Annotated in this window: 83 protein-coding genes, 4 tRNA genes and 1 pseudogene (1 of these 88 only partly in view); 68 read left to right on the top strand and 20 right to left on the bottom strand. The window is 60.1% G+C overall.

Annotation, left to right across the window (positions count from 1 at the left end):
* Positions 1 to 288 carry the 3' portion of an L-lactate permease gene (locus tag HMPREF2779_RS02010; RefSeq protein WP_070687202.1) on the top strand. Its footprint begins 1,335 nt before the window's first position, so the window shows 288 of its 1,623 coding nt (coding positions 1,336–1,623); the start codon falls outside the window, past its left edge; its stop codon occupies positions 286 to 288.
* Positions 289 to 563: 275 nt separating this feature from the next.
* The gene (locus tag HMPREF2779_RS02005) at positions 564 to 953 is read left to right on the top strand and encodes a DUF1304 domain-containing protein (protein WP_070687200.1); all 390 of its coding nucleotides are present in this window, start codon (positions 564 to 566) and stop codon (positions 951 to 953) included.
* A 150-nt stretch (positions 954 to 1,103) separates the two neighbouring features.
* Here the strand turns inward: HMPREF2779_RS02005 and HMPREF2779_RS02000 are convergent, their stop codons facing one another.
* Complete coding sequence (locus HMPREF2779_RS02000) at positions 1,104 to 1,829, bottom strand: DNA-3-methyladenine glycosylase I (protein WP_233992199.1); 726 nt, start codon at positions 1,827 to 1,829, stop codon at positions 1,104 to 1,106.
* Positions 1,830 to 2,107: 278 nt separating this feature from the next.
* On the bottom strand, positions 2,108 to 2,719 hold the full coding sequence (locus HMPREF2779_RS01995; protein WP_070687196.1) for a methylated-DNA--[protein]-cysteine S-methyltransferase: 612 nt from the start codon (positions 2,717 to 2,719) through the stop codon (positions 2,108 to 2,110).
* 338 nt (positions 2,720 to 3,057) lie between these two features.
* On the opposite strand from HMPREF2779_RS01995, the gene HMPREF2779_RS01990 reads away from it, so the two are divergent.
* Positions 3,058 to 3,675 (top strand): hypothetical protein, encoded by a 618-nt coding sequence (locus tag HMPREF2779_RS01990; RefSeq protein WP_105360689.1) that lies wholly within the window; start codon positions 3,058 to 3,060, stop codon positions 3,673 to 3,675.
* 109 nt (positions 3,676 to 3,784) lie between these two features.
* Here the strand turns inward: HMPREF2779_RS01990 and HMPREF2779_RS01985 are convergent, their stop codons facing one another.
* From HMPREF2779_RS01985 to HMPREF2779_RS01970, 4 genes are all read right to left on the bottom strand, one after another.
* Complete coding sequence (locus tag HMPREF2779_RS01985) at positions 3,785 to 4,051, bottom strand: N-acyl-D-glutamate deacylase (protein ID WP_233992197.1); 267 nt, start codon at positions 4,049 to 4,051, stop codon at positions 3,785 to 3,787.
* 706 nt (positions 4,052 to 4,757) lie between these two features.
* Positions 4,758 to 6,314, bottom strand: coding sequence for a glycerol kinase GlpK (gene glpK, locus HMPREF2779_RS01980; protein ID WP_060823693.1), 1,557 nt, complete (start codon positions 6,312 to 6,314; stop codon positions 4,758 to 4,760).
* A 42-nt stretch (positions 6,315 to 6,356) separates the two neighbouring features.
* Entirely contained in the window at positions 6,357 to 7,154 is a 798-nt protein-coding gene (locus tag HMPREF2779_RS01975) for an MIP/aquaporin family protein (RefSeq protein ID WP_049340776.1), read from the bottom strand.
* A 345-nt stretch (positions 7,155 to 7,499) separates the two neighbouring features.
* Positions 7,500 to 9,245 carry a glycerol-3-phosphate dehydrogenase/oxidase gene (locus HMPREF2779_RS01970; RefSeq protein ID WP_105360688.1) on the bottom strand — a complete coding sequence of 582 codons (1,746 nt, stop codon included), beginning with the start codon at positions 9,243 to 9,245 and terminating at the stop codon, positions 7,500 to 7,502.
* Positions 9,246 to 9,368: 123 nt separating this feature from the next.
* On the opposite strand from HMPREF2779_RS01970, the gene HMPREF2779_RS01965 reads away from it, so the two are divergent.
* From HMPREF2779_RS01965 to HMPREF2779_RS01955, 3 genes are all read left to right on the top strand, one after another.
* Entirely contained in the window at positions 9,369 to 10,316 is a 948-nt protein-coding gene (locus HMPREF2779_RS01965) for a sugar-binding transcriptional regulator (RefSeq protein WP_049359844.1), read from the top strand.
* Positions 10,317 to 10,584: 268 nt separating this feature from the next.
* Entirely contained in the window at positions 10,585 to 11,961 is a 1,377-nt protein-coding gene (locus HMPREF2779_RS01960) for a 6-pyruvoyl tetrahydrobiopterin synthase (RefSeq protein WP_070687184.1), read from the top strand.
* A gap of 11 nt (positions 11,962 to 11,972) precedes the next feature.
* Complete coding sequence (locus HMPREF2779_RS01955; RefSeq protein WP_105360687.1) at positions 11,973 to 12,776, top strand: transcriptional initiation protein Tat; 804 nt, start codon at positions 11,973 to 11,975, stop codon at positions 12,774 to 12,776.
* Between the two features lie 192 nt (positions 12,777 to 12,968).
* On the opposite strand, the gene HMPREF2779_RS01950 is transcribed toward HMPREF2779_RS01955, so the two are convergent.
* Complete coding sequence (locus HMPREF2779_RS01950; protein ID WP_105360686.1) at positions 12,969 to 13,895, bottom strand: LysR family transcriptional regulator; 927 nt, start codon at positions 13,893 to 13,895, stop codon at positions 12,969 to 12,971.
* 511 nt (positions 13,896 to 14,406) lie between these two features.
* Between HMPREF2779_RS01950 and HMPREF2779_RS01945 the strand changes: the two genes are divergently transcribed.
* The 6 genes from HMPREF2779_RS01945 to HMPREF2779_RS01920 all read left to right on the top strand — a co-directional run bounded on the left by HMPREF2779_RS01945 (position 14,407) and on the right by HMPREF2779_RS01920 (position 24,109).
* Positions 14,407 to 17,898, top strand: coding sequence for a bifunctional proline dehydrogenase/L-glutamate gamma-semialdehyde dehydrogenase (locus tag HMPREF2779_RS01945; protein WP_105360685.1), 3,492 nt, complete (start codon positions 14,407 to 14,409; stop codon positions 17,896 to 17,898).
* Between the two features lie 333 nt (positions 17,899 to 18,231).
* On the top strand, positions 18,232 to 18,624 hold the full coding sequence (gene gcvH, locus HMPREF2779_RS01940) for a glycine cleavage system protein GcvH (protein ID WP_070687178.1): 393 nt from the start codon (positions 18,232 to 18,234) through the stop codon (positions 18,622 to 18,624).
* Between the two features lie 594 nt (positions 18,625 to 19,218).
* Positions 19,219 to 19,992: a transcriptional regulator FtsR gene (locus HMPREF2779_RS01935; protein ID WP_070687176.1), complete on the top strand. Its 774-nt coding sequence runs from the start codon at positions 19,219 to 19,221 to the stop codon at positions 19,990 to 19,992.
* 703 nt (positions 19,993 to 20,695) lie between these two features.
* A complete protein-coding gene (locus HMPREF2779_RS01930; RefSeq protein WP_049337541.1) occupies positions 20,696 to 21,343 on the top strand; it encodes a MerR family transcriptional regulator in 648 nt (215 codons plus the stop codon).
* A gap of 190 nt (positions 21,344 to 21,533) precedes the next feature.
* Positions 21,534 to 22,346, top strand: coding sequence for a ParA family protein (locus HMPREF2779_RS01925; protein WP_105360684.1), 813 nt, complete (start codon positions 21,534 to 21,536; stop codon positions 22,344 to 22,346).
* 305 nt (positions 22,347 to 22,651) lie between these two features.
* Complete coding sequence (locus tag HMPREF2779_RS01920; RefSeq protein WP_070687172.1) at positions 22,652 to 24,109, top strand: mycothione reductase; 1,458 nt, start codon at positions 22,652 to 22,654, stop codon at positions 24,107 to 24,109.
* A gap of 128 nt (positions 24,110 to 24,237) precedes the next feature.
* Here HMPREF2779_RS01920 and HMPREF2779_RS01915 read toward each other — a convergent pair whose 3' ends face one another.
* On the bottom strand, positions 24,238 to 26,379 hold the full coding sequence (locus HMPREF2779_RS01915) for an AMP-binding protein (protein ID WP_070687170.1): 2,142 nt from the start codon (positions 26,377 to 26,379) through the stop codon (positions 24,238 to 24,240).
* A 150-nt stretch (positions 26,380 to 26,529) separates the two neighbouring features.
* On the bottom strand, positions 26,530 to 27,396 hold the full coding sequence (locus HMPREF2779_RS01910) for an alpha/beta hydrolase (RefSeq protein ID WP_070687168.1): 867 nt from the start codon (positions 27,394 to 27,396) through the stop codon (positions 26,530 to 26,532).
* Between the two features lie 214 nt (positions 27,397 to 27,610).
* Between HMPREF2779_RS01910 and HMPREF2779_RS01905 the strand changes: the two genes are divergently transcribed.
* Together HMPREF2779_RS01905 and HMPREF2779_RS01900 are read left to right on the top strand one after the other, a co-directional pair.
* Positions 27,611 to 28,360: a lysophospholipid acyltransferase family protein gene (locus HMPREF2779_RS01905; RefSeq protein ID WP_105360683.1), complete on the top strand. Its 750-nt coding sequence runs from the start codon at positions 27,611 to 27,613 to the stop codon at positions 28,358 to 28,360.
* Between the two features lie 349 nt (positions 28,361 to 28,709).
* Positions 28,710 to 30,074: a class II 3-deoxy-7-phosphoheptulonate synthase gene (locus HMPREF2779_RS01900; RefSeq protein WP_070687164.1), complete on the top strand. Its 1,365-nt coding sequence runs from the start codon at positions 28,710 to 28,712 to the stop codon at positions 30,072 to 30,074.
* A 134-nt stretch (positions 30,075 to 30,208) separates the two neighbouring features.
* On the opposite strand, the gene HMPREF2779_RS01895 is transcribed toward HMPREF2779_RS01900, so the two are convergent.
* Positions 30,209 to 31,903 (bottom strand): serine/threonine protein kinase, encoded by a 1,695-nt coding sequence (locus tag HMPREF2779_RS01895; RefSeq protein WP_233992193.1) that lies wholly within the window; start codon positions 31,901 to 31,903, stop codon positions 30,209 to 30,211.
* Between the two features lie 249 nt (positions 31,904 to 32,152).
* On the opposite strand from HMPREF2779_RS01895, the gene HMPREF2779_RS01890 reads away from it, so the two are divergent.
* Positions 32,153 to 32,521, top strand: a complete 369-nt coding sequence (locus HMPREF2779_RS01890) for an Rv2175c family DNA-binding protein (RefSeq protein ID WP_005506572.1) — start codon at positions 32,153 to 32,155, stop codon at positions 32,519 to 32,521.
* 126 nt (positions 32,522 to 32,647) lie between these two features.
* On the opposite strand, the gene HMPREF2779_RS01885 is transcribed toward HMPREF2779_RS01890, so the two are convergent.
* Entirely contained in the window at positions 32,648 to 33,880 is a 1,233-nt protein-coding gene (locus HMPREF2779_RS01885) for a polyprenyl synthetase family protein (RefSeq protein WP_105360681.1), read from the bottom strand.
* Between the two features lie 185 nt (positions 33,881 to 34,065).
* On the opposite strand from HMPREF2779_RS01885, the gene dinB reads away from it, so the two are divergent.
* From dinB to nrdR, 24 genes and pseudogenes are all read left to right on the top strand, one after another.
* Positions 34,066 to 35,448 (top strand): DNA polymerase IV, encoded by a 1,383-nt coding sequence (dinB, locus tag HMPREF2779_RS01880; protein WP_105360680.1) that lies wholly within the window; start codon positions 34,066 to 34,068, stop codon positions 35,446 to 35,448.
* A 247-nt stretch (positions 35,449 to 35,695) separates the two neighbouring features.
* Positions 35,696 to 36,097: a DUF3040 domain-containing protein gene (locus tag HMPREF2779_RS01875; protein WP_005506566.1), complete on the top strand. Its 402-nt coding sequence runs from the start codon at positions 35,696 to 35,698 to the stop codon at positions 36,095 to 36,097.
* A gap of 512 nt (positions 36,098 to 36,609) precedes the next feature.
* Positions 36,610 to 37,041, top strand: coding sequence for a division/cell wall cluster transcriptional repressor MraZ (gene mraZ, locus HMPREF2779_RS01870; protein ID WP_105360679.1), 432 nt, complete (start codon positions 36,610 to 36,612; stop codon positions 37,039 to 37,041).
* Between the two features lie 109 nt (positions 37,042 to 37,150).
* Entirely contained in the window at positions 37,151 to 38,215 is a 1,065-nt protein-coding gene (rsmH, locus tag HMPREF2779_RS01865; protein ID WP_105360678.1) for a 16S rRNA (cytosine(1402)-N(4))-methyltransferase RsmH, read from the top strand.
* A gap of 20 nt (positions 38,216 to 38,235) precedes the next feature.
* Positions 38,236 to 39,225: a cell division protein FtsL gene (locus tag HMPREF2779_RS01860; RefSeq protein WP_105360677.1), complete on the top strand. Its 990-nt coding sequence runs from the start codon at positions 38,236 to 38,238 to the stop codon at positions 39,223 to 39,225.
* Between the two features lie 62 nt (positions 39,226 to 39,287).
* Entirely contained in the window at positions 39,288 to 41,153 is a 1,866-nt protein-coding gene (locus HMPREF2779_RS01855; RefSeq protein WP_105360676.1) for a peptidoglycan D,D-transpeptidase FtsI family protein, read from the top strand.
* Positions 41,154 to 41,321: 168 nt separating this feature from the next.
* Entirely contained in the window at positions 41,322 to 43,067 is a 1,746-nt protein-coding gene (locus HMPREF2779_RS01850; protein ID WP_105360675.1) for a Mur ligase family protein, read from the top strand.
* Positions 43,060 to 44,679 (top strand): UDP-N-acetylmuramoyl-tripeptide--D-alanyl-D-alanine ligase, encoded by a 1,620-nt coding sequence (gene murF, locus HMPREF2779_RS01845; RefSeq protein WP_070674995.1) that lies wholly within the window; start codon positions 43,060 to 43,062, stop codon positions 44,677 to 44,679. Before HMPREF2779_RS01850 ends, murF begins: the two co-directional genes overlap by 8 nt.
* A 6-nt stretch (positions 44,680 to 44,685) precedes the next feature.
* A complete protein-coding gene (mraY, locus tag HMPREF2779_RS01840) occupies positions 44,686 to 45,891 on the top strand; it encodes a phospho-N-acetylmuramoyl-pentapeptide-transferase (RefSeq protein WP_105360674.1) in 1,206 nt (401 codons plus the stop codon).
* Positions 45,891 to 47,477, top strand: a complete 1,587-nt coding sequence (murD, locus tag HMPREF2779_RS01835) for a UDP-N-acetylmuramoyl-L-alanine--D-glutamate ligase (protein ID WP_070687142.1) — start codon at positions 45,891 to 45,893, stop codon at positions 47,475 to 47,477. The genes mraY and murD overlap by 1 nt, the downstream gene beginning before the upstream one ends.
* 149 nt (positions 47,478 to 47,626) lie before the next feature.
* The gene (locus HMPREF2779_RS01830; RefSeq protein ID WP_105360673.1) at positions 47,627 to 49,798 is read left to right on the top strand and encodes an FtsW/RodA/SpoVE family cell cycle protein; all 2,172 of its coding nucleotides are present in this window, start codon (positions 47,627 to 47,629) and stop codon (positions 49,796 to 49,798) included.
* 210 nt (positions 49,799 to 50,008) lie between these two features.
* The gene (gene murG / locus HMPREF2779_RS01825; protein WP_199774547.1) at positions 50,009 to 51,109 is read left to right on the top strand and encodes an undecaprenyldiphospho-muramoylpentapeptide beta-N-acetylglucosaminyltransferase; all 1,101 of its coding nucleotides are present in this window, start codon (positions 50,009 to 50,011) and stop codon (positions 51,107 to 51,109) included.
* On the top strand, positions 51,109 to 52,608 hold the full coding sequence (gene murC, locus HMPREF2779_RS01820; RefSeq protein ID WP_105360671.1) for a UDP-N-acetylmuramate--L-alanine ligase: 1,500 nt from the start codon (positions 51,109 to 51,111) through the stop codon (positions 52,606 to 52,608). The genes murG and murC overlap by 1 nt, the downstream gene beginning before the upstream one ends.
* 9 nt (positions 52,609 to 52,617) lie before the next feature.
* Positions 52,618 to 54,315 carry a cell division protein FtsQ/DivIB gene (locus HMPREF2779_RS01815; RefSeq protein ID WP_105360670.1) on the top strand — a complete coding sequence of 566 codons (1,698 nt, stop codon included), beginning with the start codon at positions 52,618 to 52,620 and terminating at the stop codon, positions 54,313 to 54,315.
* A gap of 196 nt (positions 54,316 to 54,511) precedes the next feature.
* Positions 54,512 to 55,702 (top strand): cell division protein FtsZ, encoded by a 1,191-nt coding sequence (gene ftsZ, locus HMPREF2779_RS01810; RefSeq protein ID WP_005507755.1) that lies wholly within the window; start codon positions 54,512 to 54,514, stop codon positions 55,700 to 55,702.
* A gap of 149 nt (positions 55,703 to 55,851) precedes the next feature.
* Positions 55,852 to 56,700, top strand: coding sequence for a purine nucleoside phosphorylase YfiH/LACC1 family protein (locus HMPREF2779_RS01805; RefSeq protein WP_070687132.1), 849 nt, complete (start codon positions 55,852 to 55,854; stop codon positions 56,698 to 56,700).
* Positions 56,701 to 56,735: 35 nt separating this feature from the next.
* Positions 56,736 to 57,569, top strand: coding sequence for a YggS family pyridoxal phosphate-dependent enzyme (locus HMPREF2779_RS01800; RefSeq protein ID WP_070687130.1), 834 nt, complete (start codon positions 56,736 to 56,738; stop codon positions 57,567 to 57,569).
* Positions 57,570 to 58,374: 805 nt separating this feature from the next.
* Positions 58,375 to 58,686, top strand: a pseudogene (locus tag HMPREF2779_RS09095) (cell division protein SepF); the annotation flags it as partial.
* 10 nt (positions 58,687 to 58,696) lie between these two features.
* Positions 58,697 to 58,996, top strand: coding sequence for a YggT family protein (locus HMPREF2779_RS01790; RefSeq protein WP_049340717.1), 300 nt, complete (start codon positions 58,697 to 58,699; stop codon positions 58,994 to 58,996).
* A 467-nt stretch (positions 58,997 to 59,463) separates the two neighbouring features.
* Positions 59,464 to 60,003 carry a DivIVA domain-containing protein gene (locus tag HMPREF2779_RS01785; RefSeq protein ID WP_049345219.1) on the top strand — a complete coding sequence of 180 codons (540 nt, stop codon included), beginning with the start codon at positions 59,464 to 59,466 and terminating at the stop codon, positions 60,001 to 60,003.
* 289 nt (positions 60,004 to 60,292) lie between these two features.
* Positions 60,293 to 60,919 (top strand): signal peptidase II, encoded by a 627-nt coding sequence (lspA, locus tag HMPREF2779_RS01780; RefSeq protein WP_105360669.1) that lies wholly within the window; start codon positions 60,293 to 60,295, stop codon positions 60,917 to 60,919.
* Positions 60,920 to 61,041: 122 nt separating this feature from the next.
* On the top strand, positions 61,042 to 62,028 hold the full coding sequence (locus tag HMPREF2779_RS01775) for an RluA family pseudouridine synthase (RefSeq protein WP_105360668.1): 987 nt from the start codon (positions 61,042 to 61,044) through the stop codon (positions 62,026 to 62,028).
* Positions 62,029 to 62,119: 91 nt separating this feature from the next.
* Positions 62,120 to 65,662, top strand: coding sequence for a DNA polymerase III subunit alpha (gene dnaE, locus HMPREF2779_RS01770; RefSeq protein WP_105360667.1), 3,543 nt, complete (start codon positions 62,120 to 62,122; stop codon positions 65,660 to 65,662).
* Positions 65,663 to 65,852: 190 nt separating this feature from the next.
* Positions 65,853 to 66,308, top strand: a complete 456-nt coding sequence (gene nrdR, locus HMPREF2779_RS01765; protein ID WP_005506525.1) for a transcriptional regulator NrdR — start codon at positions 65,853 to 65,855, stop codon at positions 66,306 to 66,308.
* Between the two features lie 209 nt (positions 66,309 to 66,517).
* Here the strand turns inward: nrdR and ppgK are convergent, their stop codons facing one another.
* Positions 66,518 to 67,369: a polyphosphate--glucose phosphotransferase gene (ppgK, locus tag HMPREF2779_RS01760; RefSeq protein ID WP_070687122.1), complete on the bottom strand. Its 852-nt coding sequence runs from the start codon at positions 67,367 to 67,369 to the stop codon at positions 66,518 to 66,520.
* A gap of 147 nt (positions 67,370 to 67,516) precedes the next feature.
* On the bottom strand, positions 67,517 to 68,428 hold the full coding sequence (map, locus tag HMPREF2779_RS01755) for a type I methionyl aminopeptidase (RefSeq protein WP_105360666.1): 912 nt from the start codon (positions 68,426 to 68,428) through the stop codon (positions 67,517 to 67,519).
* A 269-nt stretch (positions 68,429 to 68,697) separates the two neighbouring features.
* On the opposite strand from map, the gene HMPREF2779_RS01750 reads away from it, so the two are divergent.
* Positions 68,698 to 68,955 (top strand): hypothetical protein, encoded by a 258-nt coding sequence (locus HMPREF2779_RS01750; protein WP_105360665.1) that lies wholly within the window; start codon positions 68,698 to 68,700, stop codon positions 68,953 to 68,955.
* Positions 68,956 to 69,108: 153 nt separating this feature from the next.
* On the opposite strand, the gene panB is transcribed toward HMPREF2779_RS01750, so the two are convergent.
* Positions 69,109 to 70,023, bottom strand: coding sequence for a 3-methyl-2-oxobutanoate hydroxymethyltransferase (gene panB, locus HMPREF2779_RS01745; RefSeq protein WP_070687120.1), 915 nt, complete (start codon positions 70,021 to 70,023; stop codon positions 69,109 to 69,111).
* Positions 70,024 to 70,089: 66 nt separating this feature from the next.
* Positions 70,090 to 71,937, bottom strand: coding sequence for a geranylgeranyl pyrophosphate synthase (locus HMPREF2779_RS01740; RefSeq protein ID WP_105360664.1), 1,848 nt, complete (start codon positions 71,935 to 71,937; stop codon positions 70,090 to 70,092).
* Between the two features lie 399 nt (positions 71,938 to 72,336).
* Here HMPREF2779_RS01740 and glnA point away from each other — a divergent pair, with 399 nt between their 5' ends.
* The 5 genes from glnA (at position 72,337) to HMPREF2779_RS01715 (ending at position 77,948) form a co-directional block, all read left to right on the top strand.
* A complete protein-coding gene (glnA, locus tag HMPREF2779_RS01735; protein ID WP_012903787.1) occupies positions 72,337 to 73,677 on the top strand; it encodes a type I glutamate--ammonia ligase in 1,341 nt (446 codons plus the stop codon).
* Positions 73,678 to 73,907: 230 nt separating this feature from the next.
* Positions 73,908 to 77,252, top strand: coding sequence for a bifunctional [glutamine synthetase] adenylyltransferase/[glutamine synthetase]-adenylyl-L-tyrosine phosphorylase (locus HMPREF2779_RS01730; RefSeq protein ID WP_199774545.1), 3,345 nt, complete (start codon positions 73,908 to 73,910; stop codon positions 77,250 to 77,252).
* A 409-nt stretch (positions 77,253 to 77,661) separates the two neighbouring features.
* Positions 77,662 to 77,734 (top strand) — tRNA-Gly (locus HMPREF2779_RS01725).
* Between the two features lie 47 nt (positions 77,735 to 77,781).
* A tRNA-Cys gene (locus tag HMPREF2779_RS01720) sits at positions 77,782 to 77,852 on the top strand.
* 24 nt (positions 77,853 to 77,876) lie between these two features.
* A tRNA-Val gene (locus HMPREF2779_RS01715) sits at positions 77,877 to 77,948 on the top strand.
* Between the two features lie 689 nt (positions 77,949 to 78,637).
* Here HMPREF2779_RS01715 and hrpA read toward each other — a convergent pair.
* Positions 78,638 to 83,128, bottom strand: coding sequence for an ATP-dependent RNA helicase HrpA (gene hrpA / locus HMPREF2779_RS01705; RefSeq protein WP_105360662.1), 4,491 nt, complete (start codon positions 83,126 to 83,128; stop codon positions 78,638 to 78,640).
* A gap of 285 nt (positions 83,129 to 83,413) precedes the next feature.
* On the opposite strand from hrpA, the gene HMPREF2779_RS01700 reads away from it, so the two are divergent.
* Positions 83,414 to 83,875 carry a helix-turn-helix domain-containing protein gene (locus HMPREF2779_RS01700; RefSeq protein ID WP_005506503.1) on the top strand — a complete coding sequence of 154 codons (462 nt, stop codon included), beginning with the start codon at positions 83,414 to 83,416 and terminating at the stop codon, positions 83,873 to 83,875.
* Between the two features lie 54 nt (positions 83,876 to 83,929).
* On the opposite strand, the gene HMPREF2779_RS01695 is transcribed toward HMPREF2779_RS01700, so the two are convergent.
* The 3 genes from HMPREF2779_RS01695 to HMPREF2779_RS01685 all read right to left on the bottom strand — a co-directional run bounded on the left by HMPREF2779_RS01695 (position 83,930) and on the right by HMPREF2779_RS01685 (position 86,469).
* Positions 83,930 to 85,126 carry an alpha/beta hydrolase family protein gene (locus HMPREF2779_RS01695; protein WP_105360661.1) on the bottom strand — a complete coding sequence of 399 codons (1,197 nt, stop codon included), beginning with the start codon at positions 85,124 to 85,126 and terminating at the stop codon, positions 83,930 to 83,932.
* Positions 85,127 to 85,140: 14 nt separating this feature from the next.
* Entirely contained in the window at positions 85,141 to 86,088 is a 948-nt protein-coding gene (locus HMPREF2779_RS01690) for an NADP-dependent oxidoreductase (RefSeq protein ID WP_105360660.1), read from the bottom strand.
* Between the two features lie 307 nt (positions 86,089 to 86,395).
* Positions 86,396 to 86,469 (bottom strand) — tRNA-Arg (locus HMPREF2779_RS01685).
* A 74-nt stretch (positions 86,470 to 86,543) separates the two neighbouring features.
* Between HMPREF2779_RS01685 and argS the strand changes: the two genes are divergently transcribed.
* The 9 genes from argS (at position 86,544) to HMPREF2779_RS01640 (ending at position 100,056) form a co-directional block, all read left to right on the top strand.
* A complete protein-coding gene (gene argS, locus HMPREF2779_RS01680; RefSeq protein ID WP_105360659.1) occupies positions 86,544 to 88,208 on the top strand; it encodes an arginine--tRNA ligase in 1,665 nt (554 codons plus the stop codon).
* An 82-nt stretch (positions 88,209 to 88,290) separates the two neighbouring features.
* A complete protein-coding gene (gene lysA / locus HMPREF2779_RS01675; RefSeq protein WP_070687109.1) occupies positions 88,291 to 89,811 on the top strand; it encodes a diaminopimelate decarboxylase in 1,521 nt (506 codons plus the stop codon).
* Positions 89,812 to 90,113: 302 nt separating this feature from the next.
* Positions 90,114 to 91,403, top strand: a complete 1,290-nt coding sequence (locus HMPREF2779_RS01670) for a homoserine dehydrogenase (RefSeq protein WP_105360658.1) — start codon at positions 90,114 to 90,116, stop codon at positions 91,401 to 91,403.
* A 166-nt stretch (positions 91,404 to 91,569) separates the two neighbouring features.
* Positions 91,570 to 92,670: a threonine synthase gene (gene thrC, locus HMPREF2779_RS01665; RefSeq protein WP_105360657.1), complete on the top strand. Its 1,101-nt coding sequence runs from the start codon at positions 91,570 to 91,572 to the stop codon at positions 92,668 to 92,670.
* 123 nt (positions 92,671 to 92,793) lie between these two features.
* Positions 92,794 to 93,762 carry a homoserine kinase gene (gene thrB, locus HMPREF2779_RS01660; RefSeq protein ID WP_105360656.1) on the top strand — a complete coding sequence of 323 codons (969 nt, stop codon included), beginning with the start codon at positions 92,794 to 92,796 and terminating at the stop codon, positions 93,760 to 93,762.
* Positions 93,763 to 94,274: 512 nt separating this feature from the next.
* Entirely contained in the window at positions 94,275 to 96,443 is a 2,169-nt protein-coding gene (rho, locus tag HMPREF2779_RS01655; RefSeq protein WP_105360655.1) for a transcription termination factor Rho, read from the top strand.
* Between the two features lie 142 nt (positions 96,444 to 96,585).
* Positions 96,586 to 97,668, top strand: a complete 1,083-nt coding sequence (gene prfA, locus HMPREF2779_RS01650) for a peptide chain release factor 1 (RefSeq protein ID WP_005506482.1) — start codon at positions 96,586 to 96,588, stop codon at positions 97,666 to 97,668.
* 134 nt (positions 97,669 to 97,802) lie between these two features.
* Positions 97,803 to 98,711 carry a peptide chain release factor N(5)-glutamine methyltransferase gene (prmC, locus tag HMPREF2779_RS01645; RefSeq protein WP_105360654.1) on the top strand — a complete coding sequence of 303 codons (909 nt, stop codon included), beginning with the start codon at positions 97,803 to 97,805 and terminating at the stop codon, positions 98,709 to 98,711.
* Between the two features lie 169 nt (positions 98,712 to 98,880).
* On the top strand, positions 98,881 to 100,056 hold the full coding sequence (locus tag HMPREF2779_RS01640) for an L-threonylcarbamoyladenylate synthase (RefSeq protein WP_070629499.1): 1,176 nt from the start codon (positions 98,881 to 98,883) through the stop codon (positions 100,054 to 100,056).
* 161 nt (positions 100,057 to 100,217) lie between these two features.
* Here the strand turns inward: HMPREF2779_RS01640 and HMPREF2779_RS01635 are convergent, their stop codons facing one another.
* Positions 100,218 to 101,219, bottom strand: coding sequence for an NAD-dependent epimerase/dehydratase family protein (locus tag HMPREF2779_RS01635; protein WP_070629498.1), 1,002 nt, complete (start codon positions 101,217 to 101,219; stop codon positions 100,218 to 100,220).
* A 429-nt stretch (positions 101,220 to 101,648) separates the two neighbouring features.
* Here HMPREF2779_RS01635 and HMPREF2779_RS01630 point away from each other — a divergent pair, with 429 nt between their 5' ends.
* The 13 genes from HMPREF2779_RS01630 (at position 101,649) to HMPREF2779_RS01570 (ending at position 115,241) form a co-directional block, all read left to right on the top strand.
* The gene (locus HMPREF2779_RS01630) at positions 101,649 to 103,604 is read left to right on the top strand and encodes a glycosyltransferase family 2 protein (protein ID WP_105360653.1); all 1,956 of its coding nucleotides are present in this window, start codon (positions 101,649 to 101,651) and stop codon (positions 103,602 to 103,604) included.
* Positions 103,604 to 105,562: a polysaccharide biosynthesis protein gene (locus tag HMPREF2779_RS01625; protein ID WP_105360652.1), complete on the top strand. Its 1,959-nt coding sequence runs from the start codon at positions 103,604 to 103,606 to the stop codon at positions 105,560 to 105,562. The genes HMPREF2779_RS01630 and HMPREF2779_RS01625 overlap by 1 nt, the downstream gene beginning before the upstream one ends.
* Positions 105,563 to 105,817: 255 nt before the next feature.
* A complete protein-coding gene (locus HMPREF2779_RS01620; RefSeq protein ID WP_049340663.1) occupies positions 105,818 to 107,104 on the top strand; it encodes an MraY family glycosyltransferase in 1,287 nt (428 codons plus the stop codon).
* Entirely contained in the window at positions 107,104 to 107,670 is a 567-nt protein-coding gene (locus HMPREF2779_RS01615; protein WP_053088846.1) for a hypothetical protein, read from the top strand. The genes HMPREF2779_RS01620 and HMPREF2779_RS01615 overlap by 1 nt, the downstream gene beginning before the upstream one ends.
* A 28-nt stretch (positions 107,671 to 107,698) precedes the next feature.
* Positions 107,699 to 107,959, top strand: coding sequence for a hypothetical protein (locus HMPREF2779_RS01610; RefSeq protein WP_049340660.1), 261 nt, complete (start codon positions 107,699 to 107,701; stop codon positions 107,957 to 107,959).
* A 112-nt stretch (positions 107,960 to 108,071) separates the two neighbouring features.
* Positions 108,072 to 108,863 carry a F0F1 ATP synthase subunit A gene (gene atpB / locus HMPREF2779_RS01605; RefSeq protein ID WP_049340658.1) on the top strand — a complete coding sequence of 264 codons (792 nt, stop codon included), beginning with the start codon at positions 108,072 to 108,074 and terminating at the stop codon, positions 108,861 to 108,863.
* 143 nt (positions 108,864 to 109,006) lie between these two features.
* Complete coding sequence (gene atpE, locus HMPREF2779_RS01600) at positions 109,007 to 109,210, top strand: ATP synthase F0 subunit C (RefSeq protein WP_005506461.1); 204 nt, start codon at positions 109,007 to 109,009, stop codon at positions 109,208 to 109,210.
* Between the two features lie 51 nt (positions 109,211 to 109,261).
* Complete coding sequence (locus HMPREF2779_RS01595) at positions 109,262 to 109,819, top strand: F0F1 ATP synthase subunit B (RefSeq protein ID WP_049326923.1); 558 nt, start codon at positions 109,262 to 109,264, stop codon at positions 109,817 to 109,819.
* Positions 109,819 to 110,631, top strand: coding sequence for a F0F1 ATP synthase subunit delta (locus HMPREF2779_RS01590; protein ID WP_049340656.1), 813 nt, complete (start codon positions 109,819 to 109,821; stop codon positions 110,629 to 110,631). Before HMPREF2779_RS01595 ends, HMPREF2779_RS01590 begins: the two co-directional genes overlap by 1 nt.
* A 187-nt stretch (positions 110,632 to 110,818) precedes the next feature.
* The gene (gene atpA, locus HMPREF2779_RS01585; RefSeq protein WP_005506458.1) at positions 110,819 to 112,444 is read left to right on the top strand and encodes a F0F1 ATP synthase subunit alpha; all 1,626 of its coding nucleotides are present in this window, start codon (positions 110,819 to 110,821) and stop codon (positions 112,442 to 112,444) included.
* Between the two features lie 75 nt (positions 112,445 to 112,519).
* Positions 112,520 to 113,461 carry a F0F1 ATP synthase subunit gamma gene (locus HMPREF2779_RS01580; RefSeq protein ID WP_049340654.1) on the top strand — a complete coding sequence of 314 codons (942 nt, stop codon included), beginning with the start codon at positions 112,520 to 112,522 and terminating at the stop codon, positions 113,459 to 113,461.
* A gap of 56 nt (positions 113,462 to 113,517) precedes the next feature.
* On the top strand, positions 113,518 to 114,981 hold the full coding sequence (atpD, locus tag HMPREF2779_RS01575) for a F0F1 ATP synthase subunit beta (RefSeq protein ID WP_005507810.1): 1,464 nt from the start codon (positions 113,518 to 113,520) through the stop codon (positions 114,979 to 114,981).
* 2 nt (positions 114,982 to 114,983) lie between these two features.
* Positions 114,984 to 115,241 (top strand): F0F1 ATP synthase subunit delta/epsilon, encoded by a 258-nt coding sequence (locus HMPREF2779_RS01570; protein ID WP_049340652.1) that lies wholly within the window; start codon positions 114,984 to 114,986, stop codon positions 115,239 to 115,241.
* Positions 115,242 to 115,343 lie beyond the last annotated feature (102 nt).

Raw genomic sequence — 115,343 nt, 5'->3', positions numbered from 1 at the left:
GGTGTGTTTGTGACCGGTTCGGTGACCAACAATAACGTGCTCTTCGCCGGTCTGCAGGCAAGCACTGCGCATCAGATTGGTGTAGACCCCGCCATGCTGGTTGCAGCCAATACCTCCGGTGGTGTGATGGGCAAGATTGTGTCCCCGCAGTCGATTGCAGTGGCGGTTGCCGCCGTGAACGAGGCAGGGCAGGAGTCGAAGGTTACCTCCATAACCATCAAGTACAGTCTCTTCCTGCTGGTACTGCTGTGCATTTGGACGTACCTGCTCACGCTCATCGGGCACTAGGCTTTTTAAGCGACTCTTCCTGTCTTCGAGGAAGAACCGGAGAGATACGCAGAACGCTCGTTGCGAGGTCATGTCGCGGCGGGCGTTTGCCGTATCTGAGGTACCCAATGTCATACGATGCGGATAATCCACCCGGCAGGAGTAGAATTAGTGTTTGTGCCCACACACCGGAGACGTGCACAGGAGAGGCTGCCCGGCTGTTATCTGTGCGTTACTCTCTCGCCCGCTGCGTGAGACACACGGCTAACAGATGACCTACTACTCAAGGAGAAACAATGCAGGCACTCGCAACGGTCACCACCGTTTTTGCCTTCGTAGCAATCGCTATTCACGTGTACATCTGGATTATCGAATCCTTCCTCTGGACTAAGCCTAAGGGCCGCGAAACCTTCGGAATGACCGAAGAATTCGCCGAGTCCACCAAGGAGATGGCGGCAAACCAGGGCCTGTACAACCTGATGCTCTCCTGGATCGCCGCAACCGGTCTGCTCGCTTTCTGGTTCGGCTCCCCGCAGGTGGGTGTGGCACTCATGTTCGCAGGCCTGGGCTCCATGGCTATTGCCGGTGTCTACCTGTTCCTCACCTCCCCGGATAAGCGCAAGCCGGCACTGATTCAGCTGACCCCGCCGCTGCTGGCGCTGATTTTCCTCTTCGTGATGATCTAGCCCTGTGACGATCTAATTCAGAGCGGAACATCTCAACGTATAGAAGCCGCGTGCTTACTTCTACGAAGTGGCGCGCGGCTTTTCTACGCCCTCAGACGCGAGCACGCCGAGCGAGGGAGCTTAGGGCGAGGGAGCTTAGGGCGAGGGAGCTTAGGCAAAGAGCCCCGAACAGCCTCGCCGATGCGAACCCACCAGGTGCGCATCCACCATACCGACCGCGCACATGAGCGCATAGGCGGTCACCGGACCCAAGAACACACCTCCTAGAGCTTTAAAAGATTTGGTAAGAAGCGCGGACTCGGGTGTATCTGTCGGAATATCGTCCAGGGTATGTGGTGCGATAGTCTCGTGCGGCACGAAGGACCACAGCCACGCCGGTAGCCCGCCCGGTACACGTGTGCCGTCGGATAGGGTGCGCTCGCGCATCCGGTCCAAATCTTCATCGCGGAGCGTACGAACTCGACGGCGGCAGGCATTCGGCGCTTCAACGCTATCCGTATTGGTCGGGGTAGAAGAGTGGGTGATAAGGGGAAGATGAACATCCTCCGCGGACGCGTCACGCGGCGTGGCGGCAAGCTCACGCATCCGAAGGGTCAGTCGCGCGTTGGAGATGACCGCGCGAATCTTCCGCTCGTTACGGATAATCTCTTCGTCCTGGAGGAGCCGGGCAACATCCTGGTCGGTGAACGCAGCCACGCGTTCGGGATCGAACCCCTCGAAAGCGCGACGAAATGCCTCACGGCGGGCAAGAATCGTGCGCCAGGAGAGCCCCACCTGAAAAGCCTCGAGGCTCAGGGCTTCGAAGAGCCCCCGCTCATCGGTGACGGCTATACCCCATTCGGTGTCGTAGTAGTCGCGCAGAAGCTTATCAGTCACCTACGTGGGGTAACTCAGGGTGTTTTCGAAGGCGGTGGCGGGAATAGTAGGTTGCGAGGTCACGGTTTCTCCTCTCTGAGAGTGCTCAGCTCATCCGAGTATTTCGGAAGCATGTTCTACTTAAACAGTAGCTCTAGCGTGAGTAAATCGCAAGTATATTCGATTATGTGTCGTGGTGCAGAGCAACGAAACCGAAAACAAGTACGACAGAGGGCGGAGCCCGCATCCGATGCACGCTCCGCCCTCTGATAAGTCTCAAACACCGCCGGGTGACATGGCTAGAAGAGCCGCGCCTCCCGCACCTCTTCCGGCTCCTCCAAATCGAGGAGGAACTGCTTACGCTCAACACCGCCAGCGTAGCCGGTCAAACTACCATCAGCACCAATAACGCGGTGACACGGAATCATAACAGAAACCTTATTGCGGCCGACCGCCTGACCCACAGCCTGCGCCGGAGCACCCGGACCAACCGCACGCGAAATCTCGCCGTAAGTGGTGGTGTACCCGGCAGGAACAGTCTTCAGATGCTCCCACACAATCAGCTGAAAATCGGTGCCCTCAGGATCTAGAGGCAACGTAAAAGAAGTGCGCTTGCGCTCAAAATACTCGGAGAGCTCTGCCTCAGCACGCGACAGCAGCCGCGCCGCAGCATACTCACCGGCTGGCTCTTCACCATCTGCAACGCCGTGCTCCCGCAGATAGACATCCGGATTCTCAATCAGTCCACCAAGCTCATGGGGGAGCGGAAAATGCGCCTGGTCCTCGTACCAGATGCCGACGACTGCATCCGCGCGGGCGGCGATGTAGAGAGTGCCCACGGGGCTTGCGTAGCGCGTGTACCAGCGCGCGAGCGCTTCCGGCGGCTGCGGCGAATCGGTCGCTTTGGTCATGCTCTTCCTCGTTTGCTCGTGGGCGTGTACTGCAGATGGTATTAGAGGTAAATATCCCTTTCAACCATCATAGGGGAGGGGCGCCTCCGTACCGTACCCGTGGCGGGTTTTGTCTATAACTGACCGCTATATATGAGATGTATGCACCGCCGTTGAAACATCTCAGGATGCCCCGGCAATTTTGATTGAACCCCAAGAACTGGCATTCTGTGAAGTACACACCGATACACCGCAATTCAATACTCCGGCTTCTCCACCCCGCAGAGGGTGGGGGGATGACCTGTGTTTCTCGTGCCTCAACGATGGGCTCAACGACGACTGAAATTGCAAGGAGAAACATGGAAGACCTGAAAGACATCCGCCGGCAACTCAAAGAAAACCCGGAGAGTCGAGAGCTCAATAACCGTTACGCGCAGGCGTGCCTCGACATCGCGAAAGAATATACCGTTACCTCCCAGGGGCATATCTTTATTTGCTCGCCCTCAGATTTAGAAGCCGTACGGTACGTCATGGCCAAGATCCCTGATGCTTCGCATCTAGACGGTGAAACCTTAGATGAATACAAACGTCTGAAGAGAGCTGTTACCCAGGCCCGTATAAATAGAGGTAGGCCTGGTAGCATGATGGGCATTTACTATGCCATCATCCTTTTTATAGTGATGCCTATAATGGCGGTACCAATCCTTGCGCTGTGGGAGCTCACCGCGGGGAGCACCTCAGACCACACCCGCGACCCGAAAGTCCTCATCTTTCTGATTCCTGTCGCTCTCATTACCGCTGCGCTCATCTGGGGTGGATGGCTTTTTGAACGAATCCTCGGCTGGAAATATAACGCTCTTGTAGTTCAAAAGAACAAAAGGACAGAACTAGATAGAGCTGAAGTCGAAGGGCGTCAAAGCACTGGCTCAAACCGTCCAGACATGGTTGCAGGGCCGGACTCTGAACCGCTATCTTAAAGTAAATGTGCCGCCTCACCGGTATTGGTGAGGCGGCACATTTTGCTGTCTAGGGGATGAGGAGCTCGCTACTTAGCGGCTGCCCTGTCAGAATTACGCTCCATCAGAATTACGCGCCGTCAGAAGTGCGCTCCGTGTGGTGCAGATGCGGCAGGTGAGTCGAGTGCAGGTCGTGACCGAGCACATCGTGCGCGTCCGGGTCCTCGTTCGGGAGCATGTGTGAGTACTTGGAGTAGTAGCGGTACAGCGCGTAGGCGCCAATCACAGTCAGTACGATAGCAACGCCCAGAGCCCACGGTATAGCTGCGGGAGAATACATGACAGAGAAGAGCACCAACAGCCAGGAGAGAGCAGCTGCAAGAACTGAAACGTTCATAGTAATAATTGCAAGCTTGCGGCGACGGACATCAACCATAATCGGTGCGGGAAACCCGCTCCCTCCTTCCAACGGAGCCTCTCTCCGGTCTCACGACCACCGGAAGGTGCCAGATACGTAACTAACCGCCATCTTCGGTGGTCAGAATAGAATCAATAAGCCTATATATCTATGATACGGCGCTTGAAGTGGACATCAAAGGTAAATAAACGCTGTTAGACCAACCCCCACACAACATGTGAACGGGTATCTCAACAAGGGGCATAAAACCAGTGATTTTTACAGCGAGAACTGCAACACGAAAAATGAAACCCGCTCATCGTTAACGCAGAGAACCAAGTAACAAGAGATAAAAGTCCGTCCGCCGCGGTACGTGAAGCACCACGGCGGACGGGAGCGTAAATAAAGTATTAGCGCGAACCGTCGGCTCCTGTCAGGACAGTGCATGAATATGTCGCGTACGGGTCCTGTGCGGTACTGACACCTCACGAACAACACCGCGCCAGGTGATCGGCGGAAGATACCAAATTTACAAAAACCAACGGTACCCTAGCACTAATTTTTGTAGAAATTACGCCGCAATAAACGCTGAATTGAGCGTCATAAAACAGCGAAAAGCCCCGGCTGCCTTAACCCCATAGCGGGGGAGAAGTAGCCGGAGCTTCGTTAGTACGCGGACTGTGCCGTTAGGCAACGGGTGCTGCGATTAGGCGGTCGGAACGTCCTCGTCAACCCACTCGAGGGTGCGGGAGACAGCCTTCTTCCACAGGCGGTACTGGCGGTCAACCTCTGCGGGCTCCATGGAGGGCAGCCAGCGCTTATCTTCAGCCCAGTTGTCCACAACGTCCTGCTCGCCGGTCCAGAAACCAACAGCGATACCTGCAGCGTATGCTGCGCCCAGAGCGGTGGTCTCAACAACCTTCGGGCGGATCACGGGAACGCCGAGGATGTCAGCCTGGAACTGCATGAGGAACTCGTTAGCGGTCATGCCGCCGTCCACGCGCAACTCGGAGAGCTCAACACCGGAGTCAGCGTTCATTGCGTCCAGAACCTCGCGGGTCTGGAATGCGGTTGCTTCCAGCGCCGCACGCACGATGTGTGCACGGTTCACGTAGCGGGTCAGACCAACGATGACGCCGCGAGCGTCGGAACGCCAGTGAGGTGCGAACAGGCCGGAGAACGCGGGAACAACGTAGCAGCCACCGGAGTCCTTGACGGAGGTAGCCAGTTCCTCAGACTCTGCAGCGTGCTCAATCATGCGCAGGTTGTCGCGCAGCCACTGGATCAGGGAGCCGCTCATTGCGACCGAGCCTTCCAGAGCGTAGACGGGTGCTGCGTCGCCAATCTTGTATGCGACGGTGGTCAGCAGACCGTTGTTGGAGAAGACGGGCTCGTTGCCGGTGTTCATGAGCATGAAGTTACCGGTACCGTAGGTGTTCTTCGCCATGCCCTTCTCGAAGCAGGCCTGGCCAAAGGTGGCAGCCTGCTGATCGCCCAGGATACCGGCAATCGGGGTGCCGTTAAGCAGACCGGTTGCGCGGCCGAAGCCGTACACCTCGGAGGAGGACTTGATTTCGGGCAGCATGCTCATGGGGATGCCCATGTCTGCAGCGATCTGCGGATCCCATTCGAGGGTGCGGATGTTCATCAGCAGGGTACGGGATGCGTTGGTTACGTCGGTGACGTGAACGCCGCCGTCAACACCACCGGTCAGGTTCCAGACCAGCCAGGTGTCGGTGTTGCCGAAGAGCAGGTCGCCGCGTTCTGCGCGCTCGCGTGCGCCTTCAACGTTGTCCAGGATCCACTTGATCTTGGGGCCGGAGAAGTAGGTGGAGAGGTTCAGGCCGACGATGTCGTGGTACTTGCCAACGCCCTCTTCGCCTGCGAGCTCTTCAACGATTTCCTGGGTGCGGGTGTCCTGCCAGACGATTGCGTTGTAGACGGGCTCACCGGTGTTCTTGTCCCACACGACGGTGGTTTCACGCTGGTTGGTGATGCCGACTGCAGCGATTTCGTGGTGGTTGACTTCGCCGTTTGCCATAGCCATTGCTACGACCTTACGGACGTTCTGCCAAATTTCGGTTGCGTTGTGCTCGACCCAGCCGGCCTTGGGGAAGATCTGCTCGTGCTCGAGCTGGCCTTGAGCCACGTTCTCGCCCGCCTTGTTGAACAGGATCGCGCGGGAGCTGGTGGTGCCCTGGTCGATGGAGAGGATGTACTTGCGCTCGACGTTGAGGGTTGCGGAGTGCAGAGAAGTCGTCATTGATTTTTCCTTAGAACAAAAGAACGGGGGTATTAGAGAGGTTTAGAGGGGCAGAACTGCCGGAACGATCAGGCCTGCGAGGATAGCGCCGATGATTGGGCCAACAACCGGAACCCATGCGTAAGACCAGTTGGAGCCGGTCTTACCGGGGATGGGCAGGAAGGTGTAGGCGATACGGGGGCCGAGGTCACGTGCGGGGTTGATAGCGGAACCGGTTGCGCCACCGAGGTTCATACTGATGGATACAACGACCAGGGCAACAGCCAGGGGGCCGAGCTCGCTGGGGGTCTTACCGGATGCGATGATCCAGCCAATCAGGACGAAGGTGCCGATAATCTCGGTGAGCAAGTTCCAGCCGTAGGACTTGATGGCGGGGCCGGTTGCGAAGATGCCGAGGCGGTCGCCCGGGTCCTCATCGAAGTGCTTCTTGTAAGTCAGGTAGGCTGCGGTTGCGCCGGCCATTGCGCCGAGCATCTGAGCGACGATGTACAGGGCAATGTTGCCGGGGGTTGCGGGAACGCCGGTTGCCAGGTCGCGGCCTGCAGTTGCCAGGCCAACGGTCACAGCGGGGTTCAGGTGTGCACCGGAATGGAAGGAGAGGTACACGGCGGTGAACACTGCCAGACCCCATCCGAAGGTGATAACACCCCAGCCTGCGTCCTTAGCGTAGGACTTCTTGAGGGTCACTGCGGCGCATACGCCGGCACCGAGCAGAATCAGGATGAAGGTGCCGAAGAACTCGGAAGCGAAGATTCCGAGGGTGGTGGGGGCGCCGGATGCATCCACGAGAGCGGAAGAGCCGGCTGCAAGTACAGTTCCTGCGGAAGCAAGAAGAGACATTGTTGCTCCTTGAAGACGAAGCGTCTGGAAGGCAAGCGAACCTTTGCTTGCATGTTCCCGTGCATCCTCACCGCACGGGCGGATCGGGGCACAACGCTGTGCTGAAATGTGTAGCGGTTGCTACGAAAATTGTTGGTTGAATGTCTGATTGAGAAGCAGATCGTACCAGTGGGCTAACCCTGTATTTAGCTCGCTGCTTCTTATGCAGGGGATTATCGTAAACGGTTATTTAACCTTCCGTCCACCCCTCACCGAAGAATATGAGCTAACCCATGCTCGGTGAGGGGTGAACGGTCGGTTCGTACCAGATAACCGGCCACGAAAGGTGTGCGAAAGCTCTAAGGATTAGAGCTTCACGCGGGGTGCCACGGGGGTGACAGCCTCAATCTTTGCGGATGCTTCAGCATCGGTGGAGGTGGACTCCGCCTCGCGGATGGCCTGTACGCGTGCTGCGTAGAGGTCGAGTTCTTCCTTGACCTTCTTGTCGTCCCAGCCGAGCTCGGAACGCATGATGTCGAGAATCTCGTCTGCTGCTGCCAGGCCGCGGTCGCGCTGCTCGAGGTCGAGGCGTACGCGGCGGACCAGAACGTCCTCCAGGTGCAGGGCACCCTCGTAGCGGACAGCGAAGACGACGTCTGCACGCAGGAACTGGGGTGCCTTAGCCAGGGGAGCACCGAGGGAGGGGTCAGCGTCGATGAGAGCGCCGAGGTCCTCAATCTGCGCGCCGTAACGCTCGAGCAGGTGGGTGATACGGTCCTCATCCCAGCCGTAACGCTCTGCGTAGCGTGCACGGTTAGCAGCGATTGCGTGGTAGCCGTCTGCGCCGACCAGGCCGATGGTTGCGGTCACGGAGGGGTTCTGCTTAGCCTGCTCGCCCAGTGCGAAGTCGACAGCGTCGGCAGCCATGACACGGTAGGTGGTGAGCTTGCCGCCTGCGATTGCGCTCATGCCGGGTGCAACCTCGGTCACGGTGTGCTCGCGGGAAACCTTGGTGGATGCTGCGCCGTCCTTGACCTTGGGCTGCAGCAGCGGGCGCAGGCCGGTGTAGGTGCCGATGATGTCTTCGCGGGTCAGCGGGTTAGCGATCAGCTTGTTCGCCTGCATCAGGACGTAGTCGATGTCCTTGCTGGTTGCGACGGGGCGCTCGCGGTCCTCGGTGTAGGGGGTGTCGGTGGTGCCGATGATCCAGTAACGCTGCCAGGGGATGATGAAGAGAACGGACTTCTCGGTCTTGGTGAAGATACCGCTGGTTGCGTTGATGCGGTCGCGGGGAACCACGATGTGGATACCCTTGGATGCCAGAACCTCCAGGCCTGCATCGGGGTTAGCCAGGGACTCGGACTCTTCGGTCCACACGCCGGTTGCGTTGATGACGTGCTTTGCGCGTACGTTCAGGCGCTCACCGGTCTCCAGGTCTGCCAGCTCTGCGCCGATGACGCGGCCGGATGCGTCCTTGGTGAAGCCGACAACCTGGGTGCGGGATGCAGCCAGTGCGCCGTAGCCTGCAGCGGTGCGGACGACGTCGATGACGAGGCGTGCGTCGTCAACGCGTGCGTCGTAGAACTGGATTGCGCCGCTGAATGCGGAGTCCTTGATGTCGGGGAAGACGGTCTTGGTGCCGGTCTTGGTGAAGTGACGCTGGGAGGGGACGCCCTTGTTGCCGCGGGAACCGAGGAATGCGAGGGTGTCGTACATGCCGATGCCGATTGCGGAGTATGCGCGCTCGATGACGGGCATCTTCAGGGGCCACAGGAAGGGCTGTGCGTGCACCAGGTGGGGTGCGATCTTGTTCAGCAGCAGGCCGCGCTCGGTCAGTGCTTCGGTCACGAGCTTGAAGTCGAGGTTGTAGAGGTAGCGCAGGCCGCCGTGAACGAGCTTGGAGGACCATGCGCTGGTGCCTGCAGCCCAGTCGCCTGCTTCGACGATACCGGTGCGCAGACCGCGGGTTGCTGCGTCGAGGGCAATGCCTGCACCGGTGATGCCGCCGCCGACGACCAAGATGTCGAGTTCTTCGTTGACCATGCTCTTGAGCGCCTTGGCGCGGGACTCGGCGGTCAGCTGAGACTGCTGTGCAATGTGCTGGGAGCTCATGTACTGCTCTTTCCTGTATTGCCGCTTGTGCGGCGTGGGGGTTTCATCTTGCATTTAGTAAAACCCAATGGTGAAATAATAACCAAGCAGTATGAACGGATTTTCACTGGGGGTCTGTGGCAGATGAACGAACGCGCTAACCATACCTACGAGGCAGCGCAGCTTTACTACATTCACAACATGACGATGGACGCTATCGCGGCCCGTCTGGGGGTCTCTCGAGCCACTGTGTCACGTCTGCTTAAAAGTGCTCGTGAAAGCGGCATGGTGCAGATCCGTCTAGATGATTCCTTCCGTGCCCGCAGCGAGCTTGAGCGCCGCATCGGTGAGCGCTATAAGGTGCGCGTTACTCTCGTGAATGTCCGTTCGGATGCTACCCCCATTGCCCGTATGAGTCAGGTATCCCGTACCGCGGCGGCTCTCCTTGATTCCCTGATTGATAATGGAACGAGCCTGGGTGTGGCGTGGGGTTCAACGATGACTGAGATTTCTCGTCATCTGCCGCGTCGTCCTCTGAAAGGCGTGACTGTCGTGCAGATGAACGGCGCCGGTAATGCGCACCATTCGGGTATTCCGTACTTGGGTTCCTTGCTGGGGCAGTTGGTGAATGCCTATGATGCGCAGACTATCCATTTTCCGGTTCCCGCGTTCTTTGACTATGCGGACACGAAGACCGCCATGTGGCGTGAGCGTAGCGTGCAGAAGAATCTGCATGCCCAGCAGAATGTTGACCTCGCTATTTTTGGCGTGGGTGCTTTTGGTGGACCTATTCCTTCTCACGTGTATTCGGGTGGCTATTTTGAGGTGCAGGAGCAGCGTCAGTTGCGTGAGCTGGGCGTTGTGGGGGATATGTGCACGATTCTTCTGCGTGAGGACGGCTCGTGGGCTGATCTTGAGTTGAATAAGCGTGCGTCCGGTCCGACTCCGAAGGAGCTTGCCCGCATTCCGCGCCGTATTTGCGTTGCGTCCGGTACTCACCGTGTGCGTGCTTTGCGCGGCGCGTTGCGTACGGGCGCAATTACTGACTTGGTTCTTGATGATGCCCTGGCAAAGGCGCTCATGGAGAAATAGCTAAAAATAATCGTCGCGGACACGAGGTTCGCGGGTATGAAGGTCCGTGGCTATGGGTTAAAAGGGCACCTTGAATCTGAAAGGGTAGTGCTTGAGAGCTTTCCTAGTGAAGCTCTCAAGTGTTGCCTGAACAATGTTTCAAGGTACCCTTTAGTGTCGTCAAAAACTGCTTTCTGACCCTACAATGTGAAACGTTTGCGCATGTGAAAGCGCATATTTGTGCACTCCATTGAAGGTGTGCGCCACTCACCGTTAGAAAGAGCCAACCATGACCCCCACCTATAACGCCCAGGCGAATCCGCACCTGGGCGCACCCGGCATTACCACCATGCACGGTGATGCCCAGTCTTCCGACGCTACTCCTCTTGCTGGCCCCGGCGCTGGCGACTGGAAGATTACCGGCACGAAGCTCGGCGGCGCCTGCCCGACGATCCTTGCTGGACGCGACGGCTTTATTCAGGTGCTCTGCACCCAGGTCTTCGCCCACGGCGAGTTCATTACCCCGAAGCTTTCTATTCTTGATCCTCATACCGGCCGCGAGCTCTCCCACTTGGACATCCCGAAGGGCGCACTGCTCGGTGGCGTGTATGCCTACCTTGACGCGCAGGACCGCATGGTTTTGGTGGATGGCTCTCAGTGCCTGTTGCGCCTCTCCCACTCTGCTGACGGACGCAGCATCCGAGTTGATGAGCGTATTGACCTGAGCCGCATGCTCGCCCAGAGTGCTAATGACGCTGTGGTTGGTCTGGTACCCGACTGGTCCGGTCGCATTTGGGTTGCGACGAAGAACGGCTACATTGCGGTGATTGATTCTGCCCGCGGCACGATTCGCTCAATGCGCCTGAATAAGGCGTCTATTGCGGGTGAACGTATCGATAACTCGATTTCGGCGTGCCCGCAGGGTGTGAGTGTGGTGACTTCCCACGCTATTTATATGCTGAACGCTACCGCAACCGGCGCGCCCACCCTCAAGTGGTGGCATGCGTACGATCGAGGTAGCGCCCGCAAGCCCGGTAAGCTCGCGTGGGGTTCTGGTGCCTCGCCGACGTTCTTTGGCCCGAACGGTTCGGATTACGTGATGCTGACCGATAACTCTGATATTCAGGAGTCGGTCATTGTGTACCGCACCGATAACGGTGCGAAGGTCGGTAGTGCCGGCCTGTTTACTGCCGGTACCTCTGGCACTGAGAACTCCATGATTGGTGTGGGCAACACGATGGTCGGTGCAAGCACCTACGGCTACCCCTACCCGAAGTATCCGGAGGGTGCCGGCCCGTCGGTTCCTGCGAATGCGCTTTTTGCTCCCGGTATGGAGCGTTGGGATATTACCGACCGCGGTCTGCGTAAGATTTGGGACCGTAAGGATGTGTACTCTTCGGCTGTTCCTCGCTATTCCACCGCTGATGGTCTGATTTATACCTGTGAGCGTCGCCGCGGCCCGGCTGGTTTGGCGAATGGCGCTTACGCCTGGGCTGTCGCGCTGGAAATGGAAACCGGTAAGACGATGCACGAGCAGCGCCTGCCTCAGCATGTGAGCCTGCTGCTTGGCGGTGGTGACACCCTGCAGATGGTGGGCACGATTGACCGTTACGGCACCTGGTGGCAGGGCACGATTAGCGGCGTGTACCGTATCGCGAAGGCTTAGAGGAGTAGAAAATGACTAAGAATAATCTGAGGAACGCTTCTCGCCGTACCGCGTTGAAGGTTGCGGGTGCTTCGGCTGCTCTGGTAGCTGGCGGCGTGAGCGCTGCGGCGGCGGCAACTCGTTCGGGCGGTAAGCGCGCTCGCGTGACCCCGGTGACCCAGCGCCCTGGCGGACAGCGTGGCGGGCAGCGCGGTCAGCACGGCGGTGGACAGCACGGCGGCGCGGCGAGTTCTGCGCTGGTGCAGGTTCCGATGCGCTATAACGAGTCGTGCATCCGCCTGGAGTTGAAGGCTGCTAACGGTGTGCAGGCTGTGTCTTTGCAGAGTCAGCCGGCACGTACTGTTGCTTTCCGGAATCTGCCGACTCGCCTGAGCATTATTAATGAGGGCAATTCGACGCTGCCGGTGGGTACTCGCCTGATGGTGCGTGCTCGCGCGCAGGATCCGAAGACTGGTTTGTTGTTGAATCCTGCGGTGACTCTTCGTGTTTCCTCGGGTCAGGCGGTGCTGCCTTCGGGCGGCTTGGGTGCTTCGGCCCTGGTGGCTCCTGTGGATGCTCTGAATCTTGATGCGGTGCGCCGTAGCGAGCAGACCGGTCAGGCTGGTGCTGGCAGCGAGAACGTTCTGGAGTTGCGCACTGCTATTCCTCGCGGTCACCGCTTGGATGTTCAGCTGAATTATCAGGTGGCTTCGGGCGTTGCCGGTTCTGCGTTGAAGAATGTGCACGTGAGCGCTGTGCTGGATATGGCGGCGGCTGGTCTGTCCTCTTCGTTCTATGAGGTGCAGAGCCCGGCTGTGGTTGCTGCGCTGAACTAGCGGTTGCGCTGGCCCCTATGGCTCCTACTAAGGATGGGCGCGGCGGGGGAGTAGCTCCGCTGCCTGTACTTTTATACCTCTATATATAGGCGCCTGTTCAAAAAGGCATAGTGAAAGGTCGGGGTCGTTCGTGGGAACGGCCCCGACCTTTGCTTTGTCTGGTGTGCCGGCATGGGCGGCGGCTGAGTTTTCCTATGCGGTTTCGGTCTTTTCATGCTCGCCGAATGCTACCTTGACCGCGTGGTGCAGTGCTTCGCGCACCATGGCGATGGCGGGGTTGGCGGCGGATTCGCGGCGTACCGCGGTGAAGATTTTGCGGGAGGGTTTGCCGGGTAGCTCGACGATGCGTAGCCCCTCGGTGGTGGAGAGGGAGGAGAGGATGAAGCCGGGCACGATGGTGACGGCGAATCCAGCCTTGACGAGGTTGGAGTTCGTAATCATGTCGTTGGCGCTGTAGCGGATGACCGGTTCGAACCCGGCGGTGCGGCACTGGTTGAGTGCCCAGCTGCGGGAGGTGTTCTGCTCCATTTCGAGGACCCAGGGGAGTGCGTGCGCCTCTTCAATAGAGGTGATGGTGGAGGTGCTGGGCACGATGAGGCTGAGCGGGTCTTCGGTGAGTAGTTCGGAGTGTAGCTCGGGGTATTCGGGGATGTGGTGGTGCGGGTAGGCTTCGGAGAGCACCATGTCGTATTCGCGGCTTCGGGTGAGGGAGGTGCCGGTTTCGGGATCGATTTGCAGTACCTGCAGGGTGAGCGAGGGGGCGTGCTCGGCAAGGTAGCTGAGGGTTGCGGGTAGCAGTGCGAAGGCTGCGGACTGGAAGATGGCGAGGCGCACCATGCCGGCGGGTTCGCCGGTGAGGTTGGCGACGGAGGTTTGCATGCGGTCGAGTTCGCGTAGGATGCTGCGGGCACTGTCGACGATGATGAGTCCGGCGCTGGTGAGCTGTACGCGCCTGCCGATGCGCTGCAGAAGCGGGGTGCCGGTTTCTTTTTCGAGGGTGGCAATCTGCTGGGAGACGGCGGAGGGGGTGAGGCTGAGCGCTTCTGCGGCGGCGATGATGGTGCCGCGTTCTTGGATTTCGAGGAGCATTTGCATGCGTCGGATGTCGTAGATTGACACGTTTTTCCTCCCTGGTGCGCCCGGTTGTTCGGGTGGGTTGCACTCCCGAACTCTTCCGTGGTGCGTCTCTCATTGTGGACTCTTGTCTATGGTACCGCGTGGGCTTTTGTGTGGCTCTTTTTGAGACGGGGAGACCTTCGGAGACGCGTGTTGGCTTGTACGGCGGGTATTCCGGGAGAGTGTGGTGAACCTTAGTTCTATAGATGCTTTTGGGAATGGTTTTGAAGTGTTCGAATGTTACGGAATGGGTTCGGTATTTGCTTTCTGAAAGTGCTAGCCTGAGAGGGATTGATAGCGATGTCGCTATGGTCTTCGTTTCTTCTCTTTGGGCTCGGTGTTCGGAGGGTTGCCGGGCGGGAACCGCACCGCACAATCATTTAGAAAAACTAAATGGATTTTGGAAAAAACATTCAGTTTTTCTAATGAGGTATTTATTACCCTTTTGTGGTGAAATAGAGACATCGCCAAACGTGGTGTGCACCGCACACAGTGAGATAGTTAGGAGTCAAGGATGACCCATCCTTTCGCATCTGAGCACTACCAGAAGATGGCTCTGGAAGCTCGTCAGCTTGTTCGTCAGTGGGTAAATGAGTCCCAGTCGATCAAGCCCACCTTCGCGGCTGAGCAGCTCGCCGGTGTTCTGAAGGACCCCAATGGTCTTCCCTTCACCGTCGGCTTTGTTGATGGCGTTATTCGCCCCGAAGACGACAACGTCTCCGGCCGCAACCTTTCCCGTATTTCAGGCCTGGCACCTTCCTTCCTGCCCTGGTACATGAAGTCCGCTGTTGGCTTCGGTGGCAAGCTGGCTGGCAAGGTCGCATGGCCCACCGTTCCCGTTGCACGCCGCGTGCTGCGCGAGATGGTTGGTCACCTGATTGTCGACGCTTCCGAGGAGAAGCTGGGCGACGCAATCGCAGAGCTGACCAAGACCGGTAACCGCCTGAACGTCAACCTGCTCGGTGAGGCAGTTCTGGGTGACAAGGAAGCAGAGCACCGCCTGGCTGAGACCAAGCGCCTGCTGGCACGTGACGATGTTGACTACGTCTCCATCAAGGTGTCCGCTGTTTCCGGCCCCCACCAGCACTGGGCATTCGACGAGGTTGTTGAGACCGCTGTTCGCCGCCTGACCCCGCTGTACGAGCTGGCTGCATCCACCTCCCCCAAGAAGTTCATCAACCTGGACATGGAGGAGTACAAGGACCTGGATCTCACCATTGAGGTGTTCACCAAGATCCTGGACCAGCCCCACCTGAAGGACCTGGAAGCCGGTATCGTGCTTCAGGCATACCTGCCCGACACCCTGGCTGCAATGCAGCACCTGCAGGAGTGGTCCGCAAAGCGCGTTGCTGCTGGCGGCGCAGGCATCAAGGTCCGCCTGGTTAAGGGTGCAAACCTCTCCATGGAAATCGTGGAAGCTGTTATGCACGGCTGGCCGCTGACCACCTGGGACACCAAGCAGGCTGCTGACACCAACTACAAGCGCGTTCTGGACTACGCACTGCGTCCCGAGCACGTGAAGAACGTTCGCCTCGGTATTGCAGGCCACAACCTCTTCGACGTTGCTTTCGCACTGCTGCTGTCCGAGGACCGTGGCGTGAAGGACCGCGTCGAGTTCGAGATGCTGATTGGTATGGCTGAGCAGCAGGCAGAGATCATCCGCCGTCGCGTTGGCCACCTGCTGCTGTACGTGCCCGTCGTGAACCCCAAGGAATTCGACGTTGCTATCGCATACCTGATTCGTCGTCTCGAGGAGAACGCTTCCTCCGAGAACTTCATGTCCGGTATCTTCGACCTGGCAACCGACGAGTCCATCTTCAAGCGCGAAGAGGACCGCTTCATGCGTGCACTGAACTCCGTCACCGATGAGGTTCCCGCATCCAAGCGCACTCAGAACCGTCTGACCGAGAACGAGGACAACGTCTTCGTACCGGCAGGCCGCTTCGAGAACACCCCCGACACCGACCCCGCACTCTCCGGTAACCGCGAGTGGGGCCGCGCAATCCTCGAGCGTTCCAAGACCACCAAGCTGGGCATCGACACCCTCAAGGCTAACGAGCTGACCAGCGAGGCTGAGGCTGAGAAGCTGATCAAGGAAACCGAAGAGGCTGGCAAGGCATGGGGCAAGCTCTCCGGCCACGAGCGTGCAGAGATTCTGCGCAAGGTCGGTAAGGCAATCGCACTGCGCCGCGGTGACCTGCTGGAGGTTATGGCAGCTGAGGCTGGCAAGACCCTGGAGCAGGGCGACACCGAGGTCTCCGAGGCAATCGACTTCGCATACTACTACGCAATGCTGGCTGAGGACCTCGAGAAGATCGACGGCGCAAAGCCCAAGTCCGTTGACCTGACCCTGGTTGTTCCCCCGTGGAACTTCCCGACCGCTATCCCCGCCGGTGGTGTTCTGGCTGGTCTGGCTGCAGGTTCTGCTGTCATCTTCAAGCCCGCAACCATCACCGCTCGCACCGGTGCCCTGATCGCAGAGATCATGTGGGATGCAGGCGTTCCCAAGGAAGTTCTGAAGCTCGTCAAGGTTGTTGACCGCGCTGCAGGCAAGCTGCTCATCTCGCACCCCGAGGTTGACCGCCTGATCCTGACCGGTGGTTACGAGACCGCTGAGCTCTTCCGCTCCTGGCGTGATGACTTGCCCCTGTTCGGTGAGACCTCGGGTAAGAACTCCATCATCGTCACCCCGAACGCTGACATCGACCTCGCCGTCAAGGACGTCGTCTACTCGGCATTCGGTCACGCAGGTCAGAAGTGCTCCGCTGGCTCCACCGTCATCCTGGTTGGCTCCGTGGCACAGTCTGAGCGTTTCCGCCGTCAGCTGCTTGACTCCGTCAGCTCCCTGCACGTGGCACACCCGCAGGACATCGAGTCCGAGATGGGCCCCGTTGTTCAGAAGCCGGAAGAGAAGCTGTTGCGCGGTCTGACCACCCTCGGCCCGGGCGAGCGCTGGCTCGTTCAGCCCAAGGAACTGGACGACACTGGCCGTCTGTGGAGCCCCGGTGTTCGCGAAGGTGTCAAGCCCGGTTCTGAGTACCACATGACCGAGTACTTCGGTCCCATCCTGGGTATCATGACCGCTGACACCCTGGAAGAGGCAATCGAGCTGCAGAACGCACCCGATTACGGCCTGACCGCAGGTCTGCACTCGCTGGATGCTGACGAGCTCGAGCTGTGGCTCTCCAAGGTCCAGGCAGGTAACCTGTACGTGAACCGTGCAATTACCGGTGCAATCGTTCAGCGTCAGCCCTTCGGTGGTTGGAAGAAGTCCACCGTTGGCTCCGGTACCAAGGCTGGTGGCCCCAGCTACCTGATTGCTCTGTCCGATTGGGAGCCCGCACAGGCAACCGCAACCGCAACCACCCAGTCGGTGACCGTTCGCGAGACCCTGGCTACCATCGAGAACTCCGAGCTCGGCAAGCGCGATGACTTCGCATTCATCAAGCGCGGTGTCTCCTCTGACGCACACGCTTGGGACACCGAGTTCGGCTTCGACCACGATCCCTCGAAGCTGGGCGTGGAGCGCAACATCCTGCGCTACGTACCCACCCAGGTTCTGGTTCGTGCAGACGAGTCCGCATCCGCAGCAGAGACCCTGCGCGTTGTGCTCGCCGGTCTGGCAGCTAACGCACCGGTTGCTCTGTCCGTCGGTAAGGACCTGCCGGTCGACGTTCGTGGCGTCCTCGAGAACAAGGGCATCAAGTACGAAGTCAAGTCGGACGCTCAGTTCCGTGAGTACCTGGCATCCAACGCAAAGACCCCGGTCCGCGCACTGGCTGGTACCCCGCTGGAAGGCACCCGTATCCGCTACATCGGTAACGATGAGAAGTCCATCTACACCGCACTGGGCGGTCGCCCGGACGTTGCAGTGTACTTCGCACCCGTCACCGAGGCTGGCCGTATCGAGATGCTGCCCTTCCTCCGCGAGCAGGCTGTTTCGATTACCGCACACCGTTTCGGTAACCCGAACCGCTTCTCCGAGCGCGTCATTTCTTCCCGCTAAGGCGCTGTGAGAGTTTAGCTCTCTAGCCTAAGGCTCAGGGCTCTGCACCTTCATGGTGTGGGGCCCTGAGCCTTTTGGTGTGTCTGATGGCTGTCTGCTGGAGGTGAGTAATAGGGGTACTTCTAGGGCCTTGGGAAGGGGCGCTTATTGAGCGGTTAGATAGGATAAGGAAAATATAGTGTCATAGAAGTGGTACGGGGGTGTTTGGACGTGCCCCGCGTTACTTCTTATGTGATAATTGGTGTAGGACGTTCCGTCATCCCACATACGGAACGACACCGTGCGCGGGACGGTCCGCGCTACGCAAGAACACACTGAAAGGACACCGCTGCTATGAGCAACGTTCCCGCAGAACTCTCGTACACTTCTGAGCACGAGTGGGTTTCCGCTCTCACCGCCGAGGGCACCGTACGTGTTGGTATTACCGACCACGCTCAGGATGCACTGGGTGACGTCGTCTACGTCGACCTTCCCTCTGTTGGCGATTCTGTAGCTGCTGAGGATAGCTTCGGTGAGATTGAGTCCACCAAGTCTGTCTCTGATCTTTTCGCTCCCATTGCGGGCGAGATTGTTGCAGTGAACGAGGGTCTGGAGGATGACCCCGCACTGGTCAACTCTGACCCCTATGGCGAGGGCTGGATCATTGAGATTCGCCCCGAGAACACTGATGACCTGGCGAACCTGCTGGATGCAGAGGCATACAAGGCTGAGCTGGACAAACTCTAAGTCGATAGACTCTAAGACCTTCTATAGGCCTCGGATAAGAGGTATGTAGTGGTGAGACGGCGAGACCGATTGGTCTCGCCGTTTTTCTTTTAAAATGCACACAAACGCAAATAGTTGGGCGCATTTAAGGTTCGTCTTGAAGGTGTAGGAATTCACTAAAGGGGCTTGAAGGATGACTAAACCCCTAGTGGGAGCCTCTTTCAAGTTAAATGTGATGAAAACTTCAACTATCGCGAGAAGATAAAATTTTCCTCGTAAAGCAGTCCAATATGAGATATATGTGTTCGAGGTATTGGAATTTTGCTAAAATTGGTACTGTCTCTACTGAATAATGTTTGATTGTATGGCTATTTTTGGGTTCAAAAAGCCTCTGAAAAGGGCGAACTAAATAGCAAAATGCCTTGTGAGGCTATAAGATTGTCTCGAAGGTTTGCGGTTTATCATTTCGTGATAAACAACTAAACTTATCTATCACACTCTCAACACTAAGCAAAGATGTTCGGCACGAAGCGAGACCCCCGACCGGGGGAACGAGCCATTCACTCAAATACGGCGAGTATCGTCATCGACCGAACAAGTACCCGAAAGACATAGATGACCTCACGCATCGATGAGAACCTCACTAACGCTGAGGTTCAACTAGAGGACGTGGAGAACGGCGACTCTGACCGTAACCCGCGTGACGTTAAGAGCCGGACCATTGGTCAGGTTCTTAGCCAGCTTGACCTGGAGTTCCCCGGAATTAGCGCCTCCAAGATTCGCTTCCTGGAAGAGTGCGGTCTCGTGCACCCCAGCCGTACCGAAACCGGTTACCGCAAGTACTCCCAGACTGACATTGAGCGCCTGCGCTACATTCTCACTATGCAGCGCGACCACTACATGCCGCTCAAGGTAATCCGTCAGCACCTGGAGGACCTGGAAGCCGGACGCGTACTGAACTCCATGCCCACCACCGTAAGCGAAGACGTCCTGGATACCGTCCTCGGACCGGACGAGCAGGAAGGCCGTACTTACAGCCTCCGTGAGCTGGCAGAATACGCTAACACCACTCCCGAACTGATTCGCGAGCTGATTGACTTTGGACTGCTCGAAGATGGCTCGGATGTGGAGTACACCGATTACGACGTGCTGATCGCCCGCGTGAGCGCGGAGCTGACCCAGCACGGCATTCAGCCCCGTCACCTGCGCGCGTTCAAGTCTGCGGCAGACCGCGAAATCTCCCTCGTGGAAATTGCGGTAGCTCCGCTGGCATCGCGCCGCGACGCAGCCTCCCAGGCTCAGGCGCAGGAACGAGCCGACAAGATCCGCAAGTTGTGCCTGCAGCTGCACGCAACTCTCGTCGAATCGGCGATGCCTACCTACGAGTAGGCGAACGAAGACGCAGACTGCCGGACAGCCTGTCGTTCGTGAACTCTCAGCGGTTCTACCGCACCCCAAACGGGGATTTCCTTCGGGAAACACCGCTGACCACGGTGATTCCCTCTATAGTCCCTACCCCTTACCAACGGGTAGCGGCCTCTAGACTTGGACGAAGCCGACGCTGGCACGCTCGGAATTTCTACCCCTTCATCCAACACGAAGAGCTTTCTCACAAGGGGGCTCCCGGCCTGCCAAGGCTATTCACTCAACTCAGCTGTAAATGCGTACGGACTACCAGCCCGTACGCATTTACTTTTTAAACTTCCCCTGTTTAAACTCCCCTGTGCGGGGGTGCCCAGAAAAAGCGAACGGAACAGCGGGGAAGGAGCGCCCCTACGAGGCGTTAATGAGGCAAGAATGAATCTGAAAAGATCATTCGCTCCGGTGGGTTCAATTTTAAGTAGAGCCCTCTATCAGTTAAAATAGATTGAACAGCCGCGCCTATCGCGCATCGGTCGCACTGTTGAACCGCTGTGTAGTATTGAAAACCGCGCCGGAACCCAGTAGAGGAGCCACGCGAATCATAGACGCAGATTCTAGACCTCAACCCTAGAATCTCACCCCGAGAATCGGGTCTACACCGGAACGATATCGACCACATTTGATAGGGCGCGGTGAATCGCATTAAACGGGTTAATGAAAAGGAGGGACCGTGCTAGAGCAGCAGGTAGCCGAAAATGCAGGCGAGGCCGCAGGCACCCATGAGGCACCCCAGGGCTTCGACCAGCCCCTGGACGGCTTCGACACCCTCTTCCCCGTAGCACCGCCTCCGCGCGGTGAACAAGGCGTACTCTTCACCGACCCGGTCTCCGTCGTCGAGGAAAACCTCGGCTACCGTGGCGCCGTCGCCTGCAAGGCAGCCGGCATCACCTACCGCCAGCTCGACTACTGGGCACGCACCGACCTAGTCGTACCCACCGTGCGTGGCGCCTCCGGATCCGGTACCCAGCGCCTCTACAGCTTCCGCGACGTGCTCGTGCTCAAGATTGTGAAGCGACTGCTTGACACCGGCGTGTCCCTGCAGCAGATTCGCACCTCCATCGAGCACCTGCGTACCCGCGGCATTGACGACCTCGCGAACATTACCCTCATGAGTGACGGTACCACCGTCTACGAATGCACCTCCCCGAGCGAGGTCATTGACCTGGTTCAGGCAGGTCAGGGCGTCTTCGGTATCGCTATCGGTCGCGTCTGGCGCGAAATCGAAATGAACCTCAACGGCCAGCCCGGCGAAGAAATGCACGAAAACTTCGAAGGCGACGAACTCGCCGCCCGCCGTGCCCGCCGTGCACAGGCATAAAACATAAAACTTAGATCAGCCCGCGTTTACCACCTGCCAGGTGGCGAGCGCGGGCTGAAGCTTTAAACCCGAGGGAATATTCAATGCCCGCCTGAGAAAAACTCAAGATACACCGCTGTCAGAGCCAGAAGAAAAGCGAAGATTCGCTAAAATAAAGGGGCATTACACCTCACTCATAAAAGGGACCTGCATGCCCCGCATCGTCAGTATCAGCAGCCTCAAGGGCGGCGTTGGCAAAACGTCCATCACTTTGGGGCTTGCCTCCGCGGCATTACACAGCGGACTCTCCACACTCGTTATTGACCTCGACCCCCACGGCGACGTCAGCACCGGCCTGGCGGTGGATGAATCCATCCCCGACGTCGCCTCCCTAATCGCCAGTTCCAATGAGCGCGCCTTCGCGGAGGAAGCCGGTAGCTCATCCTGGAACGCGCTCGTCGGCAAACCCACCCTGCTGACCAATAACCCCGTGACCACCGGTAGCGTGAAGGTGGCGCGCGGTTCGGCTCGTTCCACCCTCGTGGACCGGCAGGAAGCTGCGCCGTTCATCCGCCGCTTCAAGCGCATGGTGGAGGCGGCAGCGGACGCCTACGACGTCATCCTGATTGACTGCCCGCCGTTCCTCGGAACCCTGTCTTCAATGGGCTGGGCGGTGAGTGAGCGCATCCTCTCGGTCGCTGAGCCTTCTCTTTTCTCCGTGGCGGGCACCGAACGAACCCTGCGCGCCATCGTGCGCTTTCAGCAGGAAAGCGGCATCAGCATCGAAGGTGCGGGCGTCATTATCAACAAGATGCGCCCCAACGATAGCGAACACAGCTACCGACGCGACGAAATGCGTTCCCTCTTCGGTGAGCTCGTGGCAGAACCCGTGCTCGCTGAAAGCCCCGTGCTGCAGCGTGCCCAGGGCGCCGCGTACCCGATTCATTTTTGGCCCGACGAAGAATCGGTTGATCCCGCCATTGACTTCACCCGCCTGCTGGCTGGGCTGATGGCTGATATCTAAGCGCTGACCTCTCATCGCAGACATCTACACGTCACTAATCCGCGGGCTCGAATAGTCCTCAGCGCTTGAGGTATCAACGCTTGAGTGCGTCTTCTCAAAGAACCCCTGTGTTCTCAGCGCTGTGTTCTCAGGGCTGTGTTCTTTGGGATGTCGCATTTTCGCATATCCGGCAACATTGACACGAGATTGCGGGAATAGCCGGTAGCCTCCACGCGTTATAGTGGCAGTAACAGAAATAACCCCGCCATCGAGGGGGGGCACGCTGGGAACGAGCCCAGCCTCAACACCATCAACGAGAGGACCACATGAGCATCGAGAACGTAGAACGCATTGACGGCGTAGCACAATACGACCTCATCGTCATCGGCTCCGGATCCGGCAACACCCTCATCGGCCCCGAATGGGACGACAAGAAGGTCGCCCTCATCGACGGCGGCATCTTCGGCGGCACTTGCCTCAACGTTGGCTGCATCCCCACCAAGATGTACGTCTACCCGGCGACTATCGCGCAGAAGACCCGCGAGGTCAAGCACCTGGGCGTCGACGCGCACGTAGACGCCGTGCACTGGGCACAGATTCGTGACCGCATCTTTGCCTCCCGCATCGACCAGATCGCTGAGGGCGGCCGCGACTGGCGTGCCGGCCTGCCCAACGTCGACTTCTACGACCAGTACGCCCGCTTCGTAGGCTCCCACACCGTCGAGCTGACCGACGGCACCCGCCTGCAGGGCCGCCAGATTGTGATTGCGGCTGGTTCGCGCGCCGTGCTGCCTCCCGTTCCCGGTATCGACTCCTCCAAGGTCTACACCAACGACAATGTCATGCGCATGGACGAGCTACCCGCGCGCATGGTCGTCATCGGCGGCGGCGTGATTGCGGCAGAATTCTCCCACGTTTTCTCTGCATTCGGCACCGAAGTGACCCAGCTGAACCGCTCCTCCCGCCTGTTGCGCAACGTGGATGAAGAGGTCGTGGCACGCTTTGAAGAAGCCGCAAGCAAGCAGTGGAACATCGTCAAGGATGCGTCCCTCTCCGAGATTCGTGAGAACGCCGACGGCAGCGTGACCGTCGTAGCGAAGCGCACCACCGAGAACGGTGAAGAACTGCTCGAAATCCCGGCAGACGCTGTGCTCGTGGCTACGGGTCGCCGCCCCAACACCGACACCCTCAACGCGAAGAACTACTTCGACGTGCAGGACGGCGGTCAGCTCAGCGTCGATAAGCACCAGCGCGTGCTCTACAACGGTGCACCCGTACCCGGCGTCTACGCCCTCGGTGACGTGTCCAGCCGCTACCAGCTCAAGCACGTTGCAAACCACGAGGCCCGCGTTGTGCAGCACAACCTCAGCCACCCCGAGGACCTGCGTGCCAGTGACCACCGCTACGTACCCGCCGCGGTCTTCAGCAACCCGCAGATTGCCGTGGTCGGCATGACCGAAGAGCAGGCGCGCCAGGCCGCTGAGCGTGAAGGCTTTGAGATTACCGTCAAGGCACAGAACTTTGGCGACACCGCCTACGGCTGGGCAATGGAAGACAAGATTGGCCTGTGCAAGCTCATCGCCCGCAAGGACAACGGCGTGCTGCTCGGCGCACACCTGGTCGGTGAAGAGTCCTCCGTGCTCATCCAGCCGCTCCTGCAGGCAATGAGCTTCGGTATGGATGCGCGAACCCTCGCACGCGGCCAGTACTGGATCCACCCGGCACTGACCGAAATCGTTGAGAACGCGCTGCTCGGCCTGGAATTCGACGAGCCCGCAAACTAAGAATTCGCCATCTAACGACGGCTAGATAACGCCCGGAAGCCGAGGCATCTAGCGAACAAACAGAGAGGAGGGGGGTCGTACCGCTTAGGTACGACCCCCCTCCTCTCGTTAATGGTGGCCAGAGCCGGTTATGCGTTGTCGCTTTCAGGTTTCTTCTCAGCCTTCTTAGCTTCTGCCTTTTCAGCAGCAGCTTCTGCAGAAGAATCCTCAGCCTTTTCTGCCTTCTCAGCCTTATCTTCATGCGGCTTCTGCATCATTTCAGCGGTCTGTTCACGCAGCTCCTCAAACTTCTCAGCCGCCTGCTCACGCAACTCTGCAAGACGCTCCGCCTGGTGATCCGCGTACTCGTGCAGACGCTCAGCCGCCTGCTCACGCAGTTCAGCGAACTTTTCAGACTGCTCCGCTGCGTACTCCTGCAGACGAGCCAAAGAATCCGACGTGCTATCAGAAACCTTACCGTACATCTCATCCACGTAGGAGGAGAAATCCTGCAGAATCTTCGCGCGGCGCAGCTTCTGCGAAGGAGTCAGGTAACCATCTTCCTCGGTCAGGTCACGGTTCATGATGCGGAACTCGCGAATGCCCTCGGCACGGGAAACCAGCTGGTTCGCCTCGTCCACGAGCTTCTGAATTGCGGCACGAACCGCCGGGTGAACGGCAGCCTCCGGAATGGAGAGCGAACGCGGCAAGCCCAGGTGCTCCAACTGCTCGGGCAGGGTATCCGGATCCAGGGTCACCAGAGCCGCAATGAACGGCTTCTCATCGCCAACCAGCATCGCCTGAGAAACCAGGGGAGAAGTGCGCAAATGACCCTCCGCAATACCCGGAATCACGTTCTTACCGCCGGCGGTGACAATGATTTCCTTCTTACGGCCCACAATCTTCAGGTAGCCTCGTTCATCGAAACGAGCCAGGTCACCGGTACGGAACCAGCCGTCCTCGGTGAACGCATGAGCATCCTCCTCGGGGTTCTTGTAGTAGCTGCTAATCACGCCCACGCCACGAACCAGAAGCTCGCCGTCCTCAGCAATGTAGCCTTCGGAACCGGGGATGAGCGGGCCAATCATGCCAATCTGGTACGGGTCGATGCGGCCAGCCGCAATCGGGGCGCAGGTCTCGGTCAGGCCGTAACCCTCAACCACCTGCACACCCACCGCGTGGAAGAAGTGCGCCAGGCGCTCGCCGAGGGGGCCGCCGCCGGAGACCGCGTAACGCAGCTCGCCGCCCAGAGCCGACCGCAGCTTCGAGTAGACCAGCTTGTCGTACAGAGCGTACTGTGCCGCCAGCTTGACGGGCACGCGGCCCTCAACCTTTGCCTGCGACCAGCGCACCGCAATATCGGTGGAACGCTCAAAGAGAGCCTTATTGAACTTGCCGCCCTTAGCCGCCTTCGCCATGGCACCCTCGTACACCTTCTCAAAGACGCGGGGAACCACCAGCAGCATGGTCGGCTTGAAGCTATCCAAGTCAGCAGCCAGGTTCTTGATATTGGGGGAGTGGCCGATAACCAGGCCAGCGTCCAGTGCCAGCACCTGAATCAGACGCGCCAGAACGTGCGCCAGCGGCAAGAAAAGAATAGAGGAGTTACGCGAGTTTGCAATCTCAGTCTCTGCAAACTTAGTGTTGGCACTCAGGTTCAGGAAATGACCGTGAGTCAGCGCGCAACCCTTGGGGCGACCGGTCGTGCCGGAGGTGTACACAATGGTCGCGATGTCATCACAACCGGCGGCGGAACGTATCTGCTCCAGCTGCTCATCGCTCACCTCGGACGCGCGAGCGCTGAGGGTATCAAGGTCGCCGTTCTCAATGACCCAGCGGTGCTTGAGCTGGCACGGCTCAGACGTAGAAGCGGCGTATTCTTCAGCCTCAGCCACACGATTCAGGAGCTTCTCATCCTCGACGAAGATGGCGACAGCCTCAGAATGGGACAGAGCCCACGCAGCCTGGGCGGCAGCGTTCGTCTCATATACCGGCACAGAGACAGCGCCGGCATACCAAATCGCGAAGTCAATGACGGTCCACTCAAAACGGGTGCGGCTCATAATACCCACACGGTCACCCGGGCGGATACCAGCGGCAATCATGCCCTTAGCCAGGTCGGTCACCATCTGGTGGAATTGCTGGGAGTGAACCGGCTGCCAGTTACCCGGAGACATCTGACGGCGGTACAGCAACGGGTTGGAGCTATCGGCACGGTGGCGCTCAACAATGCTTGTCAGATTCAGTGAGGGGTCGACAATAACCTCAGCGGGAGTGGAGAAGACTTTCATAATGCGCCTTTCAAATCAGGGCGTGAGCCCGTGGCGGATCCGGTGCCGCGGGCTGTCCTCGATGGCCCAAGGAGCCGTAATATCTATCTGCTGTTCTACTCGCTACGGCGGGTGATGCTTACGCCAGTTGCAGCGAGCGGAGCCGCAGAACTAGTGGTTTAGGGATGCGACAAAAGCTTGGATGGCGGAGAGCAGATACTCTGCGTCATAGTCCAGAGTTGCCACATGGTAGCTACGGGTCAGCCACCTAAATTCTACAGGAACTGAACAATGTTCGAGAAAATATCTGTGGGAGCTATCCAACACAGTATGATCGCCCAGTGAACGCAAATACAGAACCGGCGACTTCAACTGCGGAATCAGAGCACGAGTCTCAGCACCCAAAAGATGCAACTGATGCACCGCCGCGGTCGGAACGAGAGAATACGCACCCTCGCTCACGCCCGGAACCGCAATATCGGAACCGATCGCCTTGAGTACCGGCAGAACCTTCGAGACCTTGCCGGCGTGGCGCATCATCGGGTTCACATCCACCATATAGGGGTTAATCAGCACTGTACCCGCCACCGGCAGACGCGCCGACAGGTGAGTCGCCACCGTACCGCCCATCGACATTCCGATGACCACCACCTGCAAGCCCTGATTGGTCAGGCGGCGGTACCCCCGCTCAGCAGAATCCAGCCACTGCTGGTACGTGCTATCACGCAAATCCTGCCAACGGGTCGCGTGCCCAGTCAGCACAGGCATCTCTACCGCATAACCGAGCTCCATAAAACGCTGAGCCACCGGGCGCATACTGTGCGGCGAACCCGTAAAACCATGCACCAGCAAAATACCCACGGAATGCTGCCCCGAATCAGGGGCAAAAGAAACAGGGGAGTGGTCGAATGCATCCTGCTCTTCCCCGAGGCGACGCGCCAAAGATTCCTTAACATTTTGGGTTGCAAGAAGCCTGCGCTCGCGAGCCTTACGCCGAATCCTTTTGACCGGTTCCAGCGAATTATCGAAAATGCTCATGGTCCTCCTTCGCCTACCTGCAGCACTATTAGCGTAGGCGAGGCTCTATAGCGTACCCCGACCGGCTACCACAGATACAGCACCGATGCTGGTATATCGCCCCCAGCGCACCCGATACACCGGTGCGCAGAAAAATCGTTCTCTTTCTTTTATTATCTCGCTACGCTCCAGACAAGATAGAATTGACCCGGGAATATTCAGAGAGGAGACCCCAATGCCTAACACCGCCCTCTATTCAACGCTCAAGGTTCTTGGCTCACCCCTGCTGCAGGGACTGTACCACCACGACGTGGTTGGCCTGGAAAACCTGCCCGAGGGGCCCTACATCGTCGCCAGCAACCACCTGGCATTCTGCGACTCCATTTTTATTCCTCTCGCCATGCCGCGCACCGTGAACTTCCTCGCCAAGAGCGACTACTTCACCACCCCCGGCGTGAAGGGTCGCGCCATGGCGGCGTTCTTCCGCAGCGTTGGCCAGCTTCCCATGGACCGCTCCGGCGGCCAGAAGAGCCAGGAATCCCTCAATGCCGGCGCGCAGGTCCTCAAGGACGGCGGCATCATCGGCATCTACCCCGAAGGCACTCGTAGCCCCGACGGACGCGGCTACCGCCCCAAGGTCGGTGTCGCCCGCCTCGCAGTTGAAGCAGGCGTGCCCGTAGTGCCCATCGGACAGATCGGTACCGACCTGATTCAGCCCTCCGGCTCGAACCGTATCCGTCTGCGCCACGACGGCAAGCCTATCCAGGTGCGTACCATTATCGGCAAGCCCCTCACCTTCGAGGAATACACCGACGGCTCAGACCTGAGCCACCGCGTTCAGCATGAAATCGCCGACCGTATTGGCTCCGAGATTCGTGCCCTCAGCGGCCAGGAATACGTGGACGTGTACGCCGACCGCGTCAAGAAACTCATGGCTGATAAAAACATGAGCGCTGATGAGGCAGTCGCACACCAGCAGCACTAAACATTGAGACAGCACCCTGAGATAGCATCCTGAGACAGCACCCCGGGTGCGCACATACGCCAGATGCACACATACGCCAGAGGGCGGGATGCGGTACATGCCGCATCCCGCCCTTTCGTATGCGGCTCTGCAGCGGTGTATATCAACCCGCGTATCGCCGACACCGGGTGGCGCTATCTAAACATGTGAGATGTACCTGACTGCAGGGTTAGGTGTTGAAGCAAGCAAGAGTACAATTAGGTCTATTCGGCCTGAAGAATCGCAAGCCAGCACGCCGCACACGGCGCGCCGAACACCCGAAACGGCGGCTGAATCAGAAAACGCACAAGACCATCCCGATGGAGTGAAGATGAGCAACCAAAACCTCAGCACCTCGCAGGCCCCCGACCACGGCCTGGACACCTGGCGTCAGCTGCACATTGACCAGCAGCCCACCTGGAGCGAGCACGAAGATTTTGAGAGCACCATCGCCGAGCTGAACTCGGTACCGCCGCTCGTCTTCGCCGGTGAAGTCGACGCCATGCGCCAGGCACTCGGTGAGGTTGCTGAAGGCCGCGCATTCCTCCTGCAGGGCGGCGACTGCGCAGAAACCTTCGCGGGTGCAACCGCCGACAAGATCTCTGGCCGCGTCAAGACCATCCTGCAGATGTCTGCAGTGCTCACCTACGGCGCCTCCATGCCCGTGGTGAAGATGGGCCGTATGGCGGGCCAGTTCTCCAAGCCGCGCTCCGCAGACATGGAAACCCGCGGCGATGTCACCCTGCCCTCCTTCCGCGGCGAGACCGTCAACGGTTTCGACTTCACCCCCGAAGCCCGCGTACACGACCCCAAGCGTATGCTGCGCGGCTACCACACCAGCGCATCCACCCTGAACCTGGTGCGCGCCTTCACCAAGGGCGGCTTCGCAGACCTGCGCGCCGTACACCAGTGGAACCGCGGCTTCACCTCCAACCCCGCACACGAACGCTACGAGAAGACCGCCAACGAAATCGGCCGTGCCCTCAAGTTCATGGAAGCATGCGGCGTAAACTTCGAAGCCCTCAAGACCACCGACATGTACGTCGGCCACGAGGCACTCGTGCTGGACTACGAGCGTGCCCTCACCCGCATCGACTCGCGCACCCACCTGCCCTACGACACCTCCGCACACTTCCTGTGGATTGGCGAGCGCACCCGCGGCATCGACGATGCACACGTAGACTTCCTCTCCAAGGTCCGCAACCCCATCGGCGTGAAGCTGGGCCCGACCACCACGGCAGAGGACGCACTCGCACTGATCGACAAGCTCGACCCGAACCGCGAGCCCGGCCGCCTGACCTTCATCACCCGCATGGGTGCGAAGAACATCCGCGAGAAGCTGCCCGCAATCGTTGAGGGTGTGCAGGCTGAAGGTGCGAAGGTCGTCTGGGTCACCGACCCGATGCACGGCAACACCATCTCCGTGCCCTCCGGCTACAAGACCCGCCGCTTCGACGACGTGCTCGACGAGGTTCGCGGCTTCTTCGAGGTGCACGAGGCACTGGGTTCGTTCCCCGGCGGTATCCACGTGGAAATGACCGGCGACGACGTGACCGAATGCTTGGGCGGCTCCGATGCTATCGACGAGGCAGCACTGGCAGACCGCTACGAGTCTCTGTGCGACCCGCGTCTGAACCACTCGCAGTCCCTGGAAATCGCGTTCCTGGTCTCCGAGTACCTCAAGAACCGCGCATAAAACGTTCATGCTTTTCGCCGCGATAGTTGGCGGGGAGCAGTAGACACGACAATGCCCGGGTCTTCACTCATCGTGAATGAAGACCCGGGCCTTGCGTTTAACCTGCGCGCGGCACAAAAACGGCGCGGCGGGTGCTAGAAGGTCAGGAACGCCTCAATATTGCGCCACCACTGCGACTGCACCAGCGAGGTCGCAAGCCACCAACCGGTAAAGCTCGAACCCATGCCCAACAGAATCAGCGCCAGAGCCCAACCGCCCACCGCCATACCGGAGGGCGGGGTCCTAAACTGCTTGGCGGGTAGGCGAGGATCCTTCTGCGAAGACTGCTCGGACTCCTGAGAAGAAGCGCTCTCATCAGCTTCTGAAGCCTCAGTTGCGTTTGCTGAGCCCTTAGACTTCGAACGACGCGTACCGGAAGGACTCAACGAACGCTCCGCATGAATTGGGGCGTACTCGCCATGAGCTGAGATGAACTCCTGCTCTGTTTGTGGACCAATACCGACGGACTGAGTCTGCGGGCTCTTCGCGCCCGCACGACGGTCAAGGAAAGAACCCAAACCGCGCTTAGCGGACTTCTTGCCCTTCTCCGGCTCGCCCTCAGAATCCTCGTCATAGGGAGCGGAACTGACCAGCGGCGGAATACCCTGGCGGTTTAGCACCGAGTCCTCAGCGTCAACGTCGGCAAGGTGCACACCCTGACCAGCCGCCGATGCGTCGTACACGAGGCTGTCGGGGGAGTAGACATCGTAGACCAGCAGATCGCGGGCATCGCTAAACGCACTAATCGGGGTGTTACGCACCATCTGCGCGGCACCGCTACGCTCCGCAATATCGGCAACAGCCTCCCAGAGGGGAAGCTCCGGCTCCGGGCACGAGGGGGCACGCCAAGCACGCTCGGACTCACCCAGTGACTCAGAAATCTCCAGCAGGGCAGTGAACAGCTCGGTCGCATCCTCGGGACGGGCGTGAGGCTGCTTGCGGGTACACCACGAAATCAGCCCCGCAATATCGCGGTCCGCACCCGGCGCCACATCGGTCAGGGCGGGCATCTCAATGTTGGCGTTGTGGTAGAGCACCTGCTGGTCATTTTCCAAACCCACAAAGGGCAGACGACCCGAAAGCATGCGGTACATCATCACACCGAGCGCAAAAATATCAGCCTGCGCGCCGACCTTCACCTTTGGATCCAGGACCTCCGGCGCAACGTAGGCGGGGGTGCCCATGGGTGCGCCCGCATCCACCTGATCGTCACGGCGGGAAAGACCAAAGTCCGTGAGCTTCACCTGACCGTTAGCGTCGAGAAGAATATTGCCCGGCTTAATATCGCCGTGCAGGTAGCGGTTCGCGTGCACCTCCGAGAGCGCCTCCACCACCGGAATGAGAATATCCAGAGCCTCACCCAGGGACAGGGCATTACGCACACGCAACAGCTGGCTCAGGGTGCAACCGTGCACATACTCCAAGACGATGTACATGACCATCTCGCCCGAAAAATATTCGGTACCCGAAGAAATCACACCCACCGTATGCCCGCCGCCGCCCACCTGGCGCATCGAACGCTCTTCACGGTGGAATTTCTGGCGGTTCGCCGCATCCTTCGCCAGGGTGGGGGAGAGGACCTTGAGCGCGACCGGGTTATTCGACCACAGGTCCAGCGCATAATAGACCTCGCTCATGCCGCCGCGGCCAATGAGCGAACCCACCTGGTAATGACCCTCAATAATGGCGCCACTGAGCCACTGCGAAGAACCGATAGCGGTATCCGGGGCAGCGGGGCGAGTGGCGGGAGGAATAGAAGTCTTTGAAGAAGAGGAAGCTTGGGGGTTCACGGGAGAAGTCCGGCGTGGGCTGGGAGTATTCATACGTTCCCTCATTTTAGCCCGCCCACCTGGACAGAAGCGATGCCAAAGGGAGCCGAGCAGGTGAACACTCAGCGAATTCTTAAGAAGTGCCGATGGCTCCGCACCCAGCTCAAGAACCGCCGGCAACGCGAAAAAAGGAAAGGTGCGCAGGAGAGCTCCCGCTCCAGATGCGGGTCAAAAGTGGTAAATACGTGCCAGCTCTGGCACTCTTAAAAGGTGACTAACGAAAATATTGCTCAGACCTTCGCCCTCGTCGGCGATTGGGTAACTATCCCCGAAATTGCGCAGGCACTCGACCTGAAGGTGACCCGCGTTCACAACCTGATTTCTGACGGTACGCTCATCGCGCTGCGCGACCCGGAAACCAACGTGCGCAAGGTACCCGCACTGTTCATGAACGGTTCGCGAGTACTCGAATCCCTCAAGGGCACCCTCGCTGTCCTGAAGGACTCCGGCTTCAGCGATGAAGAAGCTATCGTGTGGCTGTACACCAGCGACGAGTCCCTGCCCGGCCGCCCCATTGACGCACTGATTGACGGTCGTAAGACTGAAATCCGTCGCCGTGCGCAGGCACTGGCTTGGTAATCTGGCTTGGTAATAGCGGCTCAGAACTATAGCTAAATACGTTGAGGCGGCATACTTCGGTATGCCGCCTCAACTTGTTTAACGTTTTAACTGTGTTGAACCTCTACGCCTTGCGACGTAGCGCATCTATGCCTTGCGACGCAGTGCACGGCCCACGATATCGGTCAGTGCCGTATGCGTCAGCTCGTCCAGGTTCATCGCCTCCAGCGCCTCAAACACAGCCTGAGACTTCTGCTCAATCAGCTGCTCATGCTTGGCGAAAGCGCCCGAAGAAACCATCAGATCGCGGATGCGCTCCACCTGCTCATCGCTCAGCTCGGGGTTGCCCAGGCTATCGTGCAGGAGTGCCGCATCGCTCTCAGAAATAGCGGCGGAGGTGAGCGCCACCAGCACGGTACGCTTACCCTCACGCAGGTCATCGCCAGCGGGTTTACCGGTCACCTCGGGCTGGCCGAAGACACCCAGCTCGTCATCACGCAGCTGGAAACCCTCACCCAGCGGCAGGCCGAACGCACGGTAACCGGCAAGTACCGGGTGCTGCTCGCTCACGGCACTTGCACCGCTCTCCAGCACGGCAGCCTGCAGAGCCAGAGCACCACCAATCGTGAAGGGGTGCTCGCACGAGTACTTGGCGGACTTGAAACGAATCACGTTCAGGGCACGCTGCAGAGCCGCCTGAGCGTCCTCGGTTTCGAGAACCTCGGAGTAGACGTCCAGGTACTGACCCGCCAGAACTTCGGTGCGCATCCGGTCAAAAATAGTGCGCGCAGGAGCGCCATAAATCGCTCCCTCACCCAGGGACGCGAAAACCTCGGCAGACCACGCCAGGGTCAGGTCGCCGGCAAGAATACCGCCGGTCAGACCGTAGTTGAAAGCATCACCGCGCCAACTATTCTGCTCGTGCGCCGCCTCGAAACGCTTGTGCACGGAGGGAGCGCCACGGCGGGTATCGGAGCGGTCGATAATGTCGTCGTGAATCAGTGCGGAGGTCTGGAACAGCTCCACCGCCATGCCGGCCTTCACAATAGACCAGGACGCGCGGTTCTTGGTTACGGGTGTGCCACCGGCACCTCGCCAACCCCAGTAGCTCAGCAGGGCACGCAGGCGCTTGCCGCCGGTGGAGAGGGATTCAATAGCCTCCAGCAGGGGTAGAGTCTCAGCAGAGATGCCCTCGAGTAGCTCGCGCTGGCGGGTAAAAAACTCAGCCATGAGGGTGTCAAAAGCGTGCAGGTAGGCTCGCTGCTCTTCAGCAATACGCTCAGCGAGGTGCGCAGAAGCCGCCGGGATATTCGGTGCCGCTACGGTGAGGCTCTCGGTCGCCTGGGGAGTGGGTGCTCCGGAAGGAGAAGGGGGAGTCATACTATCCTCGCTGATGGTCGCTGTGTACGGTCCTGATGCGGTGCGGTGTGCACTTCTTCTAGCTTAGTGGAGAAAAGCCCAAGAGAACGCATTTACGAACACGTTTACGATATATTACCCCTATTATTCGTAGAAATGTGCTATATTTTCGGTAGGTGGGCGTAGAAGCTATGAGAGGAGGCGACATGGGGCAGACGCGAACCGGCAAGAACAGCGGCGCAAGGAACGGCCGCGTCATTATGCACCTGGACATGGACGCCTTCTTCGTCAACGTCGAACTCCTCGAAAACCCCGCTCTGCGTGGCGAGCCCATTATCGTGGCGCCCCTGGGCCCCCGCTCGGTCGTCTGTTCAGCCTCCTACGAGGCGCGCGCCCACGGAGTACGCTCCGGCATGCCGCTCAGCCGCGCCCAAAACCTCAGCCCCAACGCCACCGTCCTGCCGCTGCGCGGCGACTACCGGCACTACTCCCGCGCCGTCATGGCAATCCTGAACGACCTGAGCCCCTACGTGGAACAGGTCAGCGTGGACGAAGCCTTCGTGGATCTGACCGGCGCCTACCTGCACGGCCAAGACCCCGTCGCCCTGGCACAGCGCGCTCGCGACCGCATCGCACAGGAGCTCTCCCTGCCCTCCTCGGCGGGGGTTGCTCCCAATAAGCTACTCGCCAAAATGGCATCCACCGGTAGCAAGCCGAACGGGCTGTGGGTTATTCCGCCCGAGCGCGTTCAAGAATTTCTTGACCCGAGAAAAGTCTCCGACCTGTGGGGAGTGGGCGCGAAAAGTACCGAGCAGCTCTCCCGATACGGTATTCACACCATCGCCCAGATGAGGTCCATGAGCCTGGACTGGCTCAAAGAACGCTTCGGCACTGCCCAGGGTGAGCACCTCTGGGCCATGGCGCGCGGTATTGACGAACGGCCCGTGGTTACCGAACGCGAAGAGAAAAGCATGGGTGGCGAGCACACCTTCGAGACGGATACGACCGATGCCCAGGAGGTTAGTGCTGCTATTCGGGAGCTGAGCCTCAAGCTGGGAAAGCGCTTGCGTGCCGCCGGGAAACTCGCCGGAGGGCTCAGCCTCAAAATCCGCTACAGCACCTTCGAAACGCACACCCGCGCTATCCCCCTAAACGTGCCCGTGGACTCCGGTATGCAGATTGCTTCCCTGGCTCTGGAAGCCCTGCGAGCCGATGAAATTCTGGTGGGTCAGGAGGCGCCACGCGCCCTGCGGCTCATCGGAGTGCGCGCCGAAAAGCTCGCCCGCACCGAAGACGGGGTGCAACAAACCCTCTTCGACTCCATCGAGAGCGGGGCAAACCCACGCTCTGCACAAACCGCCTCAGCACAAACCGCTTCCTCACAACGAGGCGGCGGGGGAGCGGACAATAGCCCGCAGAACGGTACTCGCTCGGGAGCTGGCGCTCACTCGGGGTCCGGTGCCCGCCTCGTGAAGAGCGGCAGATGGTCCGAGGTTGAGCACGTCATGGACGCCATTCATCGCAAGTACTCGCAGGAAAGCCTCAAACCAGCCTCCGGGGTGGCGGTGCCGGATCAAAAGGCCGAGTAAACGGCTGAGTAAAAGGCTGTGCAAAAGACTGAGGGAGGGAAGAGGGGAAGCATCGCAGAAAGAGTAGCGCCCTCCATAGAAGACCTTAAGGTACTTCTGCCTGAAAAAGAATGCGCCAACCCCACCCGGCGGGGTACGATGGGAAGCGTACGACGGGAAGAAGCGCTCACCGCGCCAGCTGGTACACCAGCTAACCCTGCTGATACGAACGTCATCTTGAGTAGAGACACCTCAAAGGAGAAAAACGATGGCACTGTCCGAGCGTGAACAGAAGGTTCTGGACCAGCTCGAAGAACTCATGAGCAATGAGGATCCGCACTTTGCCTCCTCCATGTCCTCAACTGGCAATACTGCGCCGGTCTTTAGTGCTCGCCACCTGGCTCTCGGTATTCTCTTCGTTCTTATCGGTCTGGGCATCATTATCGGTGCGGTCGCATCTAATATGATCTGGCTGGGCGTATTCGGCTTCCTCTTCGCAGCGGGTGGCGTGTACTTTGCGACCACCAGCAAGAAGACCCCGGTCGACTCCTTCCTTGGCGGTAAGGCAGAGGGCGCAGCTCGCGTGCGTCAGCGCGAGCAGAAGGAACGGTCTTCCTTCATGAACCGCCTCGAAGACCGCTGGGACGAGCGTAATAACGGTCAGTTCTAGAGCATTCAGGACGCAGAAACTTTGCGGCCTAGCTTTTAGGGCTGCCCCCGATGCGAACATCTCAAAACTCAAGACCGATCAAGCGGAGGTAAGAATTCTCTTACCTCCGCTTTCTCGTGCCCATTTTATGCCCCAAGTTCCGGGCGCCGGGCGTTACGCCCCGAACCATGGACATACCTGAGCCTCTTCGAAGTAGGCAATCTGAGGGCGGCACGCTGAGCAGGAGCACACCCGAAGCTGTGCAGAAGATATGCGTAAGCGTTAAAAATGCAGAAGAGAGCATAAAAACACTAAAAGATACTCTGCCGGGTGGGGTAGGTGGTGGAAAGTGGGGTAAAGTGGAGGGGAAAGCTGAAAGTCAGTCCTATCGTCGTGCCCTCAAGCAACCGACGAAGGTGCAGGGCCCGGCACACCCCGCCACCGGCACCTACAGGATTCGTGGAGCAACCACGCTCCCGCAGGCTTCAGCACATCGGCACACATCAGGGGCACACATCGGGGAGGTGAAGTGAATGTTCTTAGGTACCTACTCACCACGAATGGACGCCAAAGGACGCATCATTCTTCCCGCCAAATTCCGTGAGGAACTCTCAGCAGGCCTCGTTCTGACCCGCGGTCAAGAACGATGCCTGTACGTTTTCCCCGCCGCAGAATTTGAACGCATCCACGAACGGATGCGCACCGCGCCCCTGCCGGGACGAGCCGCCCGAGACTTCCTGCGAGTCTTCCTCTCAGGAGCCTCAGACGAACTGCCTGACAAGCAGGGACGCATCACCATCCCGCCGATACTGCGCCAATACGCAGGACTGACCGACAACCTCGTCGTCATCGGATCCGGTACCCGCGCAGAAATCTGGGACGCCGCAGCCTGGGAAGAATACCTCGTCCGCACCGAAGCTGAATTTGCCTCCCTCGACGAGGACCCGTTCAGTCCGCTACTCTAACCGGCATCCCGCCGGTGCGACGGCTACCGCCCTGGCATCTCTAGCACCCGCACCACTCTTCCGTAAGCCTTCCCAGCCTTCCGCAGGACAAACTCTCACAGGAGCACCCATGAGCGTAGACCACGCCCCCGAAACCGGTACGACCGCATCCGGCGCTGCCACCAAGGTCACCGGCGCATCCATTGAGAACCTCTCCCAGCGTGAAGCCAGCGAACGCCACGTGCCCGTGATGCTGGACCGCTGCATTAACCTGCTGGCACCCGGCATTGAACGCGCCGTTGAGGAGCGCGGCACCGCCTACGTTATTGACGGCACCCTCGGTATGGGGGGCCACTCCGAGGCGCTGCTTGAACGCTTCGAAAACCTTGTGCTGATTGGCATTGACCGCGATCTGCAGGCACACGCCATCGCCGGTGAACGCCTGTCACGCTTCGGTGATCGCTTCGTACCCGTCCACGCCGTCTACGATGAAATTGACCGCGCCATGGAAACTGCCGGCGTGCAGGGCATCGACGGCATCCTGATGGACCTGGGTGTCTCCTCCATGCAGCTGGACGAACGCACCCGCGGCTTCGCATACTCCTACGACGCGCCCCTGGACATGCGCATGAACTCCGAAGACGAGCTCACCGCCCGCATCGTCGTCAACGAATACAGCGAAGATCAGCTGCGCCGCATTATCCGCAACTGGGGCGAAGAGAAGTTCGCGTCGCGTATCGCCCGCGCCATCTGCACCGCCCGAGCCAACGCACCCCTGGAAACCACCGGTGAGCTCGTGCGCATTATCCAGAAGGCTGTGCCCGTCGCCGCGCAGCGTACCGGCGGTCACCCCGCCAAGCGCACCTTCCAGGCGTTGCGCATCGAAGTGAACCACGAACTGGAAGCCCTCGAACGCGCCGTACCGGCAGCCTTGGAGGCGCTCAACCTCGGCGGCCGATTCGTCGCCATGAGCTACCACAGCCTCGAAGACAAGATCGTCAAGAGGGCGCTGACCGCAGAGGCAACCTCCAAAGCACCCAAGGGCTTCCCGGTAGAGCTTGAAGAGCACAAGCCCACCGTCAAAATCATTACCCGCGGCGCAGAACCGCCTACCGACGAGGAAATCGAACAGAACTCTCGCGCCGCCAGCGCCAAGCTGCGCGCCGCCGAGAAGATCCGCATCCCCGCCAAGTAGAAGACAGAAAGCGAAGAAGAGTGAGCACCCAGCACGCATCCCAGCGCCCCACCCGCACCCAGGGCGCCCCGCGGAGTCGACGCGCCGGTTCCTCGCGCCCTGCCGCCGGCACCCCCGGCGCCGTTGGCTCTACCCGCGCATCCTCTACAAGTGGCTCCACCGGGGCGAGCCGCGCCTCCACCCGAGCCCACTCCGGTCGCACCCGCACCGCGCGTCTGGAGCCGGTCACCGCCTCCCAGCCGGTGGTCCGCCCCGTCAGCACCGCAGCATCGCACGGCGGTAAGCGAACCTCGACGAATGCGAGCCGTGTGCCCTCGAGCGTTCGTGCGGCAGCCCGCACCGAAGAGCCCCGCGAGGAGAAGCCGAAGTCGCGTCACCCGCTCTCGACGGTGCGCCGCCGAGCCCGTAAGCTCAGCCCGCCGACTATGCTCGCTGTTTTTGCAGCAATCCCGCTGACCCTGGTCTTTATTCTGCTACTCAATGTGCTGATTGTGACCCGCCAGTACGACATGGTGGATTTGCGCGCGCAGGAGCAACAGCTTGTGCAGGAAAACCAGGCGCTGCAACAGGAGATTGGCTTCAAGGAAGCCCCGCAGGACCTGGCGGTTCGAGCAAGCACTCTTGGCATGTTTGTGAGCTCTTCGCAGGCGACCCTGAACCTACAGTCCTCCACGATTGAGGGCACTCCCGCCCCGGTGGCAAGTCCGACCGGTGTTGAGGGAAGCAAGCAGGAGAACCTGATTCCGCCTCCGGCAGCTGGCTCGAACGAAAGCTACGCCAAGAGCATTGTGGATGCGGACAAGTCCGTCCAGCAACGCCACGGCCAGGCGAGCGCTACGGCAAAGGTATCTGCAAGCGCCTCGGCAAGCCCCGCGCAGCAGGCTAACCCCGCTCAGCAGGCCAACCCTGCACCGAGCGCGCCTGCTAGCCCGGCTGCTTCCGCCGCCCCGAGCGCCGCTCAGCAGTCCAGCCCTGCCGCTAGCCCCGCGGCAAGCCAGCCCGCACGATAAACAACATTGACCACAGGATGCGTAGCATCACCGATAGACTAGACCAGCGAAAGGACCACCGCATGAGCTCCGACGCGCGTAAGAACGCGAACGAATCGGCATCCGGTCAGCCGGATCTGACCCGCCGTGGCTTCGTCGCAGGCGCCGCAGCCACCTGCGCTCTGGGCGTTATCGGTGCGAACCTGTTTATCCGCCAGGGCTTTGACCCCGGTGCGGTGGCGAATGCGTCCCGTCAGAAGCGTCTGCGCTCGCAGGTGCTGCCTGCTGTGCGTGGCCAGATTCTCGATATCAACGGTAACGTTATGGCGCGTACCGTGCAGCGTTATAACCTGACCGCAGATCAGAGCGCCGTGGCGACCTTTAAGCGTTACAACGAGGACCGCACCCAGAAGATTGAGGTCACCCCCAACCAGCTGGTGTACGAGATGGTCGATATTCTCAAGACCGTTGACCCGGGCATTACCGATGAGTTCATCAAGTCCAAGCTGGACGGCACCTCCAAGTACTCGGTGATTAAGGCAAATATCACCCCGGAAATTTTCAATAAGATTGATGCTCTGGGTGCGCCCTTCATCTACGGTGAGGCATTCTCCCAGCGCCTGTACCCCAACGGTAGTGTGGGTGGCTCCGTGGTCGGCAAGTACAACATTGTTGAAGAGGCTGACGGCAACGGCAAGGGCGGCACGGTGTCCCGTAACTTCTCGGTGGGCATTGAGCGTGTCTTCGAGAAGGAGCTTGCCGGTACCCCCGGTGAGCGCACCTATGAGATTAGTGCTGATGGTGTGCGTATCCCCGTGGCGAAGGAAGAGCAGCGCCTGGCGGTGGACGGTAAGAATATTCGTCTGACCATTAACCGTGATGTGCAGTATTTTGCGCAGCAGGTGGTACGTGCTCGCGCTGAGGAGCTGAAGGCTGAATGGTGTACCGCCATTGTTATGGATGTGCGTGACGGCTCCATTTTGGCTCTCGCTGATTCCTCTACGATGGACCCGGGTGCGGCAACCATTGAGGATGCTGCGGATATGACTCCGCGCGCTATTTCGCAGAACGTGGAGCCCGGTTCGACCGAGAAGATGCTGACTTCTTCGGCGCTGATTGAGCAGGGCCTGACGACTCCAACTAGTGTGTATGATGTGCCCGCGACCCTCACGATTGACGGCCAGACTTTCAAGGACGCGTTTGAGCACGGGGCGCAGAAGCGCACTTTCTCGGGCATTATTACTGACTCGATGAACACCGGTACGGTGCTGGTCGGTCAGAAGCTCAGCAAGGAAGAGCGCTACAACTGGTTGAAGAAGTATGGTGTTGGTGAGTTTACCGGCATTGAGCTGACCGGTGAGGAGCAGGGCCTGATTGCTGATTGGCGTGATTGGGACGGCCGTCAGCAGTACACGGTGCTGTTTGGTCAGGGCGTTGCGCAGACTCCGCTGCAGACCGCAATGATTTTCCAGGCGCTGGGCAATAAAGGTGTTCGTCTGAAGCCGCGCATTGTGGACGCGATCATTGACGCCGACGGTACCGAACATAAGCGTGCCGTGGAGCCTGGCGAACGCATGGTGAGCGAGCAGACCGCCGCCTCCTGCCTGACTCTCATGGAGAACGTGGTGGAGCAGGGCCATGCCCGCCCCGCGAAGGTGACTGGCTACCGCGTGGGCGGTAAGACCGGTACTGCGGAAGCTCCGAGTGAGAAGGGTGGCTATGACGGCAACACGACGTCCTTTGTTGGTGTGGCGCCGATTGAGAACCCGCAGTTCTTGGTGGCGGTGACCATGCAGCGTCCTGAGGGTAGCGTGGGTACGAACGGTACGACGGCTGAGTTCTCCAAGATTATGGAGAAGACTCTGCACACCTATAATGTGCCGCGTTCTACCGGCGAACCGGAGTTGATTCCGCTTTTTGCTGAGGACAGCCCCAATAAGACGAGCTAAAGGCAAGCGGGGGAGAGGTGCCCGGTAGCTGATTCGTGATGAAGAAGCCCCGGCACTGAACACCTGTCGAAGCCTAAAGACCGTAGAATATTGAATGACCCTGTGTGCCTTGAGCGCATTGACCATACAGAGCTCACCGCTTCGGACAGCGGAGAGGAAAGAAGGACGATGGATACCGCATCTCACGCACCCGGCCAGAACCTGCTGGGCGGCGACGCTCAGACTCTGCGCCCGAATTCTGTGCACCCGGTGAGTTTGGCGCACCTTCGCGAACATCTGCAGGGCTTGGGCGCTCAGATGAGTTCCCAGCCGGCTAGTGGCGTTCAGGGCTCCGAATCCGGTGATTCTGTTGAGGTCACCGGTATTAGCATGGACTCCCGAGGCGTGCGCCCGCAGGACCTGTACGTGGCTCTGCCCGGTGCGAAGGTGCACGGTGCGCAGTTTGCTGAGGCTGCGTTGAAGCTGGGTGCTTCCGCTATTTTGACGGATGCTGCCGGTGCACAGCTGCTGGGTGAGGCGCCGGTGCCTGTCCTGGTGACTGAGAACCTGCGCGAGTATGTCGGTCCGTTGGCTGCGCTGATTTATGGTTCGGCGTCGTTCCCCGCTACCCACCGTTACGCGGTGACCGGTACGAACGGTAAGACCACCTCCACCTATATGCTGGAGTCGGTGTTCCGCACCGGCCTGGGTGTGAAGACCGGTCTGATTGGCACGATTCAGATTCTGATTGATGGTGTGTCGGTTCCTTCGAAGATGACCACCCCGGAGTCTCCTCACGTGCATTCTCTGCTGACGATTATGGGTCAGCATCAGGTGCGTTGCGCGGCGATGGAGGTGTCTTCGCACGCGATTGATTACCACCGTGTGGACGGCGTGAAGTACGCGGTTGCTGGCTTTACGAACCTGACCCAGGACCACCTGGACCTGCACGGCACTATGGAGCACTACTTCGACTCGAAGGCTCAGCTGTTCACTCCCGAACGTGCCGAGCTGGCTGTGATTACTGCTGATGACGAATGGGGCGAGAAGATGTTCTCCGCCGCTTGCGAGCAGATGGGTGCGCAGCAGGTGCACCGTCTGGTGACTGCGCGCGGTGCCGGTCTGGCTGAGGTGCCCGCAGAGTTTGGTGCCCGCGACTGGGCTGTGGTGAAGGTTCAGCGTGAGGGCCTGGGCCACCGCTTCCACGTGGCTAATGGTGCCGGTGAGAGCGTTGAATGCTACACCGGTCTGCCCGCTGACTTTAACGTTTCGAATGCCGCGCTGGCGGCTCTCATGGCGTACCTGGACACTGACTCCGCTGAGCGTGAGCGCCTGTTGCCCGAGCTGGCGTCCGGTTCGGTTCTGACTCCGGTGGTGCCGGGTCGTATGCAGCTGATTTCTCTGGCTCCGCACGCGATTGTGGACTTCGCCCACAACCCTGACGGACTGACCCGTGCCCTGGAAGCAATGGACCGCCCCGGCGACGGCAAGGTCATGATTGTTTTCGGCGCGACCGGTGAGCGTGATCAGCTCAAGCGCCCGATTATGGGTGCGATTGCGGCACAGTACGCAGATATTGTGGTTGTGACTGATGACGACCCGCACGGTGAGGCGCCCGAGCCGATTCGTGCCGCCGTTGAGGAGGGCGCGCAGAAGGCTGAGAACCGCCGAGCCACCCAGATCCTGAATATTTCTCCGCGTGCCGCCGCTATTGATGCGGCAATTGCCCTGGCGGGCGAGCATGACGCCATCCTGATTGCTGGCCGCGGCCACGAAACCGAACAGGATGTTGACGGCGTGGATATCGCCCTGGACGACCGCGTTGAAACCGCCCGTGCCCTGCGTGCGCACGGTTTCGAGATTCTGCCTGACTACCAGCGCATGCTCGATGAAAGTGACTCTAAGACCGCTGAAGGTATGGTGAAGAATGATTAAGCTCAGCGCCGCCCAGATTATTGAGGCAACCGGCGGCACCGCTATCGGCCTGGAGGGCCGTGAGGAGCAGGTGTACGCAGACTTCGCCACCACCGACTCCCGTGAGGTGCAGACCGGCACCCTGTTCGTGGCGAAGCCCGGTGCGGTCACTGACGGTCACAGGTTCATCCCCATGGCGTTTGAGAGGGGCGCGACCCTGGCGCTGGTCGAGCGTGAAGTACTCGACGAGCAGGGCGTGCCCTACCCGAGCATCCAGGTGCCCGATGTGGTGCTGGCGATGGGCGATTTGGCGCGCTATTCCATTGAGCAGATGCGCGCTCAGGGTGAGCTGACCGTTATCGGTATTACCGGTTCTGCCGGTAAGACCACCACCAAGGACCTTCTTGCCGCCATTTTCACCCCGGAGGGCCCGACCGTTGCCCCGGTCGGCTCCTACAACAGTGAGGTGGGCGTGCCCCTGACCGTTTTCCGTGCGGATGAGTCCACCCGCTACCTGGTCATTGAGATGGGTGCGGACCGTGTGGGCAACATCGAGTACCTGGCGAATATTGCGCACCCCGATCACGGCGCAATCCTGAAGGTTGGTACCGCGCACGCTGGCGAGTTCGGCGGCGTGGACAATATTGAGCGCACCAAGGGCGAGCTGGCTGAGGGCGTTCAGCCGACCGGCTCCCTGGCTCTGAACGCTGACGATGAGCGCGTGCTGCGCATGGCGTCGCGTTCGGTTGCCCCCATTACCTACTTTGGCGTGGGCGAGAAGACCGACGCGAACGGCCAGCCCTACGAACGCTACGTGGCGGCGCTGAACCTGCGCACCACCGACGCTGGCTGCCCCGAGTTCACTCTGCGCCTGCCCGACGGTAGCGAGTACGAGATCTCCTCGCAGCTGATCGGTGAGCACCACGTGCACAACCTGCTGGCTGCGGCGACAATCGCCTACAACAGCGGTATTTCGGGTGAGAAAATCGCTCGCGCGCTCAACAAGGCGGCGGCGGCTTCGAAGTGGCGTATGGCTCGCACCGACCGCGCTGATGGCGTGACCGTCATTAACGACGCATACAACGCGAACCCCGAGTCGATGGCAGCGGCACTGCGCACTCTGGCGCAGCTGGGCCGCACCGTTGACCCGGCGACCGGTCAGCCGCACCGCACCTGGGCTGTTCTGGGTGCCATGCTGGAGCTCGGTGACGCCTCCGTGGAGGAGCACGACCGCATCGGTCGCCTCGTGGTGCGCATGAACATTTCCAAGCTGATTGCTGTGGGCGACGAGACGAAGCCCATCTACAATGCTGCTCATCTGGAAGGCTCCTGGGGTAATGAGGCGACCTGGGTGAAAACCCCGGAAGAGGCAGAGCAGATCCTGCGCGCCGAGGTTCACCCCGGCGATATTGTGCTCTTCAAGTCCTCGAACGGCGCGAAGCTGGGCATTCTGGGTGACCAGGTTGCTTTCGCCGAGTACACCTTCGGCGCTGAGGAAGAGCAGGCACCGACCTGGCTTTCTGCCGGTGACTTTGTTGAAACCACCGATTTGAGCGACCACCTTGCCGCTCACCTGGACGGTACCGCTAATGGCGACCGTACTTCGACCGAACAGACCACGAACGAAGGGTAGCGCTTTATGATTACCGTGCTGATTGCTGGAATCCTCGGATTCCTCATCTCCCTCACCGCGCTGCCGGTGTTCATCAAGAAGATGAAGTCCCTCAAGCTTGGCCAGCTCATCCGTGAGGAAGGCCCGGCGGCCCACCAGCACAAGGCGGGTACCCCCACCATGGCGGGTCTGATTTTCATCCCCTCGGCGATTCTCGCCTACTTCTTGACCCTTGCGGTGAGCGCCCTGTTCTTCGGTACCGCGCCGGTACCGACCGCTACCGCGTGGCTGACCATCGCCTTCACCCTGGGCATGCTCGGTGTGGGCGCGGCGGACGACATCATGAAGTTCCGCAATAAGGGCAACGAGGGTCTGACCGAGAAGCAGAAGACCATTGGTCTTCTGGGCGTGACCCTGCCCTTCGCGTACCTGGCATTCCAGTTCCCGAACGAGTCGGGTGCTCGTCCGGCGTCGACCGCCATCTCTTTCGTACGTGACCTGCCCATCGATCTGTTCGCGGCGGGCGCGGTCTTCGGCTCCATCCTGCTGGTTGGTTGGATTACCCTCATCTCCCTGTCCGGTACGAACGCGGTGAACTTCACCGATGGTCTGGACGGCCTGGCTGGCGGCATCATGATGACCATCTTCTCCGGCTACCTGACCATCAGCATCTGGCAGTACGTACACGCCTGCTCCGCCGGTGCCGGCACCGCCTGCTACGATGTGCGCGACCCCGGTTCGCTGGCTCTGATTGCCGCATCCCTGGTAGGTTCGCTGGCTGGCTTCCTCTGGTGGAACGTGTCGAAGGCACAGATCTTCATGGGCGACTCCGGTTCCCTGGCGCTCGGTGGCGCAATGGTTGCTTTCGCGCTGTTCACCCGCACCGAACTGCTTCTGCTGGTCATCGCTCTGATTCCCGTGCTGGAAGTGTTCTCTGTGATCGTGCAGAAGTTCGTGTTCAAGACCAGCCGTAAGCGTTCGGTCGCAGCGGGGGAGAAGCCCCTGCATGCGCACCGTTACTTCCGTATGACCCCCTTCCACCACCACATGGAGAAGGTCGGCGTCAACGGCAAGTACTCAATTGATAAGCGAGGCATTGCCCCCGGTACCGTCAGCAGCGGCGAAGTGAACTCCGTGTTCCGCCTCTGGGTTGTTAACGCCCTCTGCGTGCTCGTTGCCCTGGCGCTGTTCTTCGGTGACTGGTTCTCGCAGACTTCTGGAGTGATTCACTAATGTCAACTAATGAACAGCCGGATACAGCTCGCATTGAAGCGAACGCCGCCGCTATTGCGGTGAACCCGGTGTATGAGAACGAGCGCCTCGCGGAGCTGACTCACTGGGGCGCCCCCTGGGCTAACCTGCGTGTGGTCGTGGTGGGCATGGGTACCAGCGGAGACGCTGTGACCGATGTGCTCGCTCAGCTGGGTGCGAAGATTGTTGTCATCGACGGGGCAGATACCCCGGAGAAGCGTGAGCGCATCGACCTGTACGCTAACGCCTACGGCAACGTTGAGGGCCTGTTTGGTCCCGAGCACATGCGCGCACTGCCCCCGGTGGATGGTCAGGAACCCGAGCTTGTGGTAACCTCCCCGGGCCTGCGTCCCGACCACCCGGTCATGCTGGACGCGTATGAGCGTCGCATCCAGATTTGGGGCGATGTGGAGCTGGCGTGGCGCCTGAATGAGCGCAGCGACCGCCCGACCCCCAAGTGGCTGTGCCTAACCGGCACGAACGGCAAGACCACCACCGTGGGCATGGTCGATTCCATCCTGAAGGCTGCCGGTAAGAAGGCTATTCAGGTCGGTAATGTGGGCATGCCCATCGTGTACGCGATTGCCGACGATGAGCCCTACGAGTTCTTCGCGGTGGAGCTGTCGAGCTTCCAGCTGCACTGGACCTACTCGCTGTCCCCGTACGCTTCGGTGGTTCTGAACATTGCTGAGGACCACGTGGACTGGCACGGTTCGTTCGAGTGTTACAAGGCTGATAAGGCTCGCGTGTACGAGCACACTCAGGTTGCCTGCATCTTCAACACCGACCACGTGGACACCCTGCGTATGGTCGAGAACGCGGACGTCATTGAGGGCGCTCGCGCGATTGGTTTCAGCTCCACTGAGATGCCCGCCGTGTCGATGCTCGGCCTGGCTGAGGACATCATGGTGGATCGAGCCTTCCTGAAGAACCGTTACAACGAGGCGTATGAGCTGGCGGTTCTGGAGGATCTCGCTCCGGCACCCGGTAAGATGCCCGCAAAGCACACCGTGGAGAATGCTCTGGCGGCTGCGGCTCTGTGCCGTGCGGCTGATATCGACCCGAAGGCTGTGGGCGCTGGCCTGCGTTCCTTCAAGACCGGTGCACACCGCAACCAGCTGGTGGGTTACGCGAACGACATCATGTGGGTGAACGATTCGAAGGCTACGAATCCTCACGCTGCGAACGCGTCGATGAGCGGCTACCCCTCGCTGGTGTGGATTGCTGGCGGCCTGTCGAAGGGCGTTGAGTACGATGAGCTGATTGCTGCCCACGCGCAGCGTCTGAAGGCTGTGCTGATTATCGGTACCGATACTGCGGCGTTGAAGTCGGCGTTGGCTAACCACGCTCCGCAGGTTCCGACCTACAATATGACCGCCGCTGTGGCTGATTCTTCGGACGGCATTGCCGTGATGAACGCGGCCGTTGCGAAGGCTGCTGAGCTGGCGCATCCGGGCGATACCGTGCTGATGGCTCCCGCGTCTGCGTCGATGGACCAGTTCAAGAATTATGCGGTGCGCGGTGATGCGTTTGCGAACGCTGTCGCCGCCCAGCTGGCTGACTCTTAGGACGCTACCTGCAGGGGGTGTCTCGGGTGACCGGGGCGCTTTCTGCGGGTTCTTCTCGGGGGTGGGATGGTAACGGTGTCCCACCCCTGAACCTTTTTCGTGTATTCGCCACGACGGATCCGTGGCAGTTGAGGCCTATAGGAGGGCATGTGAGTACCAGCGCATCTTCGGCGCGTTCGGCTTCTTCGGCGCGTTCGACTACGAGTGGTCGTTGGGCGTCTTTGCGAGCCGGTTTGGAGGATTTCTCTGCGCCGTTCCGTGCTCGTGCCGGTAGGCTGTACCGTCGTGGTTTGAAGGCTGACCTGTGGGATGTGCCGGTGATGCTGCTGGTGACGACCCTGGGTCTGGCTATTTTTGGCTGCATTATGGTGCTGTCGGCGTCGAGCGTCACCATGATTTCGCAGGGGCAGTCGCCGTTCTCGCAGGTTTCGTCTCAGATTATGTTCTTGGTCGTGGGCGTTCTCGCGATGGCGGGTATTACGCGTATCCCTGTTGGGTATTACCACAAGAAGTCTGTGGTGTACGCGATGCTGATTGTCGCGTTGGTCATGCAGCTTGCTGTGGTGGTCGTTGGCGTTGAGGTGAACGGTAACCGTAACTGGTTGAAGATCCCCGGCATCGGACAGATCCAGCCGTCGGAGTTTTCGAAGCTGGCGATTATTATGTGGCTGGCGTGGGTGTACAGCCGTCACGGCGATATTTCTCGTAGTATTTGGCGCACGCTGTTCCCCTCGATTTATGGTGTGGGTGCCCTGGTGCTGCTGATTATGCTCGGTGGTGACATGGGTACCGCCATGGTGTATGGCTTCATTTTTGTGGGCATGATGTGGCTGGCGGGTGCTTCTCGCAGCTCGCTGCTGAAGATTGGCGGCGCGTTTGCGGTGTTGGCGCTGGTGGGTGTGCTCAGTAGCGCGAACCGTGTGGCTCGTATTTTCGGTATTTGGGGCTCGTGCACGAACGCTAACTGTGACCAGGCGAATTCTGGTGAGGTGGCGCTGACGACCGGTGGCTTCTTGGGTGTTGGTCTGGGCCAGTCGCGCCAGAAGTATAACTACCTGGCTGAGGCGCATAACGACTATATTTTCGCCATTATTGGTGAGGAGCTGGGTCTGCTGGGTACGCTGGCGGTTCTGCTGCTGTATGTGGGCCTGGTGTACTGCGCGGTTCGTATTATGCTGCGTACTACTGATCCGCTGGTGCGTTTGGCTACGGGCGGCATCATGATTTGGTTGACCTCTCAGGCGATTATCAATATGGGCATGGTGTCCCGTATTTTGCCGGTGATTGGTGTGCCTTTGCCGTTTGTCTCCTATGGTGGTTCGTCGCTGTTGTCCTCGTTGTTTGCGGCGGGTTTGTTGTTGGCGTTTGCGCGGCAGACTCCGTTGCGTGGCGCGACGAAACCGTCGAATATTGAGACCCAGAGCGCGCGTGAGGTTCGTCGTGAGAATGCTGAATGGCAGCGTCGTACGCCGTTGCAGGATGTGCTGAATCAGGAAGAGGCTGCTCGTGCGGCTGCTGGTGGCCACCTGTTGAAGGAACATAATCCTTTGAAGGTTGTTTTCGGTCCGGAGAGTACGTTGCGCCGTTGGTTGGGTTTTGCGCCGGATCAGCAGCGCGAGTTGTCTCGTGTGGCTCGTGAGCAGGAGCGCCAGGCCCGGGAGCAGGCTCGTCGCGAGGAGGAACAGGCTCGCCGGGAGGCGGCGCAGGCTCGAGAAGAGGCGCGTCTGGCTCGTGAGGAAGCGCGTCTGGCTCGTGAGGAAGCTGCCCGTGTGAAGGCGGAGCAGAAGGCTGAAGCTCAGAAGCAGAAGGCCTCGCAGAAACCTGCACCGCAGAAGCCTGCACCGAAGAAGGCAGCTCCGCAGAAGGCTCCCGCTCAGCCTCGTACCGGTCAGCAGACTCGTATTGCCCAGAAGAGTACTGCCTCTACTCGAGCGGCACAGGGTAAGCCTGCTCAGCCTCGTACTGCTCAGCCCCGTACCGCTCAGCAGCCTACTGCTCAGAAACCTGCTGCTCAGAAGCGAGTGCAGCAGGCTCGTGGTGCTCAGCCCCGTAGCGCACAGCACCGTCCGTCGGGTTCGCTACCTGCGGGTCTGCAGCCGCTGCATCCTGAGGATCGTCAGCGTCGTGCCCAGCGACAGGGCAATCCTCGACAGGGTAATCCTCGACAGGGCGCTCAACGTCAGGCAGCGCCGCGACAGGGCACCCAGGCAAAGGGTACTCAGGCCAAGGGCGCTCCGAAGAACAGCGCCCAGCAGGCGCAGCGTCCGGCTCAGGGCGCGGCTCGGAACTCGGATCAGCGCGGCACCCGTAAGCAAGGCTAAACCCCGCGGAACCCGCTCCGCGAAGCCTGCATATCGGGGGCTGAGATTCGGGGGAACGAGCTGCGGTTCGTGCCTCTACCCGTGATGAATATGTGCTGAATATAAGATAAAGCCCTCGCTATTGAGTTGTAGCTCAATGGCGGGGGCGCTCTTTTGAACAGGTGCGATAGCGTAAAATGATGCTGTACCGATGTGTTGGGAGAAAGACCTATGACGAAGAAGGCGCCCTCTATAGTCTTCGCCGGTGGTGGCACCGCCGGTCATATTAATCCGATGCTCGCGATTGCGCGTGCAGTTCGTGATCTTGAGCCGAACGCTAAGATTCTGATGCTGGGCACTGCGGATAAGATGGAAGCCGAGCTGGTTCCGGCAGCTGGTTTCGATATTGAGTTCATCCCTCGTGCGGCGTTCCCTCGTAGCATTAACCGTGCCGCTTTGGCTTTCCCCGCTAAGTTCTTTGGTGGCCTGTCGAAGACCCGCCGCATCCTCAAAGAAGCAGATGCAGACGTAGTTGTTGGCGTGGGCGGCTACGTGTGCCCGCCGGCGTATCTGTCGGCGTTGAGCGCTAAGATTCCCGTGGTGATTCATGAGGCGAACGCGAGGCCCGGTTTGGCAAACCGTCTGGGCGGTACGTTTGCTAAGTTCACCGGTGTGGCGTTCCCTAATACTCCTTTCCCGCGCGCGACCCTGGTGGGCATGCCGATGAAGGATGAGATTGCCTACCTGAACCGTGAGGCGCACCGTTCGAAGGCTCGCCGTAACCTGGGCCTGGACCCGCAGAAGCCGACCGTGATTGTGACCGGTGGTTCGCTGGGTGCGCAGAGCCTGAATAATGCGGTGGCGGCGTGCCGTGACCACTTTGCGGAGTGGGACTTCCAGATTCTGCATATTACCGGCAAGGGTAAGGCTGTTCTGGATGAGAACGGCGAGTTGTTGAGCGCCCCGAATTACCGTCAGATTGAGTTCAGCAACGGAATGCAGGATGTGTACGCTGCCGCTGATCTTCTGCTGGTGCGTTCGGGCGCGGCGACCGTCAGTGAGATTGCCGCTGTGGGTGTTCCCGCGATTTTTGTGCCGCTTCCTATTGGTAATGGTGAACAGGCTCTGAACGCTCGTTCTCTGGTGGAGGCGTCTGCGGCTCTGCTGATGAAGGATGCAGAGGTCACCGGTGAGTGGTTCGCCCGTGAGATTCCGGCTCTTATGGCGAACCCGGAGGAGCTGGAGCGCATGGGCGCTGCGGCGTATGAACTTGGTATCCGTGACGCGGCACGCGTTATGGCTGAAGCAGTATTGAAGGCAGCTGAGAAGTAATGACTGAATTGATGAATCTTGAGATGGTGTTGCCGGCACCGCTGAACCCGCCGTTCCCCGAGCGTGCGAAGATGAGCGAGTTGGGCCGTGTGCACTTCATCGGTATTGGTGGCGCTGGTATGAGTGCTATTGCCGCTCTGATGCTGCAGGCTGGTGTGACGGTGAGCGGTTCTGATCGTGCAGAGTCGGCTACTGTTGAGTCTTTGCGTGCTGCGGGTGCTCGTGTGGGTGTTCCTCAGCAGGCTGAGAACATTGTGGACGTTGATACCGTGGTGATTTCTACTGCGATTCGTGAGGATAACCCGGAGCTTGTTGCCGCTCGTGCGCAGGGTCTGCGTGTGCTGCATCGTTCTGAGGCGCTTGCCGCTGTGATGGGTGAGTCTCAGGTGGTTGCTGTTGCCGGTACTCACGGTAAGAGCACGACCAGCTCCATGATTTCTGTGATGTTTGATCAGCTGGGTGCGCAGCCGTCGTTCGCGGTGGGGACTGTGATTGCTGGTCGTGGCACGAACGCTCACCTGGGTGCTCAGGGCCCGGAGTCGATTTTTGTGGCTGAGGCTGATGAGTCGGACGGCTCGTTTGTGCGTTACCGCCCGGCTATTGCTGTGGTGACGAATGTTGAGCCGGATCACCTGGATTTCTATGAGACGGATGAGCGTGTCTTTGAGGCGTTCAACCGTTTTGTGGGTTCGCTGGCACCTAACGGTGTTGTGGTGACCTGCGCTGATGATGCGGGCGCGGCTGATCTGGCGGCTCGTTCTCGTGCGGCGGGTGTGCCCGTGGTGACTTACGGCGAGTCTGAGGGCGCTGACCTGCACATTAGTGAGATTACCAGCGCTGGTTCTTCCTCGTCGTCGCACCTGTTGTGGTCTTTTGAGTGCCGCGGTGTGCGTTATGAGGGTGAGCAGGATCTTGCGCTGAAGGTGCCCGGTATTCATAACCAGTTGAACGCTTCGGCTGCTTTTGCGTCGGCGTTGATCTCTGGTTACGAGGCAGCCGACATTGCTCGTGCTCTGGCTGAGTTTGTGGGCGCTGACCGCCGCTTCACCCTGCGTGGTGAGGTTGCGGGCGTGAAGGTCTTTGATGACTATGCGCACCACCCGACCGAGGTGTTCTGTGCCCTGGAGACGGGCCGTACCGTGGCTGATGGCCACAACTTGTACGTGATTTTCCAGCCGCACCTGTTCTCTCGTACTCGCGAGTTTGCAAAGGAGTTCGCGCAGGCCCTGTCGATGGCTGACCGTGCTCATGTGCTGGATATTTACCCGGCTCGTGAGCTGCCGATTGAGGGTGTGACCAGTGAGCTGATTACCGGTGCTGGTTTCTCTGAGGTTCGTTACGCTACCGCTGAGGACGCTATTGAGGATATTGTGACCTGCGCTCAGGATGGCGATATTGTGATGACCGTTGGCGCTGGCGATGTGACCGCTTTGGGTGCGCGTCTGCTGGAGTCCCTGGAAATCCGTCACGGTGGCGATTCGAAGAAGTCGGAGGCTTAGGCTGTGCCGATGAGTTCTGGTCTCTCTTCGGAGGGGTATTCCTCCTCGCGCGCACCGAAGGCTCCGCGTTCGCGTGCTCATTTGCGCGCCCAGCAGGTAGCTGAGAATGTGCAGGTTGAGGCTAAGAAATCTGAGCCTGTGCAGGCTGAATCTGCGCAGTCTCAGTCCGTGCAGTCTCAGACGGTGAAGGTTTCGGTAACAAAGGTTGAAGCCCCTCATGCTGAAGCCCAGCCGACTGGTGCTACGCAGACTAATGCCGTTAAGCCTGCTGTGTCTGCAACCTCCGAGGTTTCTGCCCAGCCTTCTGGCGCGCAGTCTGCCGCTACCCAGCCTTCCGCTACTCAGTCTTCGAGCTCCGTGCGACACATGCCGCGTAAGCCGGTGGTGCATAAGTCGCATAGCCAGAACGGTGCTGATTCTTCGGCTTCCAAGAGCGCTGCGGCGGTTCATTCTTCGGCACAGTCTTTGAAGGATTCGGTGCGTTCTGCGCTGATGACCGGTCGTACCGTGTCTGAGGTTGAGCACGCGCCTGAGCTGTTTGATGTTGAAGCGTATGAGGATTCCTCGTCGAAGACTTCATCCGCCAAGGGTGCCTCTGCTCAGAGCGGCTCTGCTCAGACTGCATCCTCGCAGTCGGTGAAGAGTGCAGGTAAAGGCAGCGATAAGGAAGCTGGCAAGAAGTCGGCGTCCACCGCTGATAAGGCATCTGCCGATTCTGCTGAATCTCGCGAAGAGTCTGCCGCTCAGAAGGCTAAAGAAAACGCCGAAGAAAGCGCTGATAAGGCCGGGGAGAAGGCTGTTGAAGAGCCTCGCCCCGCGAGCCGTTTTGGTCGTTGGCGTGCCGAGCGTGAGCAGCAGCGTGCCGCGGAGATTGAGAAGGAGCGCGAGCGTGCGAGCCGTCAGGCTCACCGTGAGCGTCTGCGTCAGGATCCGGGCCTGGACGGCCTGCGTGCTGAGGAACGCCCCCGTAAGGAGCGTGCGCCTCTGACTCGTGCCCGTAAGCTGCTGTACACCGCCTCGGTGCTGGCTATTATTGCGGTGCTGTACGTGGTGCTGGTCTTCTTCTCGCCCCTGTTGGCGACTCAGAAGATTACGGTGCGCGGCGCATCCCTGCTGGAAACTACTCAGGTGGAGCAGAAGCTGGAGCTTCTGCGCGGTGTTCCGCTCACTCGCATCGACGAGAAGAAGGTGCGTGAGCTGATTGGGCAGGATAATGTGATTCGTAGCGTGCAGGTGGAGAGCCGTCCGCCGCATGAGCTGATGGTGACTCTGAAGGAGCGTACCGCAGTTGCGGTTGTGAAGCAGGGCGATACGTACCATACTGTTGATAGCGATGGTGTGAGCCTTCTGGAGTCGGCAACTCAGCCCGATACGTCGGTGCCGCTGGTTCGTTTCAGCGGTGATGACCCGCAGACTTCGGCTGAGTTCCGCACTATTTCTACCGCGCTTTCGGCAATGCCCTCTGAACTTCTAGCTCAGGTTAAGGAAGCCGGCGCTACGTCAACCTCAAGTATCACTCTAACCTTGAGGGATAATACTACGGTGCAGTGGGGAACCGCTGAAGAGAGCGAGTTGAAGGCGAAGGTCCTGCTCTCCCTGCGCCAGGCTATTGCCAAACGTGCTCAGGAGGAGAAATCTTCCGAGGCACAGACGCAGAAGGTGACCGTCTATGACGTGTCTGCCCCGCGCGTACCGGTGACCCGTTAGGGGAACCATTCAGGCGCTTTATCCTCCCTTTTTGTGTGAAATCCGCAAAAAGAGGGGGTAATTGCGCTGTGTGACTAGGAACCGACAAAAACAGTTTGGTATCCTAGCAGATAAAGTCATTCTTTAGAGGAAACCTTCAGGCTTAGATTAAGCTGCGGGTCTTCCGAAGCTGGAACACGGAACAATCGAGGAATACATGGACGCTGGAACTCCCCAGAACTACTTGGCAGTCATCAAGGTCGTTGGTATCGGCGGCGGTGGCGTCAACGCAGTCAACCGCATGATTGAGGTTGGTCTGCGCGGCGTTGAGTTCATTGCTATCAACACTGACGCTCAGGCTCTGCTGATGTCCGATGCAGACGTTAAGCTGGACGTTGGTCGTGAGCTGACCCGCGGTCTTGGCGCGGGCGCAAACCCCGAGGTTGGCCGTCAGGCAGCCGAGGATCACGCGCAGGAAATTGAGGAAGTCCTCAAGGGCGCAGACATGGTCTTTGTGACCGCAGGTGAGGGTGGTGGCACCGGTACCGGTGGCGCACCTGTCGTGGCACGTATTGCCCGCTCCCTCGGTGCTCTGACCATTGGTGTGGTGACCCGCCCCTTCACCTTCGAAGGCCGTCGCCGCTCCAACCAGGCTGAGACCGGTATCGCTGCTCTGCGCGATGAGGTTGATACCCTGATCGTTATTCCGAACGACCGACTGCTGTCGATTTCGGATCGTAACGTCTCCATGCTGGACGCATTCAAGTCCGCTGACCAGGTTCTGCTCTCCGGTGTGCAGGGCATTACCGACCTGATCACCACCCCCGGCCTGATCAACCTTGACTTCGCTGACGTTAAGTCCGTCATGCAGGGTGCAGGTTCGGCTCTGATGGGTATCGGCTCGGCATCCGGTGAGGACCGTGCCGTGAAGGCAGCTGAGCTGGCTATCGCTTCGCCGCTGCTGGAAGCATCCATCGACGGTGCACACGGCGTTCTGCTGTCCATTCAGGGTGGCTCCGACCTGGGTCTGTTCGAGATCAACGAGGCTGCACGCCTGGTTCAGGAAGTTGCTCACCCCGACGCAAACATCATCTTCGGTGCGGTTATTGATGACGCACTGGGCGATGAGGCTCGCGTGACCGTGATTGCTGCTGGCTTTGACGCAGTGAACCCGGAGACCAACTCCAACGCTTCTACTGCTGCGGCTACTCAGGCTCAGCGCACCCAGGCATCCTTCGGCGGTTCCACTGCTGCGGCTGCTCCGGCTGCTAACGGCTACGGCTACAACGCACCCGCTGCTGCTCCGGCTTCCACCGGCGCTGCTGGCTTCGACGTTGACCTTCCCCCGGTTGTGGAGGAAGCTCCGGCTCGCCGCGACACCCTGGACGTCCCTGACTTCCTGAAGTAGTCTGCCCGGCTGTGAACGCATAGGCGTTGCACGGCTGAGAGTCTTATGAAGCTATAGGGGAGCTGAGAAACACGCACATTGTGCTGTTCTCGGCTCCCCTTTGCTATACCCGCCGTTATACCCGCTGACATCTGATGAAGGAATAGAAGATGAGCGATAACCCCAAAACTTCGCTGCTTGCCTCTGCCGCTACCCGCACCCTGGGTCCCTGGCGTGTGCGGGTGGGTTTCACCTCCCGCGCGGCGGGCAACCTGGGCCTGCATGTGGATGATGAGCTCGGCGGCGGTATGGATGCCTCCCTGGTGCGCACCCTCAACCACCGTGCCGCGCTGGAGGAAGCGCTGGGTACCGAGCCGTTCTTCTACCTGAACCAGGTGCACGGCGTGCAGATTGCCTACCCGGAAGATTATGAAGTGGAATCCTGCGCACCCGGTGCCCCGCAGGAGCGTACGGTTGAGCGTGCCCGCGCGGTGCTGGAGAACTCCCCGGTCGCCGATGCGGCGATTAGCAGTGAGGGCGTGCCCCTGGCGATTATGGTTGCCGATTGCATCCCCGTGGTGCTGGTGGGTGAGCGGGTCGCGAACTGGCAACCGATCCTGGCGGTGGCTCACGCTGGCCGCCGCGGCCTGCTTGACGGCGTGCTCCAGCAGACCGTGCAGCGGATGCGTCAGCTCGGCGCGGAGAAAATTACCGCCTGGCTGGGTCCGAGCATTTGCGGTAGCTGCTACGAGGTGCCCGAGGCGATGCGCATCGAGTCCACCGAACTGATTCCGCAGGTGCATTCGGTGACCAGCCAGCAGACCCCCGGCCTGGACCTGCCCGCCGGTGCCCGCGCCGTGCTCGAGGAGGCGGGCGTGCAGGTGAGCATGGACTGTGCGCAGTGCACGTTTGAGGAGCCCGAGGTGTATTCGCATCGCGGGTTCACGAACCGCGGTGAGAAGCCGGGCCGTATCGCGGGTCTGGTGTGGATCGAGAAGGCGGCAGAGCCTGCCGCCTAGAGCTGCTAAAGATAGAATCCGCTGAAGGAGAGAAGATGTCTGAAATGAACGTAGAAGAGAACCTGCAGTACACTCCCGAACGTGCCGAGCAGCTGCTGCAGAACTACCGCCGAGTGCTTGAGCGTATCCGCGCCGCGGAGCAGGACCACAGCGCAGTGCGTACCGAGGCGAGCGCCCCGGTGCAGCTGGTGACGGTCACGAAGTTCTTCCCCGCCTCCGACGCGGCGGCGCTGCTGGATGGGGGAGTGACTCTCTTCGGTGAGAACCGCGACCAGGAGGCGAGCGCGAAGGCTCGTGAGCTCGCCGCATACTGTGCCCAGCGTGAGGTGCAGCCCCCGCACTGGGCGTTTATTGGCCAGTTGCAGACGAACAAGGCGAAGTCTGTGGTCAAGTATGCCTCCAGCGTGCATTCGGTGGACCGCCCCTCCCTGGCAGACGCGCTGGCGAAGGCGTACGCAAACCAGCTGGCACGCTTTGAAGCGGGGGAGGCGCCCGCACCCGCGGCGGCGGAGCAGGGCGCGCTGACCTGCCTGGTGCAGGTGTCCCTGGCGGAGGTCGCGACGGCTGGCCACGCCGCTGAGGGCGCGCGCGGTGGTACGAGCGCCTCCGAGCTGCTGGAGCTGGTGGAACGCATCGAGAACCACGAGCATCTGCGTTGTGGCGGTGTGATGGCGGTGGCGCCGCTGGGCATGAACCCGGATGCGGCGTTTGAGAAGCTCTACGGTTTGGCGTCGCTGGTGCGTGAGCAGGTGCCGCACGCGACCGAGATTTCTGCCGGTATGAGCGGGGATTTGGAGGCGGCGGTGCGTTGGGGTTCGACCTGCGTACGCGTGGGTAGCGACATCATGGGTAAGCGCCCGGCGCTTTAGCCTCGCCTAAGCTACGTGCCGTGCGTTGCCCTTTCGAGCCCTGGGCTATTTTTCGAGCGCTGGGCTGCTTTCGGTGCAGACCTGCGGCATAATCATCGGTGCCCTTGACCGCCTGCGCGGGGTGGGCGCTGGTAATATATACATGCCGGTGCATGGCGTACCGTCACGCACTCACCTTCTGACGAAGCACCACGGCAGACCCTGTACATCACAAGCAAAGAACAGCGAGAGAATCATGGCGAAGCAAAGCCGTCTGGCGGGTTTCCTCGGCCTGGAACGATACCAGGACGCCGAGGCGACGCCGGAAGAATCCCCGCAGGCTGTGCAGGCTGACACCCGCAAGGAGGCGAATGCCTCCGCAAGGCAGGCTGCTACAGCACAGAAGACCGACAGCGCCAACAGGCTCTCAGCACTGCCCGGCTCGGCACAGTACAGCGTCGCCGAGTCGCAGAGCGAAACCTACCACCCGCAGGACGAACCCGCCTATACTGAACAGGAAGAGTACCTGCAGGCTGATAGCTACGATGACGGTACAGAAACCGAGTATCTGGACGCAGAAGAATCTGCCGACGGACGAGCAACCGTAGATGCAGCGGCATACGCCACCGCTCATACACCTGAAACCACAGCTGATCTGGCAGAAACCGAGCAGACTTGGGACGACGTCAGCGCAGACAATTGGGAGGAAACCCCGGTGCCGAATACCGAATATACCGAGCAGTACGCCGAGACGTACTCCAACGACGGCTACTACGACCAGGGCTACGAGCCCGAAGAAACCAACGGATACACCTACGGTTACGAGGAAGAAGAGGACGAATTGCGTCGCATCACCACTATCCACCCCCGCTCCTACAATGACGCAAAGATCATTGGTGAGGCATTCCGCGAGAACATCCCCGTGATTATGAACGTGGAAGAAATGCCTGACGCAGACGCAAAGCGCCTGGTGGACTTCGCATCCGGTCTGGCATTCGCACTGGAAGGCCGCATTGAGCGCGTCACCGCTAAGGTGTTCCTGCTGACCCCCTCCAACCTGGAGGTTCTGGGTGTGGCTAACTCCGAGGTTCCCGCCGGCTTTGAGACCGACGGCGAATTCCCCTTCGACCAGGGCTAAGGACTGATAGATGGGTTATATTTTCGCCCTCATTACGATTGTCGTCTACGTTCTCTACATTGCGATGTTGCTGCGCATGCTCTTTGACTGGGTGCGCATGTTCGCTCCGGAGTGGCGACCCAAGGGCATTGTGTTGCTCTTCGCCAGCGGCGTGTATGCGGTGACTGACTGGCCGATGAACCAGCTGCGCCGCCTGATCCCGCCGGTTCGTGTGGGTAACGTTGCGTTGGACACCGGCTTCCTGATTCTGATTGTTCTGTTGTCTTTGCTGCTGAGCATCATGATGCGGATGACCGCGACCTTCTCGTAAGCGCGTACTCCGCTAAGAGACGACAGCTGACGAGCACAAACGATAGACCCCCGCCTGCTTGACCCGTTCACGGGTTGAGTACAGAGCGGGGGTTTTCTGTACCTGTGTTCTGTACCTGTGTTCAGTACCTGTGTTCTATCTGGGGAGCGTCAAAATGCCGTCTCGAAAACCTTCTCAAAATGCACCGCAGGGCAGAAAATACAAGGGCGATAGCGGGGACTAGGGCGGATATTAGACGTGGTGAATCCCACCCTAGCGCAGAGCGAATATTTTACGATTCAACCGACGTATAACCGGGCACAGAAACCAAAGAATAGTAGAATTGGTGCCAACGACTGCATCGCGGCATGACCATGCCCTGAATCATCGGGACCCTGAAATATTGGGGCCACGCCCTATCTGGCTGGTGAATCCGCGGCACTCAACATCACCACCAAACCCCGTAGGGATACCCAGAGGAGAAGCCCATGGCAATCACCCCCGAAGACCTGATCACTAAGAGCTTCAAAATCGTAACCGAAGAGTCCGGTTACGACCGCAACGAGGTCGATGACTTCCTGGACGAGCTTGTTGTCGAACTGCGCGCACTCTACTCCGAGCGTGACGCCCTGGAACGTCAGGTTGAGCAGCTCTCTGCAAACGCACCCGATTCTCCGGCAGCGGCTGTAGCACCCGCACAGTCCTCGGCGGCATCGGCTGCACCTCAGGACGCGGCGGCGCTACTCGCCATGGCACAGAAGGTTCACGACGACTACGTGGCACAGGGCGAGAAGGCTAAGGCTGAACTGCTCGAAGAGGCAGAGAGGAAGGCAGACGCTATGGTGAGCGAAGCTCAGCAGCAGCGCGAAGAGGTTCTCTCCCGCCTCACCGACGAGAAGGAAGAGCTGGAGATCGCTGTTGAGGCTCTGCGTGGCTTCGAGAGCCGCTACCGCTCCAAGCTGCTGCAGCACCTGGACGCACAGGTTCAGGAGCTGAAAAACCTCAAGTCCATCGAGGCTTCCGCATAAATCAGTGTGCCTAAATAAGCTAACGACGCTTTGAAGCGTATGCCGCCCGGATTCTTTCTCTTCCACCGCTATTCACCGGGGAAGATCGAAAGAACCGGGCGGTATTCTCATGCCCGCCCGGCACGGCCTAAAAACCCAGCGTGCGAAGCGGGGGAGAGTAACCGCCACATCACCCCCGAATACTCGATGCGCTACCCCGATTTGCTAAGCTAGAGGGGCACTACCGAACGCGAGCGCGCCCTGCCTCCGTACCGTAGGCGCAACAACCGGCACAGACTAGAGGAGAGCTATGACCAACACCCCCAAGACTGCTGAATCCTCAGTCGCACAGGCTAGCGATAACGCCGCTGAAAACACCACCGAAGAAGCTACTGGACGCCGCGTGCGCATCCTTACTGGACGCTCCGCGGGGATTCTCGCGCTCGTGCTCGCCGCCGTCGTGTTCGCTATCGACCAGGGCACCAAATACCTGGTCGTGACCCAGATGCAGTTGGGAGAGCGCATCACCGTCATTGACGGGCTTCTGTGGTGGTACTCGATTCGTAACTCCGGCGCCGCATTCAGCATGGGCGAGAACGTCACCTGGATCTTCACCCTCGTCATGGTCGCCGCCGCAGCCGTGGTGCTCTACCTGCTGCGCCGCACCCGCGCCCTGTCCTGGACCCTCGCGCTAGGCGGTCTGCTTGGCGGTATCTGCGGCAACCTTTTCGACCGTCTCTTCCGTGAGCCCGGCTTCGGTTCCGGCCACGTGGTCGATTTTATTTCCGTGCCGAACTTCGCGATTTTCAATATTGCAGACTCTGCAATCTGCGTGTGCATGGCGTTCATCGTGCTGCTGAACTTCAAGGGTCTGAACCTCAACGGAACCCGTGTGCAGGCTGACGACAAGAATGCGGCAGGGAAGAGCGCCAAGTAGCTCCCCGTTCCGGCATACGCGCCGACGGTTACGTTGCCGACACACGTGCCTACTAAGACGTTCTCACACAGACGACCCCTCACACAGACAACCAAAGCAAACACCACCCGAAGGAGAGCCGCATGAGCGAAACCACCAACGCCGCCGAAGATTCGGCACGCATCCGCGCCGAATTCACCGTTGAAGGCGCGCTCGCCGGTATGCGCCTGGACGCCGCGCTCGCCGGTGCCCTCGACGCGCCGCGCACCCGAACCTCCGGGTGGATTCGTGACGGCCACGTGACCGTGACCAACAACGGCAAGGCCGTGAAAATTGGTAAGTCATACAAGCTGTCCGCAGGGGACGAGGTCGTCGTCGATGCACCCGCACCGCGCGATCTGGCGGACATCCGCCCCGAAAAGGTGGATGGCTTCCGCATCGTGCACCTGGACGACGACATCGTTGTGGTGGACAAACCCGCAGGCGTGGCGGCACACCCCTCACCCGGCTGGCACGGCCCCACCGTCATTTCCGCGCTCATGGGCGAGGGCATTTCGGTTGCTACCTCCGGCGCGGCAGAGCGCCAGGGCATTGTGCACCGCCTGGACGTGGGCACCAGCGGCCTGATGGTCGTAGCCCGCAGCGAACGCGCCTACACCGAACTCAAGCGAGCCTTCAAGGAACGCACCGTGGACAAGGTCTACCACACCCTCGTGCAGGGTCTGCCCGACCCGCTGCGCGGCACCATTGACGCACCCATCGGTCGCCACCCCGGCAACGAGTGGAAGTTCGCCGTGGTTGAAGACGGCCGCAACTCCATCACCCACTACGATGTGCTCGAAGCGTTCGGCCCCGCATCCCTGGTGGAGGTGCACCTGGAAACCGGACGCACCCACCAGATTCGTGTGCACTTCTCCGCGTTGCGCCACCCCTGCTGCGGCGACCTGACCTACGGGGCCGACCCGCGCTTCAGCGCCGAACTGGGTCTGACCCGACAGTGGCTGCACGCGCACCGCCTGGGCTTCGATCACCCCAGCACCGGTGAGCGCGTGACCTTCACCAGCGAGTACCCGCTCGACCTGTCCTACGCGCTGACCGCTCTGCGCGAGGGTAAGGTTCAGCTCGGCTAGACAACCCGGCTAGGTATAGCCGTCCGCGGACCGCCGCACACAGCTTCACATTCACCGCCCATCCTCCAGCCCACATCATCAGGAGATATCCGTGGCAACCAAAGATTTTGCGCACCTGCACGTGCACACCGAGTACTCCATGCTCGACGGCGCCGCGCGCCTGGGTGACCTGTTCACCCACGCTAAAGAACTCGGCATGAAGTCCATGGCGACCAGTGACCACGGCTTCCTCTTTGGCGCCTTCGACTTCTGGCGCCAGGCTAAGGCGCACGACATCAAGCCCATTATCGGTGTGGAGGCGTACCTGACCCCCGGCACGCACCGCACCGACCGTTCGCGTGTGCGCTGGGGCGACGGCTCCCGCGACGACGTGTCCGGTGGTGGCGCGTACACCCACATGACCATGTGGGCTGAAACCACCGAGGGCATGCACAACCTGTTCCGCGCCTCCTCGATTGCGTCGCTGGAAGGTCAGCTGTACAAGCCGCGTATGGACCGCGAGGTGCTGCAGACCTACTCGAAGGGCCTGATTGCCACCACCGGCTGCCCCTCCGGTGAGGTTCAGACGCGCCTGCGCCTGGGCCAGTTTGACGAGGCGGTCCAGGCGGCGAGTGAATTCCGCGATATTTTCGGTAAGGATAACTTCTACTGCGAGGTCATGGATCACGGCCTGGATATTGAACGCAACGTCCAGGAGGATCTGCACCGTCTCGCCAAGAAGCTGAACCTGCCCTTCGTCGCCACCAACGACCTGCACTACACCCGCCAGGAAGACCACACCGCCCACGCGGCGCTGCTGTGCGTGCAGTCCGGCTCGACCCTCACCGACCCCAAGCGCTTCAAGTTCGACGCGGATAACTTCTACCTGCGCTCGGCAGAAGAAATGTACGCCCTATTCGGCGACATTCCCGGTGCCTGCGAGAACACCCTCGAAATCGCTGAACGTTGCAACGTGGAGTTCAACACCAAGGCGAACTACATGCCGAACTTCCCCGTGCCCGAGGGTGAAAACGAGGAATCCTGGTTCGTGAAGGAAGTTGAAAAGGGCCTGCACTATCGCTTCCCGCAGGGTATCCCTGATGTTGTGCGTAAGCAGGCGGAGTACGAGGTGGGGGTTATTACCTCCATGGGCTTCCCCGGCTACTTCCTCGTGGTCGCCGACTTCATCAACTGGGCAAAGCGCAACGGCATCCGCGTGGGTCCGGGCCGTGGCTCCGGTGCAGGCTCGATGGTGGCGTACGCGATGCGCATTACCGAGCTGAACCCGCTCGACCACGACCTGATTTTCGAGCGATTCCTCAACCCCGACCGTGTCTCCATGCCCGACTTCGATGTGGACTTCGACGATCGTCGCCGCGGCGAGGTCATCGACTACGTGACCGATAAGTACGGTGAGGACAAGGTCGCGCAGATTGTCACCTTCGGCACCATTAAGGCGAAGCAGGCGCTCAAGGACGCCTCCCGCGTGATGGACCAGCCGTACTCGGTGGGCGAGCGCCTCACCAAGGCGATGCCGCCGGACGTCATGGGTAAGAACATCGCCCTGGCGAACGTGTACAACGAAGAGGATAAGCGTTACGCCGAGGCGGCAGATTTGCGTGCCCTCATTGAGGACCCGGTCGATAAGATTTACGGCCAGGTGTTTGAAACCGCGAAGGGCTTGGAGGGTCTGAAGCGTCAGTGGGGCGTGCACGCTGCGGGCGTGATTATGTCCAGCAAGGACCTGATAGACGTGATTCCCGTGATGCGCCGCGAGGCCGACGGCCAGGTCATCACCCAGTTCGATTACCCCACCTGTGAGGGCCTGGGCCTGATTAAGATGGACTTCTTGGGTCTGCGTAACCTCACCATCATCTCTGATGCGGTGGAGAACATTAAGGCTAACCGAGGCATCGACCTGGACCTTGAATCCCTCTCGCTGGACGACCCGGAATCGTACCGTCTGCTGGCGCGCGGCGACACCCTCGGCGTGTTCCAGCTCGACGGCGGCCCGATGCGCTCGCTACTCAAGCTCATGGAGCCCGAGGAGTTCGAGCACATTTCGGCAGTGTTGGCGCTGTACCGTCCCGGCCCGATGGGCGCAAACTCGCATACCAACTACGCTCTGCGTAAGAACGGTAAGCAGGAGATCGAGCCAATCCACCCTGAGCTGGAAGAGCCGCTGAAGGATATTCTGGACACCACCTACGGCCTTATTGTGTATCAGGAGCAGGTTATGGCGATTGCTCAGAAGGTCGCGAACTACACTCTGGGTGAGGCAGACTTGCTGCGCCGTGCGATGGGTAAGAAGAAGAAGGCGGAGCTGGATAAGCAGTACGCTACCTTCCACGACGGCATGATTTCTAACGGCTACTCTGAGGGCGCTATTAAGGCGCTCTGGGATATTCTGCTGCCGTTCTCTGACTACGCGTTCAACAAGGCGCACACGGCTGCGTACGGTCTGGTGTCGTACTGGACGGCGTACCTGAAGGCGCATTACCCGCAGGAGTACATGGCTGCGCTGCTGACCAGCGTGGGCGATAACAAGGACAAGCTCGCGCTGTACCTGAACGAGTGCCGCGCCATGGGCATTACCGTGCTCGCACCGGATGTGAACGAATCCACCCTGACCTTCGCCCCTGTCGGTGACGATATCCGCTTCGGTATGGGCGCGATTCGTAACGTGGGCGCGAACGTGGTCGAAGGCATGATTGCCGCCCGCGAGGAGAAGGGCCGCTATGAGTCCTTCAACGACTTCCTGAAGAAGGTGCCGCTGCAGGTGTGCAATAAGCGCACCATCGAGTCGCTCATTAAGGCAGGCGCTTTCGACGACCTGGGCCATACCCGCCGTTCGCTGTCCCTCATTCACGAGGCGGCAGTGGACGCAGCCGTGGCGGTCAAGCGTAAGGAAGCGGCGGGTCAGTTCGACCTCTTCGGCTCCCTCGGTATGGACGATGCTCTCGGCGACGAGCTGACGGTGACCATCCCCGACGTGCCCGAGTGGGACCGCCGCGAGAAGCTGAACTTTGAGCGTGACATGCTGGGCCTGTACGTTTCGGACCACCCGCTGCGCGGCCTGGAACGTGCGCTCTCGGATGCCGCAAGCCATTCGGTGCACGACATCATCGGTGAAGACTCGCACGTGCGCGACGGCGAAACCGTCACCATTGCGGGTATGCTCACCGGCGTTTCACGCCGTATTGCCAAGTCCAGCGGTAACCAGTACGCCTCCGTGGAACTGGAAGACCCCTCGGGTGCAACCATTACGGTCATGTTCTTCTCCCGCGCCTACGAGACGATGGGCGCTGCCCTGGCGGACGACCTCATCTGCTCGATTCGTGGCCGCGTGCAGCGCCGCGACGACGGCAGCGTGAACATGAGCGCGCAGGAACTGCAGATCCTGGAAATCAGCGATGACGGCCGCGCCGCACCCATCACTATCGTGGTACCCGAGTACCTGGTGACCGAGGCGAACCTGAAGGAGCTGAAGGAGACCCTGCGCGACCACAAGGGCACCGCGGATGTGCGCATGCTCGTGCGCACCCGCGATAAGGAGCAGCTGGTGCTGCTGGATGCGAGCGTGCGCGTGGAGCCGAACCCGAGCCTCTTCGGTGAAATCAAGACGATTTTCGGTCCGAGCTGCATTCGACGCTAAACAACGCACGCTAACAACGCACAACCCCCGCTGAGGGGAACGACAGGGTGGATTCTGCATAGCAGAGTCCACCCTGAGCGTATATTCACTCACAACATACGGTGTATCCGCTCTATATCACGGTAGAATAGGTATAAATATTCTTGAGCGCTGTATACGCGGGCGCTAGCGCCCAGCCAAGGAGAAACGAATGTACTGCCCCTATTGCAAGCACACCGACTCGCGCGTGGTGGATTCCCGCACCACCGATGACGGCGCCGCAATTCGCCGCCGCCGCCAGTGCACCTCCTGCGCTCGCCGCTTCACGACCGTTGAAACCACCACCATTTCGGTGATTAAGCGTTCCGGCGTGACCGAGCCTTTTGACCGTTCGAAGATTGCCGCCGGCGTGCGTAAGGCATGCCAGGGCCGCCCCGTGGGTGAGGATGATTTGGCGAAGCTCGCCCAGGAGGTTGAGGAGCTGATTCGTGCCCGCGGTTTGGCGGAGATTAACGCGCACGAGGTGGGTCTGACCATCCTGGAGCCGCTGTCGAAGCTGGACGCGGTTGCCTACCTGCGTTTTGCGAGCGTGTACCAGGCGTTTGAGAACCTTGAGGACTTTGAGGAGGCGATTGCGCGTCTGCGTGAGGACCGCATCGCCCAGTAACTAGCTAGCACAGCCACTAGCTAACCCAGTAGCTAATGAGCTCAGCCGCCGCTACATGAGCGGCGGCATACAGAAGGGACCGCCTTCCGAATGATTCGGAAGGCGGTCCCTTCGTACGTATGTGAAGCGCTATCCGAGGCGGATAGCAGGAAGCAAACCCTTACGCTTCGCCGCGGCGCTGACGCGGCCGCGGGTGGGTTGAGGAGACCTTACGCTTCGCCGCGGCGCTTGCGTTCCTGCAGCATGCCGCCAGCCCACAGTGCCGCACCCACAATACCCGCGTTGTTACGCAGGGCAGCCATGACCATGGGGGTACGAATCTGATCCTCAAAGTAAGGCATGAACTTCTCCGGGTTCTTGGAGATGCCGCCGCCAATGATGAACAGGTCGGGGGAGAAGAGCATCTGAACGTGCTCGAAGTAGCGGTACAGGCGCTTGCCGTACTTCTTCCAGGACAGCTCGTGCACCTCTCGGGCACGGGCAGAAGCCTGAGACTCGGCGTTGTGGCCGTCGATCTCCAGGTGGCCCAGCTCGGTGTTCGGGATTAGCACGCCGTCGTTGATGAGGGCGGAGCCGATGCCGGTGCCCAGGGTGATGACAGCAATCAGGCCGTCACGGTTACGGCCCTGGCCGTAGGTTGCCTCAGCCAGACCGGCTGCGTCAGCGTCATTGAGGCCGTAGACGGTGCGGCCGTCCAGCGCCTCGCTCATGACCTGCTCCAGGTCGGTGTTAATCCAGGAGTCGTCCACGTTCGCTGCGGAGAAGACCATGCCGTTCTTCACCACTGCGGGGAAGTCGATGCCGACAGCCGACTCGGGATCCGGTGCCAGGTCGCGGCCCTGCAGCTCGTCGACTACGCGGCGTACGACCTCAGCCACAGCCTCGGGGGTTGCGGGCTTGGGGGTGTCGATGCGGAAGCGGTCGGACACGAGGTCGCCGGTGCGCAGGTCAACGATGCCGCCCTTAATACCGGTGCCTCCAATGTCCACACCGATCTGCAGGTCCTTGGGGGTGGGGGCGGGCAGCTCGTTGATGACGCCGGGTTCTGCGTATTCGCTCATGGTTTTCTCTCTTTCGCCCGCGCCTTCGCCGTGCAATCGGGTGAGTGGGCGGGCTTGTCAGTGGGTGAATTGATATAAAAGTGAGGTGCTGGGCTCGTACCTGCACAAGTCGTATCAGCACAAGCAGGAAACCCAGAGGGCTGCGGATTAGGGCAGGGTCAGGATGTCCGCGCCGTCAGCGGTCACCACGAGGGTGTGCTCGAACTGCGCGGTGCGCTTGCGGTCGCGGGTGACCACGGTCCAGTCGTCGTCCCACAGGTCCCATTCGATGGTGCCGAGGGTCAGCATGGGCTCGATCGTGAAAATCATGCCCTCACGGATCTCGGTGTCGTAGGCGGGTGCCGCATCGTAATGGGGGATGATGAGGCCCGAGTGGAACTCGCGGCCCACACCGTGACCGGTGTAGTCGCGAACCACACCGTAGCCAAAGCGGGCAGCGTACTTCTCAATGACGCGACCAATCACGTTGATCTGGCGGCCCGGCTTCACAGCCTTAATCGCACGGTTCAGGGACTCTTCGGTGCGCTCAACCAGCAGGCGGGACTCTTCGTCCACGTTGCCGACGAGCAGGGTCTTGTTGGTGTCGCCGTGCATGCCGTCCAGGTATGCGGTGACGTCCAGGTTGAGGATGTCGCCGTCCTCCAGCACGGTGGAGTCCGGGATGCCGTGGCAGATGACCTCGTTCAGGGAGGTGCACACGGACTTGGGGTAGCCGCGGTAATCCACGGTGGAGGGGTACGCGCCGTGGTCGCAAATGTACTCGTGGACCAGCACGTCAATCTCGTCGGTGGTGGTGCCGGGCACGCAAATCTTGGATGCTTCAACGATGGCGCCTGCCGCAATCTTGCCGGCTGCGCGAACCCGCTCAACTTCCTCGGGGGTGTACATGTTCGAGTCGTTACCCTCGTTGGCGGTGGGCTTACCCACGTACTCGGGGCGAACAATGTGCGAGGGGACCGGGTGCATGGGGGTGATGCGTCCGGGGGTCAGACAACCGACGGGTGCTCGACCGGGCTCTGCGGGAAGATTGTGCGAAGTATTCGTTTTGGTTGAAGACATAGTTTCATCTTACCGGGCGTGGGCGGGTTGTGTCGCTTGCTCAGGCGCTAAAAAGCGGCGGATACACAAGCCGTACCTTTTTCCCAGATTGTGAATAAAATTTCATGCACGCTGGAGGCAAAAACTGTGAGGGCGGAAAGCCGGGGTGGAAGGCAGCAGCGGAAGACCGCGGAGGGGAAACGCCGTGAGAAGCTCCACCCGCCTCATTGCCACGAACCTATGCGCGTGAGAAGCTAGAAACACCAACCCCTCACCGTCGAAGGAGAACCATGAGCCACCACAAGCACCGCCTGAGCGAAGCCATCGAATCGGCGGTCGAAAAGACCCTGCACGCTGCCACCGACGCTACCAGCGCCCACGAAGAAGAGTACTGGTACAACCTCAAAACCGGCGAGGTTGAACGCGGCCAGCAGAGCGCCGTCACCTCCCTGTGGGGCCCCTTCAAAACCTACGAGGAGGCGGCACACGCCATGGACCGCGCCCGCGAACGCAATGACGCCTGGGAAAAGGACGGCGGCTGGCTCTAAAGCACGAGCACCCTCAGCCTTGCTCAACGCCCTCAGCCTTGCTCAAGGCGCACGCCGCCCAACAGACATACAGCCTGAGATGAAAGACCCCCGCACCCGGCGCACCGGATACGGGGGTCTTTCTTCATCAAGCTTTTCTTCTCAGCCTAAAGCCTACTCAAAAGTGTGCTCAGCCGCCGGGAACTCACCCGAACGCACCTGATCGCGATAAGCACGCGCAGCGTCCTCCATGACCTGACCGACCTGCGCAAACTGCTTCACAAAACGCGGTACGCGACCGGCGCGAACACCCATCATGTCCTGCCACACCAGCACCTGACCGGTGGTCACATTCGAGGCACCAATGCCGATAGTCGGCACAGCGCCCACAGCCTCATCCACCAGCTGCGCAGTCTGGGTAGTCACCATCTCCATGAGCACGCAGAACGCGCCAGCCTCAGCCAGTGCCACCGCATCCTCACGAACACGCTCAGACGCATCACCGCGACCCTGCACACGGAAACCGCCCAGGGCATGCTCCGACTGCGGAGTGAAACCAACATGCGCCACCACCGGAATGCCGGTACGCACCAGGGCACGAACCCACTCAGCCATCGAGGCATCCGCCTCAATCTTGACCGCGTGCGCGCCGCCCTCCTTCATCATGCGAACAGCGCTCGCCACCGCCTGCTGCGGGGACTGCTCATAAGAACCAAACGGCAAATCAGCAACCACCATGGCGCGGGATGCACCGCGAGAAACCGCCGCAACCAGCGGAATCATCTCATCCAGGGTAATGGTTAGGGTCGACTCGTAGCCGAGCACCACATTCGCCGCCGAATCGCCCACCAGCAGCATGTCGATGCCGGCGCGATCAAAAATCTGCGCCGTCAGAGCGTCATAACAGGTCAGCATGGAGAACTTCTGACCGGTCGCCTTAGCCTGAGCCAGGTGAACGGTACGCACCTTCTTGACGCTGTCCAGGTCAAAAGGCTTCGATGCAGAAGCAGTCGCGGGAACAGCCGCAGAGGTAGCGGCAGGCTGTGCCGCGTAGGGCGAAGAGATCTCGGAAGAACGCTCAGTAGTCATGCTGACTATTCTAACCCTGCACGGCTCCAACCTGGCGTACCGCTCACCACGAGGGAACGATTATGCCTAGTTCCAGATGAGATTAATGTAGTAGGTCGGGAACGATGCAGCGGCGTTCTTATTCATCAGCTCCGGAACAGCGGAAGAAGCATCACTAAACTCACGCGGCAAATCGCGCTGAATGAGCGCCTGCTGCACCAGAGCATCCCAGTACAGCTGCATGATCGAATAGGTGCAGACTTTCTTCACGACGTCCTCCGCGTAGGACTCCCACGCCGGGAGCGCCGCATCGTTATCGAAGAAACCCTCATAGCCCTGGGACAGGCCCGTATCGCAGGCGTTCACCGCGTTCTTCGCGTACTGCAGCCAGTAGCTGAGGCTCAGCTCATCGGTGGTGTTGAAAGTAAACGCCTCATAGTCTGCCTTCAGCAGGGCGTAAGACGCCTGAATAGAACCGGCAAGCGGGGCGTGCGAAGAGAAGACAATAACGTCCAGAAGAGCAGCGATATACTCCATCTGCACCTTCTCGTATGCAATACCGGAAGGCTGAACCGGACCAGAATGCATCTGCACCAGCGCCTCCACCGCGTTGATGAAACGCTCAACGTCGGCGGTCGCCTTCACCATCAGATTCAGCAGACGCTGAACACACTGATAATCCTCAGAAATCTGCGAGAACACGCCAAAGGACAGGATGCCACGCTCAGAAGCAGCCGTCGCCAGAATCTGGCTCGTCAACCGCTGGCTCTCCGCCTCCGCCTTCGCCACGCTTACCAGCAGGGCACCGCAATACGCCAGGGCGCGGCCATCCACCAGCTGAGGCTGCTGCCGATGCAACGGCAGAAGACGCTCATGAATCTGACGGAAAATAGCGCTCTGCGCCAAAGCCTTCTTGCCCAGCTCCTCAGTCTTCAACAGCACAGTATCCGCCGAGAAATCACGCGGCACGAAACGACGCGCATCCGGCGCAGTAAACGGCGAATAGGGGCGACCCATCACCGGCTGCAACAGCGACATCGTGGTAAACAGCGAAAAACGAGCCGCCACCGGGTACAGCGAATCCGGGTAGTTCGGCGCATCCGGCGCGTTGATACGCTCCGTGCACAGAGTCAACCAGGTCTGCTCCACCGCCCGATCAGACGTAATGCCAACACCCATACCCAGGATGCTCTCGCCGAATGCCTCCGACGGAAGCTTGCCGGGGTTCATGGCACGCGCCTGCATGAGCGCCACAGCCAGCTCCACCGTATAGTTCGTGCGGCGCTTCTTGCCCGCCTCGTCAAGGTGCTGGAACGGACGCACGCCCGCAATCTTCTGACCGCGCGCCAGCGTATGCAGCTCCTTATTCATGGCGAACTGCTGCGGGTTACGCTGCATCATCTTCGACACCTCGTAAGCGCTCTTACGGTTCAGCTTCTCACGGCGCTGAGCACCCTCAGCCGACAGTGCATCATACTTGCCGCGGCTTGCGTGAACGTACCAGGAACGAATTACCTGAAGCGGCAAGAAGAAGAAAGTGTACTTCCACGACCAGCTAAAAATAATGATCGGAATAGCCGCGCTCGACCCCAAACGGCCCGTGTAACCGGTCCAAATGAACTCCATAAACGCACCAATCAGCGCCCACAATGCCAGGGTGCGAATCCTAAACGCCACACGGGAGGGGCGGTCCAGCAGGTAGGTCGCACCACCGGTCTTGTTATTCTTCATGACTGTCGGGCCAAAGACCGCAACCGCAAAAAGGCAGACCAGATATAACACCAAGAAAACAATGGGGGCGGCAACAAGTAGCAGCCACTCAAGCCCGGTGGGGTCAGCAGCAACCAGCGTGCTTGCCGCTAGAGGAATCTGTGCGGGCGCTACCTGCGCGGACAGCGCCTGCGAAGCTGATGAGAGAAGAACGGAATGTAGCATACCCCCATTATCGCAAGGCGACCCCGACCACGCCCCGCGAACCGTCATCTGCTAGGTATCTGAACACAACCCGCACCGCAGAAAGTGGGGGAGCGGCCCCCGATACCGCCCAGAATCTGAGCTACCGCGGCACACGAAAAGAGAATTTACACAAACGAAACCTCCCACCCACCCGCCACACAGCAGAACCCGATAGGCTAGATAACAACAGGACACACGCCGGGGCAAGGAGGCGCCAGCACCGCTGGTACACAACCCGCCGCAACCCCTTGGAACCCCAAGGGGTATGCATGACCTTCCGCAACAGGGTCTTCCTCACCTCGGCAGCAAATTTAGCGCGCCTCCGCCACCCACAGATGGGTACCACGCGGATGCGCGCCCGCACCGAGAGGGCAACTTATGGACCGCCAACAGGAATTCGTACTGCGCACCATCGAAGAGCGCGACATCCGCTTCATCCGCCTCTGGTTCACCGACGTGGTCGGCACCCTCAAATCCGTTGCGCTCGCACCGGCTGAAGTAGAAAGCGCCTTCGACGAGGGCCTGGGCTTTGACGGATCCTCGATTGAGGGTTTCTCCCGCATCTACGAATCCGACATGCTGCTGCAGCCGGACCCCTCCACCTTCCAGATCCTGCCCTGGCGCGGCGAGGAAGACTACACCTCCCGCATGTTCTGTGACGTGCTCACCCCCGACGGTGAGATCAGCGCCTCCGACACCCGTGGCGTGCTCAAGCGCGTGCTCAACAAAGCTGCGGAGATGGGCTTCACCTGCTACACCTCGCCCGAAATTGAGTTCTACCTGCTCGAATCCTCCAAGCTCGGCGCCGACGGATTCCCCGTGCCCGTGGACTACGAATCCTACTTCGACCACACCCCCGGCGGCATCGTGCAGGACTTCCGCCGCAAGGCAGTGACCATGCTTGAAGAAGTCGGCATCTCTGTCGAATTCAGCCACCACGAAACCGGCCCCGGCCAGAACGAAATCGACCTGCGCCACGCCGACGCCCTGCAGACCGCCGACAACGTCATGACCTTCCGCACCGTCATCAAGGAAGTCGCCTACTCGCTCGGCATGTACGCAACCTTCATGCCCAAGCCCTTCACCAAGTACGCCGGCAGCGGCATGCACACCCACTTCTCCCTCTTCGAAGGCGACACCAACGCATTCTTCGAAGCCGGTGCCGAATACCAGCTGTCCAAGACCGCACGCCACTTCATCGCCGGTGTGCTCAAGCACGCCCCCGAATTCACCGCGGTCACCAACCAGTTCATCAACTCCTACAAGCGACTCTGGGGCGGCGGCGAGGCGCCCTCCTACGTCTCCTGGGGCCACAACAACCGCTCCGCCCTCGTGCGTGTGCCCCTGTACAAGCCGAACAAGATGCAGTCCGCACGCATCGAGTACCGCGGCCTGGACTCGGCATCGAACCCGTACCTCGCCTACGCGGTGATTCTTGCCGCAGGTTTGAAGGGCATCGAAAACGAGTACCCGCTCATGCCCGCCGTGACCGAGGACCTCGCCGCCATGACCAACGCAGAACGCCGCGCCATGGGCTACAACCCGCTGCCCGCATCCCTGCGTGAAGCCATCAACATTACCGAAGAATCCGAGTTCATGGCGGAGGTTCTGGGCGAGCAGGTCTTCGAGCAGTTCCTGCGCAATAAGCGCGCCGACTGGGACCAGTACCAGGCTCAGGTGACCCCGTATGAGCTCAAGCACAACCTCGGAATCCTCTAACGGCTGGATTCTCTCACCTCTTCTGACGATGAGTGAACGCTGACAGCCTCAGGGCGGTACCCGCTACCGGTCAACACGCCGGCGGGTACCGCCCACAGGTCTATCAAATGCACCTATCGTCTTCACCGTTCACCGCCGATTTTTAGCCGCCGATTTTTGCCGGCGAAATTTATACTTTCCACCCCGGATCTACTCTCCACCCACAGTTCTCTACCCACGGTTCTCACGCTATGACTGACAGCTCCCACTACCCGACCACCGGGCTCATCCGCATTATCGACCCCGCCAAAGAACCCAAATCGCTGACCGACATCGCCCCCGACGCGCTCGACGACGAGCAGCGCGCCGAAGCCGAACGCAAAGCCCAGCTACGCCTGCACACCCGCATGATTGCCACCGGCTTCCACGACCCGTCCAAGGCAGAACGCTGGCTCAACGCACCCGAACTGAAGCACGTCTCGCAGGATGCGCTCTTTGCCGGGCTGCGCCTCGCGCCCTCACCGGATATTGCCCTGCCCGCCCTCGTGCGCCTCATTGAGAAGCATCCGGCGGTTGCTGAGCGCGCCAACCGCGGCGAAGAAGAATTCGGCATGTACCGCCTGCTCGGCGCCTCCCAGGCGATTGGCGATTTTCTCTACCGCCGCCCCGAGCACATTGACCCGCTCTTCGACACGCAGGTGTACCCGGCGGAGAGCGCGCTGATTCGCTCCCAGCACCCGGCGTCGATTCTGCCGGAAACCGACGGGGAATTCCTGACCCCCATCGCACCGCTGGACACCCTCTACCGCCGCGATATCCTCGCCGCCCTCGGTGCCGACCCCCACGCGGAGCGTCCGCGCGTTGCCGCCGAGCAGACCGGCAAAGACGGCTACGTGACCCTGCGCGTCGCCTACCGCGCCGCCCTGGCGCGCATCGCCCTGCTCGATGTGTGCTGTGAAGACCCGGTCGAAATGATGCCCACCATCGGTCGTCACCTCGCCGATTTGGCGGCCGCCGCGCTGGAGGGGGCGCTCGCCATTGCCCGCACCGAAGTGGCGGAGGGGCTGGGCCCCGGTCTGGCGGCTCCTCGCCGAGGCGAAGCCGTAGACGCCCTGGACTTGGCGATTATCGGCATGGGTAAGTGCGGTGCCCGCGAGCTGAACTACATCTCTGACGTTGACGTGGTGTACGTGGTTGCGCCCGTAGAACTCGCCGCCACACCCAATGCCGGGGTAGAGGGGGAGAGCGCCCCGCTCAAGCTCACCGAGAACGAATGTTCCACCATCGGCACGGAGCTTGTGCACGCCCTCACCCGCGCCATCATGGGCCCCGCACCCGAACCCGCCCTCTGGGAGGTCGACGCGAACCTGCGCCCCGAGGGCAAGGACGGCCCGCTCGTTCGCACCGTCGAATCCTACGTTCAGTATTACAAGCGCTGGGCAGAAAACTGGGAGTTCCAGGCGCTGCTCAAGGCGCGCCCCATCGCCGGTTCGGCGCAGCTGGGCGCCCGCTACGCCCGCGCAATCGACCCCTTCGTGTGGGAGTCCGCCGCCCGTGAATCCTTCGTGGAATCCGTGCAGGCGATGCGCGCCCGCGTGACCGACAACATTCCCTCACACCAGGTAGACCGCCAGATCAAGCTGGGCCCGGGTGGCCTGCGCGATATTGAGTTCACCGTGCAGTTGCTGCAGCTCGTGCACGGTCGAACCGACCCCGCTGTGCGCACCAAATCTACCGTGGATTCCCTCGCGGCGCTGACCGCCGTCAGCTACATTAGCCGCACCGACGCCGAAGCATTCAGCCGTGACTACAAGAAGCTGCGCGTGCTCGAGCACCGCATCCAATTGCAGCAGCTGCGCCGCACCCACCTGATGCCCGAAAAGGATGCCGAACAGCGCGCCCTTGCCCGCTCGATCCTTTCCCCGGAACGCAACGGCACGCTCTCTGCCGAGCAGATGCTCAAGGCATGGCAGAAAATTAAACGGAACGTCCGTTCACTGCACGAGCGGATCTTCTTCCGCCCGCTGCTCGCCGCCGTCTCCACGCTCAGCCGCGACGAAGTGGTGCTCAGCGAACAGGCGGCACAGGACCGCCTCGCAGCCCTTGGCTATCGCGACCCGCGCGGCGCCATGCGCCACATTAAGGCGCTCACCACGGGACTTTCCCGTAGCGCAGACATTCAGCGTCACCTCATGCCCGTGCTGCTGGGCTGGTTCGCCCGCGGTGTGGATGCGGACGCCGGCCTGCTCGGATTCCGCATCGTCTCCGAATCGCTCGGCAGCACCAGCTGGTACCTGCGCATGCTCCGCGACTCACCCGCAGCCGCAGAACGCCTCAGCCAGCTACTCTCCAGCTCGCGCCTCATGACCGACCTGCTCGAGGATGCCTCCGCCTCCATCGCCTGGCTGGACAAGGTCGCCGACCTCAAACCGCTGGGGGAGGAAGCGCTCGCCTCCGAGATTTCCTCCCTGCTGGCACGCCACGAGGACGCCGCCGAAGCGATGCGCGCCGTGCGCTACCTGCGCCGCCGCGAAACCCTGCGCACCGCCATGGGCTGGACCCTGGGCATCGTCGACATTGAGGACACCTGCGCCGGTCTTGCCGCCGTCGACGAGTGCACGATCGGTGCGGCGCTGCAGATTGCCCTGCGTGAACTCCAAACGGCGCCGGAAGGCGCCGAACCCGCCGAAGCTGAGGCGACAGCGAGGGAGAAGCTGCTCACCCGCATCGCCGTCATCGGCATGGGCCGCCTCGGCGGCGCCGAGAACGGCTTCGGCTCCGACGCAGACGTCATGTTCGTTCACGAACCCCTCGACGGGGCCGACGAAGACGCCGTGCAGGAACAGGCGGCACGCATCGTCAATCGCACCCTGACGCTCCTCAAACAGCCCGTCAAACCCGCCATTCGCGCCGAACGGCCCCTCGAAGTGGACGCCGATCTGCGCCCCGAAGGCAAGCAGGGCGCTATCGTGCGCTCGCTGGACTCCTACCGCTCCTACTACGAACGCTGGGCGGAAACCTGGGAGTTCCAGGCGCTCACCCGCGCCCGCCCCATCGCCGGCGACGAGGCGCTAGGCGAGGCTTTCGTGGAGCTCATCGACCCGTACCGCTACCCGGCAACTTTCACGCCCGAACAGGTGCAGCAGATTCGCCGCATGAAAGCGCGCGTTGAAAACGAACGCATGCCGCACGGTGCCGACCGCACCCGCCAGCTCAAGCTCGGCCGCGGCGGCCTCTCCGACGTGGAATGGCTCGTCCAGCTCGTACAGCTACGCCACGCGCACGCCGTGCCCTGGCTGCGCACCACCTCCACCCTGAAGGCGCTGAATGCGGCGGTTGAGGCGGGGCTGGTCGAAGCTGCGGATGCTGAAATCCTCAGCGGCGCCTGGCTGCTCGCCACGAAGATTCGCGGTGGCAACGTACTGCGCGGCGTGCGCCAATCCGACACCCTACCCTCGGGACGCGCCGACTTGGAAGCAATCGCCCGCTGGTGCGGATACCCCGCCGGCAGTGCACGCGCCCTCGAAGAGGACTACCTGCGCCAAACCCGCAACGCCCGCAAGGTCTACGAACGCCTCTTCTTCGAAGAACTCTAGAGACTCCAGAAAAACATGAGCCTGGCGTTTTTGCCGGTGCGGATTTCTGACGCAAATTTCATGGGGGAGGGGCGGGGAACCTGGTTCCCCACCCCTCCTTTTCGTTCTCTTGTGATTCTCTTTTGAAAAATTTTGTGGACGCTCAGCGGACATCCTGTGCCCGCCGCTATCCTCACGGGACCAGCAACCACCCCAAAACCCTGAAAATGTGACCGGCACCATGAAAATAAATTTTGCTCGCACTCCTCAAAAACGAAGCAAAACACCCCGTTCTGCCCCGGAAACATGCGGAACGCAGGGTAATTGGCAAAGGATTTGGCAAACACTCAAAAACCCCGTATAGTATTTACCTGTCAGCACGACGGAGCAACAAACTCCTCGTCATGATTCAAATTGAATACGCTGATATGCGGTTGTAGCTCAGTTGGTAGAGCACCACCTTGCCAAGGTGGATGTCGCGAGTTCAAGTCTCGTCAACCGCTCGTAAGGACTCCAAGAGTTCGAACGCGTTCCCTTGTGGAGCGTATGCGGTGAGGTGGTCGAGTGGTTAGGCAGCGGCCTGCAAAGCCGTGTACGCGGGTTCGAATCCCGTCCTCACCTCGCAACAAAACAATTGTTTTGTGAGCGCGATTGGCGCAGCGGTAGCGCGCTTCCCTGACACGGAAGAGGTCACTGGTTCGATCCCAGTATCGCGCACAGATAAAGCCCTTAGCTTTCGAGCTAAGGGCTTTTGTGTTTAACTTTTTGGTTTCTTGGGTTTGCGGGAGGGATGGTGTTCCTCTGTTGCCCTGTGTATGTTCTGGAGGCGGTGCTGCGTATATTTCCTCCGTGCCGTCGCAGGGGACCCGCCCTCGCTTCGCTTCGGGCACCCTGATGTCACGACGGAGGACACCATCCCTCCGTTCCCGATCTAAGGCACTCAGTCTTAGATTCGTAAATTCAGGGCTTGGGTGCGCGATACCGGCATAACGAACTTAAGGGAAGGGGGCTGTCGCCTTCTCCATCTTTTGCTGGCTCCGCCGGACAGGTGAGCTGAAATTGTGCCCCAGCGCCGCACCTTCTGAAAGCGACATTAGGGTGCCCGCCCGGGTGCTCTCCGCAGCGGAGCAAGGAGGCGCGGAGCGTCCGGGTGCGGCGGGTTCCCCTGCAGGAGCGGAGGAAGTGCATAGCTTGCCGACCCGCTGGGCATCAAAAACCACAGAGATGAAAGAGCCCCTACACGAGGAGATCGTGTGGGGGCTCTTTGCCGTTCACAGCGCAAGCTGAGGCGGGAACCTACCGCGGACAGGCGGTGTCGCCCGTAGCGACATCAGGGTGCCCGAGCTCTGCGAGGGCGGGTGCCCCTGTAGGAGAGAGGTGAGCACCGCCATCCGCAAGCTCAAAATCTAACGCTTGATAGCGTCCAGCGTCTCACGCTGAGCCTTCGCAATGCGCTTCTCAGACACCGTGTAGGCGGTACCAAGCTCCTGGGCGAAGAAGCTGACGCGCAGCTCCTCAATCATCCAGTTCACGCGGCGGAGCGCATCCGGCACGATGGTGCCTGCCGGTAGCGACTTGACCGCGTTATCGTAAGAGTCTTCCAGGTCCTGCACGGTGAGCATGAGCTGGTTGTCGCGGTGCAGGTTTGGTCCGAGCTTCGTCAGGCGCACCTGGGCGGCCTTGAGGTAGCGGGGGATGTGAACCAGCTGGTCGTAGCCGGTTTTCGCTACGAATCCGGGGTAGACGAGGTTCTCCATCTGTGCCTTCACGTCGGAGACGGCGTGCATGGTCGTCAGCGAGGTTGCCTTCTTGATTGCCTTCTTCAGCGCGGTGGCTTCAGAGAGGATTTCGGCGACGAGCTTGGTGACGTCGAAGACTGTCTCGATGAGTTCGGCACGCACGTGCTCGTAGAGTTCGCTGTATTCGGCGTGCGTGAAGATGGGCGTGTGCGGCACCAGGTGGTCGAGTGCCGCGACGGTGCAGTCGCGAATGAGTTCGTCGATGGAGCCGTGCGGGTTCTGAGTGAAGACGATTTTCTCCTTATGGGAGAGGTGTTCGCTCACGTAGCGTACGGGCGAGGGCACCTGCAGCTGGAGCAGGCGGATGATGCCGCGGCGCTGTGCGTGGAGCTGCTCGGCTTCGGTGGGGAAGATGCGCAGACCTACGCTGGTTTCTTCGTCGACAAGGGCGGGGTAGCCGTTGACTGCCTGGGTGGCGATGATGCGCTGTACCTTGCGGGGGATTTCTCCGTTGAGGAAGAGATCGGCGGGGAATTCGGTGAGGCCGCTGATTTCGCGTACCTGAGAACCATGCGCATCGGCTACCTGGGCGGTGCCGTTCTGAGCGTTCTTTGCGCTCTTCTTGGCAGAAGCCGCGGAGCTACCCGAGTTACCCGAGTTACCCGAGCCGCCCGAACCACCCTGCGCGAGCGCCACCATTTTTGCCATGGTGTCATCGGATGCGCCGAGAGAGTCGGCGAGGGCACCGCGAATCTCCTTGTGGAGCTGCTGCTGCAGGGCGCGCAGGTCCTTGCCTTCGCCCAGGATTTTGTTGTGTGCGTTGCGCACCTGGAATCCCATTTTCAGGTGTTCGGGCACGGCGTCCCAGTTGAAGGCTTCGGGCTCGACAACGACGCCGCGCAGGCGGCGTAGTACGAGTGCCAGGGAGGGGATGAGCTCGTCGGTGGCGGGGGAGTAGTCCTCTTCCAGGGCGGCGCAGGCGGCGCGTGCCACGTCGGGTGCGGGCACGAAGTTACGTCGAATCGCCTTGGGCAGCGACTTGATGAGCGCGGTGACGAGTTCGTGGCGCAGGCCGGGAATCTGCCAGCGGAACGGTTCGGGGTTCAGCTGGTTGAGGAACAGGATGGGTACCTGGACTGCTACGCCATCGCGCTTGGCGGCGTCGGTGCGGGCGCCTCCGATGCCGGCGGTGGGGGCGTATTCGTAGCGCAGGTCGAGGGTCAGTTCGCCGCTGTCGGTGCACTGCACCCACTGGCGGGGGAACTGGGAGTCGTCGTAGTCGGCGGCTTCCTCGTTGATGAGCTTTTCGGGGTTGAAGTCTAGGTAGTTGTCGTCTTCGAGACGTGCCTGCTTCCACCACTTGTCGAAGGCGCGCACGTCGGTCACGTGGGCGGGGATGCGTGCGTCGTAGAAGGCGAAGAGTACGGAGTCGTCTACGCGCAGGTCGCGGCGGCGTAGGCGTGCTTCGAGTTCTTCGACTTCGGCGAGGGCGCGCTGGTTGCGCAGGTAGAACTTGTGTTGGGTGTGCCATTGGCCTTCGACGAGGGCGGACTGGATGAACAGTTCGCGGGCCGCGGCGGCGTCTACGCGGGCGTACTGCACGGGGCGGTCGGCGTAGATGGTCAGGCCGAAGAGCGTGCCCTTGGCGTAGGCGACTGCCGCGCCGGAGCTGAGGGACCAGTGCGGTTCGGAGTATTGCACGCTGATGAGGTGCTTGCCGATTTCTTCGATCCATTGCGGGTCGATGGAGGCGTTGGTGCGCGCCCACAGGCGGGAGGTTTCGACGAGTTCGGCGGAGAGCACCCAGTCGGGGCTCTTTTTGAACAGGCCGGAGCCGGGGAAGATTGCGAACTTGGTGCCGCGTGCGCCGAGGTATTCGCGGGGGCCGCGGTTGCGTCCCTTGGAGTCTTTTTCGCGTTCTTCCTTGACGCCTACGTGCGAGAGCAGGCCGGAGAGCAGGCTCTTGTGGATGTCGATTTCGTGGGCGGAGGCGTTGATGTCCCTGCCGCCGCTGGCGTGAATGTTGGCGGTGCGTCCCATTTCGCGTAGCTGGGCGAAGAGGTCCTGCCATTCGCGGATGCGCAGGTAGTTGATGTATTCGCGGTGGCACATTTTGCGTAGCTGCGAGGAGGCCATCGCCGCCTGCTGCTCGTTGATGTAGTCCCAAAGCAGCAGGAAGGATGAGAAGTCGGAGGTGTCGTCGACGAAGCGGGCGTGCATGGCGTCTGCTTCGGCGCGCACGTCGGCGGGGCGTTCGCGCGGGTCCTGGATGGTCAGGGCGGCGGCGAGCACCATCATTTCCTTGGCGCAGTTGCGGCGGCCGCCTTCAATGATCATACGGGCCAGGCGCGGGTCCACGGGGAATGCCGCCATGGCTCGGCCGATGGCGGTGAGGGTTGCGCTATTGCCGCGGCCCTTGCGGGGGGCGCGGGGGCGTTCGGTGAGCGCGCCGAGTTCGCGCAGCAGGTTCACGCCGTCGTTGATGGCGCGGGATGCGGGCGGCTGCACGAACGGGAAGCGGGAGATGTCGCCGGGTTCGCGGACCACGCCGATTGCGATCATCTGCAGGATGACGGCTGCGAGGTTGGTGCGCAGAATTTCGGGGTCGGTGAACTCGGGGCGTGAGTTGAAGTCTTCCTCGGAGTAGAGGCGGATTGCGATGCCGTCGCTGACGCGGCCGCATCGACCGGAGCGCTGGTTGGCGCTTGCCTGCGAGATGCGTTCGATGGGCAGGCGCTGAACCTTGGTGCGTGCCGAGTAGCGGGAGATGCGTGCGGTGCCAGTGTCGATGACGTACTTGATGCCGGGCACGGTCAGTGAGGTTTCGGCAACGTTCGTGGCGAGCACGATGCGCGGGCGGGATCCGGGGGAGAACACCCGGTGCTGTTCAGCGAGCGAGAGGCGCGCGTACAGGGGCAGCACTTCGTAGTTCAGACGCGGCGACTTGAGAACCATTGCCTCGATGGCGTCCTTGGCGTCGCGGATTTCGCGTTCACCGGAGAAGAAGATGAGGATGTCGCCGGGCGCTTCTTTGGAGAGTTCCTTAATGGCGTCGAGGATGCCGTCGGTGGGGTCGTGGTCGTCTTCGATTTCGTCGTCGCTGAGGTAGTCTTCCTCGTCGAGCGGGCGGTAGCGGATTTCCACGGGGTAGGTTCGGCCGGACACCTCAATGATGGGCGGCGCGTCGTCGGGCAGGATTGCTTCGGCGATTTCGCGTTCTTCGGCGCTGAGGTTTTCGTCGACGATGCCCTTGCCCGGCACGTAGCTGGGGGAGAAGTGGCGTGCGAAACGCTCCGGGTCGATGGTCGCGGAGGTGATGATGACCTTCAGATCCGGGCGCTGCGGCAGGATGCGCTTGAGGTAGCCGAGGATGAAGTCAATGTTCAGGCTGCGTTCGTGCGCCTCGTCAATGATGAGGGTGGAGTAGCGGCGCAGCAGCTTGTCGTTCTGGATCTCGGCGAGCAGAATGCCGTCGGTCATGAGCTTGATAGCGCTGTGTTCGCCCACTTCGGAGGTGAATCGCACCTGGTAGCCGACGGTTTTGCCGATTTTCTGGCCGAGTTCTTCGGCGATGCGTTCGGCGACGGAGCGTGCGGCGAGTCGGCGTGGCTGGGTGTGGCCGATGAGGCCCTTCTCTCCCAGGCCCAGGTCGAGGCACATTTTGGGGATCTGGGTGGTTTTACCGGAGCCGGTTTCACCCGCGATGATGACGACCTGGTTGTCGCGGATCGCGTTCATGATGTCTTCGCGGCGTTCGCTGACGGGTAGCTCTTCGGGGTAGGTGATGGCCTCGGGGATGAGCGGTTCGTAGCGGCGCGGTGCCGGGCGGTTCTGCTGGCTGCTCTTGCTGTCGCCCTGCTGGTTGCCCAGCTTGCGGGCGCGGTTGTTGGCGCCTGCGCGTCGGTTGGAGCGGGAGGCGTTGGAGTTGCGTTCGGAGGCGCCGCGGGAGGAGTTCTTGCGGTCTGCGTTATTCTTCTGCGCGCCCTTCTTGGGGGCGCCGTTTTTTACCGCGTTGTTCTCAGTAGTTTTATCTGCGGTTTTTTCGGAAGATCGTACCTTTGCCGCGTGGATTGCGGCGGCCATACTCGCCATGGTGGGGGCGGTGTGGGGGGCCTTAGAAGTATCTGCGTGTTTCTTCGTGGATTTCTGCTCAGACATATCCTATCCAGTGTACTCGCCTTGCCCGCGGTGAGCTTGGGGTGTGCTTTGTTTGTCATATTTGGGTTTGTCCGCGGGAACCCCGGGGTGGGCGGCGGGGGAATACCGGCCCCAAGAGAGCAGTTAATGTACAATAAATGACATCAAATGATATCTATAGAATTAATAATTATTCATTTAAATTTTATGCACCGTAGATGCGAATTAACTGCGCTTCTTAACTTTCTTTCGATAGTTTCGTTCAACTGCTACAGTGGTGAATAACACAGTAACGAAGGAGTGACTATGCCATCACCAAAGACGTACCCGGCAACACGTGTTGCAGTGTTGGATTGCTGCGAAGACGGACAGCACGAAGAAATTCACCACCGCTGCGAAGAGCTCTTCCAAGCCCTCGTTCACGCGAGTCTGCGCACCCACTTTGACCGCCTCAGCGCCGAAGAAACCCTCTACCTGGTCACCGGCGACGGCGAGCGCGTACAGATTTCTCCCGAAATGTACGGGCCCCTCACCTCCGTAGCGCGCGCATTCGCCGACCGTAAGGATGTCTGCGTGGTACGCCAGGACCGCCTCATGACCACGCAGGAGGCGGCAGACTACCTGGGTGTATCCCGCCCGACCGTTGTTCGCCTGCTGGAGCGCGGAGATATTCCGTTCGAGCGCATTAACACGCACCGTCGCGTTGCTTTTGATGACCTCGAACGTTACCGCCTTGAGCACGAATACGTGAATCGCCGCGTTCGCTAAACCCGCATCTGGTCAATCACTGTCCGGTCAATCACTCTGATCAGACAGTACGGTTCAGGCACTACGGTTGAACTGAATAGCGCGGTTGAGAAATAGCAGCATCTGCTGAACAATATCGGGGCTAAAACAGCGCGAATCCCCGTGTTCGGCATCCGGAACCAGCACCAAATCGGTAGGTACCTGCCGCGTGCGCAGCGCCTGATACACCCGCACCGATTGCTGGTACGGCACACACGAATCACTAATACCGTGCACAAGCATCAGGGCAGTAGCGCCGCCGCTCGCACCCGGTGCAGAGGCACTTTCGACCTTATTCACTCGTTTCTGGGGGCGTACCGCATCAATAGGATGCGCACGCTCCCAGTTCTTTTGGGCGCGCTCGATGCAGACACTCGGAACCGCCCGCTCGCCCTTGGAAGCGTCGATAGTAGACACGTTTGCGGGTACGGGGTGGGTGCTTCCCAGCAGTCGCCATTCGGCACCGTCATCCTCGGGGTGGTCGAGAGCGTAGCCAGCCAGGGGACGGTCGGTGAAGATGGTCCTCAAATCGCTGACCCCGTAAAACGAAGCCGCCGCCGCCACCTGCGAACTATGGGACGGGTAGGCGCTCGCCGCCCTGCCCTCAAAGTATTCAAAGTATTCGTCGTGCTCGGCGTGTTCGGGTGCGCTCGCAGAATCCCCATATGCACGGTCACCGGCGGCGGAATCTCCCGTATGCGCAACCATCATGCTCAGGTGCCCGCCGGCGCTTCCGCCCGCTACCGCAATGCGCTGCGGGTCAATACCGAACTCGTGCGCGTTGGCGCGGAAGAAACGCAGCGCCTCCTTCACATCGTGCAGGGCACCCGGGAAGAGCGCCTGATGCGAATACCGGTAGTTGATGGACGCGACCGCCCAGCCTGTCTGCTGAAAAGCGGCGCGCATGAGCGCCTGGGTATTGGGCTGCTCCCCGCCAGGGGTGCGCAGGACGGTGTCGCGTAGGGCCTGGTTGGTGCCGAAGCGCCAGGCACCACCGTGAACCCACACCAGTAGTGGCGCGGGGGAAGAGATATCCCCGGTCGGGGGGAAGAAATCGTAGGCGAACGCCTCGCGAGTTACCGGCGACTGCGCGCCGTAGTCGGGTAGTGAGTGGGCATCGTAAAAGCCCGCCTCGCGGTAAAAACCGGAGCGGTACTCGGTGCTCTCAACCTTCGGCGCGTCCTCAGCGTTCAATGCGCCCTCAACGGTCGGCACGCTCTCAGAAATCTGCATGAATCAGCACCTCGTTAGGGAACCATTACGATCTTGCCGCGGGTGCGACCCGTCGCCACCAGGGCATGAGCCTGCGCAGCCTGCGAAAAATCAAGCACCTGATCCACGTGTACCTTCAACAGGCCCAGGGACATGAGGCGGGCAATCTCCTGCATCTGCGTGCGGTCCGGGTGAACCGTCAGCCACTGCGCCTCGAAGCCGTGCTCACGCGCAACATCCAACGGGTCGGGGCTGGTCAGCGTGACAATGCGGCCGCCGGGAACCAGCACCTCCAGCGAATCGAGGAAGGTCTGCTGACCGGTGGAATTGAGTACCACGTCCATGGTCTGGCCCAGTACGGCGCGGAAATCCTCGGCGCGGTAATCAATGGGCTGGGCACCCATCGAGCGCACAAACTCGTGGTTCGCGGTGGAGGCGGTCGCAAAAACCTGAGCGCCAGCCTGCGCTGCCAGCTGAACGGCGAGGTGACCGATGCCTCCGGCACCGGCGTGAATGAGCACGCGCTCGCCTTCCTTCAGTCGCGCCACTTCGAAGAGCGCCTGGTATGCGGTCAGTGCCGCCAGGGGAGCGCCGCCCAATTGCGCGCAGGGAACATCGGCGGGCACCTTCACCAGCTGATGCGCTGGGGCGAGAACATACTCGGCGTACGCACCGGCGGGGGAGGGGAAAGCAACAAGACCAAATACGCCGTCGCCCACCTTAAAACCCGTGTAGTCGCCGGCGGTAGCAACCACGGTGCCGGCAACATCCCAGCCGGGCACGAAGGGCTTGTACGACGGATCTGCCAGCTGAGCGGCGGGGCCCAGACCCTTGCGGGTGGTCACATCAATCGGGTTGACACCGGCGGCAACCGTCTTGATGAGCACGTGACCGCGCACCGGCGAGGGGATAGGCACGTTTGCTTCGTGCAGAACGCTTTCGTCGCCCCATTCGGTGAGCTGAATCTGGCGCATGGTGGTCATCGGGTTACCTCCGCTGTTGTGGCTTGAGCCGTGCTGATGTGACGGGTGTGCGCGTTTTCCCATTCTCTCAAGGCTGTTAGCGTTGCCACAACAGGCAGGCGGGTAGTGTCCACCCTCTGAGGTTGAAATCTGAGGTTGAAGTCTGAGGTTGAAGAGGGAGCTGGCGGGAACGGTCACCCGGCGCAGGCTTTATGCACAACAGGGTGAGCGGCTCAATAAAGTTGGGTTGTTAAATAAAAAGGAGCCGATACCCGAACAATACGCCTCGGATATCGGCTCCCGTGTTCCCTCTCGAATAAGAACATCGTGCCCCTGAAAGGATTCGAACCTTCGACCCCCAGTACCGGAAACTGGTGCTCTAATCCGCTGAGCTACAGAGGCAACCCACCTATGGTATCAGATATGCACTAGATAAAGGGTCAGGTACCTGCCAAGGCTTGCTAGAATAGTTTGTTATGACTCCTGAAGAACTCTCCGAAGCCATTGCGCTTGCCCTTGAAGAAACCATTTCCTCCGGCCAGCTGACCCTCGTGGAGGGCGCTGAACTGCCCGCCGTCCGAGTGGAGCGCCCCAAGTCCCGCGAACACGGCGACTGGGCAACCAACGTCGCTCTGCAGCTCGCTAAGAAGGTGGGCAAGAACCCGCGTGAGGCAGCAGCTCTTCTGGCTGAGAAGATTGGTGCCATCCCCGGTGTCGCATCCGTAGATATTGCTGGTCCCGGCTTCCTGAACATCACTCTGGACGCCGCAGCCGCTGGTGAGCTTGCCGCCACCATCGTTGAGGCTGGCGAAGCATACGGCCGCAGCGACAAGTTCGCCGGCAAGACCATTAACCTTGAGTTCGTCTCCGCGAACCCCACCGGCCCCATCCACCTGGGTGGCACCCGCTGGGCTGCCGTCGGCGATGCGCTTGCCCGCGTCCTTGAGGCTGAGGGCGCTAACGTCGTGCGTGAATACTACTTCAACGACCATGGCACCCAGATTGACCGTTTCGTGCGCTCCCTGATTGCCGCTGCCCGCGGTGAGGAGACCCCCGAGGATGGCTACGCTGGCGCGTACATTGTTGACATTAAGGACCAGATTCTGGCTCAGCGCCCTGACGCGCTTGAGGCTGAGAACCCCGAAGAGATTTTCCGCGAAATCGGTACTCACCTGATGTTCGATCAGATTAAGGAGTCCCTGGCGGCATTCGGCACCCACTTCGACGTGTTCTTCCACGAGAACTCCGTGTTCGAAGGCGGCAAGGTGGACGCTCTGCTCGACACTATGCGCGAGAACGGTCAGCTCTTCGAGGCTGACGGCGCATGGTGGATGCGCACCACCGACTACGGCGACGACAAGGACCGTGTGGTCATTAAATCTGACGGTAACCACGCCTACGTGGCGGGCGATATCGCCTACTACCAGGACAAGATGACCCGTGCAGTAAACCCCGCTGACGTGGCGATTTACATGCTCGGTGCTGACCACAACGGCTACGTGGGCCGTCTGAAGGCTATCGCCCAGATTCTTGGCTACCGTGCCGACCAGATTGAGGTCATGATTGGTCAGCTGGTGAACCTGGTCAAGGACGGTAAGCCCGTCCGCATGTCCAAGCGTGCCGGCACCGTGGTCACTCTCGAGGACCTGGTCGAGGCTGTGGGCGTTGACGCGGCTCGCTACGAGCTGACCCGCTACTCGGTGGATACCCCCATCGACATTGACCTGGGCCTGCTGACCTCCAAGAGCAACGAGAACCCGGTCTACTACGTGCAGTACGCTCACGCACGTACTGCCGCTGTGGCACGTAACGCCGCGGAGGCTGGCGTGAAGGTTGAGGATGGCGTGGATACCTCCCTGCTCAACTCGGCTGCTGACGGCGAGCTGTTGGCTGTACTCGGCCAGTTCCCCGCTGCTGTGCGTGATGCCGCGAAGTTCTACGAGCCGCACCGTGTGAACCGCTACCTGGAGCAGCTCGCTTCGGCATACCACAGCTGGTACGGTGTCTCCCGCGTCACCCCCAAGGCGGATGAAGAGGTCACCGACCTGCACCGTACCCGCCTGCTGCTGAACAACGCGGCGCAGCAGGTGCTGGCTAACGGCCTGAACCTGCTGGGTGTGAGCGCACCCGAGCGCATGTAATACTCTCGTTTCAACCCCCGACCCGGTGCTACCGGGGCGGGGGTTGAGCGTATGCCGGCAAGATAGCTAAGAAAGAGACACGATGAGCGAAGCCCGCGCCCTCTACGCCCCCGAATGGCTCACCTACCCCGAGCACCCCGAAGCCCTGTCCCGCACCATCTGGACGGATTCCTTTACCCGCAATGAGCAGGGCGAGCTCTGCATTGACGGCGTGACCGTCAGCGACCTGGTTGCTGAGCACGAAACCCCGCAGTACGTCTTCTCCGAGACGACCTTCCGCGCCCGCGCCCGCGCCTACCGCACCGCTTTTGAGCAGGCTTTCGCCACGCACGGTGCGAAGGTGAGCGTCTACTACGCCGGTAAGTCGTTCCTGTCCACCGCTGTGGCACGCTGGGCGACTGAGGAGGGCCTGTGCCTGGATACCGCCTCCGGTGGTGAGTTGGCGTTGGCTCTGCGCGCACAGGTGCCCGGCGCGAACATCGCCCTGCACGGCAACAACAAGTCGGAGGCTGAGATTGCCCGCGCGATCCGCAACGGCCTGGGCCGCGTGGTGGCTGACTCGGTGGACGAGCTCAAGCTCATTGAGCGCGTGTACGCCGAGCTTGCCGCCGAGCGTGTGGCGGAGGGCGAGGAACCCTACGCCCCGGTTCCGGTGCTGATTCGCATCACCCCCGGCGTGCATGCTTCGACCCACGAGTCCATTGCGACCGCGCACGAGGACCAGAAGTTCGGCATGTCCCTGCAGCCCGGCACCGCAGCGCTCGCGGGTTTGGATGAGGAGGAGCTGGAGCACTGGGGTGTTGAGTCTACTGATTCTTACGCGGCTCTGGCTGCCGCGATTCTGAATGCAACCGATTCCCTGGATTTTCGCGGTATTCACTGCCATATTGGTTCGCAGATTTTTGAGGCGGAGGGCTTCGAGCAGGCGGCTACTACCGCCCTGGAGTTCATGAACCGCCTCAACCGTGACCTGGGCGTGACCCTGCCGGAGCTGGATTTGGGCGGCGGCTACGGCATCGGCTACACCGAGGCGGATCGCCCCCGCTCCATTACCGAGGTGACCGAGTCGATTGCCGCTTCCGTCGCGGCAACCTGCGAGCGCCTGGGCATGGCGATTCCGCACATGTCGTTTGAGCCGGGCCGTTCTATTTCTGGCCCTTCGGGTGCGACTCTGTACACGGTCGGCACCATTAAGAACGTGAGCATTGAGGATGAGAATGGCGAGATTCGCGTGCGCCGCTATGTTTCGGTGGACGGCGGTATGAGCGATAACGCCCGCCCGGTGCTGTACGAATCGGATTATTCGGTGACCCTGGCGAATCGTGCCCCGGCGGGGGAGCAGGTGCTCTCTCGCGTGGTGGGTAAGCACTGCGAGTCTGGCGATGTGGTGGTTCGTTACTGCTACCTGCCTGCTGACCTGCAGGCTGGCGATATTCTGGCGGTTCCGGCGACCGGCGCGTACTGCTATGTGCTGGGTTCGAACTATAACTTCTTGACTCGCCCGCCGGTGATTGCCACTGCTGAGGGTAAGCCTTCGCGCGTGATGATTCGCCGTCAGCGTGAGGAGGATATGTTGGCGCTGGATATGGGGTCGGAAATCTAAGAGCCCTGTCTGACATCATGAAAAGCCGTGAAGTTCCCGTTTCTACAATGCGTGCCGTGAGGTGACGGTTGCGGGCGGGGTCTTCACGGTTTTGTGCGTTCACAACATGACAGAAGATAAGGTTCACCTCATCACTGTGAGGGAAACCTCATCTCAGAGAGTAAAAGTCGCACCTTGAGGCTGCAGCCCCGTCGCCGCCTCTTGATAAAGTGGTTGTTGGGTGCGTGCTCTGCGCCGTATCCGTGCCTTAGCCCGAAGAGATTCCGGGGCGAACCTGGAACAGACCGTAGAAAGAGACTATCGTGGCTGAAAAGATCAAAGTAGCACTGCTTGGTGCCGGTAATGTCGGTTCCCAGGCTGCTCGCATCCTGGTAGAGGATAATGCCGTCCTTGAAAAGCGCATTGGCGCGCCCGTGGAATTGATCGGTATTGCTGTGCGCGATACTAATGCATCCCGCCACTGGAATGCGGATCCCTCGCTGTACACCACCGACGCTGAATCCCTGATTGATGCGGCGGATGTGGTCATCGAGCTGACCGGCGGTATTGAGCCGGCTCGCACTCGCATTCTGCGTGCTCTGAAGGCGGGTAAGTCCGTGGTCTCCGGCAACAAGGCGCTGCTGGCTAAGCACGGCGTGGAGCTACAGGCTGCCGCTGATGAGTCCGGTGCTCAGCTCTCTTACGAGGCTGCTGTTGCGGGTGCTATCCCGATTCTGCGCCCCCTGCGTGACTCCCTGGCTGGTGACCGTGTGACCCGCGTTCTGGGCATCATGAACGGCACCACCAACTACATTCTTGACCAGATGGACACCACCGGCGCATCCTTCGCGGACGCACTGGCTGAGGCTCAGAAGCTTGGCTACGCTGAGGCTGACCCGACCGCTGACGTTGAGGGCCATGACGCCGCGTCGAAGGCTGCGATTGTTGCTTCTTTGGCGTTCCACTCGACGTTCACTATTGATGACGTGCACACCGAGGGCATTACTTCCATCACCGCTGATGATGTTGCTGCCGCGGATGCTGATGGTTACGTCATCAAGCTACTGGCTATTTGCGAGCGTGAGGGTGAGAATGGCGCGAACATTCGCGTGAACCCGACCCTGATTCCTCGTCAGCACCCGCTGGCGGGCGTGCACGGTGCGTTCAACGCTGTGTTCGTTGAGGCGGAGAACGCTGGCGAGCTGATGTTCTACGGTCCCGGTGCGGGTGGCGCACCGACTGCTTCGGCTGTTCTGGGGGACTTCGTGTCCCTGGCTCGTCGTCTGGTGCTGGGCGGTCCCGGTGTTCCGGAGACTTCTCACGCTCAGCTGCACGCAACCGGTCTGGATAACGTGGTGTCTCGCTACTCGGTGGGTGTTTTGGTGGAGGATCGCCTGGGCGTTCTGGCAAACATTACCCGCATCCTGACTGAGCACGGTATTTCTGTTGATTCTCTGCGCCAGTCCACCCCGAAGGAGGGTGCGGCTCAGATTCGTATGGTCACCCACTCTGCGAAGGACGCTGATTTGCGCCGTGCGATTGCTGTGATTGACGCGCTGGACACTGTGCGTGAGGTGAACTCGGTCATCCGCGTGGAGTCTGAGAAGCACTAAGCGCCGAGAATTACTTAGCGCGAACTGATGTGTGGCACGCGCCGCTCACTAAACCTGCGATGTTTGCGTGTACAAGCATCGCTCACGAACGAACCCGCGTACCCGCTACCGCGCCGGACCTATGGGAGGTCCGGCGGGCGGGGCGCCAAGATTGAAGGAGAAGCCAATGGCACACGTGTGGCAGGGCGTTATCAATGAGTACCGTGACCGTCTGCCTTTCGCAGACGATGTGAAGGCTGTGACCCTGGGCGAGGGCGGTACCCCGCTGATTCACGCGCCGGCACTGTCTGCTGAGACCGGTAACACCGTTTACCTGAAGTTTGAGGGTATGAACCCGACCGGTTCGTTCAAGGACCGCGGTATGACCAGCGCGATGACCGCCGCTAAGCGTGACGGTGCGAAGGCTGTTGTGTGTGCTTCGACCGGTAACACTTCCGCTTCGGCTGCTGCGTACGCTCTGCAGGCTGGTATGCACTGTGCAGTGCTGGTTCCGGACGGCAAGATTTCTATGGGTAAGCTGTCTCAGGCTATTGCTCACGGTGCTGACATCATTCAGATTGACGGCAACTTCGATAACTGCCTGGAGATTGCTCGCAAGCTCAGCGAGAACTACCCGGTGTTCCTGGTGAACTCGGTCAACCCTTACCGTATTGAGGGCCAGAAGACCGGTTCGTTCGAGGTTGTTGACACCCTGGGTGACGCTCCCGATTACCACCTGCTGCCGGTTGGCAACGCGGGTAACATCACCGCGTACTGGAAGGGCTACAAGGAGTACTCGGAGCCTTACACCAACCGTGACGGTAAGGTTCTGGAGCCGGTTGCGACCAAGCGCCCGATCATGTGGGGCTTCCAGGCTGCTGGTGCTGCACCGATCGTTGCTGGTCACCCGATTGAGGCTCCTGAGACCATTGCGACCGCGATCCGTATCGGTAACCCCGCGTCGTGGGAGAAGGCTGAAGCTGCTCGTGATGAGTCTGGCGGCGTGATTGAGGCTGTCACCGATGAGGAGATTCTGGAGGCGCACCGCTGGCTGTCTGCCCGCGAGGGTGTCTTCGTGGAGCCGGCTTCGGCTGCTGGTGTTGCGGGTCTGCTGAAGAAGCACCGCGCCGGTGAAGCTCCCGAGGGTAAGACCATCGTCATTACCGTGACCGGTCACGGTCTGAAGGACCCGCAGTGGGCTCTGCAGGCTGTGAACGGCGTGAAGGTTGAGCCGACTAAGGCTCCCTTCGACGTGGTTGCTGTGGCAGATATTCTCGATTTGCACTAGCCTATTCATACTACGATGTGCACTCCGTCCCGTGTTTGCGGGGCGGGGTGCACCTGCATGACAGCCCCTTTTTATATCTTTCACCTATTCACTCATTACGTCACCGATCGCGAGGTTCTTCTCATGTCTTCCCTGCATATTTCTGATATTCCGGTGGGCGCGTCCGTTAAGGTTCGCGTTCCCGCTACGAGCGCTAACCTGGGTCCCGGCTATGACAGCATGGGTTTGGGTCTTGGCTTCTATGATGAGCTGGTTGTTGAGCGTATTGAATCCGGCCTGGAGTTTGAGCTCAGCGGTGAGGGTAGCGCGGACGTTCCTCACGACGAGAGCCACCTGGTTTTGCAGGCGATGAAGGCTGGTTTCGCGGCGGCTGGTTTGGATGAACTGCCGCCGGTGAAGCTGATTGCTGATAATAAGATTCCGCATTCTCGCGGTATGGGTTCTTCGGCGTCGGCTATTGTGGCGGGTGTGGCTGCGGCGAGCGGTCTGCTGCCGGAGGAACACCGTCTGAGCCATGAGCAGATGCTGCAGGTCGCCTCCGATATGGAGGGCCACCCGGATAACGTGGCTCCGGCGATTTACGGCAACCTGTCGGTGTCTTGGGGTGAGATGGGTAACTGGAAGACCCTGATTATTCCGGTGCATCCTGAGATTCACCCCGTGGTGGCTGTGCCCGATTATGAGGTGTCGACGAAGCTTGCTCGTTCGCTGATCCCCACGCAGATGCCCCACGTTGAGGCGGTGGCGAACTCGGCTCGTGCGGCGCTGCTGGTGCGCACTCTCTCTGATGCTCCCGAGTACCTGATGGATGCGACCGTGGATTACCTGCATCAGGGGTACCGCGTGACCGCGATGGAGCCGTCGGCTGCGCTGGTTGCGTACCTGCGCGGTCAGGGTTTTGCGGCGGTGATTTCTGGCGCTGGCCCGACTGTTTTGACCTTTGCGCACGGTGATGAGCAGGTGCGACAGGTTCAGGAGGCGATTGCCGAGTTTGAGGCGACTCACCCTGGTAGCGCTATTGTGGATCGCCGCTTGAACTGGCGGGTTCTTCCCCTTGAAATTGATACTGAAGGTGTTATAGTTACTCAGTAGGACGTTATTAGTTCGTCCTATGTTGAGGTTCGCCCGTCGTTCAATGTAGACCGTCGATACTATCCTTCGTAACGTACTTCCGTTTCCCCTGATGCCTCAGATGCTTTTGTATCTGGGCGGGAGCCGGTAAGGTTCGGGGGAGTGCCTTTGGGATTCATGTCTTTCTTTATTTCTGACGCATAGGGGAAGACTTTTCTGGAGGTTCGGTTTCGCGGCGGGTGCCCTTTCAAAGTGACCAATCCGTCCTCTTCATCTCATGTAAATGGTTCTTAGAGATGATGGTTTGGGCTTGCCCACATTTGTGATAGAGCGCCTTATCTTCCGTGTGTGCTCGCTGTGTCTGAATCAGCGGGTACGGTAAGAGACGCGAACCGCCTCCAGCGCGGTTCGAGGGAGTCGAAGGTGCAGACTGCTGTTTTCTTTCGGCAGTGCCTAAACCTTTGACCGCGCTATAGCGCCCGCCCGATCTTTATTCTGAAGATTTTCAGGGCTTATAACCAAAGGAATTGTAGTTGGCAAAGAATATTGTTGTCACCGATGAGTACGGTACGGCAGCTGCCGCACCGGAACTTGCAAACTTGAAGGTCGCGCAGCTGCGTGTCCTCGCCCAGCAGCTTGGTATCCGCGGCTATCTGAAGTTGAAGAAGGCCGAGCTGGTTCAGGCTCTTGAAGAGCATCAGCGTGGTGGCGCCGTAGCCGCTCCTGCTGCGCCCAAGTCTGAGGCACCTAAGTCTGAGGCTGCTGCTGAGTCTGCCCAGACTCCCGCTGCTGAGACGACTGAAGAGTCTAAGCCTCGCCGTACCCGCCGTACTCGCGCCCAGAAGGACGCCGAGGCAAAGGCTGAGAAGACCGAAAACGCTGAGGCTGCTGAAGCCCCCGCTGAGGGCGCTGAGAAGGCTGAAAAGTCTGAGAAGCGAACCCGCTCTTCCCGTTACGAGACTCCCGCTCAGAAGCGTGCGCGCGCTCGCCGCGCCGCTGAGGGCGAGGACGCATCGGCTGAGAAGTCCGAGAAGACTGAGAATAACGAGAAGCCGGAGAAGCGTACCCGCCGCACCCGCACCCGTAAGGACGAGAAGCCTGCTGAGCTTCCCCCGCTGGATGTGCGTGCTGAGCTGGCTGCTGAGCGTATTGGTGAGCGTTCGGAGCAGGTTGACCTGCCCGGTAACTCTGCTGAGCTGAAGGCTACTACCGCTGACGGCACCGCGAGCCTGGACAGCCTGAACGCTGCCCTGGACATGACTTTTGGCACCCCCGACGGTGAGAAGAGCTCGAAGCGTACCCGCACCCGTGAGCGTCGCCGCGATCAGGATGGTGAGCGTACCGAGCGCCGCACTAAGCGTGACCGCCAGGCGGAGCGTGCAGAGCGCAATGCTGAGCGTAGCGAACGTGCCGAGCGTAAGGCTGCTGAGCGTGCAGAACGCGCTGAGCGTGCTGAGCGCACCGAGCGTACTGAGCGCCGTTCCAAGCGTGACCGTCAGGCTGAGCGTGCTGAGAAGCAGGCTCGCCGCCGCGAGGAGAACGAGCCTCGCCTGAGCGAAGACGATGTGCTGGCACCGATTTCGGGTGTTCTGGACATCCTCGATAACTACGCTTTCGTGCGTACCACCGGCTACCTGCCCGGCACCAATGACGTGTACGTCTCCCTGGCTCAGGTGAAGAAGTACAACCTGCGTAAGGGCGACCACGTGCTCGGCGCGATTCGCGTGCCGCGCGAGGGTGAGTCGAACAACCGCCAGCGTTTCAACGCCCTGGTTCAGGTTGAGGCGATTAACGGTCAGAGCGTTGAGGAAGCAGCGAACCGCCGCGTGTTCTCGAAGCTGACCCCGCTGTACCCCAAGGAGCGTCTGCGCCTGGAGACCACCCCGAAGAAGCTGGGCACCCGCGTGGTTGACCTGGTGTCCCCGATTGGTAAGGGTCAGCGTGGTCTGATTGTGTCCCCGCCGAAGGCGGGTAAGACCCTCATGCTGCAGTCCATCGCGAACGCGATTACTGTGAACAACCCGGACGTGTACCTGATGATGGTCCTGGTGGATGAGCGTCCTGAAGAAGTGACCGATATGCAGCGCACCGTTAAGGGTGAGGTTATTGCCTCGACCTTCGACCGCCCGGCTGAGGATCACACCACCGTGGCTGAGCTGGCTATTGAGCGTGCGAAGCGTATGGTGGAGCTCGGCTACGATGTGGTCGTGCTGCTGGACTCCATGACCCGCCTGGGCCGCGCATACAACCTGGCGGCTCCCGCATCCGGTCGTATCCTCTCCGGTGGTGTGGATTCTGCCGCACTGTACCCGCCGAAGAAGTTCTTCGGTGCTGCCCGCAACATTGAAGAGGGCGGCTCGCTGACCATTCTGGCTACCGCCCTGGTTGAGACCGGCTCGAAGATGGATGAAGTGATCTTCGAAGAGTTCAAGGGCACCGGTAACATGGAGCTGCGCCTATCCCGTCAGCTGGCGGATAAGCGTATCTTCCCGGCGGTTGATATTAACGCTTCTGGTACTCGCCGCGAGGAGAATCTGCTCTCCCCGGATGAGATCAAGATTATGTGGGGTCTGCGCCGTGCCCTGGCGGGTATGGAGCCTGAGCAGGCTCTGGGCGTTCTGACCAACCAGCTGCGTAAGACTGAAAGCAACGTGGAGTTCCTTCTGACGGTTCAGAAGAACGGTCTGCGTCTGGTCGACTAAGGCTCGTATCTCACGCGCCCCACCTCCTCATGTGGGTGGGGCGCGTGAGACGTTCGTTTTGCGCATCCCTGTTGTGTGGGGTGCGAGATGTCTAGTGCCTGCCCGTGCGGCGTAAAGTGCGGGAGATGGAAGAGAGAACAGAATGTTTGAATCTATTCAGGTTCTGCTGGATGAGCACACTGACCTGCAGAATCAGCTTGCTGACCCCGCTGTGCAGGCGAACCAGGGTAAGGCACGCCGTGTGGGCCGCCGTTACGCGGAGCTGACCGGTATTGTGACTGCGTACAACAAGTACACTTCACTGAAGGATGACCTTGAGGCTGCTCGCGAGATGGCTGATGAGGATCCGGATTTCGCGGCGGAGATTCCCGGTCTGGAGGAGGAGCTGGAGGTTGCTCAGGAGAAGCTGCGCCGCCTGCTGATTCCGCGTGACCCGGATGACGGCCGTAACGTCATTCTTGAGGTGAAGGCTGGTGCCGGTGGTGACGAGGCGGCTCTGTTCGCTGGTGACCTGCTGCGCATGTACATGCGTTATGCCGAGAACAAGGGCTGGAAGACTGAGATTATTTCTTCGACCAGCACCGATGTTGGCGGTTACAAGGATGCCCAGATTGCTATTAAGGGCTCCTCGAATGAGCCGGCTGAGGGCGTGTGGGCGCACCTAAAGTATGAGGGTGGCGTGCACCGTGTGCAGCGTGTTCCGGCGACTGAGTCTCAAGGCCGTATCCACACCTCCGCTGCCGGTGTTCTGGTGTTCCCCGAGGTGGATGAGCCGGAAGAAATCGAGATTAACCAGAACGACCTGAAGATTGACGTGTACCGTTCTTCGGGCCCCGGTGGCCAGTCGGTGAACACCACCGACTCGGCGGTGCGTATTACCCACCTGCCGACCGGTATTGTGGTGGCGATGCAGAATGAGAAGTCTCAGCTGCAGAACCGTGAAGCTGCGATGCGCGTTCTGCGTGCGCGACTGCTGGCTCACCAGCAGGAGCAGATTGACGCTGAGAACGCGGCACACCGTGCTTCGCAGGTGCGTACCATGGACCGTTCGGAGCGTATCCGTACGTACAACTTCCCGGAGAACCGCATTGCAGATCACCGTACCGGCTACAAGGCGTACAACCTGGATGCCGTACTGAATGGTGACCTGGAGCCTGTGGTTCAGTCCGCTATTGAGATGGACGAGGCGCACCGCCTCGCTCAGGTGGGCCAGGAACAGAAGTAATTCTGTATTTGCTCGTGCCGATTCTTTGAAACGGTACGAGATGTTGGTGAGGGGGCTCGCCGCTGCGGCGGTGGAGCCCCTCACCTGTATGCCGCGATAGGCTTTGAGCCGTTGAGAGATGAAAAGGAGAGCTCATGAAGGTGAATGTGCACGACCCGCGTGGGGAAGAACTCGCGCAGGTACTCACGCGCGCCACCGCGGCACTGGTGCAGGTGCCCAGCCCCCGCGTGGACGCCGAGCTCCTCGCCGCGTACCTGCTCTACGACGGCTCACGCTCACGCCTACAGCACGCGGCGCTCATGGGGGAGCGGCTCACCCCCGAACAGGTCGCAGAGTACGAGGCGCTGGTCGCCCGCCGCGTCCGCCGCGAACCGCTGCAGCACATCACTGGCTCCGCTCCCTTCTACCGCCTAGAACTGGCAGTCGGACCGGGCGTGTTCGTACCCCGCCCCGAGACCGAGCTACTCGTCGAAGAAGCCCTCAAGGTGCTGGCACCCCGCACCGAATCGGCAACCGGTCAGCAGCGCATCGTCGACCTGTGCACCGGCTCCGGGGCTATCGCCGCGGCAATCAAGAGCGAACTGCCGAACGCCCAGGTGTTCGCGGTGGAACTCTCCGAAGACGCCATCCCCTACACCCGCAAGAACCTGGGGCCGCTCGGCGTGCACCTGGTTCAGGGGGACGCCCTCACCGCCCTGCCCGAGCTCGCCGGAACCTTCGACGCGGTGCTCTCGAACCCTCCGTACATTCCGCCGGCGAACGTGCCCGCCGACCCGGAAGCCGCCCTGCACGACCCGGACATGGCACTGTACGGCGGGGGAGAGGACGGCATGCAGATTCCCTCCGCGATTGCCGCCCGCGCCTTCGAGCTTCTTACCCCCGGCGGCCTGTTCATCATGGAGCACGACGACACCCAGGAAGAAGCCGTCGCCGAGCTGTTGGCGCGTGTCGGCTTCGAGGGCTGCTACCCGGTGCGTGACCTGAATAATCGTCCGCGTCATAGCGTCGGTTATAAACCGCGCCCACTAGAGCCTTTAGACTAGTAGATGCACCACCTAGCCCGTGCCGGGCTGCGTGAAGGCAACGCGTCCGCCTCCTCAGCCAGCTCAGAGCTGGTGAAATATGGTGAACCTCCGGAAGAGTGCTTCCACATGGCGCGTTGTGGGTGCCGGTGTCTCGCCGCATCCAGAAAAACATGAGAGAATAAGACCCGTGACTGCAAAGCTGTACCCCGTAACGACTGAAACTGAGACCCGCGAGGCCATTGAAGCTGCCCGCGAGGCGCTGAAGGCGCACGACACGATTGTGATGCCCACCGATACCGTCTACGGTATTGCCGCCGATGCTTTCTCGCATCAGGGCGTTGCCAAGCTGCTGGCAGATAAGGGCCGCGACCGCACCATGCCGCCGCCCGTGCTGATCTTTGATCTTGCTGCGCTCGCTGGCGTGGTCGACGACGTTCCGGACGATATTTACGATCTGGGTGGTCGCTTCTGGCCCGGCGCGCTGACTATGATTCTTCACGCGTACCCGTCACTGAGCTGGGATTTGGGTGAGACCCGCGGTACTGTTGCCGTGCGTGTTCCCGATGATGAGTTCGCCCTGAAGCTGCTGACTGAGCACGGTCCGCTGGCGGTTTCGAGCGCGAACAAGACCGGTCAGGAAGCCGCTCTGGACGCACAGACCGCCATGGAATCCCTGGGCGAGGACGTTGCCGTGGTGATTGATGGTGGTGCTCGTCCTAAGCCGCTTGAGTCTGAGCCGAATGAGGACGGCGTGGTTGTGGTGACTGAGCGTGACCCGGCACCGTCCACGATTCTGGATTGCACCTCCTTCCCCTACGTGGTGGTTCGTGAGGGCGCAATTTCGGTGGAGGAGCTGCGCGAGGTCGTTCCGACCATTCTGACTCGTGCGGAGGCTGACGAGCAGGCGGCTCGTAAGGTTGAGGAAGCTGAGGCTGCTTCTTCTGCGTCGTCTGAGTCGACTCCTTCTGAGCGTGCTCTGGATGAGCAGGCTGACCTGGATGAGGCGTATGAGCAGTGGGACAGCACCCACACCGTGAGCGGTGAGCCTGCTCGTCGCGCTTCGGCACCGGTTGCCGGTTCTGTCGCGGCGTCCCTGCTGGGCGCTACTTCGGCTCTGTCTTCTGCTTTCAGCACCGGCGTGGATCAGGAGCGTTCGCGCGGCTACCGTGACAACACTCCGAAGCCGGTTCGTGCGGATGAGCCCCAGACCCACCCGGTTCCTGCTGATACTGCTCGCGCGCTGGTCTTTGGCGAGTCGAAGATTGAGACTGCCGCTAAGGATGAGGCTAAGTTGGCAGAGGCTACCAAGACTGAAGCTGAGGCAAAGACCGAGCAGAAAGACACCCCGGAGGATCACCTCTAAACCTCTGCGCGTGTATGAGCCCGGAGCATAAAAACGTATAGGGAACCCCCGATATATCGTTCAGATATATCGGGGGTTCCCTTTCGTTATGAGCCCTCTAGAGGCGCGCAACTAGGCTGTGTGCCTCAGGTCGTGCACCTTTAGGAGAGCACGCGCGCTACCTACTTCTTCTCGAAGCGGCGGTCCTTCTTCTTACCCAGCGCGGTGTGGGCATTGCGCAGTACTTCACGCACGCGCGGGGTGGGCAGAAGGTTGTTGTCACGTGCCCAGGAGTCGTCGATGCCCTGGCCAAACCACATGACCTCGACCTTACGCACGGATCCTGCGAACTTGTCATTCATCAGTTCGGAGACGGTGTAGCCCGCCTTGACGGCTGCGCGGCAGAGCCACTCGGGCAGGCGGTGCGGGTGGCGGCGACCAGCATCCACGGATGCGGAGGCGACGGTTGCGCCTTCCCAGGGCTGCAGCACGATGGTGGGTAGCTCGCCGGGGAAGGTGCCGAGCATGACCACGAATTCTGCGAGGGCGTGCACGCTGGAAACCGGGGACTTGCCGGTGCCTGCACCCGCAACGGATGCGAAGGGGGAGGAGGCCATCTTGGCGAAGAGTTCGGTGGTGCGTCGGCCGCGGCCCTGCACGCTGGTTGCGCGCAGGATGCACAGTTCGGGTGCGCAGTCGGGGTGCTCTTCGAGGAAGTAGTCCTGCAGGTCGAGCAGCGCTTCTTCGCCGAGTGCCTTGGAGAAGGAGTAGGCGCTGAACGGGTTAGTCTCTTCGGAATCATCCAGCACGAGGCGCGGGCCCTGCACCGCTGCGGAGGAGAGGTGGATGACGCGGCGCACGCCGGTGCGCTGCGCGGCGATGGCGATTACTGCGGGAAGCAGGGCGTTTGCGCCGACGAGCGGAGGTAGATCCTGCATATTGGGCGCTGCGAGGCCCGCAGCGTTGACGACGACCTGCGCGCCTGCGAAGGCTTCTGCGAGGGAGTCGATGATGCCTTCAAGCTGGTCTGCTTCGTCGATGATGCTGTCTACGTCGAGGGCTCGGGTTGCGAGTCGAGGTGCCTCAATGGGGTCGACGCTGATACCTTCTGCGTTTAGACGCGCGACGATGGAGGAACCAACGAAGCCGCTGGCGCCAATGACTTTCCACTTGGATTCGGACATCTCTTTTACCTCTCACGAGCCCGCGTACGTTGCGGGGAAAAATGGGGTCATTTCAACTTTCCCATATCTGAACAGTTTATGGGGAATTTGTGGGTTTTTATTCGGTCTCTGGTCGTTTTTTCGCACGGGGTGCACAGCGCAAACACAGGCTGTGAAGCTGATAGCTTGATGGATACCCAAAACTGGGTGTGCGGGTACGTCCGCTATGCGGATAAATCAACTGAATTCGGTTGTTTATTTGTCATAAAGTGCGTCTTTTGAGGTGATGGTTCACTCTCTAGTGGAGACCGCAGGTAGAATATTTTCTTTGAGTGATATATCCACACGGTTGAATGCCGCGGGCGCGAGAAACACCAGAAGCGCCCAGTACGGTATGGGTATATCGCGTACCGGCTGATTCAGGCGCATCGCGCCGCGGAGGGAGAACTTATGGCAGAAAAGTACAGCGACGTGACCGCTTTTGCCCAGCCTTCTTCCGAACAGTCTTCTTCTCACGATTCTTTGAACGAGTATCCCCGCACGGTCGCCGTGGTGGTGACCTATAACCGTGAGGACCTGCTGCCGAAGACCCTCGCTGGTATCGCTTCTGGTGAGCGTGTGCCTGCGGCGGTGGTGATCGTTGATAACGCCTCCACGGACGGTACTGCCGAGTATCTGCGCGCCCTGGACTATGAGCTGCCGGTGGATTGCATCCGCCTGGAGAGCAATATGGGCGGCGCTGGCGGTTTCGCGGTGGGTATTGATCGCGCCCTGGAACGCCATAACCCGGATTTGGTGTGGGTTATGGATGATGACACCGAGCCGACCGAGAACACCCTGTCGGAGGCGGTTGCCGCCTGGCTGAACTATTCGCCGGTGCCTTCGCAACGCCCCGCGGTGGTGGCCTCTCGTGTGGTGTGGACGAACGGCGAGGACCACCCGATGAACACTCCGCGCACGATGTTTGCGGCGGGTCAGCAGCGTCACGCTCGTGCGCAGGCGGTGGGTGCCCGTCCGATTCGTAGCGCCTCGTTCGTGTCGATTCTGATGGACGCGCAGGCTATTCGCCGTAACGGTGGTTTGCCGATTGCTGAGTTCTTCATTTGGAATGACGACTTCGAATTTTCGACTCGTCTGATTCATCACCGTGACGGCATTGCGGTACCTTCTTCGGTGGCTAAGCACCACACGAAGACTTTTGGCACGACGAATGCCGACCCGGGCCCGCGTTTCTATAACGATGTGCGTAATAAGCTGTGGGTCTTTACCCGTTCGCGTACTCTGAACCCGCTGGAGAAGCTGCTCTATGGTGGCTCGTCGGCGCGTCTGTGGATTTCTACTGTTCTGCGTACTGATGACCGCCGTACCTACCTGGGGTATTTCCTCGATGGCGTGCGTGATGGTTTGCGTGCGCCTCGCCCGAATGCTCAGGTGCTTGAGGGCATTTACCCGCTGACTTTCCCGGGCCGCTATGGCGTGCCTACATCCGCTGAAAGCCGCGCTGATTCTGAGAAGGCGCGCGGTTGCGTGAGCTCTGTACCCGATTTCTCGGTGCTGATGAGCGTGTACGCTAAGGAGAACCCCGCCTACCTGGATCAGGCGTTGGGGTCTAACCTGCTGAACCAGACGGTGCGTCCTTCCGAGCTGGTTTTGGTGAAGGACGGCCCGCTGACCCCCGAGCTGGATGCCGTGGTGGACCGCTGGGTTCAGCGCGCCGAGAATCTGGATTGCCCGCCGATTCAGGTGGTGGAGCTGGCTCAGAATGTTGGTTTGGCGGAGGCGCTGAATGCCGGTCTGCAGGCGTGTTCGTATGAGCTGGTGGCTCGTGCTGATTCTGATGACCTGTCTGAGCAGACTCGTTTTGCGCGTCTGATTCCTGCCCTGGTGCAGGGCGGCTACACGGTGCTGGGCTCTGCCATGCTTGAGGTGAATGAGAGCAATACTGCGGTGGAGTCGACTCGCGAGGCGATTGTTGATTCTGAGCGTCTGTTGCGTGCGATGGATTCGCGCAACCCGATTTATCACCCGTCGGTGGCGTTCGTGAAGAGCGCCGTGCAGCAGCTGGGCGGTTACGAGTTTGTGCCCGGCGCTGAGGATTGGTGGCTGTGGATGCGTCTGCGCGATGCCGGCTACCGTCTGGGTAATATCCCCGATGCGCTGGTGCGTTACCGTGTGGGTGCGGGCGCGTACACGAAACGCGGGGGAGTGGACGCCTGGTTGCAGGATGTGGCGATTCAGCGTCGACTGTACACCGGTCACGGTATTTCTAAGCTTCAGTGGGCTCAGAACATGGCGGTGCGTAGCGTGTACCGTTTTGTGCCTGAGCAGGCGCGCCGTTCGGCGTTCCGTGCGTTGTCGTCGTTGGCGGCTCGTTCTTCTGGTACCGCATCTGAAGGAGGCATGTAGTGGCTCAGTTGAAACCTCACGCTCATGTGGTGATGAAGAAGGCTGCTCAGCGAGGCACGCTGGTGACGGAGGGTGACTCCGGCACGATGCTGGTGAACCGCCTGTATGAGCGTAAGCCGTGGTGGCTGATTGCGCAGGCTCTGATTGATTCGAGCGCGTGGCTGCTGGCGGTTTTGTTCGCGTACATGCTCCGCTATAGTGTGCTGCTCAGCAACGGCTCGGTGTTCGATATTATTCACCCGGCGTCGTTGACGATGACCGCTACGTTGGCTGTGGTGTTGCACCTGGTCATTGGTCTGGCGGGCGTGAAGATTTATAACGGCGTGTACTCTTATGGCTCGTTTGACGAATCGTGGCGTGCCGGTGCGGCTGCTTTGAGTGCGGGCGTGGCGTTGACGATTTTCTCCTTTGTGGATGAGCCGCTGGGTCTGCCCCATATGCCGCATAGTGTGCCTGCAATCGCGGCGGCATTTAGCCTGATTATGATGGCGGGCGCCCGCATGGCGAAGCGCGTCTACACTGAGCGTGGTGCGGTGCGTGAGCTGACCGGTGAGCCGGTGATTGTGTACGGTGCCGGTTTTATTGGCGGCATGGTCATGGATTCGATGTTGCACGATGAGGAGGCGAAGCTTCGCCCGGTTGCGGTTTTCGATGATGACCAGTTGAAGGCTGGTACGAAGTTCCACGGCATTTCGGTGATTACGACTTACCGCGAGCTGGAGCAGGTGATTCGTGAGTCTGGTACCCGTAAGATTCTGGTGACGATTTCGGATATGTCGGAGGATTACTTCGAGTCCTTCTGCAACCGCATGCGTAAGCTTAAGGTTGAGGTTCAGCGTATTAGTAGCGCGAATGCTCGCCTGATGGGTGAGCGTCTGATTACCGCGAGCGATAACGACCTGATGCGCGTGATTCGTGGCGAGATTAACTACGATATTGACCGCGATATTCTGCGTTCGTACCTGCACGGTAAGCGCGTGCTGGTTACGGGTGCGGGCGGTTCGATTGGTTCGGAGCTGTGCCGTCAGATTAGCGAGTTTGGGCCTGAGACCCTCATGATGCTTGATCATGATGAGACTCTGCTGATGGAGACGAAGGTTTCGATTACTCACGAGTCGAGCCTGGATGATGATCGCATTATTCTGGCTGATATTCGTGAGGGGGATAATCTGCTGGAGATTTTCCGTGACCGTCGCCCCGAGGTGGTGTTCCACGCTGCGGCTTTGAAACATGTGTCGGCGCTGGAGGCGTATCCGCAGGAGGCGTGGAAGACGAACTCCTTGGGCACTCTGAACGTGCTGCGTGCCGCGGAGGCGGTGGGCGTGAAGACGTTCGTGAACGTTTCGACCGATAAGGCTGCAGATCCGAAGACTGCGCTGGGCCAGTCCAAGCGTGTGGCGGAGCGTCTGACCGCGTACTTTGGCGAGAAGACCGGCAACACCTACGTGTCGGTTCGTTTCGGTAATGTGTTTGGTTCGCGCGGTTCGATTAAGCCGCTCTTTACGAAGCAGATTCTTTCGGGTGGTCCGATTACTCTGACGGATAAGCGTGCGACCCGTTACTTCATGCTGATTACCGATGCCTGCCTGCTGGTGATGCTTGCCGGTGCGATTGGTCGCCCGGGCGAGGTCATGGTGCTGGATATGGGTCAGCCGGTCAAGATTCTGGACGTTGCGAAGGCGATGCGCCAGGCGTATGAGCGGTATGACGTGGAGATCAAGGAGATTGGTCTTCGCAAGGGTGAGAAGCTGGATGAGACTCTCTTCGGCGGTACCGAGAAGCTGGTGCCGAGCGAGGAGAACCGGTATATTTCCCGGTCGAGTGCCCCGGCACTTGACCCTGATGAGCTCGATTATGAGCGGTGGATTCAGAACTATCGGGAGCACAGCGGCTATGAGCGTCATGGCCTGGAGCGTGCCCCTGATCCGCGTACTTTGGCGGATGCGCAGACGTTCTAATCTTTACGGAAATGACACCGGATGCTGCACTTGCGTGGCAGGTGCGGTATCCGGTGTTTTCTCTTTCTCGGGTGTAGAACATATCAGGACGCAGAATATGCAGAGCGTATGGAGAGATTCTGTACCGTTTAGTCCCGGGCTACTGAAGAGTTCTATAGAATACGAAGTAAACACACACACTACGCACACATCGTCCCTCAGCCGCGATTCTGGAGTTTGCGTCCAGGGGAGCGGCGCCAATGCTTTGGAGCTGGTATGACCTCCTTTTCTGAGCTGTTGAGTATTTTTGCTCTTGCTTTTGTTTTGGGTGCCCTTTTGCCGTTTGCGGTGCGCCCGATTTTGCACCGCTACGACATGGTGGATGTTCCTAATGAGCGTTCTTCGCATACTGCTCCGACGTACCGCGGTATGGGTTTGGCGACTGCGGCTGCGACCTTTGTTGCGTTTGTTGCGGCTACTCTGTTCGGCTGGACGTACCGTTCTGCTGAGTCGTTGCAGCTGGCGGTGACGATTGCCGCGGCGATTCTGTGTGCTCTTGCCCTGGGCTGGCTTGAGGATATTCGCGGCGTGAGCATTGTGCGTCGTGCGGGCCTGCAGCTGGTGATTGGCGTACTGGTGAGCGTGAGCTTTGCGACGGTGCAGGGCACGAACATTCTGCTGCTGATTCTGGGCGCGATTTTTGTTGCCGGCTACATTAACGTGGCGAATTTTATGGACGGCATTAACGGTATTTCTGGTGCTCACGGTCTGGTGGCTGGTTTGGCGTATGCGCTGACCGGTTGGATGGTGAACCTTCCGTGGCTGGCTTTGGCTGGTGTGGCTGTTGCCGGTGCTTTTGCGGCGTTCCTGCCGTGGAATGTGCGCCCTGGTAAGAACGTGTTTTTGGGCGATGCGGGTTCTTATGTTTTGGGCGCGGCGCTGGGCACGTTGGCTGTGGGCGCGTGGTTTGCGGATGTTCCGTTCCTGTTGGCTTTTGCTCCGCTGATGACGTATCTGGCGGACGCGGGTACGACTCTGTTCCGTCGTTTTATGGCGGGGGAGCAGTGGTACAAGCCGCACCGTACTCACACTTATCAGCGTCTGACGGATGTTGGTTTCAGCCACCTTGGTTCGACCGCCGTGGTGACCGGTACGACCATTCTGGTGTGGGTGCTGCTGGCGTTTGCCTCTGATTTGTTTGCTTCGGGCGCCGTGCTGGCGGCTGTTGGTGTGGTTCTTGTGGCTCTTGCCGTGCTGGTGGTGTACCTGCGTATGCCGCAGCTCTTTGGCGGTGAGGCACCTACTTCTGCGATTGACCTGTCGAAGCGCTTTGCGGCGGATTCGAAGGGTTCGGCGCCGAAGGCGAAGTCGGCAACTGCAGAGCCTGCTACCGGCTCTTTGACCTCGGCAACTGGTGTTCCTGCGACTCCTGAGAATGTGGAGCCGACCTCGCTGCATCCGGAGCCGATCATGCCGGATTCGGTGAAGGATCGTGCGGGTCAGCCTTCTTCTGCTTCCTCTTCTTCGACGCAGTCTAATCAGAATCGTGGGGAGAAACACTAATGGCTTCTGAGCAGCCTAAATCTCAGGCTCCTGCAGAGCCTCTCTGGAGGCGCGTGGTGGACGTTCTGTGGTATCCGCCGGCGGAGCGCAAGAAGCAGCAGAAACACCGCCGAGAGCGTGCTCAAGCAGGTTTGAAGGCCTCTTCTTTCGAGAGTCAAGAGCTTTCCTGGAAATTTTTGTTCTACAGGGTATCGGCTTACTCTCTGCTGGCTTGGTTGGGCGGTATGATGAGTGCGTACCTGTTTGCGGGCCCCGTGGGCGCGCTAGGAATAACATTGGGCTTTCTGATAATCTATATATGCTTCACTCTGGGCGTATTGGTTATGTTGGTTGCTCCCATTTTCGACTGGGGTGTACCCAAATCGCTGGTGGTGAGCTACCTCGTGAAGATTGCTCTGCTCGGTCTGGTATTGATGTTTGTGCCGTTCCCCGAGAATCTGAGGCACGGTTGGACTCTCGCAGGCGCATGTACCGGCGTGATTCTGTGGATTGTTATTGAAACAGTCAGCATCGCACGACTGAGAATTCTATACTTCGACACCGATCTGGAAGACCATGGTCGGTAACGCGATTGGTGTTTGAAAGGAAATACGTTTGGCCGAAGAGAAGAAGTGGTGGGACGGAGATAAAAAGCTCCGCACTACCGGAGAATTGGTGTCTGACGGAGGGCTCTCCGGTGCAGTCATGTCGATTCTCTATCTGATCATCGGTATAGCAGTGTGGGGCGGCATCGGTTACCTCGGTGACCTGGTCTTCTCCACCACCTGGCTGGTGTGGGTTGGTGTCTTGATTGGCGCTGTCGGAGGTTTGACCCTCGTCTTTACCTACATGACCAGGCAGAATAAAGACCGCTAGGTCATTGAACGCGGACCGCTAGGTCACACATTCATCCATGTAGTTAGCATGTCAGTCGCTTAGAGGCAGACATGGGCTCTTGATAGCCACTAGTAGCAAGAAAGGACTTGCTTTGATCGAGAACGGGTTGATCCTCGCGGAAGCCTATGTGCCGCCGACCCCCGAAGACATGCATCTGCCCCCCTTCTTCACCATTGGTGATTTCGCTTTCGGTAAGCAGAACGTACTGATTCTGCTGTCCGTGGTGATTATCGCGGTCTTCTTCCTCACCGCAGCACGTAAGCGCGCCATGGTTCCCGGCAAGACTCAGTTCATCGCTGAGTCTGGCTACATGTTTGCTCGTAACTCCCTCGGTAAGGAAACCCTGGGCGTACAGCACTACAAGCCTTTCGTGCCGATTCTGTTCGCCTCCTTCTTCTTCGTTCTGGTGAACAACCTCTACGGTTCGATTCCGTTTGTTCAGCTGCCCTCCTTCTCCCACCCCGGTAGCGCCTACGCACTGGCTGGCGTAGCGTACCTGACCTGGGTTGGCGTTGGTATCAAGCGCAAGGGCCTGGGCGGCTTCTTCAAGGACATCACCATGCCCTCGGGTCTGCCGGTGTGGATTTACCCCATCCTGATCCCGATCGAGTTCTTCTCGAACCTGCTGATTCGTCCCGCAACTCACGCGCTACGTCTCTTCGCGACCATGTTCGGTGGTCACCTGGCGCTGATGGTTGCATCCAGCATGGTGACCTACATGGTTGAGACTCTGGGTGGTATCGGCTACCTGGCTGCTATTGCTCCCGGTGCTCTGGGCCTGTTCCTGTACTTCCTGGAATTCATGATTCAGTGCATCCAGGCTTATGTGTTCGCTCTGCTGCTGGCTGTGTACCTGCAGGGCTCGGTTTCCGAGGGACACTAAACTCTCTAGTTTTTTAGGTTTTCGCGTTCTTCATTGGGCGTGAATAAAGCAACCCACACGTTCACTGTGCGGGCTATTAACTCAAATCAAACTCTGTTCGGTCCGGGTATGTTCCCGGTCGAACACTGTTGAAAGGAAAAATAATGGTTGGTTCCATCACTGCGGTTGGCTACGGTCTGGCAGCTATTGGCGGCGGCATCGGCGTGGGTCTGATCTTCGCGGCATACATGACCAGCGTTGCTCGTCAGCCCGAGTCCCAGAAGACCCTGCAGCCCATGCTGTTCCTGGGCTTCGCACTGGTCGAGGCGCTGGCAATTCTGGGCCTGGTTCTCGTCTTCATCAAGTAACCGGCTCTGCCACATCCTAAACGACCCATCCCATAGAACAGGATTCCCTCCATGATTTATCTGGCAAGCGAAGGGGGAGCGGAGGCAACTTCGAACCCCCTGATTCCCGACGTCGGGGAAATTGTCATTACCCTCATCGGATTCCTGATCCTCTACTACATCGTTGCTAAGTACGTTGTCCCGGCGTTCGAGAAGATCTACCAGGACCGTAAGGAAGCAATCGAAGGTGGCCTTGCCAAGGCCGAGAAGGCACAGGCAGAGGCTGCAGCGGCTCGCGATGAGTACACCCAGCAGCTCGAAAGCGCTCGACTGGAGGCTCAGAAGATTCGTGAAGAGGCACGCGCAGAGGGCGAGGCAATCATTGCCGATGCTCGCGAGCGTGCAACCGCTGAGGCTCAGCGCATTAGCGATAATGCAGCAAAGGCTATCGAGGCAGAGCGTGCGGCAGCAGCAGTGTCCCTCCGTTCCGAGGTTGGCACTCTTGCTACGACCCTTGCCGGCAAGATTGTGGGCGAAGCCCTCAACGATGATGAGCGATCGGCCCGTGTGGTAGATCGTTTTCTTGCTGACCTTGAAACCGAGAAGCAGAACGCAGGTGCGGCTCGGTAATGGCAGGAGTATCTACTGAATCACTGAGCAAGGTGGAAGAGGTGCTGGAAGCTCACGCTTCCCTGCAGCCCCTGAACCTGGCGAGCGAGCTTTTCGCTGTGGTTGATGTTCTCGACCACAACGGCACCCTGCGCCGTGCTGTCACCGATTCTTCGCGTGATGCAGCAGCACGTCAGGGTATCGCTAACACCGTCTTCGGCGGCAAGATCTCTTCTCAGGCTATGGCTGTGCTCACCAGTGCGGTGGCTCAGCGCTGGTCCGATGATGCTGATCTGGCGAATGCCCTGGAGCGTGCAGCAGTGCTCGCCGTGACCGCATCGGCTCAGTCTCGCGGTGGCGTGGACGCCCTGGACGAGGTACTCAACGAACTACTCACCTTTGTGCGTACCGTTGATTCCAACGCTCAGGCGCAGGAAGCGCTGTCCGACCATCAGGCAAGCAAAGAAGCAAAGAAGAAGCTCGCCGTGGCGCTCGGTGGCCCCGCCACCACCGCCGAAGGTGTGCTTCTGCTCGAACGAGTTGGCTCCAACCCCCGCGGCCGTCACGCTGCACGGGTAGCCGATGAGTTCGCAGAAATCATCGTCACGCGACAGAACCGTTACATTGCGCGAGTAACTAGCGCGATTGCGCTGTCGCAGGCACAGCTTGAACGTCTCGGTCGCGCGCTCAACGCCGTGTACGGCCGTGAGCTGAAGCTCGACGTTTCGGTGGACCCCGCCGTTCTGGGCGGTCTGCGTGTTCAGGTGGGCGACGAGGTGATCGACGGTACCGTCGAGACCCGCATGTCCGACCTGGCTCGTTCCATCGGCTAGCGGCTCAAGCTAGCGACGCTGAACCGTTCGTCGCAACGGTGATTTAGAAGATACCTCGGGTTGCGGGTGCGTGGCAGATGCCTCCTTCGCAGAAGCAGTGGCATTGCCCGCCCGTTCAACCCGAATTGCAAGTTTCGGTTGGTTCCGTTGACGGAACGCAACCACAATGAGAGAGCAGGGACACAAGATGGCCGAACTGACCATCAATGCCGAAGATGTCCGTAATGCGCTGAACGAGTTTGCAGCGTCTTACGAACCCGGCAATGCAGAACGTGTTGAGGTGGGTCGAGTTGTATCGGCCTCCGACGGTATCGCTCGTGTCGAGGGCCTTCCCTCGGTTATGGCGAATGAGCTGCTTCGTTTCGAAGACGGCACCCTCGGCCTCGCACAGAACCTGGATACCCGCAATATTGGTGTGATTGTCCTGGGTGACTTCACCGGTATTGAAGAGGGCCAGGTCGTACACCGCACCGGTGAGGTCCTCTCGGTGCCCGTTGGCGACGCGTACCTCGGTCGCGTTGTTGACCCCCTCGGTAACCCGATCGATGACCTGGGCCCCATTGAGGCTGAAGGCCGCCGCGCACTGGAGCTGCAGGCTCCCGGCGTGACCCAGCGTAAGTCGGTTCACGAGCCGCTGCAGACCGGTCTGAAGGCAATCGACTCGATGATTCCGATCGGTCGCGGTCAGCGTCAGCTGATCATTGGTGACCGCCAGACCGGTAAGACCGCTATCGCGATCGACACCATTCTGAACCAGAAGGACAACTGGGCTTCCGGTGACCCCGAGAAGCAGGTTCGATGCATCTACGTGGCTGTTGGCCAGAAGGCATCCACCATTGCAGCTGTCCGCCACACCCTTGAGACTCGCGGCGCGCTGGAGTACACCACCATCGTGGCATCTCCCGCATCTGACGCAGCAGGCTTCAAGTACCTGGCACCCTACACCGGTTCGGCTATCGGCCAGCACTGGATGTACGGTGGCAAGCACGTCCTCATCATCTTCGACGACCTGTCGAAGCAGGCAGAAGCATACCGCGCTGTGTCCCTGCTGCTGCGCCGCCCGCCGGGACGTGAAGCATACCCCGGTGACGTCTTCTACCTGCACTCCCGCCTGCTGGAGCGTTGCGCTAAGCTCTCCGACGACCTCGGCGCAGGTTCGATGACCGGCTTCCCGATCATTGAGACCAAGGCAAACGACGTTTCCGCCTTCATTCCGACCAACGTCATCTCCATTACTGACGGCCAGATCTTCCTGCAGTCCGACCTGTTCAACGCTAACCAGCGTCCGGCAGTCGACGTCGGTATCTCCGTCTCCCGTGTTGGTGGTGCCGCACAGACCAAGGCTATGAAGAAGGTCTCCGGTACCCTGAAGCTGGAGCTGGCACAGTACCGTTCGATGGAAGCGTTCGCAATGTTCGCATCCGACCTGGACGATGCAACCAAGGCACAGCTGACCCGCGGTTCTCGCCTGACCGAGCTGCTGCGTCAGCCGCAGTACACCCCGTACGCAGTTGAAGAGCAGGTTGTCTCCATTTGGGCTGGTACCTCCGGTCACCTCGACGACATCGAGATTTCCGACGTGCTGCGCTTCGAGGAAGGCTTCATCGAGTACCTGCGTCACAAGACCTCGGTACTGACCGATATCGCTTCCTCCGGCAAGCTTGAGGATGACACCGTTGCAGCTCTGAAGTCCGCAGTTGCTGACTTCAAGCAGGGTTTCAAGTCTGAGGGCAGCAGCCACCTCGTCGACGCAGGTCACGAGGAGCACAAGGCAGCTCGCGATAGCGACATCACTCAGGAAACCATCGGTTAGCGATTAGTCCTCGCCTTCTCCCCGCCTCAGCTATGAGGCTGGGGCGGGGCAGAAAGCAAGGAGAAAGGAAGCTCTATGGGAGCCCAGATTAGGGTTTACCGACAGAAGATTGCTTCGACGTCGTCTATGAAGAAGATCTTCAAGGCGATGGAGATGATCGCGACCTCCCGCATTAACAAGGCTCGTAACGCTGCTCAGGCAGCCGGCCCTTACGCGAACGCTCTGACCCGCGTGGTGACTGCGGTTGCGACTCAGCACGGTATTAAGCACCCGCTGATTCACAAGCCGCACGAGTTCGGAACCTACGAACACCGTCGCTCCGCAATCCTGGTTGTTACCAGTGACCGCGGTCTGGCAGGTTCGTACTCCTCCGCTATCCTGCGTCGTACCGAATCTCTGATTGAGAGGCTGCGCTCTAACGGCCAGGAGGTACAGCTGTACCTGGTTGGCCGTAAGGCAAAGGCTTACTTCGAGTTCCGTGAGCGCCCCTACGCCCGTGCGTGGGAGGGGCACACCGATGCACCTCGTGTTGAAACTGCCGTCGAAATTCGTGACGCGCTGCTCGAAGCCTACGACCTGCCCTTCGAAGAGGGCGGCGTGGACGAACTGCACATCGTATACACCGAGTTCAAGTCGATGGTTGTTCAGGAACCCAAGATCCTGCGCCTGCTGCCCATCCACGTGGGTGACGCAAAGGCTATGGGCGAGGAAATCGTTCCCGACCAGGAACTGACCAAGGCTGAGTACGAGCAGGCGGCATCCTTCGAGTTCGAGCCCTCCGCCGAGGAAGTGCTCAACGCGCTGTTGCCGCGCTACATTGCATCGCGTATCTTCTCCTGCCTCCTGCAGGCAGCAGCAAGTGAGCTGGCATCCCGCCAGCGCGCGATGAAGACCGCAGGTGACAACGCTGAGACGCTGATTACCAAGTACACCCGTTTGATGAACAACGCACGTCAGGCGGAAATTACTCAGGAGCTCTCCGAAATCGTGGGCGGCGCAGACGCCCTCGGCTCCTAGTACTTGTACGCCAACGAAGCCATCAACTGTCCAAACTTTCTAAGTAAGTGAGAAATATGACTGCCACCTACAACGAATCGGTCTCCGCACCGACTCAGGGCGCAACGGGTCGTATTGCCCGCGTCATCGGCCCCGTGGTCGACGTCGAGTTCCCCGCCGGTCAGGTCCCCGAGATTTACAACGCTCTGACCACCGAGCTGACCCTCGACGGTCGCACCCGCACCATCACCTTCGAGACCGCACAGCACCTGGGCGACTCGATCGTTCGCGCTATCTCCCTGCAGCAGACTGACGGCCTGGTCCGCGGTCAGGCTGTAGTCGACACCGGCGCACCGATCTCCGTCCCCGTTGGTGACGGCGTGAAGGGCCACATCTTCAACGTTCTCGGTGACGCACTCGACGTGCCGAACTCCGAGATCAAGGCTGACACCTACTGGCCGATCCACCGTGCCGCTCCCGGCTTCGCAGAGCTGGAAGGCTCCACCGAAATGCTGGAGACTGGTATTAAGTCCATCGACCTTCTGACCCCCTACATCAAGGGCGGTAAGATTGGTCTGTTCGGTGGTGCAGGCGTGGGTAAGACCGTGCTGATCCAGGAAATGATTACCCGTGTGGCTCGTAACTTCGGTGGTACCTCCGTGTTCACCGGTGTTGGCGAGCGTACCCGTGAGGGTAACGACCTGTGGGTCGAAATGGAAGAAGCAGGCGTTCTGAAGGACACCGCTCTTGTGTTCGGCCAGATGGATGAGCCCCCGGGAACCCGTCTGCGCGTGGCACTGACCGGTCTGACCATGGCGGAGTACTTCCGCGATGTTCAGAACCAGGACGTGCTGCTGTTCATCGACAACATCTTCCGTTTCACTCAGGCAGGTTCTGAGGTTTCCACCCTGCTGGGCCGCATGCCCTCCGCAGTGGGTTACCAGCCGAACCTGGCGGACGAAATGGGTCTGCTGCAGGAGCGTATTACCTCCACCCGCGGTCACTCCATCACCTCCATGCAGGCAATTTACGTGCCTGCGGATGACTACACCGACCCGGCGCCGGCAACCACCTTCGCGCACCTGGATGCGACCACCGAGCTCTCTCGTGAAATCGCATCGCGCGGTCTGTACCCGGCAATTGACCCGCTGTCCTCCACCTCCCGAATTCTGGACGCACAGTACATCGGTCAGGAGCACTACGACACCGCAATTCGTGTGAAGGCTATTCTGCAGGAAAACAAGGAACTGCAGGACATCATCGCGATTCTGGGTGTGGACGAGCTCTCCGAGGAGCAGAAGATCGTCGTGGCACGTGCACGTCGTATCGAGCAGTTCCTCTCCCAGAACACCTACACTGCAAAGCAGTTCACCGGTGTCGAGGGTTCGACCGTTCCGCTGAAGGACACCATCGAGTCCTTCCAGATGATCTGCAACGGCGATGTCGACCACATCCCCGAGCAGGCGTTCTACAACATTGGTGGTATGGACGACGTTATGCGCCGCTACGAGGAAATCAAGGCACAGACTGGAGCTAAGTAATCATGGCTCTGAAAGTTGAAGTTGTTTCCCGCGAACGCGTCGTGTGGACTGGCGAAGCGAAGTACGTTCGTGCACGCTCCGTCAGCGGTGACCTCGGCATCCTGCCGGGCATGATCCCCACCTGCACGCTGCTGGCACAGGACGGCGAGCTGCTCATTGAACCCGTTGATGGTGAGCCCATTAAGACCATCCTCAACGCAGGTTTCTTGACCGTCTCGAACGATCACGTGACCATCGTTGCAAAGCACGCACAGATCTAAAGCTGGTTCCCCTCAGCGGGAATTAGCCACTGTGTACACCTCGCCGGTGTTCCACCCTGAAAGGGGAGGGGCACCGGCGATTGGTGTATCCGGGGGGGGGGG

The organism is Rothia sp. HMSC069C03 (assembly GCF_001811075.1).
GTDB lineage: Bacteria > Actinomycetota > Actinomycetes > Actinomycetales > Micrococcaceae > Rothia > Rothia mucilaginosa.
The sequence above is the reverse complement of the archived record's forward strand: the minus strand, read 5'-3'. Positions and strand labels throughout refer to the sequence as shown.

Coding starts and splice junctions, on each gene's coding strand:
- HMPREF2779_RS01580 (WP_049340654.1), top strand. CDS start 112,520: ATGGGAGCCCAGATTAGGGTTTACCGACAGAAGATTGCTTCGACGTCG.
- nrdR (WP_005506525.1), top strand. CDS start 65,853: ATGTACTGCCCCTATTGCAAGCACACCGACTCGCGCGTGGTGGATTCC.
- HMPREF2779_RS01965 (WP_049359844.1), top strand. CDS start 9,369: ATGAACGAACGCGCTAACCATACCTACGAGGCAGCGCAGCTTTACTAC.
- HMPREF2779_RS01855 (WP_105360676.1), top strand. CDS start 39,288: ATGAGCTCCGACGCGCGTAAGAACGCGAACGAATCGGCATCCGGTCAG.
- HMPREF2779_RS01595 (WP_049326923.1), top strand. CDS start 109,262: ATGATTTATCTGGCAAGCGAAGGGGGAGCGGAGGCAACTTCGAACCCC.
- HMPREF2779_RS01905 (WP_105360683.1), top strand. CDS start 27,611: ATGCCTAACACCGCCCTCTATTCAACGCTCAAGGTTCTTGGCTCACCC.
- HMPREF2779_RS01815 (WP_105360670.1), top strand. CDS start 52,618: ATGAGTTCTGGTCTCTCTTCGGAGGGGTATTCCTCCTCGCGCGCACCG.
- HMPREF2779_RS01970 (WP_105360688.1), bottom strand. CDS start 9,245: ATGAGCTCCCAGCACATTGCACAGCAGTCTCAGCTGACCGCCGAGTCC.
- HMPREF2779_RS01730 (WP_199774545.1), top strand. CDS start 73,908: ATGACTGACAGCTCCCACTACCCGACCACCGGGCTCATCCGCATTATC.
- HMPREF2779_RS01790 (WP_049340717.1), top strand. CDS start 58,697: ATGGGTTATATTTTCGCCCTCATTACGATTGTCGTCTACGTTCTCTAC.
- HMPREF2779_RS01690 (WP_105360660.1), bottom strand. CDS start 86,088: ATGACCACCATGCGCCAGATTCAGCTCACCGAATGGGGCGACGAAAGC.
- rsmH (WP_105360678.1), top strand. CDS start 37,151: ATGAGCGTAGACCACGCCCCCGAAACCGGTACGACCGCATCCGGCGCT.
- lspA (WP_105360669.1), top strand. CDS start 60,293: ATGACCAACACCCCCAAGACTGCTGAATCCTCAGTCGCACAGGCTAGC.
- atpD (WP_005507810.1), top strand. CDS start 113,518: ATGACTGCCACCTACAACGAATCGGTCTCCGCACCGACTCAGGGCGCA.
- HMPREF2779_RS01955 (WP_105360687.1), top strand. CDS start 11,973: ATGACTAAGAATAATCTGAGGAACGCTTCTCGCCGTACCGCGTTGAAG.
- atpE (WP_005506461.1), top strand. CDS start 109,007: ATGGTTGGTTCCATCACTGCGGTTGGCTACGGTCTGGCAGCTATTGGC.
- HMPREF2779_RS01805 (WP_070687132.1), top strand. CDS start 55,852: ATGAGCGATAACCCCAAAACTTCGCTGCTTGCCTCTGCCGCTACCCGC.
- murD (WP_070687142.1), top strand. CDS start 45,891: ATGTCAACTAATGAACAGCCGGATACAGCTCGCATTGAAGCGAACGCC.
- glpK (WP_060823693.1), bottom strand. CDS start 6,314: ATGACGACTTCTCTGCACTCCGCAACCCTCAACGTCGAGCGCAAGTAC.
- HMPREF2779_RS01635 (WP_070629498.1), bottom strand. CDS start 101,219: ATGTCCGAATCCAAGTGGAAAGTCATTGGCGCCAGCGGCTTCGTTGGT.
- murC (WP_105360671.1), top strand. CDS start 51,109: ATGACTGAATTGATGAATCTTGAGATGGTGTTGCCGGCACCGCTGAAC.
- HMPREF2779_RS01850 (WP_105360675.1), top strand. CDS start 41,322: ATGGATACCGCATCTCACGCACCCGGCCAGAACCTGCTGGGCGGCGAC.
- HMPREF2779_RS02005 (WP_070687200.1), top strand. CDS start 564: ATGCAGGCACTCGCAACGGTCACCACCGTTTTTGCCTTCGTAGCAATC.
- thrB (WP_105360656.1), top strand. CDS start 92,794: ATGTCTTCCCTGCATATTTCTGATATTCCGGTGGGCGCGTCCGTTAAG.
- HMPREF2779_RS01785 (WP_049345219.1), top strand. CDS start 59,464: ATGGCAATCACCCCCGAAGACCTGATCACTAAGAGCTTCAAAATCGTA.
- prfA (WP_005506482.1), top strand. CDS start 96,586: ATGTTTGAATCTATTCAGGTTCTGCTGGATGAGCACACTGACCTGCAG.
- HMPREF2779_RS01985 (WP_233992197.1), bottom strand. CDS start 4,051: ATGAACGTTTCAGTTCTTGCAGCTGCTCTCTCCTGGCTGTTGGTGCTC.
- HMPREF2779_RS01775 (WP_105360668.1), top strand. CDS start 61,042: ATGAGCGAAACCACCAACGCCGCCGAAGATTCGGCACGCATCCGCGCC.
- ppgK (WP_070687122.1), bottom strand. CDS start 67,369: ATGAGCGAATACGCAGAACCCGGCGTCATCAACGAGCTGCCCGCCCCC.
- HMPREF2779_RS01615 (WP_053088846.1), top strand. CDS start 107,104: ATGGCTTCTGAGCAGCCTAAATCTCAGGCTCCTGCAGAGCCTCTCTGG.
- gcvH (WP_070687178.1), top strand. CDS start 18,232: ATGAGCAACGTTCCCGCAGAACTCTCGTACACTTCTGAGCACGAGTGG.
- HMPREF2779_RS01925 (WP_105360684.1), top strand. CDS start 21,534: ATGCCCCGCATCGTCAGTATCAGCAGCCTCAAGGGCGGCGTTGGCAAA.
- map (WP_105360666.1), bottom strand. CDS start 68,428: ATGTCTTCAACCAAAACGAATACTTCGCACAATCTTCCCGCAGAGCCC.
- mraZ (WP_105360679.1), top strand. CDS start 36,610: ATGTTCTTAGGTACCTACTCACCACGAATGGACGCCAAAGGACGCATC.
- panB (WP_070687120.1), bottom strand. CDS start 70,023: ATGACTACTGAGCGTTCTTCCGAGATCTCTTCGCCCTACGCGGCACAG.
- hrpA (WP_105360662.1), bottom strand. CDS start 83,128: ATGTCTGAGCAGAAATCCACGAAGAAACACGCAGATACTTCTAAGGCC.
- HMPREF2779_RS01570 (WP_049340652.1), top strand. CDS start 114,984: ATGGCTCTGAAAGTTGAAGTTGTTTCCCGCGAACGCGTCGTGTGGACT.
- argS (WP_105360659.1), top strand. CDS start 86,544: ATGACTCCTGAAGAACTCTCCGAAGCCATTGCGCTTGCCCTTGAAGAA.
- HMPREF2779_RS01630 (WP_105360653.1), top strand. CDS start 101,649: ATGGCAGAAAAGTACAGCGACGTGACCGCTTTTGCCCAGCCTTCTTCC.
- HMPREF2779_RS01750 (WP_105360665.1), top strand. CDS start 68,698: ATGAGCCACCACAAGCACCGCCTGAGCGAAGCCATCGAATCGGCGGTC.
- ftsZ (WP_005507755.1), top strand. CDS start 54,512: ATGGACGCTGGAACTCCCCAGAACTACTTGGCAGTCATCAAGGTCGTT.
- HMPREF2779_RS01935 (WP_070687176.1), top strand. CDS start 19,219: ATGACCTCACGCATCGATGAGAACCTCACTAACGCTGAGGTTCAACTA.
- HMPREF2779_RS01695 (WP_105360661.1), bottom strand. CDS start 85,126: ATGCAGATTTCTGAGAGCGTGCCGACCGTTGAGGGCGCATTGAACGCT.
- glnA (WP_012903787.1), top strand. CDS start 72,337: ATGGACCGCCAACAGGAATTCGTACTGCGCACCATCGAAGAGCGCGAC.
- HMPREF2779_RS01875 (WP_005506566.1), top strand. CDS start 35,696: ATGGCACTGTCCGAGCGTGAACAGAAGGTTCTGGACCAGCTCGAAGAA.
- HMPREF2779_RS01975 (WP_049340776.1), bottom strand. CDS start 7,154: ATGTCTCTTCTTGCTTCCGCAGGAACTGTACTTGCAGCCGGCTCTTCC.
- HMPREF2779_RS01900 (WP_070687164.1), top strand. CDS start 28,710: ATGAGCAACCAAAACCTCAGCACCTCGCAGGCCCCCGACCACGGCCTG.
- HMPREF2779_RS01910 (WP_070687168.1), bottom strand. CDS start 27,396: ATGAGCATTTTCGATAATTCGCTGGAACCGGTCAAAAGGATTCGGCGT.
- HMPREF2779_RS01885 (WP_105360681.1), bottom strand. CDS start 33,880: ATGACTCCCCCTTCTCCTTCCGGAGCACCCACTCCCCAGGCGACCGAG.
- HMPREF2779_RS01920 (WP_070687172.1), top strand. CDS start 22,652: ATGAGCATCGAGAACGTAGAACGCATTGACGGCGTAGCACAATACGAC.
- murG (WP_199774547.1), top strand. CDS start 50,009: ATGACGAAGAAGGCGCCCTCTATAGTCTTCGCCGGTGGTGGCACCGCC.
- HMPREF2779_RS01700 (WP_005506503.1), top strand. CDS start 83,414: ATGCCATCACCAAAGACGTACCCGGCAACACGTGTTGCAGTGTTGGAT.
- lysA (WP_070687109.1), top strand. CDS start 88,291: ATGAGCGAAGCCCGCGCCCTCTACGCCCCCGAATGGCTCACCTACCCC.
- HMPREF2779_RS01960 (WP_070687184.1), top strand. CDS start 10,585: ATGACCCCCACCTATAACGCCCAGGCGAATCCGCACCTGGGCGCACCC.
- prmC (WP_105360654.1), top strand. CDS start 97,803: ATGAAGGTGAATGTGCACGACCCGCGTGGGGAAGAACTCGCGCAGGTA.
- mraY (WP_105360674.1), top strand. CDS start 44,686: ATGATTACCGTGCTGATTGCTGGAATCCTCGGATTCCTCATCTCCCTC.
- HMPREF2779_RS01620 (WP_049340663.1), top strand. CDS start 105,818: ATGACCTCCTTTTCTGAGCTGTTGAGTATTTTTGCTCTTGCTTTTGTT.
- murF (WP_070674995.1), top strand. CDS start 43,060: ATGATTAAGCTCAGCGCCGCCCAGATTATTGAGGCAACCGGCGGCACC.
- HMPREF2779_RS01990 (WP_105360689.1), top strand. CDS start 3,058: ATGGAAGACCTGAAAGACATCCGCCGGCAACTCAAAGAAAACCCGGAG.
- HMPREF2779_RS01995 (WP_070687196.1), bottom strand. CDS start 2,719: ATGACCAAAGCGACCGATTCGCCGCAGCCGCCGGAAGCGCTCGCGCGC.
- HMPREF2779_RS01800 (WP_070687130.1), top strand. CDS start 56,736: ATGTCTGAAATGAACGTAGAAGAGAACCTGCAGTACACTCCCGAACGT.
- HMPREF2779_RS01945 (WP_105360685.1), top strand. CDS start 14,407: ATGACCCATCCTTTCGCATCTGAGCACTACCAGAAGATGGCTCTGGAA.
- atpA (WP_005506458.1), top strand. CDS start 110,819: ATGGCCGAACTGACCATCAATGCCGAAGATGTCCGTAATGCGCTGAAC.
- HMPREF2779_RS01590 (WP_049340656.1), top strand. CDS start 109,819: ATGGCAGGAGTATCTACTGAATCACTGAGCAAGGTGGAAGAGGTGCTG.
- HMPREF2779_RS01740 (WP_105360664.1), bottom strand. CDS start 71,937: ATGCTACATTCCGTTCTTCTCTCATCAGCTTCGCAGGCGCTGTCCGCG.
- HMPREF2779_RS01915 (WP_070687170.1), bottom strand. CDS start 26,379: ATGAAAGTCTTCTCCACTCCCGCTGAGGTTATTGTCGACCCCTCACTG.
- thrC (WP_105360657.1), top strand. CDS start 91,570: ATGGCACACGTGTGGCAGGGCGTTATCAATGAGTACCGTGACCGTCTG.
- dinB (WP_105360680.1), top strand. CDS start 34,066: ATGGGGCAGACGCGAACCGGCAAGAACAGCGGCGCAAGGAACGGCCGC.